The sequence below is a fragment of the Rhizobium anhuiense genome (assembly GCF_003985145.1).
In the GTDB taxonomy this organism is placed as follows: domain Bacteria; phylum Pseudomonadota; class Alphaproteobacteria; order Rhizobiales; family Rhizobiaceae; genus Rhizobium; species Rhizobium anhuiense.
Genome location: NZ_ML133539.1, coordinates 1 through 113,255, shown reverse-complemented (window position 1 = coordinate 113,255; position 113,255 = coordinate 1). Strand labels below are relative to the sequence as shown.

Sequence of the window (113,255 nt, the reverse complement as noted above, 5' to 3'; positions counted from 1 at the left end):
GAATGACGTGGTCGCCCTTCTTGACCGAGGTGACGCCCGGGCCGACATCGACGACGATGCCGGCGCCCTCATGGCCGAGGATGGCCGGAAACAGGCCTTCCGGATCGGCGCCCGACAAAGTGAAATCATCGGTGTGGCAGATGCCCGTCGCCTTGACCTCGACCAGCACTTCGCCGGCCTTCGGCCCTTCCAGCTGCACGGTCATCACTTCGAGCGGTTTTCCGGCCTGAACGGCAACGGCGGCGCGAACGTCCATCTTCATATCTCCCTGCTGATTTTGTTGCTTCCCAGCTGATTTATCGGGCTCGAGCTTGGCATGGTCGACGAACTCGGCTCAAGCAAAAACACCCGGCCGCCCGGTCTTTCCCTTTCAGGCGAATTCCATGATCACGGCATCGACGGCCAGGCTTTCGCCGGCTGCAGCATTGATCTTGGAGACGACGAGATCGCGGTCGGCGCGCAGCACGTTTTCCATCTTCATCGCCTCGACGATCGCAAGCGTCTCACCGGCCTTGACCTCCTGACCCTCGGCAACGGCGATGGCGATGACGAGGCCGGGCATCGGGCAGAGCAGGAGCTTGGAGGTATCGGGCGGCAGCTTCACCGGCATCAGCCTGTCGAGTTCGGCATGACGTGGCGAAAACACCTTGGCCCTCACCGAAAGCCCCTGCCAGTCGATGCGCAACCCGTTGAGAACGGGACGGACCTGCGCGATGATGTCGCGACCGCCGACCTTGCCGCTCCACACAGGGTCTCCCGGTCTCCAGTCGGTGACAACACTCCGGTTCTCGCCCTCGATCGCCATGTCCATATCGAAAGGGATGGTGACGAGACCGTCGAGCAATCTTGCGGCGACGTGGTTGTCGCCGATTTTGACCACCCAGTGCTCGCGCAGCGCGCCCGATGCAGCACGCAGGCGATCGGCGAAACGTTCGCGGCGGTTCGCCTCGATCAGCGATGCGGAAAGCGCGATGGCGGCAAGCACGGCCTCCTCTTGCGGCTCCGGTTTCATCGGCGCGAAACCATCGGGATATTCCTCGGCGATGAAGCCCGTGGAAAGCCGGCCCTCGCGCCAGCGGGGATGTTTCATCAGCGCCGCCAGGAAAGGAACATTATGTTCGATGCCGTCGACGACGAAGCCGTCGAGCGCCCGGGCCATGGCCTCGATCGCCTCGAGCCGCGTCGGCGCCCAGGTGCAGAGCTTGGCGATCATCGGATCGTAATACATCGAGATCTCCGCACCCTCGAAGACGCCGGTATCGTTGCGGATGACGACATTGCCGGTCCTGCCTTCCGCCGGCGGGCGGTAGCGCGTCAGGCGGCCGATCGAGGGCAGGAAATTGCGGTAGGGATCTTCGGCATAGAGCCGGCTCTCGATCGCCCAGCCGTCGAGCCTGACATCTCCTTGAGCAAAGGGAAGGGGCTCGCCCGCTGCGACACGGATCATCTGCTCGACGAGATCGATGCCGGTGACGAGTTCGGTCACCGGGTGCTCGACCTGCAGACGGGTGTTCATTTCCAGGAAATAGAAATTGCGGTCGCGGTCGACGATGAACTCGACGGTGCCGGCGCTCTGGTAGTCGACGGCTTTCGCCAAGGCGACCGATTGTTCACCCATCGCCTTGCGGGTTTTTTCGTCGAGGAAAGGCGAGGGCGCCTCTTCCGCGACCTTCTGGTTCCGCCGCTGGATCGAGCATTCGCGTTCGCCGAGGTAGACGACGTTGCCATGTGCATCGGCCAGGACCTGGATCTCGATATGGCGCGGCTCAACGACGAATTTCTCGATGAAGACACGGTCGTCGCCGAATGAGCTCTTCGCCTCCGAGCGGGCGCGCTCGAAGCCGTCGCGCACCTCCGCCTCGTTCCAGGCAATACGCATGCCCTTGCCGCCGCCGCCAGCCGAAGCCTTGATCATGACGGGATAGCCGATCCCGGCTGATATCACTTCCGCATGGACGGCATCCTCGATGATGCCGAGATGGCCGGGCACGGTGGAGACTCCGGCGGCGTTGGCGAATTTCTTCGATTCGATCTTGTCGCCCATCGCCATGATCGCCTTCGGCTTCGGGCCGATGAAGACGATTCCCTGCTTTTCCAACTCGGCGCAGAAGGAGGCGCGTTCGGAGAGGAAGCCGTAGCCCGGATGCACCGCCTCGGCGCCAGTCGCCTTGCAGGCAGCGATGATCTTTTCGGCAACCAGATAACTTTCCGACGCGGCGGCCGGGCCGATATGCACGGCCTCGTCGGCCATCTCGACATGCAGCGCGTCCCGATCCGCATCCGAATAGACCGCGACGGTTTGAATGCCCATGCGGCGCGCAGTCTTGATCACGCGGCAGGCGATTTCGCCGCGATTCGCGATCAGGATTTTCTTGAACATCGAGACTCCACCCAGAAATGCATCCCGGAGTTTTACGCACAAAACACCGGAACGCACAATCAGGCTTGCGGAGGGTCAGGCGACGGCTGCTTCCGAGACGGGTTCTTCGTCGACGATGCGCAGCCAGCGGCTGCGCCGCGGCTCGGCATATTCGCGCAGCTTGACGGCGGCCATGATCCCCGCCCAATGCGGATGATTGGCGCCGGCCAGTGTTGCCTGCTCGATCTGCTGGAGCACGCCGTATTCGACCGGCGAGACCGGGATGATGCCGCCTTCGGCGACGCTTCTGAAGATGCGCATCGCGAAATCGACGTCCTGGCGGGTAATGCCCCGGCGATCGACGGCACGCGACAGCTTGTAGCCACCGATATTGTCGGTGATCGCCAGGCGGAGCTGATCGAGGGCGAGCGCTCTCAATTCACCCGGGACATCGGCCGAGACCTCCATGACATGGAGAATGAGCTCGAGTTCCAGCGCCGAGTTGACGACACCATCGGTCGTGAACATGCGCATGATCCAGGCGACGTTGATTTCATCAAGCGAGCCTTGCGGATAGGTATAATGGACGATGAAACCGGCGAGCTGTTCGACGAAGAAAGCGTTCCACGCGGCACATTTTTCAGGGCAGGAATTATTGAGCGCCAACATCGCCACGACATCGTCGGATGTCCGAATGCCATGCGGAAAAGCATGTTTGCGCAACAGTATAATATCTTCGGCCGTCAGCCGATGCTTGCCGGCCACGACACAGGCCGGAAAAGCGAGACGAAATTCGCTCATGTTTTAACTCCAGGCTTCATCATGAAACCGGAGACTGTTTTATCGTCTGCGAATTGACGATCCCTCAAGAAGCGGAGTTAACCCGATATTCCCGGGGTCAGGAGGATTTTAACGATTGCGCCTGCAACCGCTCGCGCCAGATGATGAAGAGGCCTGATGCAACGATGATGAAGATGCCGATCCATTTGGAAAAGCTCGGGAAATCGTTGAACAGCGCATAGCCGAGAACGGTCGCCGAGATGATCTCGAAGTATTGGAACGGCGCAAGCAGCGACAGCGGCGCGAGGCGGAAAGCCCGGACCACCAGCATATGCGCATATCCGGAGATCGTGCCGAGGGCGAGCAACAGGACAAGGCCGAGACCGGAGGAGGGCAGAGAGACGGCAAAATCGGCATTGCCGGAACTGTTGCCGACGAGAAGGGCGGCGGCCATGAACACCGTTCCGCCGATTCCTGCCATCGTCTGCATGGTCAGCGGCGAATCGGCCTCGCCGATGGCGCGGTTGAGGAAGAGATAGAGCGAGAACAGAAAGGCGCAGGCGACCGGCAGCAGCGCCTTCAGGCCGAAAATCTCGTAGCTTGGCTGAATGACGATCATCGCGCCACCGAATCCGACGACGATCGCTATCCAGCGCCGCCAGCCGACCTTCTCTCCGAGAAACAGCGCCGACAGGGCGGCCAGCATGAAAGGCTCGACGAAATAGATGGCGAAGACATCGGCAAGCGGCATGTATTTGACGGCGACGAAGAACAGCAGGCTCGCGCCCCCATGCAGCGCACCGCGCAGCAGGTTCATCCACGGCCGCCGGGCCGAAAGCGCCTTGAGCCCGAAAAGGGCGAAAAGAATCGGCAGGGTGCAGGCGATCTGGAAGAAGAATCGATAGAAGGTCACCTGACCCGGCGACATCGCCTCGAAGGTCGCCATGTATTTGGCGATCGCATCCATGGTCGGCAGGATGAGCATGGCGCCGGACATGATGGCCATGCCCTGCAGGGAATTTTGATGGGGCTCTGACATGGCTGCTGATTCTTGCGAGGATGACGCCATCAATCACGGCAAAGCCGGGCGATCAAGCCAGGCAGCCGCAAATAGCTTCGAGGTGATGTCGAAATCGTCGCTTAGAAAGCGCTCCCCTGAAGGGAAATGGTGCGGTCGAGAAGACTCGAACTTCCACGGGTTGCCCCACAGCGACCTCAACGCTGCGCGTCTACCAATTCCGCCACGACCGCATCGTGGTAGGTGCCGATTTGCGTCGGCGGGGCAGCATGTAGCAAAAGCATCTGGGGTGCACAAGGGCGATATGACAGTTTTTTTGAAAACCGCTCACAGCATTTGAATTGGCCCCGAAACGGGTCCATATAGCGGTCCTGCCGCCCCTTTTTTGCAGGCATTTCGGGGAGAGCGGCAAGGAATGGCCATGCTTCGCACCGATCTCGAATTCTCCATGCTTCCCCAACCCGGCACCCGCCCGGTACGCTGGCGCATCGCCGATGGCCTCGTTGCCTATGAGGAGGCGGTGGCGACGATGGAGCGCGAGGTGGCGGTGATATCAGATGGCGGAGACGAGCTCGTCTGGCTCGTCGAACATCCGCCGCTCTATACTGCCGGCACCAGCGCCAATGCGAGCGATCTCGTCCAGCCGGACCGTTTTCCGGTCTTTGCGACGGGGCGTGGCGGTGAATATACCTATCATGGACCCGGCCAGCGCGTCGCCTATGTCATGCTCGACCTGAAAAGGCGGCGCCAGGACGTGCGCGCCTTCGTCGCCGCCCTTGAGGATGTCGTCATCCGCACGCTCGACATGATGAATGTTCGTGGCGAGAGACGTGAAGATCGCGTCGGCGTCTGGGTGCGTCGGCCGGAAAAGCCATTGCTGGCGGACGGGACGATGGCCGAGGACAAGATCGCCGCCCTCGGCATAAGGCTGCGCAAATGGGTGACCTTCCACGGACTGTCGCTTAACGTCGATCCGGATCTCGATCATTTCGGCGGGATCGTGCCCTGCGGGATATCAGCCTATGGCGTGACCAGTCTCGTCGATCTTGGCTTGCCCGTGATGATGGCCGATGTCGATATCCGGCTGCGCACCGCCTTCGAGTCGGTTTTCGGCGAAACGACGGGCGAGAACTGACTCAGCATGACGGCGACTTGTCCGGGGCAATTTGCATTTTTCCGCGGATCAATGCGTCGCGCGACATGGTAGACGCGCAGTTCTTGAGCGCCCATTTCCCTTCGGACGACGTCCCCTGGCGCATTTTAGGGTCAGGATCAGCAAATCAAATCGCTGCACTGCGAGATGTGGGTGAAGGTCTTAACCTATAATTAGCGGTGTCAAATATATAGGACATCACAACGCTGTGGATGTGGAAGTCTTGCGGACAATGAAAAAAAACTCAGCGGCAAGCTGGTCGATCTTCGATGTGTATTTCGTTCTCGATATTGTCGAGAAGGTCCTCATCGGGTATTTTTTCGTCGCGATCGTCATGCGTGTCCTGCCGCAGATGCAGGATAACCGGGCGATCATCGATTTCCTGCTGATCGTTTCGGAGGGCGCTGCGGCCTTCCTGATCCTGACACGCCGACCGACGAGAAATGCGTCGCTGCGCCTTTTTGACTGGACGGTCACCGCCATCGGCACGCTCTTCCCGCTGCTCGTCTCACCCTCCGCGACCACGCCTCTCGCGCCGCTCGCACTCTGCGGGACGGTGATGGCACTCGGTTTCATCCTGCAGATATCGGCAAAGCTGACATTGCGGCGAAGCTTTGGCTTGGTGCCGGCCAATCGTGGCGTCAAGATCGGTGGACCCTACAAGATTATCCGCCATCCGATGTATGCGGGCTATCTGATGACGCATATCGGCTTCTTCCTGGCCCATCCGAGCTTTTGGAATTTTGCCATCTATGCGACCGCCCTTGCCGCGCAGTGTTTCCGCCTTCTGGCGGAAGAGCGCCTGCTCAAACAGGATCCTGCTTACGAGGCCTTCATGGGCAGAACCCGTTACCGGCTCGTTCCATTCCTATTCTGAAACGACAGACAAATAGATCGAAAAAGAAAGGGCCGATTTCCGGCCCTTTCTTTTATCGGATCAATGCGTTGCCCGGCATGCTTCGGTGCGGGATGCGCCGCTGTCGGCACCCTTGGTGTGGGAGCCCTTGGGGCCAATCATGCTGTGGCACGGAGGCAGGGGGGCGATGCTCGCCGTTGCGGTTTTGTCGACGGCAGGGGTCGCCATGGCGCTCGGGGCGAAACCGTCGCTGTCATTGGTGTAGTCGCTGGAATAGGCCGGGGCCTTGCGGCTGCTGTAATGGACCGGGGCCGGCTTCGACACCGGGCTCGGTGCAAAACCGTCGCTGTCATTGGTGTAGTCGTCGGAATAGGTCGGCTGGGCGAAGGCAGCGCCTGCAAGGCTGACGGCGAACAGGGACGCGGCAAGGGCAAATTTGATGCGCATGGGTCTATCTCCTCAATCTGCTGTTGAATTCCACAACATAAACTAACCCTCGGCACGCACGAGTTCGCGCCCCAATTCAGGCAATTTTGTGAAAAGATGGCGACGTAGCCGCGACCTTTTGTCCAAATGAAATCACAGTGTTGTCAACGAAATTGACGTTCTCGTTACGCAAGCCGCCTAAGCAAAATAACAAAATACGGCACTCACAAAAATGGATCGGCCTGCAATCTTAAATTGTTAACTTTTGGTAATGTAGGCGGAGGGGTGGGGAGGCCTTGGCGCCTCCCGCTTATGATCGGTATGTTGGGTGTCAGTCCTCGTTCGGAATATGCGCGTCGACGCCGGTCAGCTGCAGTTTATTGCGGACATGATGGACGCCATCGACCGAAAGCGCGGCGAGTTCGACCTTGCGGGCGATGCCGATCGTCTCTACCGAGCCTTCCAGGGTGACGACGTGGCCGTCGGCGTGAACCTCGATGCTGTCGATGTCGACTTCAGGAATGTTTTCGAGATTGTCGTTGACCCGCGCTTCGAGGTCGTCGCTTTCATCGCGGTCGATGGTATCGGCGCGCAGCGAATCCTTCAGGCGATTCTCGTTACCGTCCTCGTCCGTGCCATCGACCCGGAAGCCCTTGTTGGGATCGCTGTCAAAATTGGCTGCGGTCTCGCCATAGGGGCGGTTGGCGGGGTCGGCGCCGGTGCCGTCGGCATAGGGCCAGCCGGCGTCGAGATTGCGTTCCTCGAGGTCGCGATAATCTTCTTCGCGGGAAAGCTCAGGCTTTTCCCGGGAGAACTGGGTCTTGTCACCGATCCTTGCCATTGCAGTCGCTCCTTGTTTTTTGCCGGGTTCCTTTGCTGGAAACGCCGGCATCAGCGAATGGTTCGGTGTGGAGGGGATTTGTCAGGCCGACGTTTTTTCCCATTTCTTCACGAGACGCTCGCGTTTCAGCCGCGAGAGGCGCTGCAGCCAGAAAATGCCGTCGAGCTGGTCGACCTCGTGCTGGATGCAGATGGCGAGGAAATCTTCGGCGGCGTCCTCGTGCATGGCGCCTTCTGCATCCTGATAGCGGAATCGGATCGCTCGCGGGCGCGTGACCTCGTCGGTCGCGCCGGGCATGGAGACGCTGCCTTCGGCATGGCTCATCGTCTCCTTCGAAAACCAGGTGATTTCCGGATTGACGTAGAGACGTACGCCGTCGGCCCTGTTGAGCTCCAGCACGGTCACGCGGCTGAAGACGCCGATATGGGCGGCGGTGATGCCGACGCCGGGCGCGGCCCGCATGGTCGCCAGCAGGTCGTCGGCAAGTGCCGTGAGTGAGGAATCGAATGCCGTCACCGGCGCGCAGACTGTCTTCAGACCCGGATGCGGATAACGCAGAATCGGACGGATGGGCATGGGGCTGGCTTCCTCTTAGACGGGCTCTGCTTGGACGGGTGAGGAAACTATCGCCGGCCGCAGGCATTGTCATCACGAAGCACGGTTTGCCGCTTTACGACGCGAATGCTTTGGGCTAGCAGGGGCCAAGAATTCCGGCTGCGGGAGCCTCGCGCGGGATTCGCTTATCCGCTTGTTGACAATGTGTTTTCGGCCGACATTTGCGAATGCGGCACGGCAGTCGTTGAAATTCGAACCAGGTGCGAGGGCGGCAGATGACGACCACCGACGGGGAAGACCGCATTCGCAGGCGTCCTGACGGCGAGGAAGCCGATATCTACGACGAGGACGGCAATGTCCGCAGCGATTTTCTGGCGCTCGTCGGCGCCGCAATCGCCGACCGCGACACGCTGTTCCTGCGCCAGAACGTCGCCCGCCTGCATGAATCCGAAATAGGCGACCTGCTGGAAGCGATCCAGCCGGATCAGCGCCTGGCGCTGGTGCGCCTGCTCGGCGACGATTTCGACATGACGGCGCTGACCGAGGTCGACGAGGTGATCCGCCGCGAGATCGTCGACCAGATGCCGAACGAGCAGATCGCCGCGGCGATCGGCGAGCTCGATTCGGACGATGCCGTCTACATTCTCGAAGATCTCGACAAGGAAGACCGGGAAGAAATCCTTGCCCAGCTGCCGTTCACCGAGCGGGTGCGGTTGCGCCGGGCGCTCGACTATCCCGAAAGCTCGGCCGGGCGCCGCATGCAGACGGAATTCGTCGCGGTGCCGCCGTTCTGGACGGTGGGACAGACGATCGATTACATGCGCGACGAGGAGGATCTGCCCTATTCCTTCTCGCAGATCTTCGTCATCGATCCGACCTTCAAGTTGCTCGGCGCCGTCGATCTCGATCAGATCCTGCGCACCAAGCGGCAGACGAAGATCGAGCAGATCATGCGCGAGACCAACCATCCGGTCCCTGCCGAGATGGACCAGGAGGAGGCTGCTCAGCTTTTCGAGCAGTACGACCTTCTCTCGGCTGCTGTCGTCGACGAGAACGGCCGACTGGTCGGCGTGCTGACCATCGATGACGTCGTCGACGTCATCCACGAGGAGGCCGACGAGGACATCAAGCGCCTCGGCGGCGTCGGCGACGAAGAGCTATCCGACAATGTGCTCTCGACGGCGCGTTCGCGCTTCCTGTGGCTTTTAATCAACCTCGGTACGGCGATGCTGTCGGCAAGCGTCATCGGTCTGTTCGACGCCTCGATCGAGAAGATGATCGCGCTCGCCGTGCTGATGCCGATCGTCGCCTCGATGGGAGGCAATGCCGGCACGCAGACGATGACGGTGACGGTGCGCGCGCTCGCCACTCGCGATCTCGACATCTACAATGCCGGCCGCATCATCCGCAGAGAGGCGGGCGTCGGCATCCTGAACGGAATCGTCTTCGCAACGATCATGGGCGCGATCGCAGGCACCTGGTTCCACGACTACCAGCTTGGCGGCGTGATTGCGGCGGCGATGATCATCAATCTGATAGCGGCAGCCCTTGCCGGCATCCTGCTGCCGCTGCTGCTCGACAAGGTGGGGGCCGACCCGGCGATCGCCTCTTCCGTCTTCGTCACGACGGTGACGGACTGTACCGGCTTCTTCGCCTTTCTCGGTATCGCCACCTGGTGGTTCGGTATCTGAGCCGCCAAAAATTGACTATTACGTAAAAGTCAATATTATCGTCTGTCCGACGACGGGGAACACATGCCGGTGAACAAGTTTTATAGCATAACGGAACTGACGCGCGAATTCGGGGTCTCGACGCGCACGCTCCGCTTCTACGAGGACGAGGGACTGATCCATCCGGAGCGGCGTGGGCGCACCCGCCTGTTTCGACAAGCCGACCGGCGGCTCATCGCAGAAATTCTCCGCGGCCGGCGCATCGGTTTCACCATCGCCGAAATCCGCGAGATCATCCAGGTTTACAAGGAGCCGCCGGGCGAACTCGGCCAGCTGAAGCTCCTGATGAAGCGCGTCGATGAGAAGCGTGACGACCTGCGCCAGAAACGCAAGGATATCGACGACACGCTGGCGGAACTCGACGCTATCGAAGAGACCTGCCTCGGCCGCCTGGCCGAAATCGGCGTCACCACCTGATCACGCGCGGTATTGTCGGCGAATTCATTCAGCCTCGGCGCTGCATTCTGCGGCAATTGTCTGGACCCGCTCGTCGTTCTGTATATCGATCGCGCCCGCCTGAAGTGGCGTGAACAGGGCCTGCGCCTGCAATTTCTCCAGCGTGCACTCGCAGAAGCTGCGGCAGAGAGCTTCGCCCTGCTGCATGACGCAGGAGGCGTTGCATTGCCTTAGGTAAGTCGCAACCGGATCAGGCGCCTGCGGTGGGACCACGAGGGAAAGCCCATAGGTGATACCGATCAATACCGGCTGGTGGATGAGGTAAAAGGCAAGGCTGTGGCGGCCAAGCCTTGCCGGCCACCAGGAACCGGTGCCGATGGCGGCAAGCCGGTGCAGCAGTCTGGTTCTGATGGCGATCGAGGCAATACTTAAACCAGCGAAGAAGGGCGTTGCCCAGGGAAACAGCGGCACGTAGTCGTTGGATCGTTCCGGCATCACCGCAAGGCCGATCCAGGCGAGATATCGGGGATCGAAGAAGGACGAGCGAAGCAGGCCGGGTGGACCGAAATTATCGGTGATCCAGGCGGCAAAGAGCGCGAGCGTGGCGATAAGGGTGAAGGCAAGCGGCAGTCTCAAAAAAACAACGCCGATAAGGGTGAGCACCGCGATACAATGCAGGATGCCGAAATAGATCCACTCGTCCGGCATCGCGATGCGCGTGGCGATCGAGATTGCCGCGGCTGCCGCGGCGATCATGCCGAAGCGCTTCCAAAAGGAGGGCCAGCGAATCTCGGGCTTGCTCGAGAGCACCAGGCTGATGCCGACGATGAAGAGAAAGGTCGTGGCGATCGCCCGGGCATAGATCTTCAGCCAGCCGGTCTCGGCCGTGCCCGGCGCGAGATAGCCCATGAACTCCATATCCCAGCTGAAATGGTAGCTCGCCATGGCGATCAGCGCGACGCCGCGCGCCGTATCCAATAGACCGATGCGCGGCGGTTTTGTCACCACATCGGTTTCCGTTGCCGGCAATGTCATCAAAGTCCCTCGGGCAAATCACGTCCGCCGCTTGACGGCCTGTCGCGGCGAATAGCAGAAAGGTTGAGATTTGATGGCGGGCCGGCATCCATGATCGCCAGTCGCGCCTCCGAGAAGAACTGCCGCCGCGCCAGCACGAAGATGACGATCGCCGTGGTCAGCATGAAGACATAAGGGTTGATGAACCAGCCGAGATAGCCGATCGACAGGAAGATCGCCCGGAGGCCCTCGTTGAAATTACTGCCGGCAATGACGTTCATGCGGATGACGCGTTCGGCGGCCCGCTCGGCGGCGATGACGTCGCGCTCGGTGTCGCGCATCATTGGGATCGAGCCGAATAGGATGGTGCAGTAGTTGAACAGCCGGTAGGACCAGCCGAATTTGAAGAAGGCGTAGCCGAAAAGCGCAGCCAGCCCGCCGACCTTCATCTCGAAAACGGCGTGGCCGCCATGAAAGACGAAAGGCAGGTCGGCGAAGACGGCGTCGACCTTCTCGGTCGCGCCGAGCAAGGCAAAGCAACTGCCGATCGCGAAGATCGAGGTGGATGCGAAGAAGGCGGTGCCGTTCTGCAAGCCGGCCATGATCTGCGTGTCGATCATCTTCAGGTCGCGGCGCAGCGAATTGTAGATCCATTCCCGGCGCCGTTCGGTCATCGCATGGGTCAGGCTGGTGCGTCCGAAGAAGGTGCGGCCGTGCAGCAGCCAGGAATAGCCCATCCAGACGCAGGCAAAGAAGGCCAGAGCGATATAATCCGCCGTCGTCATCAGTGATTCAGTCTCCGCATGAACGCGGCCACTATGCCGCAAGTCGGATTGTGCCGTATGGCCGAGTTCGGCGGCTATACGCGGGCTTTTGGCCATGCGGCACTTCGGCATAATAGAGCCGTCGGGAAACGACAAGGCTTAGTGGACAACCGACCGGCATCTTCCGGAGGGAGCGCGCTGAAATCCCTGTTATCAACGAGCTTGCGTGGCAACCGGCAGACGAGAGCGCACCGTGTTAACCGCTTGTAAAGTTGTGATGGCCAATTGTTCAGGACTGAACCTGAACAGCTGATTCAAAAGTGACCCATGAGCCGGCCGGATTACATCCCGAGTCTCGATGGCCTGCGCGGTGTCGCTGCGCTTCTGGTCGTTGGAGCCCATATTGGCTTTATCTTTCCAATCACAGCTCCGCATCTCGTGTCGATGGGCGACGAAGCTGTCGGTTTGTTTTTTGCTCTTAGCGGCTTCCTGATGGCTCATCTCTACGGCTCACGGCCGGTCACGAGAGAAAACGTGTTGGATTTTCTTGTGAGCCGCTTTGCCCGCATCTACCCGGTCTATCTGGCGGCCGTCGTTCTGGTAGCGATGCTGTCGAGCGTGCAAAATCTGGATTTTGTTCAGCCGATCGCGGGCGGCGCGGATTTTGTGCGCCATGTCTTTCTTCTCGGCTCCAGTGGTGTTTTCTGGTCGATACCACCTGAGATCCAATTCTATCTGCTCTTTCCCGTCCTGTGGCTTTGCTTGGCCCAGCCGCAACGCTATAGCGGCATGATTGTGGGCCTGACCGTGGTCGTCGTCGTGGACGGACTGGTTGAATTGCCAGGCCCGGGAATATTGCTCGTCTCCAAGCTCCCTTATTTTCTTTTCGGCGCACTTGCCGGGATGATGCATTCCTACTGGAGCAGCTGGATTCCATCGACCCTCACGGGAATTTCAACGCTTTTCCTTCTGGCGGTGTTTTTCACTTACAGGCATATCTTCCCGGGCTTTTCCCCTGAATTCTGGAGCCTGCAAAGCGCGGTGTCCGCAGCCGTCATCGTCGGGCTCGTCGCTCGACAACCCCCGATCGCTGCAGATGTCCTGGCAGCTGCACCAGTACGGTTTCTCGGGAAGATCAGCTTTTCACTTTACCTTTTCCATGTCCCCATAATGTTCCTGGCGCGTCTGACTTTTGATGGCTTGATGCCCGAACCGGCGCTCATCGTGGCGACGCTTTTCGTAGCGGTAGCCGGGGCATGGTTCATCCACGAGACGATCGAGGCTCCCGGTCGTCGGCTGCTGGTCAGGCTATGGCAGAATAATCGCACGCGCATGGTTCCGCACGAAACTCCGGCCGATCAAATGGATCGCGCGATCGTCAACCTGCAAGAGATCGAAAAGCGCCTGCTGCACGGCGCTATGCCCGAAACCCAGGATGGGGCCGACGGCACGGTCATTCAGGATAGTCGCGACGAGAAGCTTCGCGCATAGTGCTCAGTTGAGCTCTTGGGCGAGTCCGATGAGAAGCCCTCAAAGCCCGCGGATGTAGCAGAGCCGATACGCGTCCTTGTACTGCACGACTTCGCCCACGAGTTGCGCGCCGCGCCTGCGGAGCCTTTCAAGCGTCTCGTCGATATCATCGACCGTGAACATGACGCGAAGGTAGCCCAGAGCGTTCACCGGGGCATTGCGGTGATCCGCGACAGTGGGTGGCGTGAGGAAGCGGGAGAGTTCGAGCCGGCTGTGACCGTCCGGCGTGCGCATCATGGCAATCTCGACGCGCTGATCGCCCAGTCCAGTGACACGTCCGGCCCATTCTCCTTCGATCGTGGTCCGCCCTTCGAGCTCGAGACCGAGCTCGCCAAAGAAATCAATCGCCTCTCCGAGGTCGTCGACGACGATTCCTACGTTGTCCATCCGTTTGAGCGCCATGCGTTCAATTTACAATGTGTCGTCTCGTCTAACAACGGACAAGTTGTGCAAACCTTCCCATTTGAAATGCTATAGTGACTGACAAGGCGGACCGCTTGGTTTGGCGCATAACCCCGAAAATCGGATTCGATTTTCGGAAAGGATTATGCGCAAACTCAAAGTGCTGGAGCGTCCCATTGGACGCGGGACGCTCTCGTGTGCACCGAATGTCGCACCGGCTCCATGCGATGTCGGTGTGCCGCGCGGATTTTAAACCGGCCCCGCTTATGCTTGCATCCTTGTATTCAGAAGGCGCACCCATGTTTCTCTCGGTATTCGATGTCTTCAAGATCGGTGTCGGGCCGTCGAGTTCGCACACGATGGGTCCGATGTCGGCGGCCAACCGGTTTCTCGACCTGATCCTGTCGAGTGAATGGCCGCGCCCGTCGTCGGGCGCACAGGTCGCAGCCATCAAGGTCAGCCTGCACGGCTCGCTCGCCCATACCGGTATCGGCCACGGCACGGGCAGGGCGGTCATTCTCGGGCTGATGGGCGAGGCGCCCGACAGCGTCGATCCTGACAAAATGGACGGCATCATCGATACTGTGGAGCGCACCGGCCGCATCACGCCGGCGGGCCATCCCGCCTATCAGTTCCAGCCGAAGACCGACCTGATCTTCGACAAGAAACAGCCGTTGCCCGGCCACGCCAACGGCATGATCTTCTCGGCCTATGACAGGGATAGCCGGCTGCTCCTCAAGCGCATCTATTATTCGGTCGGCGGCGGCTTCGTCGTCACCGACACCGAGCTCGAACAGATGCGGGCGAAGAAGAACGCGGCCGGCGGAACGCGCGTCCCCTATCCCTTCGCCACCGCCAAGCAGATGCTTGAGATGGCGGAGCGCTCCGGACTGTCGATCGCGCAGATGAAGCGGGCGAACGAAGAAAGCCAGCGTAGCCGCGAGGAGCTCGATCAGGGCCTCGACCGCATCTGGGAAGCGATGCGCTCCTGCATCGAGCGCGGCCTCAAGGTCGAGGGCATCATGCCCGGCGGCCTCAACGTCAAGCGTCGCGCCCGCCGGATTCACGTCAAGCTCGAGGAGGAGTGGCGCAGCAACCGCGTCAACCCGCTGCTCGCTAACGACTGGCTCAGCGTCTATGCGATGGCCGTCAACGAGGAGAATGCAGCCGGCGGGCGCGTCGTCACGGCGCCGACCAACGGGGCTGCCGGTGTCATTCCGGCGACGATCCGCTATTACGAACATTTCCACGAGGACTGGGATCAGGACGGTATTCGCGACTACCTGCTGACGGCGGCTGCCATCGGCGGCATCATCAAGCACAATGCGTCGATTTCTGGCGCCGAGGTCGGCTGTCAGGGCGAGGTCGGGTCGGCGGCGGCGATGGCGGCCGCGGGCCTTGCCGCGGTCATGGGCGGTACGCCGGAGCAGATCGAGAATGCCGCCGAGATCGCGCTCGAACACCATCTCGGCATGACCTGCGATCCGATCGCGGGCCTGGTGCAGGTTCCCTGTATCGAGCGCAACGCGCTCGGCGCGGTCAAGGCGGTCACCGCGGCATCACTTGCCGTCAAGGGCGACGGCCAGCATTTCGTGCCGCTCGATGCCTGTATCGAGACGATGCGCCAGACCGGCCACGACATGAGCGAGAAATACAAGGAAACATCGACCGGGGGACTCGCCGTCAATGTCGTCGAATGCTGAGTTTGTGGACGCTGGAAGCTTGCTCTTGACGCTCGCTGCCAAAAGGATTTCAACGGCAGCATGGCATTGCATCTCATCAAACTCTGTGTCGGCGCCGACTCGATAGACGATCTGCGCGAATGGGTGGCGGAACGCGCGCTGCGCGCCATTGCCGCCGGCCTCGAGCCGCATTCGGTGCATACGACGCGCATGGTGCCGAAACGCATGGAGGAGCTGCTTGACGGCGGTTCGCTCTATTGGGTGATCAAGGGGCAGGTGCAGGCACGGCAGAAGCTGCTCGGCATCGAGACCTTCACGGACGGCGAGGGGATTTCGCGCTGCCGCCTGGTGCTCGGCCCGGAGGTCATCGAGACGGCGGTGCAGCCGAAGCGTCCCTTCCAGGGCTGGCGTTATTACACTGAGGACGACGTGCCGCGCGACCTGACAAGCCTTGGCGCCGGCATTGCCGAAATGCCCGCGGATCTTCGCCGCGAGCTTACGGAACTTGGCCTGCTGTAAGCCCGTAAATCAGAAACAATTTCCGAACGATTTATGCGTGTGGCAGCCGTCCGATCGGAGACGCTGCCACTCTCCGCAGTTCAGCGCAGGCGCAACTGCACCGGCGCGCTGCCGTCCGGCGAGGTCACATGCAGGTGGATCCGGGCTTCGGGCTGGGAATAGCGCCAGGCGCGCGCGCCATGGCAAAGCAGCAGATTAATGAGATCCCGGGTCTTCGGAGATTTCGCCTTCGGCCGCTGCAGGCCGATCTCGGCCAGGCGCAAAGCCGCCTCGTGCAGCGGATGCAGAGATGAGCGCCCTTTGGTCGCCGTGCGGCGGTCTGAAGGCACTCCCGGAAAATTCTCATTGATCGCCATTGTTTTCCTCGTACGCAATACTGATCGAGTTCAAGAATTGTGGCCGGAAACGCAAACACCGATTCCGGCCGTTACCGATGCCGCCGGCCATCTTGCAGGCAGCATCGAATAGCTCATTGGGCAGCCGCCCAGCACTTGATGCCGGCCTTCTTCAAGGCCTTGCAGGCGTTGACCGCATCGCGCTGGTCGTCGAAGCCACCAAAGCGGGCACGGTAAAGCTGGTCACCTCCAGCGGCGTAGGCGACTGCGAAAGGCTTTGCCGAGGCCAGTGCCTTGCCGCCCTTGCTCTTGGCGCTTTCCAGAAGGTCCATGGCCATCTGCCGGCTCGGCGAGACGCCGACCTGCACGACCCAGCCGGTCGGGCCGTTGCTGATTGAAGCAGCACGAGTCGGGGAGGGAGTGGTCGAAGCGGTCGTGACGTTATCGACAGCGGTATCGCCCTGTTCCGGCGCCATGGAGGCGGACGCCGGCGTCGGTACCGTGACCGAGGCCTGCTGCTTGAAGGTCATGGTCTTGACCTTGGTCGGCGCCGGCATCGGCTGTGCTACCAGCGGATTGTCGGATTTCGACTGAGCGGTCTCGGCATAAGCGACTTCGGTCTCGGCGACCTGATAGCGGGCATCCGGCATCGGCCCCTTATGCGGCAGGCTGAGATCGGCAGCGGTGGCAGAGACCGGCGGCTGCGCTGCGGTGATCGTCTTTGCGACCTGCTGTTGGGCCATTTGCGGCTGAGCTTTCTGCTGGGCCTTCTGCGGCTGGACCGGAGCAGGTGTTTCGATCATCGCCGGGGCAGGGGCTGCCTGGGCGATCAGCGCCGACGATCCACCGCGGCTCGATGCCTTCGGCAGGTAGGTGGCGATCAGATTGCGCATCTGGGCATCGCGGGCAGGCGTCGAGGCGCCGCCGAGCACAACACCGACGATCGATTTGCCGTCGACCTGCACCGAGCTCACCAGGTTGAAGCCGGCAGCGCGGGTGTAACCGGTCTTGATGCCGTCGACACCGCGCACCGAACCGACGAGGCGGTTGTGGCTGCGAATCGTGCGGCTGCCGAACTTGAAGGCGCGTGTGGAGAAATAGCCGTAATATTGCGGGAAATGCTGACGAAGGGCGATGCCGAGGCGGGCCTGATCGCGGGCTGTCGTCATCTGCGCCGTATTCGGCAGGCCGTTGGCGTTGCGATAGGTGGTGCGGGTCATGCCGAGCGCATGTGCCTTGGCGGTCATCAGTTGGGCGAAGCGATCCTCACTGCCGCCGCCTAGCATTTCGCCGAGTGCGGTTGCTGCATCATTGGCCGACAGGGTGACGAGGCCGAGAATGCCCTGCTCGACGGTGATCGTGCCGCCGGCGCGCACGCCGAGCTTGGTCGGCGCCTGGGCTGCCGCATGGGCGGAGAAGGGAACCGGTGTATCGAGACGGATGCGACCCTGCTCCAGCGCCTCGAAGGTCATGTAGAGGGTCATCATCTTGGTCAGGGAGGCGGGGTATTGCAGCCGGTCGGCATTCTCGCTGTAGAGAACGTTGCCGGTCTTGGCGTCGACGACGATGCCCGCATATTTCGGGTTCGCCGCTTCCGCGTCGGCATTCACCGAATCGACCAGGACGATCGTGACAGCCACCGAAAGGATCGCCAGCAGCTTTGCGAAAAAGCTGCCGGATCGGGACGATGATACGGAGGAGACTGACCTTGACACTATTCCACTCTTCGCTTGCATTTTCAGATATTTGGCATTTCGGATATTGGGGCAGGAACCGCACACCTCCCGCCGCACAGCTCGTCTTTCAAAATTACCGGTTGGGCGTTACCAATCCGTTTATGATGAATCGTTTATTTCGCTGTCCGGGGGGCATTTTAGGGACCTGTCGCAGAACGGTTCACAAGACGCGCGTCCACAAAGGTGCGGATAGCGGCATCAATATGTTCCCACTCGTCGAGATGGCTGCTCGAGAAACGGTAGAGAACGCTGAGATCCCTGCCGACCTTGATATCGCGCTGACAATCTCCGCTCGCCGCCTTGTCCGGGGCTGAAGGTAAAATGCAGCGCACGACGTAGTCCGGCCTGCCCTTGAGGGGCGCCGTCAGCAACACTTCGTCACCGTAACCGGCATCGGCGCGAAGACGATGCAGCGTCAGTCCGTCGCGGAAAGGCTCGGCCGGTCCTTCGAGCAGATGCGAATAGATCGGCTCCAGCCGCCCCGACATGTCGCGCGACATGGTGCTCTGTGTGATCTGCAGGAAGATCAGGCCGGAGGATTGAGCGACATCGTCGAATCGAAGGTGATTTTCCTTGCCGTAACCCTGCATTTCGGGCCAGGCGAGGTAGAGATCGACGCGCTCGGCAGCGCCCTCATGCCTTTGACTGGGGAAGCGGATGGCATTTTCCGGGAATTTGACGGTGTCGCGGCCGATGGCCAGCATGATTTCAGCCGTGCTGTCGGTGTTGCCGGCGAGCGAGATATGCCTGCCGAACCAACGGCCGCCGATGCTGATGGCAATAGTCAGGGCCGCCAGAATGGCGATCACCGCCATCGTGCGGAAGAGAAACCCCATGGAAAGAAGCGGTTGCTCGTCGGTTGCGCTGTGCGCGGCATGGCTCATGGTGGTTCTTCGCGTTTCGGTCCGCCCCAGGAAGAACATGAGCCGCCGGTACCGATGATGAATCTCATCGGTATGATCGGATCGGTATGGTTAACAATTTGCTAAGGGGCTGAAGGCAAGCCTTAAAAAAGGGGCGAGCCGTTCCCGGGACAGCGGGAACGGCTCTTGGGCGCCGGTCGGGGACGGGATGCGGGGACTGACCGGGCCGCAGACTGCAGCCGACATGGCCGGCAGGCTTGTTCCTACTTGACGCTACCGACCGCGACAGCGCGGCCGTCCTGAAGCTTCGACCAGCGGGCCGGATCGTCGGCGGACTGGCGCTTCAGATAGGTGTATTCGGTATCCGACCACAGCAGCACCTTGTTGCGCATGTTGTCGAGGATGAAGTCGCCGTGATCGGTGCGGACCGTCAGCACGGCATGGCCTTCGCCATTCGGCTGGAGCACGACTGTTATCAGCGTATCGGACGGCGAGAAGCCGTCGTCGATCAGCATCTTGCGCTTCAGCAGCGCATAGTCCTCGCAGTCGCCGACGGTGGTTGGATAGGCCCAACGCTCTTCGACACCGTAGATCTGCTCATCCGTCATCGGCTGGATCGTCGAATTGACGGCGTAGTTGACCTTGAGAATTTCCTTCCAGCGATCCTCGGTGAGGATGGCCGGTCCGGCATCGCCGCCGACTTCGACACATTCCTTTGGATTCGCCTTGCAGAATTCATAGTGTCCGATCGGCGGGCTGGCATTGCCCGCCAGGGCCATGCTGGCGGGCATCGCCTGTCCCGAACCCGCCATTGCCATGGTGATGGCACCGGCCAGAAGGCCGCCTTTCAGGATATTTGCAGTTGTCATTGCCGTCTCCCCGTAAGTTAGGGTGACAATGGCACAGACGTTTTTACCTCACGCAAAATTACGCAATAGAATTAAAGGCTTAGTTGATTCAAATGCCGATAAAACTTGGCTAAAAACAGATTCGAATGCGCATAAAATTCGAAGCGGATTTGTCGCGAAATCGATTAAAATTGTAATTCACGCAACAAGGCTTTCACCCGCCAAGAGGTTGCGTTGCCGTCCTCATGTTAAGGGTTTTCGTTGAGCCGGATAATTTTCGGTGGCCGGCTGGCGATCTCAGGCGGGGTGCGACCGGCCGGAAAGGTCGCCGGAATGGACCGATTCGGTCGGTTCAAAAGCGGAATATCGCTCAGACCCCTGATGCCGGCGGGAAAATTATTTTTGCTGGATATCGCGAAATCGATCGGTCGCTGCGACGATCGCCGCGCTCATGTCCGGATTTGCGATGGAATGGGCAGCACGCGGAAGGACGCTGAGCTCGCTTTGCGGCCAGGCGCGGGCGAGTTCCCAGGCAGTGACGAGCGGCGCCTCGATGTCGAACCTTCCCTGCAGCAGGATACCGGGAATGCCGGCAAGCCGCGTGGCGTTCTTCAGCAGTTCGCCATCCTCCAGCCATGCGCCATAGCTGAAGTAATGAGTGATGATGCGGGCGCGCGTCAGCAGATAGGCGGGATCAGCCCAGCGGCGCGGCAGGCCTTGGGGATCAGCAAGCAGGATCGAGGCCGCTTCCCAATCATGCCAGTCGCGCGCCGCCTTGAGGCGGGTCTCCGGGTCCGGATCGTTGAGGAGACGATGATAGGCGGCAACCATGTCTTCCTCTCGACCCGGCACCCCTGGGGGAATGGCCTGACGGAAACGGTGCCATTCTTCCGGGAAGAGCGGCGCCATGCCGCGAGAGAGCCAGTCGATTTCCGAGCGGCGGGTGGTGGTCACGCCTGACAGGACGATCGCCGCGACCCGCTCCGGATGGGTTTCGGCATAGGCGAGCGCCAGCGTCGAACCCCAGGAATTGCCGAAAAGCAGCCAGGTGTCGATGCCGAGACAGGTGCGCAGCCGCTCGATGTCGGCCACGAGATGCCAGGTGGTGTTAAGGGAGAGATCGGTTTCGGGATCGGCAGCACTCGGCAGGCTGCGGCCGCAATTGCGCTGATCGAACAGAATGATTCGGTAGGCACCGGGATCGAAATAGCGCCGCGCCGTGGTCGAGCAGCCGGAGCCCGGTCCGCCATGCAGCACCAGCGCCGGCTGGCCCGCCGGATTGCCGCAGGCCTCCCAGTAGATCAGATTGCCGTCACCCGTATCGAGCAGACCATGATCATAGGGTTCGATTTCCGAATAGAGAGCTGACATCGGTGCCCCTGCGGTCGAAGCCGACCTTATCCATCATATCGCTGACAAAGGGAAGATGGGCGAGGGCGGGGCATTCCCGGACGCAAATTACTGCACAATCCTGGGCGACCTCATCGGGCGCCGATCGGTGTCGCAGCTTGTTCCACTCATAATATTATCTACCGACTGGATGGAACGACTTGCGACAGGAATAGACGCTTGCCTTCCAAAGCCGGATTTGTTGCCACTTGCAAAGCTCTTGCCATGAAGTGCAGGCTTTTCAACACGACCTGACCGGGTGCGCGCCGGATCCGGCAATCGCGTTCGATGGAAGCCCGTCAAGAATTGCCCCCGCCACAGAACCCTCGGCAGGGCAGCCTCATTTTCAGCCATTGTTACAGGAATTCGCGCAGCGTCTCGCGGGACTGGATCGACAGGAATTCGATCGCCACGCCTTCGACGAAATGGCGCACAACGCGGCCGCGCATGTTGCCGAGGCGCACCGCCGTCCCGATCGAGGGACGCATCTCGACGTCGACGGCAGCACCAGACAGCGAAAGGTCCATGATGCGGCAGGAATAACGCGTGCCGTCTTCGAGCGTCAGCTCGGTCTTCGTGTCGCGCGGCGTCAGGCGGTCGTGGCGGCGATCTTCCGGCAGGCCGAGTTCATGTTTGTTGGCGAGCCAGGTGAGCTGGGCCGCGAGCTTCTCGCGCTTCCGGTCGGTGGCGTTGATCGACATGGTGAAGCCGCGGCCATCGAGCGTCTGGACATAACCTTCGACGCGTCCGAGATGATCGATATAGGCGACGACGCGTTCGTTGGCGCGCGGCCGCCCGGAGCACGTGACGTACATGTCGCCGGGCGACATGTCGATCACCATGCATTCGAACTCCTCGTAGTTCGCAAGCATCAGCCGGCCCTGCATGTTGATGGGCACACGCTGAAAAACGCCCTGTTCAGGGCGCGGCGCAGGTCGTTGCGTCTGAGCTGGCTGGAACGAGTGCATCAAAGGGCTTCTTCATCAAATCTGAGAGTCCGATCATTACCCGCAATCCATTAACAGAAGGTTGTTCCGTCTCGTCCCGACATAGCCGAAAACGAGTATGCCCGATGTCCCGAAACGAAACCCTCAGCGCGCCTCCGCACTCATCAGCAGCTGCGACACCATGCGGCGCATGACCTGTCCGAAACGGGCGCTTCTGCCGGCGACAATCTCGTTGATGGGGCGCAGTTCGACGGGTGCTGCCTTGCCGAACTTTCCGGGCAGCAGACGGCTGCGGTCGAGCGCCAGGAATTCGAGCGGTACGATCTCCAGCCAGCTCGCAGCCGCAGTCGGGGCAATGGCGCCGAGCAACCGATCACAGGCGCCGTTCGGTGAGCGCAGCGGCATCATGATAATCTCGAAGGAGGCCTGATGGCCGACGGTGCTGTAGCCGGTGGCATTGAACAGGGCGGGCATGGCATGGTCCATGACGCCCATCGCCGTGCGTTCGATATCGGCGTGCTGGCCATGGGCCCAGAGCGATGAAAAACGTTCGCCGCGCAGATCATGGCCAAAGAGATCGCAGATGCGGGTGCCGGCGAGCCGGAAACCAATATCTCCGCCCTCGCGCGCCTCCAGAATGAAGAGACTTTGCAGCAGATGCGGGACGGCGGAGGGTTCGACCTCTGATTTCAGCGGCGCATCGGCAGCGCCGCGGATACGGTTCCAGTAGTCAAAAATTTCGATGGTCGTTTGCACACGCATTTCACACCAACCTGTCCCATTCCGGATCATTTTCGGGCACTCATTGCCCCTACAGGCTCTACCTTGCGGATTTCATGCCAAACCGCGGCGGTTAAGGTTAAGAAAGGGTTTCGGTTGAGGTGCTGCGCCAGTCGTGCCACTGTCCCGCATCGCTTCGACTTTCGAAGTTCAGCACAACCTGCCCGGGCCGAGGTCTTTTCCTCGAACTCCCGACACGCCGTCCGGCACTTCGGACGGCTTTTTTTTTGACAGTCGCTCCTGTATGGCTGTGGCCTCAACGAGGCGATACGCAGATGAATGAGCAGACGGCCGAGCCGAACGAGGCGCCCGAACCTTCCAAGGTCCAGCCGCCGGCACGGCCAGCGCGCGAACCGGTCTTCAACCTTCCGCCGGCACTGTTCTTCAGCCTTTGCCTGCTGGCCGCCATCTACGCGGTGCAGGAGCTCTTGCTCTCCGACGATGCGCTGAACTGGCTGTTCTTCACCTTCGGCTTCGTTCCCGCCCGCTATGTGATTCCGCTGTCGCAGCAGGGGCCGGAGCTGTTCTGGACGCCAGTCACCTATTCGCTGCTGCACGGCAGCGTTCAGCATATCGTCTTTAATGCGTTCTGGCTGATGGCCTTCGGCGCGCCCGTGGTGCGCCGTATCGGGACGCTGCGTTTCGTACTCTTCTGGCTCTTTTCCTCCGTCGCATCCGCTGCCCTGCACGCGGTCCTGAACTGGGGGGACGTGTCGCTTTTGATCGGCGCGTCAGGGGTAATCTCCGGGCTGATGGGCGCTGCCTGCCGATTCGCCTTTCCAGCCGAACGACGGCCGATGCTGCCGGCGCATCTCAATGCCCGGCTTTCCATCTTCGAGGCGCTGAAGAGCCGCACCGTCATCATCTTCATGCTGCTCTGGCTGGTCGGTAACGCCCTGATCGCCGTCGGAATCCCGCTCGTCGGCGACAGCGATCAGGCGATTGCCTGGGACGCGCATATTGGCGGCTTCGTCTTCGGCTTCTTCCTGTTTTCGCTGTTCGACCGGGCGCCGCGCCCGCCTGTGATGGAACCTGCGGGCACCGAGAAGGATGTGTTGCAATCCTGAGCCGGGCAGTGCACGATTGCCTTATCCGCGCTGGGGGGAGAAACCGCCGCGGATGCCTGTGACAAGTGTTTCACGGACATAGGAGGTTCGAATGACCAGTTCAGTCAAAGCAATCCTCGACCTGAAGGGCAGGGACGTCGTCACTGCCGGGCCGAACACCACCGTCGCCGAGGCGGCGGCCATCCTCAGCAAGAAGAAGATCGGCGCGATCGTCGTCGTCGGCATGGAAAACCGGATTTCGGGCATGTTCACCGAGCGCGATCTCGTGCATGCGATCGCCAAGCACGGCAAGGAAGGCCTCGATCACTCGCTCGCTCAGGTCATGACCGCAAAGGTCTACCGCTGCCATGAGGAGACGACCGTCAACGAGCTGATGGAGCTGATGACCAGCCGCCGTTTCCGTCACGTGCCGGTGGAAAGCAACGGCAAGCTTGCCGGCATCATCTCTATCGGCGACGTGGTGAAATCGCGCATCGCCGAAGTCGAGCGTGAGGCCGAGGAAATCAAGGCCTATATCGCCGGCTGAGGTTTTTGCCGGCCGTGCCTGATTGATGTCGCCGTTCCAAACGCCACACGCTTTCGGACGGCATGCATCAGGGCTGGCTAGCGTAGACTTCCTGCATGCGCTTGATCTCGGGGAGCCGGGCTCTGGCTTCCTCGTAGCCGCGTTCGATCGCTTCGCCCGCCCGGTGGAATTCGGAAAGGCCGATATAGCTGAGGCGCGGCTGCAGCGAAATATCCGGCGGGTCGCCGGCAAGACGGGCGCGGGCGATCCTATCCTGGATGATGTTGAAGGCCTGCACCATGACGCCGGTCATGCCGAGGCGCGCATAGGGCGCCTCTTCCTGCTTCTGCACTTCCTGCGGCGAGAGGCTGGCATTGTGCCGGACGACGGCCGAGCGGCCGTACAGGTCGTAGTTGAGATTGACGGCGACGACGAGCGGCTGCTCGTAGGCACGGCAGACGGAGACGGGGACGGGATTGACCAGCGCCCCGTCGACCAGCGTGCGGTGATTGCTGCGCACCGGCTCGAAGATGCCGGGCAGGGCATAGGAGGCGCGCAGCGCTGTAATCAGCGACCCATTGGCAATCCAGACCTCATGGCCGGTATTGACCTCGGCCGCGACCGCGACGAAGGGCCGATCGAGATCCTCGACATTCAGGCCTTCGAGATGTTCCTGCATGCGCTTGGTCAGCCGCATGCCGCCGAAAAGGCCGCTGCCGCCGATGGTGAGATCGAGGAGACTTGCAATCCGGCGCATGGTCAGCGAGCGCGCGAAACTTTCGAGTTCATCGAGTTTGCCGGCGAGATAGCAGCCGCCGACCAGCGCGCCGATCGAGGTGCCGGCAATCATACCGATTTCGACCTTTGCCTCGTCGAGCGCGCGCAGCACGCCGATATGAGCCCAGCCGCGGGCCGCGCCGCCGCCGAGCGCCAAGGCGATCTTGATTTTCTTGACAGGCGCGGGAGGCGGGATCGTCTCCAGCGTCGTGGACATTCCGGAACCAGGACCTTCGCCTTCAGAGCTTTGACGATGCAGACTCCAGCTCAGCATGGCGCTCTCCCCTCCCAGCAGAACACTTGGTTTCCGATAGTGTGCCCGATCAGTTTCCAAATGGTATATAGAAGCGGTTTCTGGCGCAATAAGGAGCAAATGCCGGAGAAATTCGGGCTATTTTCCGTAGACATCGTGTGGATCGAAATGAATCTCGTCGTCGACGATATCCAGCATCGGCTTTCCGTCTCGAAGCGTGATCGTGCGGTAGAAGCAGGAGCGGCGGCCGGTGTGACAGGTGGCGTCGTGGCCGGCGACCTCGACCTTCAACCAGATGGCGTCCTGATCGCAATCGGTGCGGATTTCCTTCACCGTCTGGAGATTGCCGGAGGTCTCGCCCTTCTTCCAGATCTTGCCGCGCGAACGGCTGAAATAATGGGCCGTACCGCTCTGGATGGTCAGCGCCAGCGCCTGAGCATTCATATGCGCCACCATCAGCAGTTCGCCGTCCCTGGCGTCGGTGACGATCGCGGTGATCAGGCCGCGGTCGTCGAAACGCGGCGTGAAATCGCCGGCGTCTTCCAACGCCGACTTGTCCCCGGATGGTTGATTGAAGATCAGTTGACTCATCGCGGCCCTCCTGAGGGAGCCGGTATCAGCGGCTCCGCACCATGGTCATGAAACGGGCCTGATCGGCCGGCTCGGTCTTGAACGTTCCCGTAAACGTGGTCGTCAACGTGGTCGAGCCCTGCTTCTGAACGCCGCGCATCGCCATGCACATATGTTCGGCCTCGATCATCACGGCAACACCGCGCGGATTCAGCGTATCGTCGATGGCCCTGGCGATCTGCGCGGTCATCGTTTCCTGCGTCTGCAGGCGGCGACCATAGATCTCGACGACACGGGCAATCTTCGACAGACCGAGCACACGCCCGTCCGGCATATAGGCGACATGGGCCTTGCCGATGATCGGCACCATGTGGTGTTCGCAGTGCGAGAAGAAGGGAATGTCCTTGACGAGGACCATGTCATCGTAACCGGCGACCTCCTCGAAGGTGCGGCCGAGCACGTCTTCCGCCGCCATGTCGTAACCGGAAAAAAGCTCGCGATACGACTTGACGACGCGGGCCGGCGTATCGAGCAGGCCTTCGCGCGTCGGGTCGTCACCGGCCCAGCGCAGCAGAACGCGAACGGCTTCCTCGGCCTCCTGTTGGGAAGGGCGATCGGAGTCCCGGTTCGTCTGCGGAAAGTTCTTTACGATGGCGTCCATGAACAATGGTCTCCTGGCCCGCACCGCGGGCCCATCTGTCGGAATCGCCACTGGTCAATCCCATGCGGGAATTCATGCACCTTTGGCAGGCTCCGGGGCTTTCGGGGCGGATTCAACGCCCGTCCGGCACGGTTTCCCAATCAAACTTACAAGAGGCCATTGCATTTTCATGGCCTTCGAACGACATACATATAGGAAGACGGCCATTATATGTAAGTATCCTCGGACGACACGGTGTGTTTTTTGTTTCAATAACAATAACACCCGCAAAGAGGCCGATCCGCAGCGATTTTGGAGCGGAAATCCAGCATGGATGACATCTACAACAGCAAGATTCTCGAATTCGCAGGCAATATTCCGTTGACCGGCACGTTGGCGGATGCCGATGCGACCGCCCAGGCCCATTCCAAGCTCTGCGGCTCGAAGGTGCGGATCTGGCTGAAGATGGATGGCGATACCGTGAGCGGTTTTGCCCATGACGTAAAGGCCTGCGCACTCGGCCAGGCCTCGTCCTCGATCATGGCCCGCCACGTGGTCGGCGCGACATCGGGCGAACTGCGCCAGGCACGCCTGGACATGCTTGCCATGCTGAAGGCCGATGGAGCGGGGCCGCAGGGACGGTTCGAAGACATGCGTTATCTTCTGCCGGTGCGTGACTACAAGGCTCGCCATGCTTCGACGATGCTGACCTTCGATGCCGTTGTCGATGCGATCGGGCAGATCGAGGCGAAACGGGCGGAAGTTGTCGAGGCGTAGCTGACATGTGCGAGTTCTGCGTCCGGCAGGCTGATGATGAGGACGACGGCGGTGCCGCCGGATCAGGCAAGTCGCGTGAAAAGGCCGCAGGCTCCTCCCGCAACTATACCGGCCCGTTCCGCAAGACCCCCGACCGCTTGCTCGGCATGGGGCTTATCCGCCTCTATCAGCTGACGCTTTCCGGCTTTGTCGGCAATTCCTGTCGCCACATCCCGACCTGCTCCGAATATGGCTATGAGTCGATCGCCCGCCATGGCCTGTGGGCTGGCGGCTGGATGACGCTGTTTCGCGTCGGCCGCTGCGGCCCGGGCGGCACCAGCGGCCTAGACCAGGTGCCGGAGAGGCTCGGCGACCGCTTCCGCTGGTGGACCCCCTGGCGTTATCTCGCTCTCGGACGCAAGAGAGGGTGAGCGCCATGACGATGCCCGGTGAATACAGGCGTGCATCGGAGGATTTCGACAGCTATCTCGATGATGTGAGAGCCGATGCGCTGATCGACAGCCGCAATGTGGTCTACACGATGACCCAAGGGGTCTTTCAGACATTCCGCTGCCGCCTCGATGTCGCAGACGCACTGCGGTTCGCCGATGTGCTGCCGCCGGTGCTGCGCGCAATCTTCGTCTCCGACTGGAACCCGCATGACGCCAAACGGTCCTTTGATGATCGTGCCGCGATGACGCGCGAGGCGCAGTCACTGCGCGGTGACCATAATTTTGCCCCCGACACTGCCATCCGAGACGTGGCAATGGCTGTGCGAAAACATGTCGAAGTCGCCGCATTCGACAGAGTGCTGAAGACATTGCCCGACGGCGCAGAGGAGTTCTGGCGGCCATGAGCACCTTCATCGCCCTCCTGCACAGCATTGTCCTGACGCCAGATCGCCGCGTTATCATGCAGGATTTGCGCGCACTTGCCGAAGAGCTCGGCTATCGCGAGCCGCGCACGCTGGTTTCCACTGGCAATCTCGTCTTCGAGGCCGACGATATGCGGCCGCACGAACTCGAAGTCGCCCTCGAAGAGGGTTTTGAAGAAAAGTTCGGCAAACATGTTGATATCATCGTGCGCAGCGACTGCACCTGGATGGCGCTTTGCAGCACCAATCCTTTCAAGGACGGTAATGGTGACCAGGTCATCGTTCGGGTAATGCGCCTGCCGGTCGACCCGAAGAAGGTGGAGGCGCTGAAACCGCTGCTGACCGAGGGACAACGCATCGCCGTCGTCGGCGGCGATCTCTGGATCGATTTCGCCGGCAAGCCGAGCCAATCCAAGCTGCTTTCGGCGCTGACGACCAAGCGGCTCGGCGTCGGTACGATGCGCAACTGGAACACGGTGTGCGGTCTGACTGAAATGATCATCTAGGCCGGCTTCTTCTTTACTCACGTAGGAAATCTGAGTATCAGGCGGCAGCGTTTCCGAGGACGGAGGCGCTGCCGTTGCAACCACCCGCATTCGTTGGCGGGACTGGACAAGGAGAATTTCGATGTCCCAAGCTATTTCCCTGACATTTCCCGATGGTTCCGTGCGCAGCTTCGATGCTGGCGCAACCGGCCGGGATGTCGCTGAATCCATTTCCAAATCGCTCGCCAAGAAGGCGGTCGCCGTCGCAATCGACGGCACCGTGCGCGACCTTTCCGATTCCGTCACGACGGGCAGGATCGAGATCATCACCCGCAACGACGACCGCGCGCTGGAGCTCATCCGCCACGACGCGGCGCACGTCATGGCCGAAGCGGTGCAGGAGCTCTGGCCCGGCACCCAGGTGACGATCGGCCCGGTCATCGAAAACGGCTTCTATTACGACTTCGCCAAGAACGAGCCCTTCACGCCCGACGATCTGCCGAAGATCGAAAAGAAGATGAAGGAGATCATCGCCCGCAACGCCGCCTTCACCAAGCAGGTCTGGTCGCGCGAGAAGGCCAAACAGGTATTCGCCGACAAGGGCGAGCAGTACAAGGTCGAGCTCGTCGACGCGATCCCGGCAGGACAGGATCTCAAGATCTATTACCAGGGCGACTGGTTCGACCTCTGCCGCGGCCCGCATATGGCCTCGACCGGCCAGATCGGCAACGCCTTCAAGCTCTTGAAGGTGGCCGGCGCCTATTGGCGCGGCGACAGCAACAATCCGATGCTGAGCCGCATCTATGGCACGGCTTTCGCCGAGCAGTCGGAACTCGACAACTACCTCCACATGCTTGCCGAAGCCGAAAAGCGCGACCACCGCAAGCTCGGCCGGGAAATGGACCTGTTCCATTTCCAGGAGGAAGGCCCGGGTGTCGTATTCTGGCACGGCAAGGGCTGGCGCATTTTCCAGTCGCTGGTCTCCTATATGCGTCGCCGGCTCGCCGTTGATTATGAAGAGGTCAACGCACCACAGGTGCTCGACACAGCGCTCTGGGAAACCTCGGGGCACTGGGGCTGGTATCAGGAAAACATGTTCGCCGTGAAATCGGCGCATGCAATGACGCATCCCGAAGACAAGGAGGCGGATAACCGCGTCTTTGCGCTAAAGCCGATGAACTGCCCCGGCCATGTGCAGATCTTCAAGCATGGCTTGAAGTCCTATCGCGAATTGCCGATCCGTCTCGCCGAATTCGGCCTGGTGCACCGCTACGAGCCTTCGGGCGCGCTGCATGGGCTGATGCGCGTGCGTGGCTTTACGCAGGACGACGCGCACATCTTCTGCACCGACGAGCAGATGGCTGCCGAATGCCTTAAGATCAACGACCTGATCCTGTCGGTCTATGAAGACTTCGGTTTCAAGGAAATCGTCGTCAAGCTTTCTACCCGTCCGGAAAAGCGTGTCGGCTCCGACTCGCTCTGGGATCGTGCGGAAGCCGTCATGACCGATGTGCTGAAGACGATCGAGGCTCAGTCCGAAGGTCGCATCAAGACCGGCATCCTGCCGGGCGAGGGCGCTTTCTACGGGCCGAAGTTCGAATATACGCTGAGGGACGCGATTGGCCGTGAATGGCAGTGCGGCACGACACAGGTCGATTTCAACCTGCCGGAACGCTTCGGGGCCTTCTACATCGACAGCAATTCCGAAAAGACGCAGCCGGTGATGATCCATCGCGCCATCTGCGGCTCGATGGAACGCTTCCTCGGCATCCTGATCGAGAACTTCGCCGGCCATCTGCCGCTCTGGGTATCGCCGCTGCAGGTGGTGGTGGCAACGATCACTTCGGAAGCCGATGCCTATGGGCTTGAAGTGGCCGAGGCGTTGCGCGATGCCGGTCTCAACGTCGAAACCGATTTCCGCAACGAGAAGATCAACTACAAGATCCGCGAGCATTCGGTCACCAAGGTTCCTGTCATCATCGTCTGCGGCAGGAAGGAGGCCGAGGAGCGCACGGTCAACATCCGCCGCCTCGGCAGCCAGGACCAGGTTTCGATGGGGCTCGATGCCGCCGTCGAGAGCCTTACTCTTGAGGCAACGCCGCCCGACATTCGTCGCAAGGCCGAAGCACGGAAAGCCAAGGCGGCCTGAAAATAGCGAGTTACGACAGCGCCGGGCCCTGGCCCGGCGCTGTCGGAAATCTGATATAAAGCCGCACTCTGTCGATGACGCTGCCCGCCGAAGCGCGGCCTTGCCCAAAGGTCTCGGCTGGGCCAAGCCGATCGAGGTTAAATCAATCGAGGCTGGTGTCGTCGCCGCCTTGTGGCGCGAGTTGCTCGTAGGAGGGCAGCGGAGCGACCGGAGCCGGCTGGACGCCCGGCGGTGGCGGTGTGCCAACCGGCACCTGTTGCACTGTGCGAGCCGCGCTCGCCGGCGGCTGCGGCTGCTGGTCCTTCATCAGAACCTCGACATCGGTATTCCTGCCGGCGACGACGGTGAAATCGCGCTGGTAGATCTTGTCCTTGTTGCGGGCGACGGCGGAATAGCCACCTTCGGCGAGAACCATGGTCGGGAAGGCGCTGACGCTTTCGCCGACGCTGTCGCCGGCGGCCGTCAGGATCGACCAGGCCGTATCGGCGATTGCCTCACCGCCGGCATCGGAGACAAGCTTGAAGGTGACCTGCGCGGCGCGATGCTGGATCGTCGCCTCGGTCAGCTTGCCGGCCTCCACCTGGATGTCGGCGCGGATCACGGCGTTGACGTTGCCGTACTCGGAAACGATGTGATAAGTGCCGGCATTGAGGCGGACGATGGTATTCGGCGAGACATCGGCAACGACGAGGCCACGCTCGCCATCGTCGCGCACTTCCGAGGAATAGATCGAGAAGCTCAACTGGTCGGGGCGGATGCGGGCATCGGTGCCGGAGACGGCATTGAGCAGCAGGCCGCCGGCATCGAGCACCATCACCTGCTTGTCGACATCGCCTTCAGCCGGCACGGTCAGCTTCTTGGTGACGCCGGCGCGGCCAAAGGAAACGTTGACGAAATAATCGCCGGGGGCGAGCTGAAAGGCGGCGGGTCCGCCCTTGGCGCTGGCGATCAGCGGCAGTTTGCCGTCGGCTCCGGCGATCGGGCTGAAGACGTACCAGGAGAGGCCTTCCTCCACCGGCGTGCCGTCCGCCGTCAGCTTGGCCTCCATCGGGACGTCACGCAGTTTGACCCCTTCAGGCGCATTGCCAGGCGCGATGAAAGCATCGAGCTTCGGCATCTTCGGCGTCGATTCAAGCTGTTTGAATTCCTTGAAGGCATCCTGAGCGCCGGCGCCCAAGGGCGTCAGTATCATCAGGGCAATGGCAAGGCCGATGCGTGCAAAAGGCGAAATGCCAAACATCTGTTTCGTGAACCGATTGACTTCTGAAATCGCAAAGGCCACTTCAAGACCAACGCGATGGCAAATTCAAGACCCACCCTTCGCAGCAGCATTAAAATGAGAGTTTCTCCCGCATGAAATCCGATATCAAGCTGATTGATTACCTCGCCGTGCGCCGCTCCATCCCCGCTTTCCAGATGTGTGAACCAGGCCCTGAGAAGGCCGAAATCGAGGAGATCCTGCGGCTTGCCTCGCGGGTTCCCGATCATGGCAAGATCGCGCCCTGGCGCTTCATCGTCTATCGCGGAGAGCAGCGCGCCCGTCTCGGTGAGGAGCTTCTGACCTTGGCGCTCAAGGCAAAGCCCGACCTTTCCGAAGAGATGATCCAGGTCGAGCGCACCCGTTTCACCCGCGCGCCCGTGGTCGTCGCCGTCGTCAGCAAGGCGGGGCCGCATATCAAGATCCCGGAATGGGAGCAGTTGATGTCGGCCGGTGCGCTTTGCCTCAACGTCATCCTCGCCGCCAATGCCAGTGGTTATGTCGCCAATTGGCTGACGGAGTGGTTCGCCTATGACCAGCGCGCTTATCCGCTGCTCGGCGTCGGTCCGGATGAAAAGGTGGCGGGCTTCATCCATATCGGCTCGACCACATTTCCAGCCATCGAGCGGCCGCGGCCGGAGCTTGCCGATACCGTAACCTGGGTCGGTGGAGAAGACTGATGTTCTACGCCACCGACGGGAACCGGCACGGGCTCGCGCATGATCCGTTCAAGGCGATCGTGTCGCCGCGTCCGATCGGCTGGATCGGCAGCAAGGGCAGGGACGGTTCGATCAATCTCGCGCCCTATTCCTTCTTCAATGCCGTTGCCGACCGGCCGAAGCTGGTAATGTTTTCTTCCGCCGGGCGTAAACACAGCCAGCGCAATGCCGCCGAGACCGGCGTCTTCACCTGCAACTTCGTCAGCCGCGATCTTGCCGAGAAGATGAACCTCTCCTCGGCGGCACTGCCCTACGGCAACAGTGAATTCGACTTCGCCGGTCTGACGCCGAAGCAGGCCGAACTGATCGATGCGCCCTATGTCGGCGAGGCCTTCGCGGTGCTCGAATGCAGGGTTACCGAGATCATCGAGCCGAAGACGCTGTCGGGTGAACCGTCCGAAAACGTCCTCGTCTTCGGCGAAGTGGTCGGCATCCGCATCGACGAGGCGATCGTCAGGGACGGCCGCCTCGACATGTCGATCGCCCGCCCTGTCGCCCGCATGGGCTATATGGATTACAGCGAGGGCAGCGATGTTTTCGAGATGGTCCGGCCGCAATTGCCGCCGATTGGTGGCTAATCAAGGCATGTAAAGGCTTAAGAAACATGGTGAACCAATCTTAAACCTTTTGCCGCTACCGTCGCAGCATTGAATGGAGCGCGAAGGAATCGCGTTCAAGTGCTGGGGCGTCGCGTGATCGTAGAAGCTTTCCTTCGTTGGATCGAAACGGCCAAGACGGGTGACCGGGCCCGGGCCGCAAACGCGCTCGGGCGAGCCTATCTGCAGTCCGAGATGTCTGCGGATGAGCGGGCGGCGGCTGAGATGGCGATGACCTTTCTGCTCGACGATCCGTCGCCGCGCGTGCGGCTGGCGCTGGCCGAGGCGATCGCCTGGTCGCCCGATGCGCCGCGCAGCCTGATCCTTTCTCTTGCCGAGGACCAGCCCGAAGTCGCCTGCCACGCAGTGACCTGTTCGCCGCTTTTGAACGATGCCGATCTCGTCGATCTCGCCGCCCGCGGCAATGGCGCCACCCGCATGCTGATCGCCGCCAGAGCGCATGTGACGCGCCCGGTTTCCGCCGCGCTTGCCGAGGTTGGTGACGAGGAAGAACTGCTGTGCCTGCTCGAGAATGACGGCGCGGTGATCTCCAGCCTTTCGTTGAAACGCATCGCCGAACGGCTCGGCGACTGCTGCGATATCCGCAACCTGCTTCTCGACCGCAGCGATCTTCCGGCCGATGCCCGCCAACTGCTGACCCAACATGTCAGCAATGCGCTGGTCGGGCTACCGCTGGCGCAGGCGGCTATCGGCCTGCAGCGGCTCCAGCGCATCAGCCTCGAGGCGACCGAGGCTGCCATCGTTTCGATCGCCGGCGATATCGCGCCGCGCGAAATACCCGATCTCGTCCAGCATCTGCGACTCAACGGCCGGCTGACGCCATCCCTCCTGATGCATGCGCTCTGCGCCGGAAAGGTCGACTTCTTCGCCGGCGCGATCGTCGATCTCACAGGCTGCAGCGAGCGCCGGGTGCGCTCGATCCTGGCAACCGGGCGCATGCATGCGGTGCGCGCGCTCTACGAGTCCGCCGGCCTGCCGAGAGATATTAGTGTCATCTTCGTCGAGGCGACGATGCTGTGGCGCGACGCCGCCAGAAAAGCGCCGGGCAGCGTGCTCGGCAATGTCTGCGGCCGTCTTCTGGAAAAGTTCCGCCATCACGACGCGCATGGCGCGATCGGTGAGCTGCTGGACATGGTGGAAAAACTCCACGTCACCGAACAGCGACAATCCGCCCGTGTTTATGCGGCGCTCGCTGCGGCCTAAAGCGCGTCGCGATCTTCAAATTCGCTTGCCGGACTTCAGGTCTTTGTTTCCGCCCGTCTTTTGGCGCAAAACCGCTGCACAGTTTTGCGCGACATGCTCTAATCGGCGAGCCGTGTCACCACCCAGGAATAGCTGGTGGAGACAAAATGCACCGGCTTGGTGAGCGTGTCCTTGACGCTCTTGCCGGAAGGCAGATGGTCGCGCACCTGCTGGGCAATATTATCGGCAAAACCAAGCAGTCCCTGCGGACGCTGTTCTGTCGCTTCAACAACAGCCGGCGGAGCGGGCGCCGGTTTCGGCGGCTCGGCGGCGGCAACGGTCTTCGGGGCCTCGCACACCGCGATTACCGAGGGATAATTGACATTCACATAGGTCTTCAGCCGGCGCTCGGCTTCGGCATCGCAGGCGGCAACAGTTTCCCAGCGTTTATCGACCGTCGCGAGATAATTGCACTGGCTGATGGAATCATCGCAGCCGAGAATGGTCATCGCGATCAGCACCGCTTGCATATTCTGCTTCCTTGACTATTGAGCATGTCATCGTCTTAGACGGCGCAATTCCAACCGAATGAAGGCAGCGGGATTAACTCTTTGTCATGTCGGCAAAAATTGTGTCCCAGTGCCAGCAGGGAGTCAGCATGTCCGTCACCATCGCCCTGGAGCCGCCGCGTCAGGCAGGTGTCATCCGGCTTCTCGATCTTTCCGATGCCTATGCGCAATCGCTCTATCCCCCTGAGAGCAACCATCTGGTCGACCTCTCGTTGCTGGAGAAACCTTCGGTGAGCTTCCTCGTCGCACGCAGCGACGACGTGATCGTCGGCTGCTGCGCGCTGGTCGAGGCCGGCGACGGCACGGCTGAGATCAAGCGCATGTTCGTCGATCCAGAGGCGAGGGGGCTGAGGATCGCCAGCGGACTGATGAATGCGCTGGAAGCGATCGCCGGGGAAATGCAGCTGAAGGCGATCCGGCTCGAAACCGGCATCTACCAGCCCGAGGCGATCAGCCTCTACCGCAAATACGGATATCGGGAGATCGAGCCTTTCGGCGCTTACCTGCCGGATCCGCTCAGCCTGTTCATGGAAAAGCGGCTGGGATGATCGCCCGCTAGGGCGGGTGACGATTTAACAGTCAGGGATTCCCAGGCTGGAGCAAATCAGATTCCACACCGACTTTTGCAGGTCGGTGATGGATTGCGACGCACTTCGAGATGATCGATGGGAGCGTATCAGCGGCTTTGTGCCGGGTCGAACCAAAGGCAAGCGCGGTTCCCGCACGGACAATCGAGCATTTTTGGAGGGGGTATGAGCGATGTGTGCGGGAGCAAATTCGCGGCCGAATCTGGTCGCTCACTTGCGCAATCGGTTTGGTCGAATCTGCCACGGCAGCCCCCATTTTCATCTCGATTAGTACCAATCTTTGGGGAAAAGCTGCCCAAAATAGCTAAATTCAGAAAAAAATTTCGATTCCGCCTTCGACGGCAGGAATCCAGTCACGCCCACTAGCTTTTTCTAATGTTTTCAATGGACGCATTTCGCTATAGTTGCAGAAAGAATAATTCGCGGTACGCGAGACATATATTTTGCCACATTTTGGGCGACTCGAAATTCACCAAATATTTCAAACCGTAACTTCGGATCGATTTAGATAATGTGGCAGCAATATGGCTATACTTCTCAAGCACTTACTGTCGCGTTGCTGTTGCGCCCTCCAAAACGTCGCCCTATAACCTCCCGCCGTAACGCCTGATTAACTAAAAATAGTAACCGGCAAAGACAACGCTAAGGTTGAGGAACAAGAACATGACGACATACTACGTAGCGACGACCGGCAGCGGCGGTAACGGCAGTGCCTCGTCTCCTTTTCGCACGATCAGCGAGGCAATGGCTGCAAACCTTAAACCCGGCGACGAGGTCGTGGTGAAGCCGGGGACCTACAACGAGAGCATCAACATCGACAAGGACGGCTCGGCGGCTGGCGACATCACGCTGCGCTCGGAAGTGCCTGGCGCAGCACTGATCCGTCCGCCCTCGGGCTCGTACACCGGGATCAGCGTCAACGCCAACTACGTGACAATCGACGGCTTCGACATCAAGGGCGGCAACGGCGACGGCATCGAAGCGAACAACGTCCATCACGTCTCAATTCTCAACAACAAGGTCCACGACAGCGGGGAGTCGGGCATTCAGTTCAACTATTCTGACTTCGTCAAGATCGTAGGGAACGAGACCTACAATAACGCGTCGTCGGGCTGGTACTCGGGCATCTCGATCTACGAGAACCGGAACATCACCGGCGATACCTCGACGACCGGCTACCGGAATATCGTGCAGAACAACATCTCGCACGACAACGTCACGAAGTCGGGTGCACACACCGATGGCAACGGCATCATCATCGACGATTTCCAGAGCACGCAGGCGAGCGGTCATCCGAACTACACGTTTAAGACCCTGGTCGACAACAACCTGGTCTACGAGAACGGCGGCAAAGGCATCCAGGTTGCCTGGAGCGACTCCGTCACGGTGCAAAACAACACCGCATACCACAACAATCAGGACCCGCTGAACGACGGCACCTGGCGCGGCGAACTCAGCAACGCGCAGTCGAGCAACAACACCTGGGTCAACAACATCGCCGTAGCGGACCCATCGGTGAACAAGAACAACACTGCGGTCGATAACACGTCGTACGGCGGCTACACCAACGCCAACACCGTCTGGGCCAACAACATCACCTACAATGGGACGGCCGGCCAGTCCTCGGTCAGGACTGACGGCGGCAACGCGATGCCGAGCACGGCGAACGGCAATAAGCTCGGCGTCGACCCGAAATTCCTGGGGGCAGCGAGCGGCGACTTCCACCTCGGCTCCGGCTCGTCGGCGATCGACGGCGGAACCAACAAGTACGGCGTCGGCTCGGTCGATCTGGACGGCCACGCTCGCGTCGTTGGAACTGTCGATATGGGTGCCTACGAATCGGGCTCCAGCGCGGCACCGGGAACGCCAACCACGCCGACGAATCCGACGACGCCAACTACACCGACGAACCCGACCACGCCAACCACGCCAACTACGCCGACGACAAAGGAATTCGTCGGCACCAACGGCAACGACATCCTGCCACACACCGGTCAGTCCAACGGCGGCAACGAAACCTTCAAGGGTCTCGGCGGTAGTGACGTGTTGAAGGGCGGCGCCGGCGCGGACGTGCTCGACGGTGGTAGTGGCACCGACACGGCCAGCTATGCAGGCTCCGGCGCGGTCAACGTCAACCTGGCGACTAAGGCCGCATCGGGCGGGCAAGCCACCGGTGACAAGATCGCCAGCATCGAAAACTTGACTGGCTCCAGCTACAACGACGTGCTGACTGGCGGCAATGGCGGCAGCAACATTCTCAATGGCGGGGCTGGCGCGGACAAGCTCAGCGGCGGCGCCGGCGGGGACGTCCTCAATGGTGGTGCCGACAACGACACGGCCGGCTATGCGGGTTCTGGCGGGGTCAACGTCAACTTGGCGACTGGGGCCGCATCGGGTGGGTATGCCACCGGTGACAAGTTCGTCAGCATCGAAAACTTGACTGGCTCCAGCTACAACGACGTGCTGACCGGCAATAGCGGCAGCAACGTTCTCGATGGCGGGGCCGGCGCGGACAAGCTCAGCGGCGGCGCCGGCACGGACGTCCTCATCGGTGGTGCCGGAAAGGACATCATGACCGGCGGTATCAGCTCGGATACGTTTGTCTTCAAAACAGCGGCGGAAGCCGGGTCCGGCTCGACCCGCGACGTCATCACCGACTTCCAGCACGGCGTCGATAAGATCGATCTCCTTGCGATCGATGCGAATGGCTCTGCACAGGGCAATGGAGCCTTCCATTTCCTGGCGCAGGAGGGTGCCTCATTCGACCACAAGGCCGGCGCGCTCACTTGGCACTATGAAGACAAAGCTGATGCTACCGTTGTCCAGGGCGACCTGAACGGCGACGGTGTTCAGGACTTCCAGGTTCAGCTGCATGGCCACGTCCAGCTGGGGGCAGGCGATTTTCTCCTGTAACGATATCCGTTGTGGCGGTCGTTCGATCGCCACAACAATCGCGCTAGCGATCTGAAAATATGTCAATGGCAGAGTAATAACCAGCCACGCGACGCGCAAAAGTCGGTTACTCGGCGCGCGGATGAGTCCACCGGGAGGGCGTAGCCCGAGCGGGGTTCCCATCCGCGCGCTGCGATTTTTCGACGCGTGTCAGCCGTCCTTTCGGGCGCGGCTTTGCGCGAGGCGATAGCTGTCGCCGTTCATCTCGCGGATGTTGACTTGGTGGGTGATGCGGTCCAGCAGAGCGTCGATCAGGCGCTCAGATCCCAAGGTCTCGGTCCATTCGTCGAACGGAAGGTTGCTGGTGATCAACGTGGCAGCCGTGCGCGGTGTTGCGAGATCAGTTCGAACAATAATTCCGCACCGGGCCATATTGCGATTGCGGCGAGCTTGACGAACCTCATGAAGTTGACGAGCAGCTTGTCGTATCGGGTTGCGACGCGTCGAAGTCGTATGGGATGGAATGCTTACGCGTCGGATTGCATGGGATGACAGCTTCGGCATCCAGATTGCTGATGACTTGGCGCAATGCATTAGAATCATAGGCTTTATCGGCGAGAACGCGGCCAGCTTGGAGTCCTTCGAGCAAGGCTGAGGCCTGGGTGACATCGGCGCGCTGGCCGGGAGTGAGGATGATCCTGAGGGGCAGCCCTCTGCCATCGGTGGCCATGTGGACTTGGTGGTCAGTCCTCCTCGGGAGCGTCCCAAAGCCTGGTCCCCTTTTTGGCTGCCATCCTTTCCGGTGGCGGCGCGCACCAGCGAAGAATCGAGGGCGACATAGTCGTTGTCGGGATCCTGGACGAGATGATCGAACGCCGTCTCCCAGACGCCCGCCTTGGCCCACCGGGTGAAGCGCTTGTGGACTGTCTTGTACTTGCCGTAGCGCTCAGGCAGGTCATGCCAATGGGCTCCAGACCGCAACACTCACAAAACCGCGCTCACAAACAAAAGGTTATCGGCCCGATTCGGCTAGGATCTCTGGGCTTGCCCGGCAAAACATCGCAGATACGACGCCATTGAGATGCCGTCGCTTGGCCATCTGAAGTCTCCAAATCAATCAATCCGGAGACCTATGCATCACACATGAAGCCTGACGTGAATCCTGAATGTCGATTGGACCTACGGCAGGTTCAGCCTTCGGCAACGCGCGGGATCGGTTTCGACGAGCCCGGGATTGCCGGCGGGGCCTGTTCGTCGATGAGGAGCTGCGGTCCCGTCTCGCTCTTGTCGGCATTGCGGGCCTCGTGGATCCATTCGCGCCAGATGGCGACGATCAGCGCCATCAGCACCGGGCCGATGAAGAGGCCGAGGAAACCCATTGTCTTGACGCCGCCGACGAGGCCGAAGAAGGTCGGCAGGAAGGGCAGCTTGATCGGACCGCCGACGAGCTTCGGCCGCAGCGTCTTGTCGACGATGAAAAGTTCGACCGTACCCCAGACGAAAAGACCGATGCCGGCGACATGCGAGCCGCTGGCCAGCAGATAGACGGAGACCAGCGTGAAGGAGAGCGGCGCGCCGCCCGGTATCAGCGCCATCACGCCCGTCAGCACGCCGAGGGTGACCGGCGACGGCACGCCGGCGATCCAATAGGCGAGCCCGAGCACGATGCCTTCGCCGATCGCGATCAGCGTCATGCCCATGACGGTGGAGCTGATCGTCGCCGGCACGACCCGAGAAATGCGTTCCCAGCGGTTCGGCAGGATGCGCTCGCCGAGCATGTCGATCTGCTTGGAGAAGGAGAAACCGTCGCGATAGACGAAGAACAGCGCAATCAGCATGAAGAGCAGCGTCAGCAGCAGATGGAAGGCGCCGCCGCCGGCCGCAAGCACGGCACGATAGATATTGCCGATATTGGCGCCGCTGACCGCCTGGATGACCTCACCCAGGGCGCCGGGACTGCCGATATATTTGGTCCAGGCTTCATCGAGATAGGCGCCGGCCAAAGGCAGCGCGACGATCCAGTCCGGTGTCGGGGCGCCGGCGCGGTTGGCGTGGATCGCCCAGGTGACCCAGGTGCGCACTTCGCCCGTCGTATACGTGACCGCAAGCCCGATCGGGATGACCAGGAAGGTGATGATCATGATGATGGCGATGGTGGCGGCGATCGTCGTGTTGCCGCCGACGCGGGCAAGAAGCTTGCGGTAGAGTGGCCAGCTGGCAAAGCCGATGACGAGGGCTGCGAGCACCGGCACGAGGAAGCCGTAGAAGAAATAAACGCCGGCGGCGACGATCAGAACCAGCAGCCAGCGCGCCGCCGAGATGGAGGGAATCAGCGGCGTGCGTGTTTGCGCCGACGATCCGAGCCATCGCGGTTCATGATTGTTTTTCTGACGGTCGAATACACCCACGCGCGCCTCTTCTTATTCTTGTACTCTGGTTATGGGCCATGATCCCGACGGTTTCAAGGTCCGCAACGTGAAAGCGTATACAAAGCGTCGCTATTCGACCCGCAGAATCGAATGTCTTACTACTGCGGACGGCGCAAGACCTTGAAGGCGTAGAATTGCGTCTTTTGGCTGGACGAGAAATTATTGTCGGAGCCGAGAATGAGGACGTCGGCGCCGTCCTTGGCCTTGCCGAGCGACATGGCCTCGATATTGTCGGGAACAAGGCCGATGGCCCTCAGATCAAGGACCTGGCTCTTGCGGGCAGGGACGACGCGCTGGTCGGTTTTGGCGAGTGACGGGATGGCTGATACGTCGGTGGCATCGGCCAGATCCATCATCATGATCTTGATGGTGTTGCCGAAGCCCTGGGCATAGCTGCGCTCGACGGCGAACAGCCGATGATCGTCGAGGGCAAGCATCTCGGACATGCCGTTGTCATTGCCGCCTTCGGCCTTGGTGGCGGCCTGCGGGATCGGCGAGACGGGGTAGACGTACTGAGCCTTCGGCTCACCGGTGGCGCCGTCGTAACGGATGATGCGCGACAGGCTGCCCGACGTCAGTGAGGGGTTCGGGCCGTCCTGGTAGAGGGCAGCTTCGACGCCGACGAAAACATCGCCCGAGGGCCCGACTGCGAGATCCTCGAAGGCGAGGTTGTCGCGGATGCCGGTCGACTTGTCGGCGGTCGGCGCAAAGCCCTCCGGCAACTTGAATTCGCGGACGAAGGAACCGTCCGGCGAAGCGACGCGGACGAAGGGTGCAAGCAACGCCTTGCCGTCGCCTTCGCTGCCCCAATAGATGCCGTCCTCGCCGAGGCGGATCGATTCCGGATCGACGCTCCTTGAGGCGAAGGCCTCACCGTTTTTGTCCTTCAACGTGACTTGCTTGACGACCGAAACGCTCTTGAGACCGATGCGTCGACATCGACGTCGAGTTCATAGAAGCGGGCAGGGCCTCTTTCCGAGCGGTCGTCGCTGATGGCGATGTAGTGGCCGTTGGCGGCATCGAAATCGAGACCTGATATGCCGCCGAATTCGACGCCGTTTTCCATATGGCCGGGGATGACAAATTCGCCGAGATAGGAGAGCGAAATGCCGGCGGCGCAATCGCCGAAGGGGCAGGCAGTCTCGACGGTGGCGCCGATCTCGGTGGCGCTGACGGCGACGGTGCTGGACAGGAAAACGAAAGCGGCAGCCGCGAGAAAACGCTTGGTCATGACAAATATCCGGCAAGGGGTCTGAAAACGGTTCGAAACGGCGCAGCCGCTCCCCCAAGGGAAGGCGCGCCAACCGCTTCATCCGCCGGTTGTTTGACGGAGTTGTTACGGTTCTTCGTCAGTTCCGTGAAATCGTCGATGCTAAAATGCGGTGCGCCGAACCGTTTTCACCCGCACCCAAGCGCATTCAGCGCTTTCGATCTAGAGTGCATTTTTATCACATTGTTTCTCCTAATGCGGGAAAAACAGAAATTACCTTGCAATTGCAAATTCAATTTGTAGTCTTCTTTTTGAGGTCATCGCCGCTGAATTGCAACTTCGCAGATGGTATTTGTGATCTAACGTGAGAGACCAGCGAGGCGGCAGATCAACGCTCGGGTCTCAGCAACTCTGACGTCCAAGCCGAGATTTCCGACGGTAGATGGCAGAGGCTTGGCGAGGTCACGCCTGTACCCGGCATGCCGGTCGAAGCTTTCATCAGGCCAGGGAGCGGACTGCTGGCCTATCTGACAAAGCCGTTCATGGATCAGGTCGCACGGGCGTTCAAGGAAGATTGAGAAAGATGCGGCGCTTTGATCAAAGACCAGGGGAAGAAAGGCTCCTAACCACTGCCGACGCATTAGCCCGTTCCGTATTCCCTGCGGCTGCGCGTCCCGGTCCGAGCGATACGCAGGATCTAGGTCACGGTGCAGGTCAAGCGAAAGACCGCTTTATCTTTCTGGATGAGCTTCGAGGACTGGCTGCGCTATCAGTGGTTCTCTTGCATGCCAGCCAGCTTTTCAGCTTTCGGCTCAACTCCCACCCCTCCTTGGCCGTGGATTTCTTCTTTTGCCTGAGTGGCTTCGTTCTCGCAAATGGATACGACCGAAAGCTAAAGGCGGGTGCTCTGGGGAGCAGGGCATTCTTGCTGAAGCGCGTGGTACGGCTTTATCCCATGATGGTGGTTGGCGTCGCCTTGGGCGTCCTCGCGTCGCAATTTGCTTTGACGCCCAATATTGCTCTCGCCGAGGTCTCGATTCTTGCTGTGGGCGCATTATTCCTATTGCCCCTGGGGCTCTTGGTAGGGCAGGAGGCCTTCGCGATCAACAACCCACTCTGGTCCATCTGCTTTGAAATGGTCGCTAGCGTGGTTTACGGCTCAGTCGCTCACCGTCGGATACATTTTTGGCATGAGATAGCGGTCTTCGCGTTGTTGGCCGCAGCGCTTTTCCAAGTTGTCATGTTCGAGGGTGCTATCGGGCCGGTTGGTTTTGCGAACTGGCGAGCATTCTTCGAAGGCTTTGTCAGGGTCGGCTTTTCGTTTCTTGCCGGCGTCTTGATCTTCCGCTGGAATATCCATCGTCGCGTCGGGGCTGTTCCACCTCAGATCCCGCTTTTCGTCCTGATCGCCGTGCTATTTTTCCCCTTTGCCGTCCCGAGTGACGTCTACGATTTCACTTGCATCGCGGTCATAATTCCGATCGTGGTCACGCTAGCTTCAGCAGTACCGCAGGGCGCGGAGCGGCCGTTCGCTGTCTATCTCGGGCAGTTGTCTTATCCCCTGTATGTCGTCCATCTGCCTGTTATTCAGTTCGGCGATCATTTCCAAAACCTCACCGATGGCTTCATTCCATTGCCGGTCACGGTGAGCGGGACGCTCCTGGTCGCTGTCGGGGCGGCACATTTTTTACACGGTTGCTTCGATGCGCCCCTTCGCGCGTACTTGGGCCGCAAGTTTCTCTTGAACTAGTTTAATTGCTCTCAAGCCGGTCATTGCTTTTTGGACACGGCTCGGTCCCATGAGCGCGATTATTGAAGCAAACTAGCTGGCAGGTATCGCCCTGCTCTAGTGAGAAATCTATCGAAGTACTGGCCAACGCACCTGCAACCTATTGAAATTTGGCATGCTGGTCCCGAAAACGCATCGATTTCTGGCCAGCCAAGAACCTAAAAATGGCCAACGAATTCGGCCAAAAGAAAAGCCGGGCAAAAATGCCCGGCTCGAATTCCTAGAGGAGGTTCTCTGTGGACAGCACGTCGCGTCGATAGAAGGGCATTTCCCCGGCTGTGAACGATGGCGGCAAGCCAGCGTCGTCAAGTCTCCTCATGGTCGATGAACGAACTCGGTGCTTCCGGCGAGCAGATTCAACGAACAGTATTCGCGTATGAAAGTCTCGAGTTCTTCCGGGTCGGTTGCCTAGTGAGGCCGCCGTTCTGGTTAGTTTCGGCGATTGAAGGCCTTGATCCGCCCATCCTCAATGAGCGAATACGCTCCGTTCTTCGACAACCGCGTCATCTGCGTCAATTCGTAAACTCCCCACACAGCCGCGATGTTCGCGCACTATCAGAGCCCGCATTTCGTTCGGGTCGACTCGGAGCGCTGCCAGTCCGATATGACTTTCGTCCCAGGCAACGTTTGAGAGTTTTCCAGAACGGATCAAATCAACTGCCTCGGCGAACGTGCATCGACAACGCTTGATCGAAGTCCGTAAATCGTGGAGCCCACTCATCTCGGTGCAATTGACTGCAGATCTTAGGCTTTCGAGCAGCGCGGTAACGTTCTCGAACAGGTATCGAGGAATGAATCTGCTGCCAGCTCGCGGTCTTACTTCGCCGGATGATTTCAAAAGTCCACCATTGATTAGCAGTCGGCACTGTTTGCGGGTGACCCCAAGCTTCGCAATGACCTCTTTCTGATTGAGTGTTGTCGCCATTACCCTCACGATGCGATCGACGGCTTGAGCTTCAATGAGTTTTCTGCCCCCACTGCTCGAGTCACTGGGGAGCAATCCTGCATCTAGCAGGAGCTTGTTAAGGCGCTCGAACGGAATGCCGTGCGTTTTTGAGGCCGAGTGGATGGTGTGATATCTCCGGGTACTGATTGGCCCGAAGAACTCATCGCCGGGAGCGAGCGCCAGGTTGTCTATCGCAACATCTCGAACGATATCTCGGATGGGGTCGAAAGCGGCCTCGGTCGTCGTCTTGTGGGCAAGGGTATAATGAAGTCGGCCGAAGATGGATCGCTTACCGCGAGAACTAGCGCCGCGATGAAATTCATCCACCTGAGCCTCCAGATATTGCCGGAATGCAGGTTCTCCTCCTTCAAGAAGATCGTATCCTGCACCGCTGCTCGCGGACCATTCCCGGTCGCCGAACCCCGATGAGCGGAACAGGTTTCCATGCAACAGAGATGCGCCCACGATTTCGCAAAGGCGGATAGCCACGAACAGCGGCAGGGAGTCGAGCCAATCGGCACCGGACTTGACACCTTTCAACCTCTTCTCGACATACGTCTGAAGATTGTCCGGTTTTGCGGCTTCGGCCGAAGCCATGTACTCGGGAATCTTGGGGGATTCCGCCGCGAGGTTGGCCGCAAAGTCGTGCTGGAATGGCGATCTCGCGAGCGCGGCACTGGATACGAGGTGAACGCCGTGCCGCCTGCAGGTGCGGATCGCGGACACATGCCAGTGTAGGCGTCCGTATGCCCGAAAACCTCGTCGGCCTCCGCAGAGATGTTCGTCCTCGTTCACGCAGAAGGGACAAAAGCGAAACCGGAGCCGTTGCATTTCATGTCGGCTGAGCTGTTGCCCGGAAAGCTGATAGATGGACTTGTCTCCGACGATGACGCCCGGAGAGAGTAATGACCTCGGCATATCCAGGACTGCGGCGAAGGTCTCCAGATCCTTCTCCCGTCCCGCAACGAGCCCGTGGAACTGCAGTTGGAGGTGGAAGGCGAAAGCGCGGGCGCTCTCGTAGCCACATGCCGCCGCAAGGCGCGAAAAATAGCTGGCGACGGTTTCGTCGCCAGCGTGGAAGGGAAGCAATTCGGCAAGCCTGCTCATTGGGGGCGAACTCCATACCTGGTTGCGGTCTTTCCCTTGGATTTCAGCCGTTCGGCCTCCCAAGCGCGATCGTCGTCGCGTAGCAGGGCGGTTACGGGGTCGAGTTCCTCCCAGTTGTCAGCGGTGAAGACGTTCTTGCTTGGCCTGCAGCCGGAGAAGGAGGCGTAGGTCTTCACGAAATCGTCGATCGTGACATGGTCGCGGTCCGCGTAGATTGCCAACTCGACGGCGGCCCTGATCATCTGGACGACGGAGCCGAATTCGGCATCACAGGCGTGCATCAGTCGCCTGAGGAACATTCCCTTGTCCTTGCGTCGCTTCTTGCCCTCTTCCTCGTCAGAATCCTCACGAGCGTCGTCCCCAAGCTTGATCCGGATTTCCATGCGAGCATGCTCCTGCACGATCGTCTCCAGAACACTTTTGACAAGATCGGTTGTACCGTCCGCGTCAAGGGTGTCGAAGGGAACAACAGTGCGCCGATTGTAGAGCTGCTTGCGGGCGAGAAAGCTTGCCAGCGGCGACACGCCGGCGAGGATCAATCTCACGGGCCAATCCGGCATCTGCGTCAGCGACTTGAACGCGTCGCCGATGACGGTCGCTTCGCGGACAGAGGCAGTCTCGATGGCGTTCTGAGCCTCGTCGATGAAGACCCACATGACCTTGTGGACCTTCAACAGGCGCCGGAACAGCAGCCAGGCCTGGTTCTCCTTGATGCCCCCCGGAGGGGCGTGACCGAGCGCTTCTAGGCAGGCAATAGCTAGAAGACGAGGAGTGCAAGGCGACGGGGCATCGACGATGATGACGGGATGGATCATCACCCCGTCGTCGTCTTTGTAGGACTGCATCGCCGGAATGCTACGGATATGCTTCATCAGCGCCGTGGTCTTTCCGGCACCGGAGCGTCCGGTGACGGCGACGATCCTACGCTTGTCTGGTCTTCCGGTGATAGGGGTGAGAACGCTTGCGACCGAGGCCATGAGAGCGGCTCGCAGGGGCACGTCACGATCTAGGGTGAGGTACTCGTCGTAGAGTTCCGCGATCCGGTCTGCGATGGCGGCTCGGTTGTCGCCGATCAGGCCGCGAACATGGTCGATGGCTGCCTGACTACGCTTTCTATCGAAGTCTTTTTCGAACTGGTCCATGGTGTACTCCCTAGTTGTCGAAGATGTTGGAGGTGATGCGGCGAGCGACGGTCGTCTCGTTATCGACGCGTTCCGGCGGCTCGGCTGCGGACGCTTCGGCCTGCACTTTCGGCATGGTGCCGATTTCCGGGCGCGATCCGGTATTGGCCTCCTCTCGGACGGCCTTCGCGGACTTCTTGGCCTTGGCGTAGATCACCGGCTGGATCGCGAGGGCGGCGAAGAGCTCATTGGACGGATGCCATTCGCCATCAGGGACGAATTCGCCCTCAAACGGCTTTTCGACGACGTCAAAGGTCCGATCCATGCTCTGCTCGAAGCGTTGGTAGTCCTCCTCGGCAAGGACGGGGCTGAGCAGACCGGACTCGAGGCGAGCCATTTCCGCCTGGTTTTTGAGCCAGAGGAAGGTTGCCTGGAGTGTGCCGCGAGAGACCTTGGCGTTTTCCGTATTGAACAGGCGCAGCTTTTCGGTCGCAGCGAGCCACTGCCAGATGCTGACGCCTTCCAGTTCCTTGTGGACACAAGGGACCTCGATCCAGCCGTCCTCTGCCCAGACCGATGCCGAACCAAGGTTGTGGTTGTTGATGCGGGCGACGACCGGCGTCTTTCCTACCTTGCGGCGGATCTTCTGAAGCTGCTTGCTCTGGAAGTACAGTCCGGCAGCCCTGAGACCCTTTTTCGAGATGGTGCGCTTGATGTAGGTGCCGAAGAGGTGGGTGCGGATAGCTCCGGTCGGACCTGGCATCACACCGTAATCCCGGCTGAGTTCGAGCCAGCGGTTCAAAGGCGTCGCACCGTTGAGCTCGCTGTGGGGTGCGTTGTGATATCCGTCGACAGCCCAGCGGAGCATGCACTCGGCAACCTGATCCGCGATCATGTCAGCCTCGGCTTCGGAGTCGTAGTCGCCCTTTTCGCCGGACGAACTCCAGGTGCGTCCGTTGAAGTAGTTGAACATCTGATGGCCGAAGGTTCCGAACCAGCGCTCGATGAAACCGCGCCAGGGCGCTTCCCCCGCGGGGGGAAGGAAGAGGTCGCTACCCATGTCGTTGACTGCGATGCGAAATGGACGGTGGGCAAAGTACGCTGCGCTGTCCACCGCGATGGTTTCCATGGTGCCACCTTGAACCCACGCCGTAGAGCATCCGAGACGTCTCGCGATGTCGGTCTTTTCCCGTGTCGCCATCTCCAGGACCGCCATCGCCGACTTCATCGAGGGCGGACGTGAACTGACGTAGAGGGCGGCCAGGCTTCGGCTGGCAACGTCGATCCCGGCAGAGATCCAAAGACGGATTCGCTTCACCTTGGCGCGGTCAGCCTTGGACATGGTCTTCCAGACGCCCATCTTTGCAAGAATCGTGTGCAGGTCGGTCTCGTGGTCGTCGACCTCCATGCGCTCACCCGCGCGGATGACATCGATGCCGCCATGTTCCGGCTGCCACTTTCGTTTGGCAGCATCCTTGCCATCGTGAGCAAGGTCCCGCTTCATCTCAGGAAGTTCCGCGTAACGATTGCGCAGAGTGCTTTCGCACGGAATCCGGAGCTGGTCGTCGGCACCCCTGATTTTGTTTTCGGCTTCCATGACGGTGACCATATCGGCATGGATCCTTGCGAGATCGGGATCGGTACGCGAGCAGGCGGCGGCGATCGCAGCGTTGAGGTGAATGAGCTCGTCACCCGTGAAGTACTCCTGGCGTTCGTCACGGTACTGGTTTCGGAGGAAGACGGGATCGAAGTCGTTCTCCTCCATCTTCTGCATCCAGGTCTTCAATGTGGACGGGGTCGGTTCGACGAGGGTGACGGTCTTCTCCTTTGTCCGGTAAGTCGCCTTCGGCGAGCTCGCCAATTGTTGGGCACGCCACTTCAGAGAAATGAGCGGGATCACCCGCAGAAGGGAGTCGCGAGACTTGCTAACGCGAGGCGGAAGGGGCATCCCATCGATGCGCGCAAGCCTGCACTTCTCCCTGTAGTCAGCCCGCATCTCGTAGAAGGACCGAACGAAGTATTCTCTTTTGAGGACCGTTTCCTGATCGCTCGGGTTCAGACCGCTGAGTTTGTCTGCGCCTTTCAGCCGGGCGCGCGCCTTCGTTTCGGCGTAGAAGTCCTTCTCGACCGTCATCGGATTGCCCGGACGGTTGAGTGCCTCCGTGAGTTCGGCCTGGCTGAAGGTCACCGTCGCCTGGGTCTCGTCCATGCGCTGGAGCGCGGCGCCGTTGCGGTCGCAGTACAGGACACAATAGTCGATGCCGCGATCGCGAACGCGGGCCTTGACGGGAAGGCGGTTAAACACCGGCAGCACGGCGCCGTGCTGGAGCGAGAGGAGGGCGGGAAGGTTGGTTTCCATGCTATTTCCTTTCATGCTGCGTTGTGGTTGAAGGCGACGAAGGGGGCATCCACGAGCTTGATGTCGGGACGGGCGGGCAGAAGGATTTCGTCGTGGATCAGGCACCAGACCGCGTTCCAAGCGGCCGCGGAGTCGTCGAAGATGCTGGTCAGCGTCCTGAGCGACACGGTTCCGTGGAACTTCGACGCGTGGTTCGCCAGGCGGGCACTGTCGTTGGCGACCGATCCCTTGAGCGCACGTAGGATGCTCTTTGCGTTCCACCCGCGGTCGTTCGTGATCTCGCGTTCGGTCAGGATGATCGCCTCGTCGGCGAAGCCCGCGAGCGAGCCGGAGTTGATCCGCTCGATCGTGTGACGGAGGTCGTCCTTGTCGAGCTGCCAGGATGGTCGCACACCGACGACGATCCGGTAGCCGTTGCCCGTCATCGTCACCCGGTAGTCGACGGTGTGTTGCTTGTCACCGTCGTCGCGGGGGACGATGATGGCTTCGGGCTGATCCTCGACCTTCGCGACATGCTTGGAGGCACAGAGCATATAGGCGAGGTTCATCTCGTATGTACTGGCGTAGGTAATTGCCGATCGTGTCTTCGGGTTGGTAATGGTGCCGCGGGAATGGCCCTTCGTTCTGGCCGGGTACCATCGGCTGGGTGTCGGCTCCTCGGTCGGCATCCATAGCCATGGGAGACTGACGAGGTCGGCAAAGTTCTCGTCCTCATCGTGAACGTCGATCGGGAAGGGCCGGATCCGTCCGGAGATGAGCGGATTATCCGGCTTGAGGAAGACAGTCTCGGAAGGAAGCGGGATCTGGGTCCGGTCGTGGCCGGACTCCAGCTCTTTCATGAAGCGGATAAGTTGTCTGACGCGGGTCATTGAAGGCTCCGTAGAACGCAGGATCCCGTCCCGGCGTGCATTCGCCGGGCGGAAGTCCAGTTGATGGGGGTATTTCGATGGCTCTAGCGACGGCGCTGCGGTATCGTCCGAAGGCTCACGTATCCGGTGATGCAGCGGGTGCCAGGGTCGACGATGGCAACGAGACGCGGCGTCATGCGCTTGAAATGGCGGCGCTGCTGGCGCGTGAGGGCGGCCCACAGCCCCGTCGTCCGGAGAAGGAGGGCGAAGTCGAACTGGACTTCCGCGAGTCCCGAGGGGAGGGTCTGAAGAACAGTGGAGTCACTGAAGGTGCGCTTGTTGTTCGTCTTCACGGCAGCGGGCGACAATGTGGTCTTCACGGTCATGGTCATCTCCTGTTCCATCATCTCGTTCACCGGCTCTTGCTCGCCCAGCGCCACCCGGCAGTGAGGTCGAGTAGGTTCAGCTTGGGGCCGCGTGAGACCGCCATCGCTCCGTAGCCGTAGGGATGGGAGCAGCGGTTCGGGAAGCTGACTTTGTTGAAGCGGCGAACAACCTCGCGGAACTGGGAGAAGGTGCAAGCACGGAGGCCGCGCTTCGCGCACTCGTCCTTCATCGCCAGATACTGGCGGGAAAGCGTCTCCCACCCTCCGGTACGAAGACACGGGCGGGCGAACTGCGCGTAGAGCGATGTCTCCTGCGGCGTTGCGTGCGACAGGGAGGCGACGGTCGGGAGCGGGGGTGGGGTGGTGTGGTCTGCAGTGTTCATCTCGGTCTCTACTCGGTGACGTTTGGACGTGCGCCATCCATCCCCCCGAAACACGGGGCGGCAGGCATGGCTGAGATTTCGGGTGCGCAGCTCGCGGCGGAGGCTAGATCAAGGCGGACCGCGAGCCGGTTCTGTCTTCACAAGTTCAGGCATCGAAAGGCTCCGATCCGGTGTCGAGCAGTGCGAGAAACGTGCGATAGTCGACGATCTTCAGCTCGTGGGCGCCGACCGCGCGAAGCTCCGCGTTCATCGCTGTGATCAGCTCCGCCATGTCGCTCCAGATCTGCGCCTCGGTGCCAGGGAACTCCTGGGCCATACAGAATGCTTCCTCGAGCGCGGCGCATTCATACTGGTGATACTTGCCGGGGCGTTTCGAAAAGCCGGGGACGATCTCACGCTCGGGCATCTGCCACGAAGCGCTGGCTTCGCTCAGAAGTTGGACGAAGGGCATGTAGTCCATTGCAGATCTCCTTAGCTGTGAGGCAGGGTGGGGGTGGCAGCGGCGATGTCGTCGATGATCTGCCCGGCGTCATGGACGATGTCCCAGAGACCGATGCCGCGACCGTAGCGCATGTGGTCGACATAGTCGGCCGGCAGGGTTAGCACGAGGCGGCGGAAGTATTCGTATGAGGGGCAGTTCAAGGCGATCCCCGTTAGGTTTCCGTCATGATCGAGCATCGCGCCCAGCATCTGGTAAAGGCTCCGTATGGATGGGCGGCGGGGATCCGCATAGGCGAGGGCTGCACAGCGATGCAGCTTCAACTCGTCTTCAGAGAAACGCCCTTTCGAACTCGCCTGGAGCCAATCACGGAGACGGTTCTGGTGGTCGGGCTGGATCTTCTCGGAATGCAGACGCAGGTGTTCGTTCTGCGGCATGGTGCAGCTCCTTTGCTGATGAATGAAATCGCTTTGGTGGGGTGGACTTAGGGGGCGGTGGGGGCGGTGTGTGTCATCGATAGCTCCGTCTTCTCCCGATCGTGTAGACGGGATTCAGCCGGCCCACAGGACCCAAAGCGATTATCTGCTGGCGGAATGTTTTTGACAAAGCAAGCACCCGATCCATCGGGCGGCCAGGGATTGGCTGGTAGATTCGACACGCGCCGATTCTCTGAGGCAGCTCTGCTGTCTCCACCAGACCGGGGCGGGCTACCTGCTTACTTTATCGCGATGCCGCTGTGGGCCGCGAATATTCGCATGCACATGATGGATCTCCTGAGCATGACCCATGGCGAAAACGCCTATAGTTAACGCTTAGTTTGCGTCCCTTGTCCATCGATATATTTCAACCGATGGGTGTTGACGTCGGATGGGACGGCGCCGTTTACTCGACGCCCGCGCGTGCCCAGGAGGCAGCTTGAAAAATCCAACGCGACGCCCGGTTGTGCCGTGCGTGGTGTCCAGAGATCCTCTCTCCATGTCGGAGGAGGATTTGATGGAACCGATTTTCATGAGAAAGCGCATGGCCCAGATCAGGAAGCATCTGGGATCGGTCATGGAGACGATGGGGCTGGAAGCTCTGTGTGTAGATGAAGGGTGGCGCTATGTCGTCGACTTCCAGACCGATCGGAGCTTCTCGCCGATCTCGTTGGAGTTCACTCACAAGCGCCACACCGACGAGCCCAGACCCGCTTGGTCTGAGGTTCGAATCCTACACGGCGACTACCGCAAGAAGAAGCTGGGCAGCACCGGCTGGGTGCACATGCGCCGGTGGAAGGAAAGGGTTCTTCCGATCGAGGGTGAAGTCGGCGCCGAGGTCAACGTCGAAGAGATGTTCGCGGCGATCGCGCGTAAGATCCGCTTCAGCAAGCTCGTCACCTTCGAGCGGGAGCCGATGAAGGTGTCCAGCGAGGATCTTGCCGACGTCTTCTGGGCGATCAACGGGCGGATACCCGATCTCGCGGTCATGCGGGTGGATGGCGAGGATTTTCCCGGCGAGGAGGAAATGCAGTACGAAGCCCTCACGTTCATGGCTCACGAAGGAAGGCGGGTACATCTGTGTCTCCGTCCGGGAAGCGCGCGCGGCCCGATCTTCGCCGACGGCGAAGAGATCGCCCGCGTATACACGGACGATCTTAGACAGGTTGCTGAATATGCGGTAAGTTTAAGCACCGGGATTGATGTCGGCAAACTTACACCGAAGCCCTGCTGAATCGACCACGCCTTCCGGGATTCCGTCGGGAAACAGGACGATCAATTAGGGCGTGGTCCTCCGTTGCCCGGCGCTCCTGCTCCCACTGGATCCTGTGCAGGGTTTTGACTAGGTTCGTACGCCTCATGTGGTTCGGCTCCACCTCCTTGAGAAGGCTTCGGAACTTGGCCTGTCGCTTCTTTGCGTTCGGCTCCTTGGCAATGTCGGCTTCGCCGCGGAGCAGGATTTCAATCTGGGTCCATGTATGTGCGCTTTCTCTTCCGCCGTTCAGTCGTAGAGACCCTGTGCCAATCTGCTTCTCATTGACGATCGGCGGGACCAGCGCCGCATCGAGGTCGAATGTCACTCCCGCAAGCGCGGAGTAGATCTGCAGCCCCACGGCTTTCGCAAGGACTGGAGGCATAGCATCAGCGATCATGTCGATGTTGCCGCCGCCGATAGCCTTGAAGGCCCAGCGGTCCGGAAATCCCTGGGCTCGCGCAGCGATCTCCTGGGTCATCCTCGGAAGAAAGTAGTCATTCTCTTTCTGGAAATCTTCGACTCTGGGCGGCGTTACCGCGAATTCCGAGCGGTCGAAGCCTTCGGTTATTTCCGCTCTTGAATCCTTCTGACGGGCTCCACGAGACTCCTTCCATTCCCGCGAAATCGTCGCAATACGTGACTCTAGTGTGCGCGACCGCCAGCGGTAGGCCCAATTATTGTAGTGCCACTGCGGTGTATCGCGTTGGATTGAATGCTTCAGATCGGCTGGGGTCTCGTGCCGGATGACGAGATCTTCGAGAGTTTCCCGAACATACCTGTCGATTGGGTTCCGGAGGACCGGCGGGAGGAACGTACCCGGTTCATCCTGACGAATGCCAACTAGAACGATGCGCTCGTCGTTCCGTGGGAGGCCATATAGCTTCATATCGAGACGATAAGATTCGACGGTGTAGCCCAGGTCGATCAGGTTGGCCTTGAACTCCGCGAGGTAGGAAACATGAGACTCGAAGGAGAATCCCCGAGCACTCTCGATCATGAAGGCACGAGGCTGAACCACTCGAACCGCGCGGATGAGCTCCGGCACGAGGTCGTCTTCATTCCCCCGCTTGTCCTTGTTGGACTGCCGCGACAGCATGTTGGAGGAAATGCCTCCCGCCAGCAGGTCGACGCCATGATGTCGAGCGAGCTCGGCGTCCGGCACCGTCCTTAAGTCGGCGCAGCGGACCGGCCAAGTCGGCCAGTTGGCCTTCAGCGTATTCGCGCGCTTCCGGACCCTCTCGTACAGGGCAACATGCTCGAAACCTGCGGACATCAGCCCGAGCGCCTGGCCGCCTGCGCCCGCTCCGAGCTCGAGGACACGGAGGTTGCGGGGCGGACGAGACAGGAGACATGATGGCTCTGTTTCAGGAGGCGACTGCGTGCAGATGTAGTCGAGGGCGTCGATTATCTCCCACGAGAAAACGTCGTCCGCGGCGACGTCGAACGCAAAGCCGCCGCTGTGGCCAAAGCATCCTGAGGACAAACGTTCCAGGGCGTGGCGGGACTGTGCCAGCGCCAACGCGTTCGAATTCATGGGTTCGAAAGTTTCAGGCGTGTCAACCAAACCCAGGACGCGTTGGAAAAGGTGAAGAACCGAGGCAGCCTTCGCGGTGATTTCCGCGTGGGTCTCGAAATAGCCCGCCCGTTGGGTTTCCATTTCGAATCCTTGTTGCGGCGCGCCAGGTCCGAAATAATTTGCAAAATCTGCAACGGCCTTGCGCAAGTCGGTGGCCTGGCTTTCCAGTTCGCCAAGCAAGGCACGCACATTTCGAGCTGCCAAGGATTCGATTGCGGCCGACCGTGCGGCCAGCGCAGTCTGTGCTGCTCCCGTTTCGATCCATCTGCGGTGAGTTTCAAGATGCTTCATTTTGGCCTCTCCGACCGGAAGGCCCGCCTTGATGGCACGTATGGCCTCCGCCCGATCAGGGTCCGATGCTGAAAAAAGCACCCGAAAGGTCTCGGCGGAGACGCCGCGCTCAAGAAGATCGGGATTGTCCTCGATAAGCTCTCCGATGGCCTTAAAGAGGCGGGCATCCTCGGGTGTGATGCCGGCTTGCACCATCAGCAATGCCTCAGCGACGTCGGCGGTCGTTTCCGTCCGGATGCGTTTCACGACTTTCGCCGCCTTGACCAGCAGCTTTGATAGCCGCTCCATGGTGCGCTTCAGCGTATCGGCGGCGTCGACAAGCTTCTCTTCGTCCAGAAATGTTTCCTGAGTCATGATGATCCCCTTCTGACGGGACCGGTAGCATCGGAACGTTGCTGCCCGGAGAAGACAGACATTAAAATTGCAGGGAACCTCCATTTGAGGGACGTGCCACCTCGCGTGGAGAGATGCAATAGGATGCGCCCCTTGCTTCGGCGCAATTTCCAGGGGGATGGGCATTTCGATAACGCAGAGACGGATTGCTTTCCTCTTTTACGTGCTATTCCTGTCGTTTGGGGACGGACAACGTCGATACGGCCAAGCAGAGCCTAGCGCTGGGGGAGGGAGGAACTTTGTCGATCATGGTGGACAGCGATGCCCGTCGACATACCGACCGCGATCTCGTGCCGTTGGACTGTGCTCGCGAAATCACGAATATCGCGACTTCGCAGCTCGAGTTTGCTCTTGAAGGCCGCCGGCGCAACATCAAGGTCTATGAAAGCCTGAAGAATCTCAACGAGGTCATCGGGACCCAATATGGCGATCGCGTTCTCTTCGAGCTGGTGCAAAATGGGCATGACGCGCACCCGTCGAGTACGCTCGACGGCACCGGAGAAATTGCCGTCCGGCTTCTGATTTCGGCTGACGATCGCGGCGAGTTACTCGTGGCTAACCGCGGGCGAGCCTTTACCCGATCGAACCTCGATGCGGTTATCAATATCGGGACCAGCGACAAGCGTATCGGAGAAGGGATCGGCAACAAGGGGCTCGGGTTCCGAAGCGTCGAGGCGCTGACGGACGAGGTTCGGATATTTTCGAGTTCTCCAACGGGATCGCGCGGCCGCTTCGACGGCTATTGCTTCCGATTTGCGACCCAGGAAGAGATCGAGACGGACTTGTCCGCCATCGGCGCAAGCCCCGAGGACGCGCGCTATCTGGCGGCCACCGTGCCTCGTTATCTAGTTCCCAGACCCGTCTCAGAGCGAAACGATGCGCTCGACGCTCTCGCGGTCGCCGGCTTCGCGACCGTAATCTCGCTGCCGCTGAGGTCCAAGGATGCCGTTGCTCTCGCCGAACGACAAGTGAAGGAGCTACTTGAACCTAAGGCACCCGTGCTCCTATTTCTCGATCGACTTGCGGCGTTGGATGTTGAGATCGCACGCGAGGGCGCGTCCGTCTTGCACCGGCGATCGACCCGTTCGGTGGAACCGATCGCCGATATTTCATCCGATGCTTGTTCGCTGGCGAATGTTACGGTCGACGGTAGCACTTATCTGCTCGTGCGCTCGATGCTGCCCAAGGAACCCCTGCTCGATGCGATCCGCGCAAGCATGCACGCTGCTGCGACGTTGAAACGTTGGCTCGAATGGCAGGGTGAGGCGGTCGTGTCGATCGCCGTACCGCTCTTTGGGCGTGGGGCGGCCGGGCGTCTCTACAATTTCTTGCCGATGAGCGAAAATGCGACGTCGCCGATAGCCGGCCATATCGATGCACCCTTCTTCGCCGACATCGATCGCCGCTCTATCAAGCCCGATCTACCGCTCAACAGACACCTGCTCGAGGCGGCTGCCACCGTCTGCGCGATAGCTGCAACCGAAATCGTCGACCGCGGCATCGAATTGCCGCCGACAGCCGTCGTCGACCTCGCTGCCTGGATGCCGCCTCATACTCCGAAATTGCTTGCCGCCTTCCGAAGTATCGAAAGCGCGGTCGACAAAGCCGCGATTTGGCCCGTCGTTTCTGGGGGGGTGTCGAACTGGGCGAGCTTCGAGACACTTTACGTCTGGCCGGACGTCAAAACGCGTCAGATAACCACGCGGCGACTCGCGGAGATCGCCGGCGCGGATATTCTTGCCGATACGCTCGGCGCCGATCGCGTGTCGCGTATCAAGGCGCTTGCCGCGTCGGTGAATTTGCCCCTGGAGCTGTCCGACAAGGCGCTGTGCGGATGGACCGAAGCGGTGGCCGACTGGCTCGCGCGCGAGCGCCGGACCCCGCCGAGCCGGTGGAAGTCATTTCTTGACGATGTCCACGCGGTGTTTAATGCGGCTGCTCTCCCAATGTCGTTGCTCGAGGGCAGGAAGATACTGGTCGATGCCGATGGCAAGCTCCTTGCGGCAACGGCAAGGGGCCGCGATGGCGCCCCTCCGGTATTCGTCCGATCGAAGAGCGGGCGCGGCCGTCGCGGCGAGGGCCCACCCAGCCCGCCGACGTCGCTCAAGCGCAAATTCCGGTTCCTAAGCGACGCGATCGCTCTAACCGAGACGACCCAGCGCGCATTCGAGAATGCCGGCCTCCTCAGGGGTTACGATCCGCTCGACGTGCTGCTCTCACTGAAGGGTGCTCTTGAACCGAAAGCGAGCAATCTTCAGCGCAAGGAAGCCTTGCTCTGGTCGTTCAAGGTGTGGCGCGGCGGGGGTGGGAAGCATATCGAGGAAGCTCTGCGCGCGGCCGACCTGTCGGTGCCGACCCTCGGCGGATGGAGCAGGGCAGGGTCCGCGCTCTTCTCGAACTCCTGGACATCGCTTGGCAGAACCGTCGAACAATATTTCGTTGAGGCAGCCGCCGTCTCGCCCGATTGCGCTCGGGGGCGCGACCGTCTGCTGGTCAGCTTTGGCGATTGGCCGCGGGCCGCCGCGGACGATCGGCGCGAAGACTGGGCCCGCTTTCTTGCCTTGCTCGGAACAAGCGACGGCCTTCCGCAGCTCGCTGCCGACATCCGGCGCAGAGGGACGGCAAGCGGCTATTGGAACGGTATCCTCTCCACCGTCTCGGCGAAGCATGGCTTCGACAGAGCGTGGGTCGCTAGGGTCGGCTCAACCAGCTTTCAGAATCCTTACACCGAATACGACCTGATCGGCGAGATCTGGAGGCTGCCGGGCCAGACCGAATATGCCGAGCTGTCCGTAGACGCCCGCGCCGCGTTCTCCGATCTCATCGTCACTTTTCTCCGCGACCACGGCGACAAATATTTCCAGTTCTCAGTCGAGCATTATCGCCATCACAATCGGGTCGCGCTTCCCACGCCGCTCGCGGTGTTTCTAGCCACCGCATCTTGGGTCGCTAGCACGAAGCAGGATGAGATAGTCTTCGCGGCGCCCGATGCGAGCTGGTCGACGACCGCTGCCCGCCAGCCGCCGCCGCGATTCGTTCCGCGCTTCCAATCCGAGGTCGGCGCCCGCGCGGCGTTGCCCGCGATCCTGTTCGACCCCCGCATCGGCCTGCGCGACTGGTCGAGCCGCGACAATGCGGCCGCGCGCCTCGCCTCGCTCGCGGATAGTCTCCAAGACCTCTCGGCCGCCGAGCGCCGCGATCTGCGCGACCAGTTGCGCCGAGCCTGGAGCGACATCGCGGAAACTAAAGGCTCGTTGCCCTCAGCGCTTTCATTGGTCGTCGAGCGCATGGGGAGTCTCGAACTCTGTCGTCCGGACCCGACCGATCCGCCGCTCGTCCACATCACCAGCGAACGGCAGGGTTTCGCGGCGCGGGCCCTGGTAGATCGCGGAGAAGCGGTGCTCGATGTCGGCGAGAATGACGCCGCGGCGATCGCCGGCCTTATTCAGGCTGTGGGTGGCTTTCGGGTGCAGGTTGCAGACTCGAACGATGTACGCCTCATCGTTGATGGAGAAGACTTCGAACCCGCACCGAATGACCCTCCGCTCGTCGCCGACGCGCTCGCCTGGCTCGTCGATGCTGCCGTCCTTGCGCACGAATATCTGGGCGACCCCCTCGAATTTCGGACCATACCGCCCGACGAGCTGGAGCGCCGCCTGCGCCAAATTCGATTACGGCGCTGCGCCAGCTTTGCGCTGATGATTGGTGGCGAACTCGCGCACGCACGTGGCGACGAGCGCGCCCAGCCAGTCGCTCATCCCAAATCGCCGACCCTCGTGCTGGTCGCTGACGCCGCGATAGGACTAGACCTGCTCTGCGAGGCGGCGCCGTCCATTACCAAATTGATGGGGGTGCGGCGCAACACGCTCGAAATCATACTCGAACGTCTGAAGCGGGCGGGTTTCGGCGGCGCCGGGAAACCGACCGAGGCGCACTATGCACGCGCCATCAAACGCGACGAGAGCATCATCCGCGATCATTTCGCGGCGACCCGCAGCGGCGTGGAATGGCGAGTGCGCGCATTGCTTCCCGTCGTTGCTCATCTCCGGGGGCTCGAATGCGCCAGGGAGCTCGAAGAATTGCACGAGCGGTTCGGTCCGTCGCTGAACCTGCGTGCATGGGTTACCGTGCAGTTCGACAAGACGATCGTTGACAGATTGCTTGCCGCAGTCGAAGAGACCGATAATCAGGGGCTCATCCGTCGGGCGATGGGGTTCGATTTCGTGGCCTATGCTGGAACGCTCGCATCCCTGGGGTATCCTCCACTCAACGACGAGAACGACTTCCGGCGCATGTTCGAGGTGTATCTCGGCGAACTCAAACCGGAGCTGCTCGATCGCGTCCGTCGCCGTTTTGCAAGCATATGGGCCGCGGGTGAGGATCTCGCCCCCTATGTGGCCGCACGGCGCCTCGACTTCGTGACATTCGACCCGGCGTGGCTTCGGGTTCTCGAAGTGCTCACCCGCGAGGTCGTGGCCGTACGCGCGGCGGCCGCGGCTGCAGAGCTTCTGGGTCCGGACGATTCGGAGATCGACCTCCCGCCGCTTGACCGTGTCGCCGCCGACAACCGCAAGCTCGTACTTGCCAACCATAATGACCTCGCGGGAATGGCGCGCGCCTGGTGCCGCAAGAGCGACACAGCGGTGCCGGAGTCGATCGAAGCTGCCGACCCACAAACGATGGTCCGCACGCTCGACGAGGCTGGCTTGCTCGACTTCGAGAAGGTGGACCAGGCACGGCTTCCGGAATTTTACGCGCGCGTGGGAGCCTGGCCAGCGGGAATGCCGCTCTCCGCCGATCTCGCGCGCCTTGGGCTAGTTCCCGAGGATCTGCAACGCGATGCGATCGAGGCGCGCGAGGCGAAGAGGAAAACCGAGGTCGCGCGGCGCACCGTCAGATTCGCGGAAGAGGATCTCGACGCGGGCGCGGCAGATTTCGTCCGGCGGTTCGAGCAGCTTGCCGGCGCCGCGATCGAGAAAGGCGATGACTGGTACACCCGTAGCCGCGCCCCGCGACTACGCCTGCAGGATCAGCGCGTACCGGGAACGCCCGGCGGCGGCGGGGGAGGTGGCGGTCAGTCGTGGCGAACCCAGCCGCCGGAGGCGGTGAAGACCGCGATGGGTATAGCGAGCGAGTGGCTCGCCCGTGAATATCTGCGTAGGCGGCATCCGAAGGAAATGTCCGATGCCTGCTGGGTCTCGTGCAACCGCGCTGCTTTCTGCACGGGTTCCGCCGGCGACGATAACCTCGGTTATGATTTCCGGGTCGTTACCGAGCGCAACGAATGGCTCTACGAGGTGAAGTCCGCGATGGATGCGGGCGGCGAATTCGAGCTTACTGCCCGCGAACTCGAGGTCGCGGGCAGTGCGAGCCTCGAGCGAAAGCGGCGCTACCGTATCCTCTACGTCCCGTTCGTGTTCAATCCCGCCCAATGGCGCGTGCTGCCGCTGTCGAACCCGGCTGCCCCTAATACTCGCGATCGGTTCCGCGTGCTACGGGGCGGGTCGGTGCGCTATCGCTTCGAGCGGCAATGAGGCGTGGCCGGCGAAGAGCGACGGGGATGCCGACCGAATACGGCCCCAATCAGATATTGCATCCAAGCCGAGCTGATGCCAGCTACTTGCGCAAAGCGATTGATCAAGCCCACGCCCCATGTAGCTTGCGGCTAGAACGCAGCCGCGCCACGCTTTAAGAGAGGAGGGGGGAGCGCCTTCACGTTGCCGTAGATACGAGAGGTTCAGCGACGACGCCTTCGAACTGCAGCGGCGGCGGCACCATATGCATCCGACGGCTTTCTTCCGGCCACAGCATCGCTTCCCAGTCCCAGCTAACGTCCTCGATGGAGGAGAAGATTGCCAAGCCGACCGCCTGCGCCAGCCTGGGAGGGACTGCATTACCAATCTGGTCTGCAACGGCTTGCTTGCCCCCGACGAAACTCCAATCGTCCTCGAAATCCTGGAGCCGGGCACGCATGCGAGCGGTGAGGGCGGGCATGAACCCAGGTTTCGAAGCCTGCTCGTCGGTCGGGGCCAGGTCTGGCAGACCCGCAATATCGACGCACTTTGCGCCCCAGCGGGCCGCCTCTTTCGCTCGTGGAAGGCCTCGCCTGGTTACAATCGTGGAGGCGAGTGCGCCTCGTGCGACGACGTTGCCTTGGCGGTCGAAGACTGGTTGCTCACGTCTGTCACGCGCCCATTCACGCGCGCCCGTCCAACCGTTCGCGGCCATCAGATCCATCAGCGCGTCGCCTAAGTTAAGGCGGCGGCCTGCGAACTTTGGCGGCATGCGAAACGCGCCCGTCACATCCTTTCGAAGGCCTACGAGCAGCACTCGATTTCGCTCCTGGGCTATACCGTAGTTTTCAGTCTTGATCCTGTGAATCTCGACATTATAGCCGCACTCACGGTATCCGCGAAGAATTTCGGCCACGTGATCCGCGTGTCGAGCATGCAATAGTCCATCGACGTTTTCGAAGAGAAATGCCCGAGGACGAATTTCGGAAACGACCCTGACAGTTTCAGGGAGCAGATCCCTGGGATCATCTTTACCCAGACCATATCCGTCGGACGAGTAGGGCTGGCATGGAGGGCCCCCAGCCACGAGGTCGATGTCCATCTGTCGATACGGCCGGAAGTCGATATCCCGAATGTCGCTCTCGATCACGTTCCAGTTGGGTCTGTTCAGCCTGAGTGTTGCGGCGGCATTTTCGTCATATTCGACCAACGCGACATGATCGAACCCCGCTCTATCCAATCCAATCGCCATGCCGCCGGCACCAGCACATATTTCGATTGCCTTCAGCCGATGATGGGCGGGCGGTCCCTGCCGGAGAGGAGGGCGCTCCGGCTTGTAGGCTTCGGGCGAGCGTCCCGTGAGATTTTGAAGAGCGACAAGACCCGGATGGCGAAGCGCTCTGTTCCTCGGCATGGCGAGAGTTCCGTCTTCGAGGTTTTTCAGCGTCTCGTATGCGAGGGCCATTTCATGCGCGGATGTGCCCGGTTTCGTCTGATCCACCGTCCCGTGACGAGTTCCGAACAAGGATTCGAATGCTCGCCGGATCTGTGCCGCGCCCTGACGGACGTCATCCGAAACCATCTTCTCGGGATCACGCTCGTTTATCAATCCTTCGGAGAATGCGTAAAGGACTTCCTGGAAGCTTGTGACGGCGTCAGCCGTATTCCTGCGTGCCGCGGCTGCGAGCTTTTTTCCATTCCGCGCTGCCAGCACCTGGCCCGGCGTAAGGGCAGCTTCCTGGAGACGCTTGCGAATGCGAGATATCTCGGTGGTATCTATCCGGGCGCCGATCTCCATTCGCTCAAGGACTTCCTTGCGGGTGGCTGGGTCGGCGGAGACCAAAGCTTTCACCACGGGAAAAGACACCCTGGAACTCTCGAGCAGTTGCTCGTTGCCCTTCAGCGTGGTTTGGAAGCGCACATAGGTCGACAGCTCGGATGACGGCATATTGCAGGTGACGCGCAAGAACTCACGGGCTTCGCGTTCTGTCGTCGCACTAGCGAGCTTTTCGACTTCTGCAGCCATCTCCAGGATTCGTGTCACCATCTGCTTTTGCAGCGCGATGATCCGCTTCTTCGCTGCTGCCAGTGCTTCTGCCTTAGAATTCATTGTGTCCCATACCGCTGTATTCGACGACTGGGTGTGTCGTAGCGGCACAGGTCTTAAAAGCCCGGGAAAGGATTCATTCAAATACGAGCGACACGATAATTCAGGCGCATCGTGCGTTTCGACTCGACCGCGCTGGCATTGGAACCCTCATTTCGCGCGGATACCTCTGCACGGGCTTGGGCCTGAACGCTCCGTCGGCGGCACCGTCAGTGGCAATGCCGCCAACCACGTGCTCATCTGCTCCATGGTTCTCCTCGCGCTCGTTGCAGGACGCCCTTCAGGCAAGCGGCCAAACGGGTTAATATGGCGCATGTCCCAAGTGGGTGACATCTCCGCGATGGCGATGTCGGAATCGGAGATTGGCATGCCACATGGTGAAAAGAACGACGACGGCGAAGGCAGCGTGATCGGTCCGATCGGGGAAATGTCGGCTGACAACGAAACGGTTGGCGATGCGCTGTCAAAGGTTGGGTTCGAGCCGGCCAAGGTCGGCCGCAAGATCGTAACCCAGGGGAAACGACGGGAAAGTCTGAAGCGGTGGGCTTCCCGGAAACCGGACCAGTAGAGCTGCGGCGCTACCGCGAACCGTTTGCAGGTTCGAACGAAGCGATGATCGGTGGGTTCGAAAGCTTGGGCAAAGCCCTCTCGTGCGGGTCGGGCTCGTCCGGATCGAAATACGGCAGCGGTACCTGGAAGACGGGGTCGACGAACCATCGCGCCTTCATCGGATGATGCAAGCCGGGCAGTGGAAAGAGTTCGTGGATCCGAAGGAAGTCATCGACGTTTGCCGTGAGGATCGGCATCCGGTGGACAATAGCCACCGCTGATATCGCCAGGTCGTGGCCAAGCCTGTTGCTCTTCTGGTTCCGCTGCACGGTCCAAAGATGCCTAAGCCGCGGGACCGACGTCATTTCGGCATATTTGCTCGCAACCGCCGCGGTCATCTCTGGAAAGGGAAAATCCATCTTCACGACGTCATTGGCCCAGTTGGCGATCCGTAGCGCGCTTTCTGGGTCATCCCGGACTTTGAGGTGGGCTCCGCGCATCAACTCTGTTATCACAGGATAGCAGAGCGCCAGACGATGGATGCCGATGCGCATCAGCCAAGGGCGAAGCCCGGGGGGCGCCTTCTGTCGGCCCATCAGGCTGACGATGTCGGTATCCATCAAAAGCAGCGGTTCTGCTTGCACGGTAGATTCCTGTGGTCAGGGTTGGAGTTCTGCAAAAATTCCGAGGCACTCTCCAATTCGATGTTACAATCCCGGGCTGAAGTCCGCGAGGGGGCCTGATGACGCAAAGTTCCGACTGGCAGAGACAAGAGGCCGAGGCCCGCATCCGTGAGGTCTTGGATGCAGCAAAGGCGCGGGGCACCCAGAGAGTCATCGACGTTGACGGCAGATTCCTGGTGACCTTCGAGCCTGTGAAGAAAACCCTGGAAGAGCTCTTCGCGCAGCCCGGCCCGCTGTCTGACGACGACGATCTCAATCTCTGATCATTTTTCTGCTGGTATCGGAACGTAACCGGCGACGGGGCGACCAACAAGACAGTAAGTGCGCGAATCAATGGTGCTACGCCTATGCCACTGATCGGCTTCAAGATAATTTTCACAATGTTGTCTCGAAACCGGACAACTTCCGTCGATTGCTGCCATGCCCCGCAGAGACATTGCGCCTTCGGTGATACAAATCTCCGTTTTGCCGGCTTGACGAATAATTTTTCGTTCACTAATTGTTCTGGACATGAGCAACATCTTCGCACCGACCTTTCGAATAGGCTGACGGATTCCGGGACCGATCCCGGCGCCGCCCAGATTCCCGTTCGTTGGAGTGCAGGTCATGAAGACCGGATCCGCTCATGCAGCAGGCGATGAAGCTTGCGATTCTCCCAACTACCGCCCGTATTTCCCTTTTGTGACGCTCAAGTGCGTCGGGCGACCTGTTTTCCGATCCCGCGAGGCGCGCAATTACGCCTGCCTGCTTGACCTCGATCCCAGCGTGGTGTCGTGGCGGTGCCTTACCTACGCGCTTGCGGACAACCATGGTCCCAAGCGCTATTACGTCGACTTTTTCGTGGAGAAAGTCGATGAACATCTTCTTGTCGAAGTGTGCGATCGTGACCCGGGAAACACTGAGTGGATCAGAATTCTGGCCGAGCAATTCGAGTGCAGATATCAGGCGGTGCTGATGTCCGCCATCCGAAGTCAACCTCGGCTTCAGAATGCGAAGGATCTCCTGCGATACGCTGGTTACGAAGCAGCCCTCGGCGACCGGATCCGGATCCTTGCAGCCCTCGACGAGCTTGGGTCCTTGACACTTGCTGAATGCCTATCGGCCGTCCGCGACGGCCGACCGATGCAGACGGTGGCGGCGATGATCCTCACGGGACACATTGAAGTCGAACTGGATGAAGAACTGCTCCGGCCCGATACCACGGTCCGGCGCGCCAGCCGATAGGGAGCGTTCCATGAGAACTGTACCCCTTTCTGAGCGCGCTTCGACGCTCGAAGTGCAAACCTATGCCTTCGCCGTCCGCAGCGCCCTTCGCCGCGGCCGGGTGTTCCTGCCGGAGAACCGCCTGGTCGGGCTGCGGCTTCCACCGGGTGGCGACATGGACGCGTACAAGGATGCGGCCGAGACCATCCTGAAGTCTGCTGGTCTTGAAAAGTACACGATTTCGATGGTCATCGTCACATCCGGTCCTGGAGAGGCCGACGCTAGGGATGCCATTCATCTATCAAGATACAAAGCGGCCCTAATCGTCCTCATTCAGGATGGCGCGGACATTCCTTCCGAGCTGATGGTCGCCCTCGACCGCATCATTGATGTCGCCGCAGTGAACGCGAGACATCTGGTCGCTGCTGCGAAGTCGATCGCAATGAACATTCCGCTCGAAATCGCACGAAGACTTGCAGCTTTCCCGGCCAGCATGCTGTTCCTCGCACTGCGACCGGGACGGCCCCTTGATACCGTGCTTGAGAAGCTGGAATCGACCGCGCTCGTACATAAGCAGATCCCTAAGCCGCCATCATGGGAACCTCGCATCGACGACTTGGAGGGGTATGGGAAGGCAAAGGAATGGGCACTCGATCTCGTCACCGACCTGAGTGACTGGCGGGACGGGAGGATTACCTGGTCGGATGTGGCCTCGGGTATCCTATTGAGTGGGCCTCCGGGGACCGGAAAAACAATGTTCGCTGAAGCAGTCGCGCGGTCCTGTGGTGCGAATTTCATCCCCGCCTCGAGCGCGGTCTGGCAATCAAAGGGTCATCTCGGCGACATGCTGGCTGCCATGCGCCGCTCGTTCGAGAAGGCGGCAAAAACGCCGCCGACGGTGCTGCTGATCGACGAGATCGACTCGATCGGTGACCGGGCGAAGTTCAGGGGACACAACACCGATTACAGCATCCAGGTAGTCAACGCACTTCTGGAGTTGCTGGACGGTTCGGGAGGCCGCGAGGGGGTGATCGTGGTCGCCGCGACGAACTACCCTGAACAGGTGGATCCAGCCCTGCGCCGGCCCGGTCGCCTCGACAGGCATGTCGCCATCGAACTGCCGGACGAGGACACGCGGGCGAAAATCATTGCGATGCATCTTGGCGATGGTGCGAGCCCGGACGAACTGAAGACGCTCGCGGCTGCGACTGTCGGTCGCTCTGGAGCTCAGCTCCGGCAGTTGGTCGGCAACGCAAAACGAAGGGCGCGCCGAAAGGGTAGGGATGTCCGGCCTGCCGACCTGATCGCAATGATCCCGCCTGTCAGGCACCTAACGGAACAGGAGCGGCGGATCGCCAGTACTCACGAGGCCGGTCATGCAGTGGTCGGCATCGAACTTGGCGTCGCGATCGTTGACGGCATCGTCGTGCTACCACAGGTCTCGCGAGACGATGGGGTTCAGGGCTACGTCCAGTGGCGGAGAGAAAGACCGCTATTCAGGAGCAGGAAATCCTACCGCTCCGAATTGGCAATGCTATTGGGCGGCCTCGCGTCCGAAAGGACCATCCTCGGTGAATCCTTTGATGGCTCTGGCGGTGGAGCTGACTCCGATCTTCATCGCGCGACCAACTTGGCAACAATCATGGCGGTCTCGCTTGGGATGGGCGGCGTGATCTCTTACAGCCATGCGTCGTCGTCGGAGGAGCTTGCCAAACTGCGGCGCGAGGATGCGGAACTACGGCGGCTGGTCGAGCGGCTTCTGTCGGAGGCGCTTAACCGAGCCTGCGAGATCATCAGGCGCCGCCGGGAGGATGTGGAGCGCCTCGTTCGAATGCTTTGCGAACAAGGGGTTGTCACAGGCGACGAACTGCGTGCAATGGGACTTGACGGGCAAGCGGGTTCGTAAAGCGGCCAGCGACGGCAGCTCTCGACAGCCCCACTATAAATTGTTCCCGGTCCGAGGCGGCTGTTCGACGTCAAAAGATAAGTGGGACTCCTCCGCGACGCACGATGAGGCGGGGAAGCTGGGACAATGACGACGATGCAGTTCCCGGAGTTAAGTAGCAACTGCGATGGTGGCATTGTTGTCAAACGGCTGAATGTCCAATCGGCCGGTGTCGGGTGGATGCCTAGTAATCGCGATGAGTGCCGACGTCATGGCCTTTGGTGATGATTATAGTGATTGGCTTTGAATAGGCCCCGCCTTGTTATCCGGTATACAGCGGCCGGAGGTAGATTACGCAGCGTCCCGCCGATACGTCGGGCCTTCAGTCCCAGTCTGTCGAGTATCGGACGCGGAACTGGGCACTTCCGACCAGAACGGCGAAATCTCCAATGTCATCAGGCGCGCAAGTGCGGCGCTTGAAGGAGCAATCGCCGCAACGCGGCGAGGATCGGCAAAGAATGAGCGGACGAAGCGAAGATGGTCGGCAAGCACACGGTAACTGAAGCTCATCGCGCCCGGACCTTCCAACGCCAGCTCCAGAAGGCGAACCCTTCTGCGATGACAAGTGCGATCGCGGTCTTGAGTGCCAGAATCGATGCGTTCGCGTCCGTGTCGATGAGCGCGAAGGCATATCCCACGCCTATAAAAAGCCCGTTCCACAATGCAGCGCCCAAGGCCGTCGCGCCTGCGAACTGCCAGAATCTGATATGCAACAATCCCGATATGCCCGGCGAGATGAGCCGAACGGTGGGGATCAATTGTGCGAGAAACGCGATCGACCGCTGGTTGGAACGCAGCCGATCCTCCCACCGCCGATACTTCTCCGAAGATATCCCGATCAAACGCGCCGAACCTTCGATTAAACGGCGGGAGCGGCGTTCGCCGACCACTCTCCCAAGCGCATACAAGCACAAGCATCCTAGAGTGCTGCCGACCAGGCTTAAAGCCAGGGCGGCAAGCAGGGAGAAACTTCCATCAGCCGCCGCCACGCCTATTACGACGAGCACTGCATACGACGGGAGCACTGGTACGAAGCGCTCCAAGAATGTCGCGATCATCGGTGTCATGACGCCAAAAGCAGCAATGAGAGGTATCAGCGCGGCGAGTGGATCTGAGGTGAGCAGGTCAGGCATAGCGCCTCCCAATCGGTGGGTAGGCTCCTGTATAGAGGCAGGACGCGCAGGCGGCATCATGCCGCCTGCTGGGGGAAAACGTCCCGCGGCCTTCTTCCACGATGGGGGCTTGGAAGTCGACCGAAGAGGTTGCAATGAAAGGCGCGACAGTTCGCCGTCGCGTGATTGTCTGCCTGATAACCAGCCGAACGGAATTCATCTCTGACCTTGGCCCCGAGTCGAATGGAGAGGCTTGAAGGCGATCGCCACGCGATCGTTGGATGTCTCCGGCTTTTCGTCCGCGGTCTCCCGGGCGAACCCGAGGCGGCGCAGCGACCGCTTGAGGAGCTGTTCCAGATCGTCGACCAAGGTGAAGATGACGGGGATGACGATGAGGCTTAGGAAAGTCGACATCATCAAGCCGCCGATCACCACAATGGCCATCGGTTGACGAAAGCTTGAATCACCGCCCATTAGGCTGAGCGCTGCTGGCAGCATCCCCGAAGCCATGGCGATGGTGGTCATGACAATCGGCCGCGCGCGCTTGTGGCAGGCATCAATGAGAGCGTCAAATCTGGACATGCCTTGCTGGCGCGACATAATCCCATATTCGATCAGCAGGATTGAGTTCTTCGTCACCACACCCATGAGCATCAGCAGCCCGATGACGGCCGGCATCGAGAAGCTTGTTCCGGTGACGACAAGCGGCAGCAGCGCACCGCCGAGCGAGAGCGGGAGGGCCATCAGAAGGGTGAGCGGCTGGAGGAAGTCGTGGAAGAGGAGGACGAGGACCGCGTAGATGCAGAACACACCAATCGCCATTGCCAGCGCGAAGCTCTGGAACAGCTCCGAACTGCGCTGAAGTTCGCCCTGTGAGACAAGGGTGACGCCCGTCGGCAGGTGTTGGAGCGCCGGCAGTGCCTGTGCCTCACGGTTGACATCACCAAGGATGCGACCGTTGAGCTCGACTGAGAGGGTGACATTGCGCATCCGATCGATACGATCGATTTGCGAGGGGCTGCCGCCGATCCGGATATCAGCAATCGATCCGAGATCAACACTGCCGTTGGTTCCAGCCACCCGCATGTTCTTGATGTCGTCGAGCTTTGTCCGTGTCTCGGGGCTGAACCGAACGACGATAGGAACCTGGCGCTGCGGCAGGTTGAGCTTCGGCAAGGCAGAGGAATATTCCCCGTTCGTGGCCACGCGCACCGCTTCGGAGATCGCGCTTGACGTTACCCCGAGGGCCGCCGCACGCGCAAAGTCGGGTGCGATCTGGATTTCGGGCGCCTGCCTCGCGGCGGTAGATGTGACCGCGCCGATGCCTTGGAGCGTGCGAAGCTGTTCCTCTAGGGCCGTGCTCGCAGTCTCAAGTGCGTTTGCATCGTCGCTTGCTAGCGCGATCTCCAGCTTTGTTCCATTAGCGCCGTTGCCGACCTCCACACGCAGGCCGGGGAGAGTCGAGAGGGCCTGCCGGATGTCGTTTTCAATCTCCGACTGCTTTCGATTACGCTCATCGATGGGTTTGAGAACGACAACGATAGTCGCGGAGCCGAGATCGCTCGAGGTGGTGACGTTGGGCCCGCCGCCGTTCGAAGACGCGACCCCCACCGAAGAAAAGACACGCGTGACGTCCTTGAGCTTGCCGACGATATCGGAGGCCTGCCTGGTGGCGGCGTCCGTCTGCTCGATGGTGGCGCCCGGCTGCATGGTCAGCGTGATCTGGGTTCGCGCGTCGTCGGAAGCGGGCAGGAACCCCGATTTGAGGAAGGGAATGGTTGCCAGCGAAAGCGCAACGACGATGGCGGTGAGGGCCACCGTAGTTTTCCTGTGTGTCAGGGCTGCCCTCGCAGCGGCCATGTAGGCGCGCATGATGCGCCCATCCTTCTCGTCCGCGGGATGAGCCTTCATGAAATAGGCGGCCATCATCGGCGTCAGGAGGCGCGCTACCACGAGCGAGGCAAGGACTGCAACGGCGGCGGTGATGCCGAACTGCCGGAACACGAGGCCGGGTATTCCGCTCATGAACGCCGTCGGCAGGAATACGGCGACGAGCGTGAAGGTGGTTGCGATGACCGCAAGCCCGATCTCGTTGGCGGCTTCCATTGCCGCGTCGATCGGCCGCTTGCCCATTCGCAGGTGGCGGGCGATGTTCTCGATCTCGACGATGGCGTCATCCACGAGGATGCCGACCACCAGCGACAACGCGAGCAGCGTGACGATGTTCAGGCTGAATCCGGCAAGATACATCACCAGGAAGGTGGGTATAACAGAAAGGGGCAGCGCAACGGCCGACAGGATCGTTGCACGCCAGTCCCGGAGGAAGAACCAGACGACGATGATGGCCAGGATCGCGCCTTCGTACAGCATGCTCATTGAAGTTTCGTAATTGCCGATGATCCGGCCGATCGTGCTGTAGGCCTCGTCGATCTGAACATTGGGATGGCCCGCCGCGAATTGCTTGATCGCCGCGTCAACATCCGCGGCGACGCCGCTGTCCGAAAAGCCGTTCGAACGCTTGATCTCGACCGCGATCACCCGTTGGCCATCGAGATAGGCAATCGAGGACCGCTCGGCGAAGCTGTCCGTGACAGACGCGATGTCGTCGAGGCGAACCTGCTGGCCGTTTGCCATGGGGATCTTGAGCCCCTTCAATGCCTCGACCGATGGCAGGGCGCCGAGCGTGCGCAAGGTCTGACGGGTGCCGCCGATTTCTCCGAGACCGCCTGACGTATCCGCCTGCACGGCCTTTAGTTGCGACGATACGGTGGCCGCGGTGACGCCAAGTGATGCCATCGTCGAAGGATCGAGGTCGACGTGAACCTCACGATCAATTCCGCCGATGCGGTTGACCTGCCCGACACCGGGCACCGACAGCAGCGCCTTGGTCAGATCATTGTCGACGAACCAGGAAAGTTCAGTCTCGTTGAGAGCGGTAGAGCGGATGGCATAGGTGACGAGAGCGGTGCTCTGTACCGTGACCTTCGTGACGCTCGGCGTCTCCATCTGAGGCGGTAGATCGCCATTGGCACTGTCGACGGCGTTCCGGACCTCGTTCAAGGCCGTTTCGCTGTCTTTCTCGAGCTTGAAGGCAACCTTGATGGACACCGTACCGTCGGTGATCGTCGTCGTGACGTGGTCGAGATAGCTGAGCGCGGCAAAACTATCCTCAAGGGGACGGGCGACCTCGGTTTCGAGCTGCGCCGGTGCTGCGCCGTCGAGCGTCGCGGTGACGCTGATGGTCGGGAGGTCCATATCGGGAAAGTTCTGGATCGGCAGTTGCCTGAAGGCCAAAAGACCCCCCACGGCAAGCATGACAAACAGCAGGATCGCGGGAACGGGGTTGCGGATCGAGAAAGCGGAAAAGTTCATCAGTCGTTCTCCGCAACTTTCACAAGAGCGTTGTCCGACAGGAACGCGCCACCCGCGGTGACGACCTTGGAGGACTGGTCGATGCCGGAGACGATCTCCACTTCGGTGTCGTTACGGCGGCCCGTTTCGACGCGTATACGTCGCACACGCTGATCCGCGCCGGCCGTGAAGAGGTAGCTGATGCCGTCCCGGAACACGATCGCAGTCTCGGGAACGGTCAGGGCCGGGGTGGTCCTGAGTTCTATGGTGCCTGTGACATAAAGACCAACGCGCGGGCGTACGTCCGCGGGAAGCGTGACATAGACGATCGCCCGGCTGGTATCTGTACTCACTGAAGGCGCGACAAGCCTCACCTTGCCCCGAATCGGGAGATCGCCAGGTTCGTTGATCTCGACGTCCAGTCCTTCGGTAATTCGTGGAAGGTAGCGTGCCGAAACTTCGGCTTGCCACTCGACCCTTTGCTGGCGAACCATGCGGAACAGCTCGGTGCCGGCGGAAACAACGGCGCCGAGGTCTGCGGAACGCGAAGTAATAATGCCATCGTCGACGGCGGTGATTGCTGTCTGCGCAAGCCTGATTCTTTCGCTATCGAGCGCCGCCTCCTCGGAGGCCAGACTTGCCGTTGCCGTCTGCTCGTCGGCCAGATATTCGACGATCTTTTCGTCGGAAAGCGCACCTGAAGGGCGGAGCTGCCGTGCCCGGTCGGCATTGGCCTTTGCTTTCGAAAGACTTGCCTTGGCAGTCTCGACGGCGGCCTCCTGCTTGCGAAGATCGGCGAGAACGCTCTCCTGTGAGAGCCGCACGAGCGTCTGTCCCTTGGTGACCACAGCGCCGACATCGACCAGAACATCGGTTATGCGCAGGCCGCTGATTTCAGAGGCGATGATCGCTTCCTGCCAGGGTTTAAGCCACCCGCTTGCCGGAACGGTCTCGGGCCAGTCCCGCTGCACCGGCGTCGTCAGGGAAACGGTGAGAGCAGGTGCGGGGGCTTGTTCTGCCGCGGCATTGCGAAATGGAGACAGGAACGCCACCATAACGAGCGCGGTGGCGAGTGTCACGAATGGCTTTTCCAACGGTCCAATCCTTGCAGTTCCGGCTGAGGGGCGGGGCGGTGCCCACGCGACCGATGCCGCCATGCCTATCAATAGCCCGCTGAACGTTAAGTACGGTCAAGTTAGTGTTAAGCTAGGTAAAGTTGGATGGAGCGCTCACGTTTGTCCTGTAATACAGCCGGCATGGACGCCAGGCGACATGACGGGAAGTGATCAAAAATCCCAACTCGCCGCCGGAGCCCGACCTTTCAAGCTTAAGGAGATGCTCCATGAAGATCGCAATCATCGGCGCAACGCGCGGCATTGGTTTGGCCACTGCTAAAACGGCGCTGAAAGACGGCCACGAGGTCACTGCGCTCGCCCGTGAGCCAAGCCGCATGCCAATTAAGCACTCCCGGTTGCGGATCCTACAGGGAGATGCCCAGGAAGCCAACGCGATCACGGGACTCGTGACGGGACAAGACGTCGTCTGCGATTGCCTGGGAACCGCGAATGTAACGCGAACAATAACCATGTTCTCCCGCTGCGCCGAAAACCTTTCGAAAGCTCTTGAGCGGGAACAATTGCTCATCGCCGTCACGGGTATGGGAACCGGCGATAGCAAAGGACACGGGACATGGTTGTACGACCATTTATTCCTGCCGATTGTCCTTCGCAGGATTTACGCCGACAAGGATCGCCAGGAACGCATTATCAAGAACAATATCGCTCGCTGGATCATTGTCCGGCCCGGTTTCTTGACCAATGGTCCGTATATGGGGCGCTATAGGGCGCTGACCGATTTGCGGGGCATCCATGGTGGCAGAATTGCACGCGCCGACGTCGCCGGCTTCATGCTCAACCAAGCCAAGTCGCCTCAATTCATCGGTCAAACGCCTCTGTTGATTTACTGAGGTGTCCGGGGAGTGCAGCCCCGGCTGACGACCGCCGGGCAACCCCGGCGCTTGGGCGTGGCGAGGGAGGGCTGCTCCTGCAAGCAGACCGAAGCTACGCCTTCAGTGCTCGGACATAATGCTTTCTTCAATCGGTGGTGATTTCCCGCACCTTCTTGCCGATCTACGCCTATTTGTAGCTTTCTATTCTAACTTTCTCTTTCTCAATGCCGCACCCCTTAAGGGTTTCAACTACAGATGCGATGAGCCTTCTCGATCCGCACACGTAGAAAATCGCATCATCGCCATAACCTCCCCCTACCTTCTTGACGGTGTCCACGAATATCTCCGGACGGACCGCGAGATAGTCGGATACAAGCGGCTCCAACTCCTTGCGATAGAGGAAATCGCCCCGTTGGACTTGAACCAGCGCCGTCTGATGGTTCCCTGCCTTGTGCGCCTCCAGAATCATCGAGCGGAATGGGGTCATCCCCACGCCGCCCGCTATGAAAACCAAACTTCCGGTTCGGTGTTCGGGCAATTTGACGTGCGCGCCTGTGCCAAACAAACTGATCGTATCGTCGGGCTGGAGCGCGCTCATCTTTTTCTTGAATTTGCTATTTGATCCCAGATGCATGCTGAACATGAGCTCTGGATCTCCCGGGGCTGAGGCGAAGGACATCTCGCGAACCGAGCCAAGAAAGTCGAGCGGACCACCAACCCTCAAATGGGTGTACTGTCCCGCTTTGTAGTTGACGCCGGGTGCATCGAAGAAAAACGAGAAAACGTCGTCGTACTCGTGTACTTTTTTCGTAAAGGTAATCTTCATTGGGTCGGGGCCTGATCATCGAATCCAACCATAACTGCGCTTTCGCGCCACAACTGTTCCCGAGCCTCTCGGCTTCGCGCCAGTTGGGATGGATCGGGAAAGGTCGGCTTGCCCTTCACAAGCGAGACGTAGATCCGGCCCGGCGGCGGGATGACCGCCCCGAGAGCGATCTCGGCCAGCGCTTCGCCTGAGCGTTCGGGCGTACCGATGACGTATTCAGGACGGAAAAGGCCGACCACTCGGAAGACAGTATGCATGAGGAGCATGACGACCGCGCGCATGGCGCGGGGGCTGTCGCGGCCCAGCGACGTGCCACCGGTAAGGCCGGGGCTGAAGGCGATCACCGCGAGCTTACGGGCCCTGACCTCTTCCATGGCAGCGAAGGATTGTGCGGTCAGCAAATTGCACAGCTTGGAAGCTGCATACGCGCGTATGCCCATGCCAAAGCCGCTCTTGTCCGGATGCGCCAGGGCCTGGGGATCGAGAGCCTTGGGAGCGATCGGCGTAACGGCGGGATCGTGCGTTTCGCTAGTGGTGATCACCAGACGGCCTTGATCGGCCATTTGCGACAGCAGGAGTCGAGCCAGCAGGTAGTGGGCGAGGTGATTGACCGCGAAGGTCAGTTCGTAGCCTTCGACACTCCTGCCTTCGTTCGTCGAGGCCTGCATGCCGGCATTGAGAACCAATATGTCGATGCGGCCACTTTCGAGCCGCGATGTGACAGCCTCAGAAAATTGGCGGACGCTCGCGAGAGATGCGAGATCGAGAGGAATGACCTCCACGCCGGGAGGTACAGCTCGGCCGCTTCCACGGGCACCGACGATGACCCGTGTACCTGGCTGAGCGGCGATCTTCTGAAGCGCATGTAAGCCGAGTCCGGCAGTGACTCCGGTCATGACAACAATACGCTGGGATTTCGCTTGGTTCATGTCAAATATTCCGTTTTGTTGGTGTGGGGTTTGGCGGATTCGGGATCGAGTCCAGCCCCGGCATGACGAACGCGTCGCGACAATGGATTCGCATGACGGGTTCGCGCCGGACGCGGTCACTTATCCCGTCCCCGAACACGGTCGCGGTTTGGAAAACGCGGGGGCTGGTGTCGCCTGAAGTTCAATGTTGCCCGTCACGTACAGTCCGGTACGTGGATGGACGTCGGCCGGAAAGGCGACATAGACGATCGCTCGGCTCGTATCGGCGCTGACCGAAGGGCCGACAAGCCTGACCTTGCCTTGGATCCGCTGACCCTCGGGCCCGTTGACCACGACGTTCGACCCTTCCGAAATTCGTGGAAGGTAATCTGCTGGAACCTCTGCCTGCCATTCGACACGCTGCTGGCGCACCATGCGGAACAGCTCGGCGCCGGCGGAGACGACGGCACCGAGCTCGGCAGACCGCGAAATTATCAGACCGTCGTCGGCTGCGGTGATGGTCGTCTGCTCGAGCTTGACCCTGTCGTTATCGAAGTCGGCCTTTGCGGCTTTAAGGCTGACAACCGCCGTCTGTTCCGCGGTCACGTATTGCGCGATGTCGTCGGCGGAGCCCGCACCAGAAAGACCTAGTTGCCGCACCTGGTCGACATTTCCTCTTGCCTTCGACAGGTTCGCTTTTGCCGTCGCAATTGCCGCTTCGTGTTTCTGAAGGTCTGCAAGTACGCTCTCCTGCGAAAGCCGCACGAGCGTCTGCCCTTTCGCAACCACGGAGCCGACATCAACCAGGACCTCGGTGATGCGAAGGCCGCCCGTCTCGGAGGCGACAATCGCCTCTTGCCAGGGCTTGAGCCATCCTTCCGCCAAGAGGGTTTCGGGACAATCCTGCTGCGACGGCGCCGTCAGGGACACGGCGAGCGGCGGCGCGGCGGAGTGTTCCATAATGAAGTTGCGGAACGCGAAGAGAAGTGCGGCCGCAACGAATGCAGCGGCGAATGGCATGGACGGCTTTCTCAACGATGCTTTCCTTGGAGTATCCGGCATCGGCGCGGACCTGTCCCGCCACGCGGGCGATGCCATAATGCCTATCAGTAGCCGTCTGAATGTTAAGTGCGGTCAAGTTAGTGTTAAGCTAGGTAAAGTTGGGTGGAGAGTTCCCATTCGTGCTGTATGACGGCGGAGGCGAACAACGGAACCACACGAATGAACAAGGTTCTCCTCATCGACGACGATGTCGAGCTGACGACACTTCTGCAGGAATATCTGGCGGAGGAAGGATATGATGTCGTGACGGACACGGATGGCCGAGCCGCGATTGCGGCTGCCGCCGCCAACACGGTCGACATCATCGTGCTCGACATCATGATGCCCCGGATGAACGGGATCGAGGTCCTGCAGAGAATCCGGAAATTAAGCCAAATCCCGGTGCTGATGCTCACGGCCAGGGGCGATGACATCGACCGGATTTCGGGCCTGAACCTCGGCGCCGACGACTATGTTCCAAAGCCTTGTTCACCGGGCGAACTCGCGGCGCGCGTGCGTGCGATCCTGCGTCGAGCGGGCCAGCCAGCGGCCGGTTCGGCGACCGATACGCTGAGGACGGGACAGCTCGTGATACATCCGGGTAGTCGAACCGCCGAATGGCGCGGAGAACCTTTGGAGCTGACCGGCACCGAGTTCAGGCTGCTCGAAATTCTCGCGCGCAGCGGGGGGCAGCTTTTATCGAAGCAGGATATTTCGAAACTGGCCTTCGGAAAGCCACTCACCCCGTTCGATCGCCGCATCGACGTTCATATCAGCAGCGTGCGTCAGAAGCTGGGGCTCAGAGAGGATGGGCAATCTTGGATCCGGTCCGTTCGCGGCCAAGGCTATCAACTTTTGGTGGATTGAGCATGCCCCGGCTTTTTTGGAAGTTCTTCAGGGTCATCTGGCTGACCATGGCGCTCTCTGTCGCAGCTATTGTCCTTGTCCTGAAGCTGCTGCAGGCGGTTCCCTTTGCCTGGGAAGTCGAGGAGGCGCGGCGGACGTTCGTAGTCAATCTGACTGAGAGCATTCTGGTTCAGGATGGGGAAGACGCGGCCACGCATTTCGTGCGCACAAGCGAGAGGACGCGGCCACTCGGCCTGGCCATCTCGAAAGTCGCGGATGCGGGACCTTGCACCGCGGGAGACAGGCAGAATGGCAGGCTCGTCCTCAAGGATGGGGTTTGCTATCGAATATCTCTATCGGCTCCAACCAGCTTCACTCTTAAGAATCTTGTTCCGTTGATGCCGTGGCTTGCGATACTAATTTCGAGCACGCTGTCAGCGATCGCGCTCGCCCGATATCTCATTCGTCCAGTCGTTCACCTGCGTGACGGCCTGAGCGCGCTTGCCCATGGCCGTTTCGACGTTCGTATCGGAGACAAAATGGCCGGCCGAAAGGACGAGGTCACCGCACTCGCGCACGACTTCGATTCCACGGCAGCGAGACTGCAGGAGCTTCAGGAGGCGCAGCAAAGGCTTTTCCACGACGTCTCCCATGAACTGCGCTCGCCCTTGTCTCGTCTGCAAGCCGCTGTGGGCGTCCTGCGGCAAACACCGGCGAAACTGGGTGGCATGTTGGATCGCATGGATAGGGAGGTTGAACGCCTCGACATGTTGGTGGGCGAAGTTCTGACCCTTGCCAGGCTGACAGCCGGATCCAGCAGCTCGCTGAAAACGCAGTCGCTCGATGTCATCGACCTTCTGAACGAGATCCTCGGCGATGCCGCGTTCGAAGCCCAGGCACGGGGAGTTTCGATCACCACCAGTGTCGACGGCGTTTTCCTGGCGGAGGTGGAGGGGGAGCTGATCTACAGAGCCCTTGAAAACGTCGTTCGCAACGCCGTCAAGTATACGGCGGAGCATTCGCGCATAGCCGTGTCCTGTGCTTCGACGGCCGAGCGCCTGACGATCCTCGTCGTGGATCAGGGGCCGGGAGTGAGACGGGACGAACTTGAGCGGATCTTCCAGCCGTTCTCCCGTGGCAACGACGCCGCCCCGCGAGGTGGCTACGGTCTGGGCCTTGCGATCACCAGACAGGCAATCGAGCGTCATGGCGGGCGGGTATATGCATCACTGCCGGCCGCCGGCGGTCTGGCCATCACCCTCGAAATTCCCCGGAAGTCGACGAAACACGGTTCCTAGTGCGGCCAAGGCTGAGCCCGAGCTGATCAATCGACGCGCCCGAAAGAGGCATCGAAGTGCCCGTCATCTCAGGGCTGCGCAGACGCGTTTGAACCCCACGAAGACTGCGTTCACATTTTACCTAACTTTACAGTGCCTTTACCGCGGTTAACGCTGGCATTGCTAAAACTGAGTCAAGACAACGGCTCAGAGATCTCACAAATGGACTTTGCCTTCCAACGACCTGGAACACGATTGCGGACAATTCTCTGCTTGATGCTGACATTGTCGCTCTCGTCGTGTGCCAACTTGCCACTGCAGCAAAGAGGGACGCTTGGCTCCTACGCTGGTATGGCCCCATCGGGTGGCACGCTCACAAAGGCAAGGCTAAGGGTTGATCCGCCACCCGTTCTCGCCGCGAAGACGGTACGCATCGTCCCGACGTCGGCGAACGTCGGCGGCACCAGTGCTTTCAACCCCAAAGATCTGGCGCTCGTCACAAACGCCATCGACCGCACCCTCTGTACCGGTCTCAGTGACCGCTTCAGGATCGTCGCTTCGGACCAGCCGGCTGATCTCACGGTCCATGCGACCGTCACCGACATCGTCGCCACCAACAGGACGGCGGCGGCGACCTCGACTGTCACATCGTTGGGCGCGTCCGTTGCACTCCCGGTCCCAATCCCGCGGATACCTCTCGGCCTTGGCGGCTTATCAGTCGAAGCAGAAGCGATTGGCCAGGACGGGTCGCAGAAGGCGGCGATGCTCTGGTCGCGTGGAGCAAACGTGCTGACGACACCACGGTATTCCAACGTGGGGGATGCCTACTCGCTGTCTTCAGCATTCGGCACCGACTTCAGCCGGATGCTGGTCAAGGGCAAAGACCCGTTCAAAGGAATGCCTGCGATGCCCTCGATGCAGAGTGTCAGGGCCTCGCTTGGCGGCGCTCCGAAATACGTCGCCTGCAAGGCCTTCGGGTCCGCCCCCGGCATCACGGGTGCGGTCGCCGGCCAGCTTGGTCTGCCGCCGGCTTGGAGCGACAAGGGCGCCGCGGGCCGCCAACAACAACAACAATAAACCCATCCACCGCGACGCGGTCGTGACGCAGTGATGACCGCATTTCAATCAAGGAAGAAAGGACGTCCAAATGAAGACACATGTTAAAATCGCAACGGCGGCGGTCTCAATTCTCGCCGCGAGCACAACGTTTGCCGCGCAGGGGCAGGGTTATCTGCCGCCGCAGAAGGCGGCCGCGATTCTCGCCGATGGTGCTCCTTGGTCGGCCGACGCGCCGAACGGCAGGTCCTTCAAACTCACCCTCAACAAAGACGGCACTGGTAGCATTAAAGGACCTCTAATGTTTGCACTATCCGTCAACTGGAAGGTCAAAGGCGACACGATGTGCCTCAACAATACGATGATGTCGAAGTGCCTGCGATTTCGCGAGGTTCCCGGCGGACTTCAAGGCTGGAATGACGAGCAACCCGACTTGAAGCTCAGCCGCCCGGTAAATTAGACCCGAAGGATGGCATCAGGCCGGCACCGTTGCGAACACGTCCCGCCCGATTCTCGTGGGTGAGGGGCTGAATGCATACAACAAGGACTCCGGCTGACGCCCCGAAGAAGATGTCGCCGCCCGCGTGGGGCGACATCGAAAATCCACTTCTGAGATCCAATCATGACCAAACGGAACCGCTATGTCACCTTTCCGCCGACCGAGAACTTCGACGGGGTGCGTTTCGCCAATCCGGGGCATCCGGGAACGGATCGCTCGGTGCGGGACCTTTTTCGCTGGCAGAGGGAGCGCCGAGTGCCGTGGCCCAAACGGGTGGACATCGTAAGGGCTGTACCAGAACGCCGGGTTTCCGGTCTGCGCGCCACCATGGTCGGACACGCAACCGTATTGATTCAGGCGGCGGGGCTCAATGTTTTGACCGATCCCGTCTGGTCTGAGCGGGCAGGGCCGTATGGGTATATCGGCCGAAGTCGGACCACTGCGCCCGGCATCGCGTTCGCGGACCTGCCGCCAATCGATGTGGTCCTGCTCTCCCACAATCACTATGACCATCTTGACCTGCCGACTTTGAAACGGCTGCACGAGCGCGATGCTCCTATGATCATCACACCGTTGGGCAACGAGACCATTATCCGCCGGGCTGTCCCCCGTGCCAGGATTGCCACGGGCAATTGGGGCACCCGCTTCCACCTGCCCAACGGCGCCGTCGTGGACATCGTGCCCGCCAATCACTGGTCGGCTCGCGGGATCGGCGACCGCCGCATGGCCTTGTGGGGCGGCTTCATGCTGAGGACCAATGCAGGACTCGTCTACTTCGCCGGCGATACCGGATATGGCACTGGTGCAATCTTCAAGGCCATGCGCGCGACCCATGGCCGACCTGATCTCGCCCTGATCCCGATCGGAGCCTATGCGCCTCGCTGGTTCATGGCGGCTCAGCATGTCGACCCGAAGGAAGCCGTGTTGATCATGCGCTCGCTGGACGCGCGCAAGGCTCTCGGTATCCACTGGGGCACGTTTCGGCTGACCGACGAGCCCTGGGATGAGCCGCCCCGGCTGCTTGCCGAAGCTCTTGCGTCGCATGGCATGAACCGAACCTGCTTCGAGGCTTTCCGACCTGGACAAGTTGTGGATGTCGATCCGCGACAGGATTCGGATGCCGGATCCCCCAACTGACCGATCGTCATGGATTAATGGGCGCTCTTCGTGGGCACCCGGTGCCGATCATGCTGCTGCAAGCCAAGTGCGCCTCGTCCCTTGGCCCGCGTTCCTCTGTGGAGAAGGAAATCAAATATGTCAGACGCGCAAAACACCGTTCATTGGACATCCACGAAGTTCAGCGAGACACTGATGATGGATGCTCTGCTGAAACACATCCTTGGGCTCATGCAATACGGCATGTCTGACCTCGGCGAAGTTTTCGAAGTCATCGGGCAGTTGAAGCCAAACGACGAAGAGCGCTGGATCAATGCATGGAGCGCAGTAGCACTCCGTCTCCAAAACCTGGCCGAAATGGCCGATCGCGCGGATAAACGGCTGACCGCCTCTTCGACATATCTCCGCGCGGCGACCTACTGGCGCGCCTCGCTGATGTACTTCAGTCATCCCGAAGATTCGCGCATTGGCGAGTACGCACGCGCCAGTTCGAGGTGCTACCAGCGATATCTTGACCTTTCTGGCTATCCGGGAAGGTATGTGGGGATCCCGTATGAGGACACATTCCTCTCGGGACATTTCTTCAGATCTCCTGTTGCTGGAGAAAGCGCTCCGCTACTCATTATCACGCCGGGTCGCGACACCTGGGCTGACGATACGGTCTGGGTTTACGATGCTGCCCTGCGGCGTGGAATACACTGCCTGATCTATGACGGCCCAGGCCAGGGTCTGGCATTGAGGCTCAACAATCTTTATTTCCGACCCGACTGGGAGAACGTCATAAAACCTGTCGTCGATTTCGCACTTGAAATTCCCGGAGTCGATCCGTCGAGGATTGGTCTTATGGGCTTGAGTTTCGGCGCGTTCCTTTCCGTGCGAGCCGCTGCCTTTGAAAAGCGCCTCAAGGTATGCATCGCCGACCCCGGATCCCTGAGTTGGGCAGAGGGTATTCTCAACCACTTCCCAGCCCCCATCCGTCAGGTGCTCGTCGGAGACGGTCCTGACGTCCTTCGGGAGGCATTTACCTGGACCGCTCAGCACACGTCGCTGAAGTGGCTCGTCAGAGATTATGCCTGGAAGCACGGGGTACGGGAGCAGGACGTGTTCAAAGCTCTCCTGGCCTATGACAACACACCCGTAATTGATCAAATCGAATGCGAAACGCTAGTCATGGACGGCACGGAGGAAATGGCAAGGGGCCAGGCGAAAAGGCTCTTCGATGCTCTCAAATGTCCGAAGCACTACATCCTGTTTGACGCGGATTCGACAGCACAAGCTCATTGCCAGATCGGAGCCTATTCCACGGCTTCTGCAACCTTGTTCGACTGGCTCGAGGGGCGCCTCTGAGATCACGGCCTTGGATCGAAGCCGCCGTCGCAGGTTCCTGATCAAGGTCGCCGAACGGGCCGGGTAATCGGCGATGCCGATAATCTCTTCGACCGGATCGAGAGACTGAAGGTGTTCCTTTCGTCGATTCCCCGAGTGTCAGGCCGGGGAGTCGACGAAGGAACGGAAGTTCAGAATCCCTCATGCTGCATGATGCTTGCTTGACTCTCTTGCCTCACAAACTCAAGACGACCTTGCCCGGAATTCGGGTGCCGGATTCAATCGCTGTGATCGCGGATACTGCATCGGCAAACGGCACTACGAGGCCAACAGTTGGCCGCAACACACCTTCACTCGCGAGGTCCGCGATCGCTGACAGACGCTTGATGCCCATAGTCGCGAACGCGAGCTTGTAACGTCGGGAGAACATGCCACGCGCTACTCTTCGGAGGGTCGGATTGATGTCGACGAAAACGCCGCCCTTCTTCAGCATTGAGAGTCCGTGGCCTACATCCAACGTCCCAAGTGTGTCGAATACGGCGTCGAACTTGCCCTTCTGAGCCTGCAGTCGTCTATCGGTGTAGGAGAAGACGGAATCCACGCCGGCTGCTTTCGCGGTTTCCAAAGAAGCAGTCCCACATGCGCCGCTGACTTTCACGCCACGAGCGAGCGCTAACTGCACGGCAGACGCCCCCACGGCACCAGTGCAACCGTTGATGAAGAGATGCGATCCCTGCGAGGTTTTGGCTTTGTCGAAAATAGCAGCCCATGCGGTCATCACTGGAATGGGCAGGCACGCAGCCTCCGGGAAAGAAAGGGACGCGGGTTTTTTCGCCACCAAATGAGAATCCAGGACAACTTCTTCCGCGAACGCACCAGATTCCTTGAAGTCCATCGTTCCGAAAACTTCATCATCTACGTTGATGTCCCTCACATCACTGCCGACAGCGGCAACAACGCCAGCGAAATCTGTTCCCATACCTTTAGGAAACTTGCGGTTGATGAACAGTTTCATCGCGCCCTGGCGAAGCTTCCAGTCAAAGGGGTTTATCGCTGCGGCACTTACGACGACACGCACTTGCTTCGGGCCAAGCTGAGGCAGCTTGGATTCGCCGATATACATCCTCGTGGGTCCGCCGTAGCGGTCATATTGCACTCTTTTCATATTTGGTCTCGTTCTCGATCCGAAATTCTTGCCGTTCGTAGCGTAGCTCCCATCCGGCAGCCGTTCCCTCAAGGGATGAGAGAGCGCTGCATTGCCTAAACTCGCCGTAGCTGATTTACCCGCACTGGAGTTTCATCGAGCTTGAATGCAGTGCAAACGCATGCATACTCATAGCAGAATACTCTCATGAGAGCAATAGGAGGTGTTATGTCATCGATCAGGCTTTTCATTCTGTCGTCCTTCGCCGAGCTTGGCCCGATGCATGGTCATCGCCTGAGGCAGGAGGCCGAACGCAAGCGCGTGCCGTTTTGGACAGACATACCGGTGGGCGCGGTTTACGGTGCGATGAACCGTCTCGCCGCTGAGGGTTTGTTGCGCGAAGCAGGACGCGAGCAGGAGGGTAATCGCCCCACCAGGCAACTCTACGAAATCACCGAGGACGGAAGACACGCATTGGCGCGTCTTCGGCACGACGGCCTGACTGAAATCTGGTTTAAGTATGATCCGTTCGACCTTGCGCTTACTCGTGTGGATCCAGCGAAGCTCGATGAGCTTCCTGCGCTATTGGCGGACCGGCTTGCAAGGATGAAGGCGCAGCTCGAAGAGAGGCGGCGTATGATCGAGCAAGCGCTACCGTTTATCGGAGTGGCCGAGGAGTGGGCGGTTCGTCATACAGCGCACCGGATGGAAGCGGAGGTCCAATATCTTACCGATCTCATCACGGCGCTCCCAAACCTCATTGCCGACGAGAGGAATCCTCGGCCGCGAAAGGAAAAGCCCTAGAGGAGAGCCGCTCGCCACGATCTTCTAACAGCGATCTCGATGGTCAATTGGAAATACCCCCATACGCAGCATTTTCTGCGAAGCAAGCATTGTGGCCACCGGCCACACGACCCGCTAGTCAGAGATAACACCTCATGGGTCAGGCGAGCTCGGCTAGGTCTTCCTGTGTTAAGACGATGTCGCCGGCGGCCGTGTTTTCTTCTAGGTGGGCAATCGATCCCGTTCCGGGAATTGCGATCGCCACCGGGGAAAGCGCCAGAAGCCAGGCCAAGGCGATCTGGTTGCTGGTTGCTCCGTGTCGACTCGCAATCCTGGCTAGGCGTCCATTGTCGATGTTCGCAATTCCTCCACCGAGAGGGAAGAAGGGGCTGAATGCGATATTCTCGTCCTGGCAAATGGCCAACAGTGCGGTGTCTCCGCGCTTGGCAATGTGAAAGTTGTTCTGCACTGCCACGACCGGTGCGATTGCGCGCGCTTCGGCAAGGTGGTCGCTGTCGATATTGCTGAGGCCCAGGTGACGGATCAGGCCCTCCTCGTGCAGCGCCGCGAGCGCCTCGAAACGTTCGGCAAGGGACTCGCCATGGGGCGGAGCCATTTCACCGATTCGGAGATAGACCAGATCGAGCCGATCCAGGCCGAGGTCCTCGAGGTTTTCCTCAATCAGGCGGCGCATATCAGCGCCGGTCGCTGTCCGATGGTTGCCTTCTGAATCGAAAACATGCCCTACTTTCGTCGCGATCACGAGGTCTGAGGGGTAGGGATATAGCGCCTCATGTATCAACTGATTCGCGCGAACAGTTTTGTCGCCGCTATGATAGAAAGCTGCCGTATCGACAAGGTTAATTCCCAGCCCGACCGCCCGCCGCAGGACTGCGCGACCCGTCTCGGGATCTCTCGCCGGGCCGCGAAATCCGTTGGCCGAAAGACGCATAGCGCCGAACGCAACTCGGTTGACGGGCATGTCTCCGCCAATGAGAAATTCCCTTGTTTTTCTTGATGACATAACGTGCGCTCCAGGATTTCGGCAACCTTCAGCCCACTCGCGGATATCGATTGGCCAGGCATCCGGGGCAAGGCCGCTTCCCTCCAATCTCGGTCCGGAAGCCAGGTTGATGCCCGCAATACCCATACAGGATTACTCTCGTGTGATCAATCCGATCCTTAACTTACTAGGCTTAACCTGCGACTCCAATCGCCGTCGGGAGGTGGAGCGCCTCGTCCGAATCCTTGCGGACGATAGGCCGTCGCAATGACGATCTACATGCAAATGGGAGTGGGATTGGCCACGAACAGGATGGTCGCCGCGAGGGGCGACGAAGCTATATTGGTGTGACGCATGCCCGAACGTCTTGGTCTACTGCTTCTCCTTCTGATCGCATGGGTATCGATGTCAATTCCGGCGGAAGCCGAGCAACTGCTTGGCCGCGCGTCGGTTATCGATGGCGACACCATCGAGATCGCCGCCCGGCGGATCAGGCTGAATGGCGTAGATGCGCCGGAGAGTTGGCAGGTATGCCAGGACTCCGCCAGGAAGCCCTACCGTTGTGGCAAGGAAGCGGCTTTCGCCTTAGATGACTTCCTGGCGAAATCGCGCCCGACCCGTTGTCAGGCGCGGAACACGGACAGATACCGCCGCGTCGTTGCCGACTGCGTCAGAGCGGACGGGACCAGCGTGAATTCGTGGATGGTCCGACAGGGTTGGGCGGTCGACTGGGTGCGATATTCGAAAGGCGCTTTCAGAGCAGATCAGATTGCTGCCGAATCCGCACATGCCGGCATCTGGCGCGGGACGTTCGAACTTCCGTGCGAAGCAAGGGCGTCGCGATCAAAGCGAAAGGCAGCCTGCTGAGGCACTGACTCCGCTTCCGAAGCGTCGCAGCCTCACGAAACGCGTTCGCTAGGCTGGCTAAAGAAAGTTCGCCTGCAATGTCTCCCCTTCCGTGGAGACGACGCTGGAGCCGTACGCTTCACGAGACGTAATCATTATCGCGTCGTTCGCCGCCGGGCGCGCAAGGTGCCGTGCGTCTTCCCATGGTGCGGACAGCCAGATATCTGTCTCCTCCTTGGTCAGCAGCAGCACGGGCATCGCCTTTTCATGGATCGGCCTGACGACATCATTCGGGTCGGTAGTCAGGAATCCATAGAGGTCGTCAGTTGTCAGCCCGTCTTTGACTTTGCGGACGCTCTTCCACTGCGGTACGTGGATTCCGGCAAAAAACATGAGCGGTTTGCTTTCGTCTCGGCCGAACCATGCGTTCGGAATTTTGCCGCCGGGTTCTTGGCTGGCGGGATCGGGCTCCGCAAACGACGTCACCGGGACGATGCACCTGTGCCCCACATCGAACCACCGCTTCCAGTGCGGCAGATCGAGCTTCCGTACGTTGGTGACGCCTCGGTCTGGCTCCATCCGGATGAGTTCGTCGAGGTCGACCGCTTCGCCCTTTGCCCTCCGCTTGGCCGCGCGGTCCTCGGCTGCCTTTTTCTGAACGAACAGGGGGGAGGGCAGGCCCCATCGACCGTGGACGAGCAGCTTGCGGCCATCGGGCGTGTTTCGAACGATTGGACCCATCTGATCCGGGTTCATCTGGTAGGCAGGCATCAGGTTGATCATGCTCTCGGCATCGATCGCCCATTTCCTGACCCAGTCCTTGTCTTCCATGCGATAGAGATTGCACACGTCAGCCACTCCGCGGTCGTTCCGGATGGCAACGTAGCCGCCCCGTCGATGACTGCCAACTGCGCCTCCAGCGAAATCTTGAAACTAGATGCCCCGACCTCCATCTCGTCTTCTATTGAAGGTTACGATGCCAAAACGTCCAGAACACGTGGTGGCAATTCCGACTGCTGAGATCATAGCTCCGCCGCGGTTTTCCTGCCGGGGAGCAGTCGTGTGTGATTGCTGTCGCCAATCGAGGAGCAAGGACGAATTCGATGAAGATGCATTAGGCATCTGCGCCGAATGTCTTGGATCCGACGCTGTCCTGATTGATCTCGTAGCTCGGTTTCGAGAAAGCTAGCGAGCAGCTTCGCCGTTGGCTGCGGGCTGGGAGACATTGCGGGGATACATCAACTCCGTTTCCTCATATTTTTTAAAAAAAGCCGCTGACTTACAGGCTTTGCCTACGCCTCTGATTCATCGGGAGAATCTTAGGTGTCGCTGAAATTGCGAGACGATATTCCTATGTCAGCCCATCTTGACGTCGCCTTCGCAAAGGAACATACGGAGAACATTCGCATTAACACGGCATGAAGCCGTCCCTTTTCATCGCGATTTCGGAAGGAATTCGCAAACGATGTCGGCTGCCCGCGAGCAAGTCCTCGCTGACCTGCGCGAACGCATCGCTGCTCTCAGCGGCGGCATAGCGAAGCGAGCAGGTTGCCTGCCCTTCGGTGTGCCCGAGATCGACGCCGTGCTGCCGGGAGGTGGCCTCGCTCACGGCGCACTGCATGAATTCGCGGGAGGCGGCTCGGGCACCGTGGACGGTTCCGCCGCAGCCCTCTTCGCTGCAGGGGTAGCGGCTCGCACGAAGGGACAGATCGTCTGGTGCCTCACGAGACCCGACCTTTTTATGCCAGCGCTGGCGCAGGCGGGTCTTCATCCGAAGCGGGTCGTATTCGTCGAAGGCGACAAGGAGGAGGACGTACTCGCGAGCATGGAGGAATGTCTTTCCTACGGAGGTCTGGGTGCGGTCGTTGGTGAACTCGTTCGCCTCCCGATGACGGCTTCGCGTCGTCTGCAGCTCGCGGCGGAGAAGACTGGCACGATGGCGATCGCGGTAAGACGCTGGCGGCGACAAACGGAGGTGAATGATTTCGGCCAACCGACGGCGTCGACGACGAGATGGCGGGTCAGTGTGCTGCCGTCAGAGGATCTCCCGGTTCCCGGCGTGGGAAGGGCAAGGTGGCTGCTTGAATTGATGAGATCGCGTGCGGGCGAGTGTGCTGAGTTTGAAATTGGAGCCTGCGATGACAAGGGTCGTATCCATCTATCTCCCGGATCTGGCGACGGATCGAATACGTCGCGCCGATCCCTCTATTCCGCCTGAGCACGCAATTGCGGTCATCGCGAAGTCCGGCTCCAAGCGCTGGGTTGCCGCGGCGGATGATGCCGCGAGGAAGGTCGGAGTGCGGACAGGGATGGCTGCGGCGAAGGCTCAGGCGATCTTCCGCAACCTGATGCTGGTCGAAGCGGATCCTGCCGCCGACGCTGCTGCGCTTGAACGCATTGCGCTGTGGGCGCTGACCGTCTACTCCCCGATCGTCGCCGTTGATGGCATCGATGGCATCGTCATGGACACGGAGGGCGCCGACCACCTGCAGGGTGGGGAGGAGCCAATGCTCAGTCGCGTCGCCAATCAGTGCCGCGCGAAGGGGCTGACTGCTCGTGTCGCCGTGGCGGATACCTGGGGAGCGGCTCACGCCTGCGCCCGTGCGATCAACCGCGAGACTGTCAACGTACCCCGTGGCGAGACTGCCAGGGCGGTCGAGCGGCTTCCGATCTCATTGCTCCGACTTCCGGAGAAGATCGTCAGCGATCTGCGGACGCTTGGCTTCCAAGCGATCGGCGAGCTTGCGAACACGGCCCGCGCTCCACTCGCGCTTCGATTTGGCCCGGAGATCGGGCGGCGGCTCGACCAGATGTTTGGCCGCCTTTCCGAACCCATCGATCCCATTCGCGATCCTGAACAGGTGGAGGTCTCCCGAGCTTTTGCAGAGCCGATCGGAGCGGCTGAGACCATCAACAAGTATGTCGGACATCTTGTCGTCCAGCTCGTCGCAGAACTGCAGAAGAAGGGTCTCGGTGTCCGCTGCACCGATCTCGTTGTCGAGAAGGTCGACGGCACCCGACAGGCGATCCGTGCCGGCACCGCCAAGCCCGCGCGCGATGTCGCATGGCTGACGAAGCTGTTCAGGGACCGCACCGAGAAGATCGAGCCGGGCTTCGGTATTGAGAGGCTGACGCTCATTGCCATTCTTTCGGAGCCGCTTGAGGAGGAGCAGAAATCGTCTTCGCTGGTCGACGAGGATATGACCGACATCACCCCGCTGATCGACATACTGGGCAACCGCGGCCAGCGGGTCTACCGGGTCGCACCCTTGGCATCGGATGTCCCGGAACGCAGCGTCGCCCGGGTAGCTCCAGCGGCTGCCGACATCGAGGAGAGCTGGAGTCATCATTGGCGGAGACCCGTCCGGCTGCTTGACCGCCCGGACCACATCACCGCCATCGCCCTTCTGCCCGACCATCCGCCCCGAAGCATCACGTGGCGTGGCAAGACGCACAAGGTGAAGCGCGCAGATGGCCCGGAGCGCGTGTTCGGAGAATGGTGGAGGCGCGACAGCGAGCTCGACGCCGTCCGCGATTATTTTGTTATCGAGAACGAGCTTGGCGAGCGCTATTGGGTGTTCCGCTCCGGCGACGGCATCGATCCAGAGACTGGTTCCCACAAGTGGTTCATTCACGGGATCTTCGCATGAAGTACGCCGAGCTCCAGGTCACGACCCATTTCAGCTTCCTTCGGGGCGCAAGCAGCGCCGATGAGTTGTTCGCGACCGCCAAGGAGCTTGGAATTGATGCCCTAGGGGTCGTCGACCGCAACAGCCTCGCAGGGATCGTGCGCGCCCTGGAAGCGTCGCGCGCAACGGGCGTCCGACTTGTAGTCGGGTGTCGGTTGGATTTGCAGGACGGGATGTCGATCCTCGTCTTCCCGACGAACAGGGCGGCGTACTCGCGACTGACGCGCCTCATCACGCTCGGCAAGGGTAGGGGCGGGAAGAATAACTGCATCCTTCACCTCGATGACGTTGGCCTGTACGCGCACGGCCTCATCGGGATCCTGGTGCCGGATCTCCCGGACGAGACCTGTGCAGTCCAGCTCAGGAAGATGTCGGAGATCTTCGGCAATCGGGCCTACGTCTCGCTCGCGCTCCGCCGCCGGCCAAACGATCAATTGCGTCTGCATGAGATTTCGAACCTCGCCTCGAAGTTCAAGGTTCGCACCGTCGTCACCAATGACGTGTTGTTTCACGAACCCAGCCGCCGTCAGCTTCAGGATGTCGTCACCTGCATCCGCAACAACACGACAATCGACGAGGTAGGTTTCGAGCGCGAGCGCCATGCAGACCGATACCTCAAGCCGCCGGAGGAGATGGGGCGCCTGTTCCCGCGCTACCCGGACGCGCTTGCCCGCACCATGGAGATCGTCGAACGCTGCAAGTTCTCGCTTGAGGAGCTGACCTATCAGTATCCAGAGGAAGCGATTGTCCCCGGCATGACTGCCCAGCAGTCGCTCGAGCACTATGTCCGCGCATGCATTCCGGATCGATATCCGGAAGGCCTGCCACGGAAGGTGCTCCGGGCGGTCAAGCATGAACTCGATCTGATCAAGGAGATGAAATACGCGCCATACTTCCTGACGGTCTTCTCGATCGTGAAGTTCGCCCGCTCGGAGGGTATTCTGTGCCAGGGGCGGGGATCGGCCGCGAACTCTGCCATCTGCTACATCCTCGGCATCACCAGCATCGACCCGGAGACGAATGACCTGCTGTTCGAGCGCTTCGTATCGAGGGAGCGAGACGAGCCGCCTGACATCGACGTGGACTTCGAGCACGAACGCCGCGAGCAGGTCATACAGTGGATTTACAAGACCTACGGCAAGGACAAGGCTGCTCTCTGCTCGACGGTAACCCGCTACCGGGCAAAAGGTGCGATCAGGGACGTTGGTAAAGCCCTGGGTCTGCCCGAGGACGTGATCAAGGCTCTGTCATCCGGGATGTGGTCGTGGTCCGAAGAACTGCCTGATCGGAACATCAGGGAACTCAATCTCAATCCCAACGATCGTCGTCTGGCGCTCACGCTGAAGCTCGCCCGGCAACTCATGGGAGCCCCCCGCCATCTTGGGCAGCACCCCGGCGGCTTCGTCCTCACCCATGACCGACTAGACGACCTGGTTCCCATCGAACCCGCCACGATGAAGGATCGACAGATCATCGAGTGGGACAAGGACGACGTGGAGGCGCTCAAATTCATGAAGGTGGACGTGCTCGCGCTTGGGATGCTGACGTGCATGAACAAGGCATTCGACCTGATCCGCGAACACAAGGATGAGGATCTCGACCTTGCGAAGATCCCTCAGGAGGATCCGGCGACATATGCGATGATCCGCAAGGCCGACACGCTGGGAACCTTCCAGATCGAGAGCCGGGCGCAGATGTCAATGCTACCGCGTCTGAAGCCAGAGACCTTTTATGACCTCGTCATACAGGTTGCGATTGTCCGGCCCGGCCCGATCCAGGGCAACATGGTGCACCCCTATCTTCGTCGGCGCGAAGGCAAGGAGAAACCTGAATATCCGACACCGGAACTGGAAGCGGTTCTTGGCAGGACGTTGGGGGTCCCGCTTTTTCAGGAAAGCGCCATGAAGGTCGCCATGGTCTGCGCCGGGTTCACGGGTGGCGAGGCCGACCAGCTCAGGAAGAGCATGGCAACTTTCAAGTTCACGGGCGGCGTATCCAGATTCAAGGACAAGCTGGTTTCGGGGATGATCAAAAACGGCTACTCACCAGAATTCTCGGAGAAGACCTTTGGTCAGCTCGAAGGATTCGGCAGCTACGGTTTTCCGGAGAGCCATGCCGCTTCGTTTGCGCTCATCGCCTATGCGAGCAACTACGTGAAGTGTCACTTCCCGGACGTCTTCTGCGCGGCGCTGCTGAACTCGCAGCCGATGGGGTTTTATGCGGCGGCGCAGATCGTCGGCGATGCCAAAAATCACGGCGTGGAGGTCCGCCCGGTCTGCATCAATAAATCCCGGTGGGACTGCACGCTCGAGCCCATCGGCGATCGGGACGATCATGCCGTGCGGCTCGGTATGCGAATGGTCAAGGGACTGGCAGTAGCAGATGCGGCGCGGATCGTGGCGGCTCGCATGGACCGGGAGTTCGAAAGCGTCGATGATGTCTGGCGGCGGGCGAGCGTGCCTACCGAAGCTCTGAACCAGCTCGCGGAGGCGGACGCGTTCCTACCATCAATGAAACTTCAGCGGCGCGAGACAATCTGGGCCATCAAGGGGCTCCGTGACGAGCCCCTGCCGCTGTTTGCTGCCGCTGCCGAGCGCGAGGCCAGGGTGATCCCCGAACAACAGGAGCCGCAAGTCCATCTGCGGCAGATGACCGAAGGGCACAACGTTGTCCAAGACTACAGCCACGTCGGCCTAACCCTCCGCGAGCATCCGATCACGTTCCTTCGCCGCGACCTGCAGGAGCGAAACATCGTCACCTGCTCAGAGGCCATGAACGCGCGCGATGGTCGCTGGCTGATGACGGCGGGACTCGTCCTGGTGAGACAGATGCCAGGATCGGCAAAGGGGGTCATGTTCATCACCATCGAGGACGAGACGGGGCCGGCGAACTTGGTGGTGTGGCCTTCGCTGTTTGAAAAGCGCCGCCGCATCGTGCTGGGATCATCCATGATGGCCATCAATGGCCGGATTCAACGAGAAGGGGATGTCGTACACCTCGTTGCACAGCAGCTCTTCGACCTCTCTGGCGATCTGTCGGGTCTGGCCGATCGCGACAGCGAATTCAAGTTGCCGACGGGCAGGGGAGACGAGTTCGCGCATGGCTCGCCGGGCAGTCCAGATTCACGGGACAGGCCGAAGCCAGTGCCGCCGCATCCGCGAGATATCTTTGTCAGAGATCTGCATATCGACACGCTGAAGGTGAAGGGCAGGAATTTCCATTAGGCAGCTTGGCGCCAACGAGGGGGACGTTGGCCGTACTTGGCGCACTGCCCGAACTCGGGCCGTCTGCGGCCTGGCAGCTTTCGGCTGCCGAGGAGCGATCGTGCCGCTTACACCGGGCCGGCGCAGGCCCCAATGCGTGCTCTCCAGTGTCAAGCTGGGACCAAGCCACGCACGATACGGAACATCATAGGAAATGACCGGGGTCCATCGGGCAATCCAACCAGATACCCAGCACGAACATGCTGTTCGATCGAACCGTGAGCGTCGTCAGAAAGTGCCATCAATGTGCTTGTGGTGCTGCCTGGGCCGGCGGTGAAGGTGGCCCAATAGTCCGCGAAGGACGCATACTCGCAATCCACGACAATAGGAATCTCAGTCACGTCAACGAGGCCGATCTTCCGCCACAACGTCGCCTGACCATCCGGCCAGAAGAGCTGGCGCCCCGCCCGCATGGATCTCAGCCTTGCGAAGTCGGTCTCAAGCACGGCGCCGATGTTAATGACGAGGTCGAAGGCGGGCATGCCACCAAAGAACTGAGTAACAGCGGACGCGACCACGCCGCCTGGACGGGTCACGCGCTTCATCTCGGCAACTACCTGTTCAATTTCCGGGATAACGTCCAAGGCCAAGGTGGAAACTGCCGCATCGAAAGAATTGGCGTCGAACCGCAGTTGCCGAACATCGCCATGTTCATATGCGATATTGGGGTGGGATCGTCGACGACGAGCTCCTTCCAGGTATCCCTCCGATACGTCAACACCGATCACATGCGCTCCCGCCTCGGCCAGTGCTTTCGACAACACTCCCGTCCCACATGCTACATCGAGCACGCGATCGCCCCGAGCAACATTGGCACGGCTGAGAAATGGGCTTGCCAGATGTTCGCTCCAGCGCCCTATGAATGTCTCGTAGACGTCGGGATCAGCCCAATTATATCGTAGTTCTGCTGTTTCCATGGCTCGCCATCCTCCCTCCGCCAAGAATGGACCGTCACACGGCCATTCAGGTCGCGCGTATCGCCGTCACACCAGCTCCTAACAGCATCGTTGTGCTTTCCGATCACACCATATCGCAACGTGGGTGGCAACCAACGTTCCTTACCAAGTACGGTACCTCCAGCGGTCATTCGCCGAGGCGGCGACCATCAATCCTACCGCAGCAGGCCTTCGCTCCCGAACTCTTCCCAGCCGCTCAACCCGGTTGCAGCATCGTCAGCGATCGGATCAGCCGCTTTGACGTTCTCCTTTCTCTTCAGCGAACGCGTCAGCTTCGCCTGGTATGCAGCACGCTTCCGGTTTTCTGCCTTCGCCGCCGCGTCTTCCTCGCGCCATTCCTCCACGGCACCGCGATCGAGCAGGTCTTCGACAACCCGCGGATCGAATATGTGGAAGGTGATCCGCCGCGCTCGGCCCTGAAGCCTGACGGTTCGAGTTCCAGCGCTTGGGAGACGGCCGTCCTCCAACCACCGCTTCCTCTCAGAAGCCGTAATCCCCAGAATGTCCTCAATCTCGCGAGGGATGATGGGAAGGCCTGAGATCTCCCGGAGCGCGTCGGACACCATCGACGAGGTCGCGCGGAACGCAGTCTTGGAAATCTCTGGCATGACGAGGGTAAGCCCGCTCGACTGCATATCCAGCGACTTCCTGACTGCGGGAGGCAGGCGAGACCGGATTTCCTGCAGGATTCCCTTCACCCTTACAGCCGATCCGAGCGTCGCCTCCACGGGAAGTGACCACTCCCTGATCAGCTCGGGATCATCGCCTTCCTTGGTTTTCGTCTTCGTCCGGGGCATAGGCGAGCAGATGGGATTGGAAGGAGCGCGCTTCAATGGGCTGCCGGTTGGCGAACTCGAAGTAATCTGGAGATGAACTCCGGCACCTCTGATCGGACATTTCTTTGTTGACGTGCCCCACGATTGCGAACCACCATCAATTGCCGGTTCATTGCCAGAGCACACAAATGCAACCATGAAAGGATTCACATGTTCGAAGGTCTGGACTCCAAAGAGTTGCAACGACGCGAGAATGAAATTTTCTTCAAGGCGATGGAGCGGAAGTGGACTCTGGACGCCGCCGGTGTCTCGCCATCGGACGACAAGCTTTTTTGCCTTTGGAAATGGCAGTTGAGCGAGATCGAAGCCGCTAAGGCCAACGCATCGAGCTGAATGCTGTGTGACCACAGCGGTTCTTCGGAGCCCGCGCAATGCGATTGGAATAGGGGCGCGGGCGGAGTGATCAGTGCCGAGTATCGAGAAGGGGCAGCTCGTCGTCGAAATTCCCGTTGCTCGCGGCATCGTAGGTGTTCACGCTTCGACCACCGCCTCGGGTGCCGAACGCCGTTAACTGCACCATGATGGCGCGTGCGCGTTCGACCGCAGCCTCCTCATCGATGTAGGCGGCATCGGCTACATGAACGGTAACCGCATCGCCATCGTCTCCAAGGAAGTCGACGCGCCAGCCTCCGTTCTCGTGGGCAACTTTGGTGTTCGTCAGATGCATGAGATCATCCTGCCTTCCGACCTTTGAGATCGGCTTCGAGGCTCTTCCGGAGAGCGTCCATGATGTTGACGACGTTTGACGAGGGGGCGATCCCAGGCGCCTTGCCCTTGACCGCCTTCCTCGGCTTCAGCGCCTTCCTCTTTTCGTCGATGAGCTTGAGCAAACTGGTCTGGATCGGATCGCTGGCCATCTCCGGCGACCAGTGAGCCGACTTCCGCTTGATGAGCTTCTCGACGAGAGGAACGAGGTCGGGATCCGCATCTTCGTCTATATCCTCGAAGTACGAATCCTCTGGCCGCACCTCGTCGCCGAACCGCAGGCTCCAAAGAACAATTCCTTCGTCGCGGGGTTCCAGGATGACGGCGCGTTCGCGGCGGCCCATCACCAGCTTCGAGACGCCGAATACCTGGTCCGCCTTCATGGCATCACGGATGACGGCGAATGCCTCGTTGCCAACCGGGTCGTCAGGCATAAGATAATGGGGCTTCTCGAGATAGGTCCACTCGATGGAGTCCGCCGGCACGAACTTTTCGATGTCGATCGTCTTCACGGTGTCCAGCGCGACCCGGTCGAGATCATCTTCGGTCAGGATGACATAGTCATTCTCGCCACGCGCGTAACCCTTGGCCTCGTTTTCGTCCTTGACCGGCTTCCCAGTCACGGAGTCGACATACCGCGAAACCACGCGGTTCCCGGTCGCCTTATTCAGCGTATGGAAGCGAACCTTCTCGGATTCCGACGTCGCCGGTGTCATCGCAACGGGGCATGTGACGAGCGATAGCTTCAGATACCCTTTCCAATAATAGGGAGCCATAGCCGCGATCTCCTGTTAGCTTGCTTTGCGACGCGGAGCAGCTCCGGAAGAGGCGGCTTTCGAGGCCACTCCGCGCGCGGCGCGCTCCCGACCATTGCCTTTGTTGGCATTGGCGGCAGTGCGTTTCGGTTTGTTGCCTCCGGCCGCGCCAGCCTTGAGAAGCCCGGCACTCTCGCGAAGGGCGGCCAGCAGATCGTTCGGTTTCGAGACCTCGACCTTCCTCGGCCTCGGAAGCGCTTTGCCTTCCAGCTTCGCCTTCACGAGCTCCGCCAGGGCGGCTTCGTACCGGTCGTCGAATGTCGCCGGATTGAACTCTCCTCTCTTCGTCGAAATGATGTGCTTCGCAAGGTCGAGCATCTCGCCTTCGATATTCAGCTTCGGCATCTCCTCGAAAGCCTTTTTCGAGGAGCGGACTTCGTAGTCGTAGTTGAGCGTGGTGGCGATCAAGCCCCTGCCGTGCGGGCGTATGAGCACCGTCCGGACTCGCCGGAAGAGAACGGCACGCGCAATTGCGGCGACCTTGGACCTTTTCATGGCCTCGCGGAGGGCAACGAAGGCGTCAGCGTTCATCTTGTCCGGTGTTAGGTAGTATGGCTTGTCGAAATAGATGTCGTCGATCTCGCTGCAGGGGATGAAGGCCTGCACTTCAAGCGTCTTGTTGCTTTCCGGAATCGTCGCGGCCACTTCCTCGGGGTCGATGATGATGTATTGGCCGTCGTCGATCTCGAAGCCTTTCGTCTGGGCATCCCGCTCCACGCTTTCTTCGGTCTCGCTGTCGACGAAGATACGGTTGACGCGATTGCCTGTCTTGGAGTTGATCGTATTGAACGTGATGCGCTCGGACGTGCTGGCGGCCGTGTAGAGTGCCACGCCGCAGCTTACCTCCCCAAACCGCAAGAAGCCCTTCCACTGCGCGCGATGTCCCGATGCCATGGACGGATCCTCCGAATCGCTAGGTCGCGACTCAAAGACGTGCGAAGGTGATTCGTTCCGACTCGAAACGAATCATTTTTCAATGGCTTACGGAATCTCCTTCAGGCAGCGGCTTGTCTCTCCGGCTGGTTGTATGGAGGCCGTTTCATAAGGGCTGTGGTAGCAAAACCCCCCGGGACCTCTCAGTTGGCGAGCCAGGGCAGCTTCGCGTCTCCAGGGAACTACCGGAATCCCTGTGAGTTTCTTCTGTGATTCATAAACACAAGGAGAAACTCGATGGCGCAGTCATCCCGCGGACGCTCTCAGGATCGTGCGAAGGTTGCAGCAGGGCAGGACCACGAGGTCAAGTACGAAGCCCGAAAAGAGGGTGTCTCAAAGGACGCCGTCAAGAAAGCGGTGAAGAGGACGGGCAACTCCCGAAAGAAAGTGGAAGCCGAAATCGGCCGCCACTAGAGAGCCTATCCTCGCCGAAAACCGGGCATCGCCTCCCGTCATCGTGTGGGGCGACTTACCATCGGCCTATTTCACGAACACGGAAGTGACATGCTGCGGCAGGTTCTCCAGGCGTGGATCCACGCGTGCACACGCATCACAGCAGTACCGGAAACGCTTTGGCGCGGCTTCCTTGCTGAACGCCCAATTAAGGATCCTCATCCCGAGGCTCGGATGGGGCCTCACCTTCGGGCCCTCAAAATACCCGACAATTCCTTGACGAAAGCAATCCCCTGAAGACAGCAGATTGGACAGATCCTCGATCTGCGAGTACCTCTGCTTCAGCATGGCACGAGCACTGATTTCGTCCAAACCGGAGCCGTTTGCAGTCTTATCGGCCATGAACCGGAGGAGGCCGATATCCCGGCCCGGGCCACGTCCGCCATCGGTGAGCGTCACTGCGACAGACTGCTTACCATCGCGGCCGGCGCGACCGAACTCCTGCAGATAGTCCTCGACGGAAGCGGGCTGCTGCCAATGGATCACCAGCCGAACATCGGGCACGTCGAGTCCCATTCCAAAGGCGTTCGTGCAGATGATGTGGTTTACCACGGGGAGGCTTTCACCCTGGAAACGCTTGAGGAGCTCCTGACGGTCCCATTCGTTCCCCAGTTTGGAATGATAGAAGGGGATGTTGAGCCCGTTGTTCTTGAGGTCGGCCTGGAGTTCCAGGCCGATGCGTGCGGTCGGAACGAAGACCATGACCTTTCGTCCGGCGAACACCGGGAGCCGCAACAGCGATGCGATCTCATGATGCCGCTCCGACGGCGCCGCCCGCCAGCGAACCATGGCAATGTTCGGCCGATCGACTCCTCGAACGAAGATTTCGGCGTCCTCTATCCCAAGCGATGCTAAGATCCGCTGCTGCATCGCCTGACCTGCGGTCGCCGTGAAAGCAAGGATCGGCGGAGAACCAAGCTTCGAACGGACCTCAGCAAGGCGACCGTACTCTGGCCGGAAATCTCGGCCCCATGCATCGACGCAGTGGGCTTCGTCCACGACCAGGAATTCGGGTCGCCTCTCCGCCAGCGCCTTTCGCTCTTCCCGGCTCTTCACGAAGAAGCGCTCGGGTGCGAGATACAGAAACTTCACCGCATTCGCACGGACCATGTCGTACCGTATTTCCTTCTCCTCGGCACCCAGGCCGCTGTTGACGAAGGTCGCTGGAATTTTCTTCCGGAGAAGTCCAGAAACCTGGTCCGCCATCAGTGTCTTCAGCGGGCTAATCACCATCGTGCAACCATTCCGCAAAATGGCAGGGATTTGGAAGCACAGCGACTTTCCGGATCCAGTCGGGCTGACTACGAGGACAGACTTCCCAGCGAGCGCCGCTAGGACGATCGGAAGTTGCCCGCTCCTGAAATGGGAGACACCGAACAGGCGCAAGACAGGTCCGAAGTTCATTCCGGCTTCAAGGCCACGTGCGTCCCGATCCAGCCAGCGGGCCAGCCGCATCGCCCAGCGTTCGATCGCGCGCCTCGCCAGCCCTCCGGCTAGATTGGGATGATGAGCGGCGTGGCAGCCGTCACATAGTGTCACCAAGTTCGAAAGCTCGTCGGATCCGCCCATGGATCTCGGAAGGAGGTGATGCACGTCAGCCTCGCGCGACTTCAGTTTCGTCGAGCAGGATACGCACTTGAAACCGTCCCGTTCCAGCACCAGACGGCGGGTGTCTTCCCAATTTGCCAATGAACGCGACTCTACCGGTTGTCTGAGCTCGCCATTCTGAAGGAAAGTGCCTGCGAAAGTGTAACCACGACGTCCCGATGAGCTGCGGTTTCGCCCGGCCTACTTCATTGCGACGTGGTCTTTACTGCTGCCTGCTCCGCGAAATTACAATTCCGACTAGATTCCGGCAGGTAAAACATGGATTTTGCAATCATCGCCCAGGGAGCCGGAATGATTAAAGAAACAGCCGCCGAACCCGTACCGCCTTCAATCGAGGAGCGCGACATGATGGCAGCGCATGACCGGCTGGAGCGCGAACTTATCAGAGTGGTCGCCTCCGAACCTGGAGCAACGGTGTCGCTTCGGATCGACGGTCAAATGTCATTCCCGCTCGTGAGTGGCCGACTAGGCATCATTGGCGAACTGCAGTTCCAGGCGTTCAGCTCAAGTTTAGTCGAAAGGGGGTTGGCGCACTGTGTCGAGGGCACATTTCCGTGCGTGGAAATCGCTCTGACGGAGGCCGGACGATCTTTCCTTACATCAACTCCATTTTTTCTCAAAGTAGAAGCCAGAGTTCCAGGCAGACAGAAGGCCGGGCAGGCTATCCCAGTGGCTACCCGCGACAACATTCCGGATCCGGCCGCCATCATGCGGGCTGTCGTTCAAACACTCGCGACTGGAGGGCCCCGGCGGCAAGGGAAACTGCTTCCCCTCATGTCCGAGCTTCTTGGATATCCTCTCGACCTTGCATGCTCTTGCAAACCTGTAGAGGGACAGAAGCTGGCGCAGCGCAATTTTTCGCGAGCGATGGATGCACTCAACGGCGCTGCCGCGATCACCAAGCAGGGCAAGTCGCTCCGCCTAACCCCTGTCGCCAAAGCCAAGTTGAACTCAGGAAAATTGAGATTGCCCCGGGTGGTCCCTGACGGCGACCGCAGGAAGAAGCGGCCATCTGAGGTAGCCACGATGAGTGGTCGGAGCAATAGCGAACTCCTGGCCATGTGGAAGAATGCGATCAGGATACTTGCTAATCCTCTTTTGCGAGCGTCGCATTCTGCCGCGAACAAGATGATCAACGATGTGAACCTGGAATGGGAGCGACGTGCAGTCGAAATGGATGAGGGACGGTTCCCATGGCCTTCGACGGAGGCGAAAGGAGGGAATGGGCTGCTTTCGCTATCGAATGTTATTCCGGAAGGGATGCTCGCATTCTTGGAATACCGCGTCGGCCGCGTTCAAGGTGAACCCGAAGCAGTTCGGCGAGGGATATTGGCGAGGGTATTTGAGGGTGCACTTCCCCCGGTTTTTCCAAAGTCCTATATGACTGATTGGGGTACGAAGGGCAGCCCCGCACGGCTCCAGAAGATCGCAGTCTCGATCGCCGCATTTGTCAGAAACAATAAGCGACGTCGGACCGGTGATTTCAGCGACGCCATCAGGGAATGGGAGGGCGACCTCGACTGGTTGTATCGCACCTATTATGTCGGCCGTTTCCAATTTGCTTCCGGATGGCCTGAAACATCAGTATGACACTCTGGCCGAATGCATATGGTACGCCGAACTGAACCTACTAGAAGGTCCGTCCTCACCGATCCCTTGAGCAATGCATAACCGGCCGACGTGGGCGAGAATACCTTGCGGCGGCATTGCGGATCTATCATCGAGCAGCACATCGTACGGGCGGAGCGCAAAAAGAACGTAAGCCTTTGCCGCGATGCCGAAGGCGAGGTCTCGCTCGCGCGATCCCCGACCCACATCCAAGGGCCGCGTGCGTTCATCAACGGCATCAAGCCGGTGGTTTTCGAGTTTCGTTCGAATCCTAAGAGTCTGAGCGCGTGGGGTTGCCTAGATCTACGTACCCCAGGTCGACCGAACCTATTCCTTCAGCCAGCAACTTTGGGTGACGTAGGTGCCATCGAGCTTGCTCAAGAACGGTGCGGGTCAACTGATCGTTGTTACGCACGACACGATATCGCCCGGCCTCGACGGGAACGATCCTGCCCGAATCTTCGTCAACTAGATAAATGCAGTCCATCATTGGCGCTGTGATCCTGTCTCTGACTGATCAAGCGTGACCTGGGATCGGGATGAATGCAAGCGCTTCAACATTGCAGGGCCCCTACCTCAGCCACAAATAGCTCAGGGACCTCCAAGTGCGGCGTTCAATAGATTTGCCAATCGAGTTGCCGCAAGAGACACCTGTTGCTCAGATGTGCTCCTCGCATTTTTCTCGTAGTCCCTGGTCAGCTCCGGCCTGTCGCCCTTTAAAACTGGATCGGCATAGGCGTAGGTCTTCGCTAGTTCGAAGCTTTCCTGTGCCCATGCCGCCGGATCGGAGATAGCCGCTTTGTCGGTGGGCGGGGCAGGGATCTTCGGGGTCGAAACGACGACGCCATCAACGGTCTTGGTATCGAATCCATCGAACAGAGCACCGAACACCGTCGAGTACCCGCCGAACTCTGAATCCCAATAAGCATGCAAGTTCACTGGGACGCCGGTCGCCGGAATGACGTTGATCTCGTTGCCACCACGGTCTCCGGTGTCCGGCTCATGCTTCGCATCATGGATCTTTGTGAACCTGTCATCGAAAAGCGTAACCGCATGCAGCGGCTGATGGACGTCACCCACAAGATGGAGCAGCCAGACGAGATCGTACGATCGTACGTCGTCCGATTTGCCGGAAGATTTGGGAAGGGCATCAGTGAATAGCTTGATCTGCGTGACCGCATCGACGGGGTCGCCTTCGGGCGGCTGCTTGCCATCGATCCGAAACGCGATGTCCTTGAAGTGCCAGTACCCGTGAATGAGGAGATCCTTGTACCCGATATTTCGGCCAGCCTGCGCTGTCTTAGGTCCGTCCTTCGCTCTATCGCTTGCTGTCCTGTAGGCAGCGTAAGTCTTGATGTCGTCGGCCCATGCCGCTGCTCGCACGAAGGTATAGCGGTCGACATCGACCGGTTGGTGATCCGGAGCGTCGGGGATGGCACGAACCCATTGCTGGTAGTCAGGATTCAGCCTGACCAGACGGTTGGCCTCCGCCTTGGCGGCTGGGCTGAGCTGTTCGTAGGCCATGGCTGCAATGCGCATGTGGCCTTCGTCCCACCAGGCATAAGCCGCCGTCGACCACAGCGCCGAAGAAATGATAAATAGCGTTCGCAGCATCTATGCCTCCCAAGGGATTTGCTCATGGACATTTGTACTGTGCGGCCTGGCGGATGGGTCGCCTCAGCGACCAGGGGATAGTACTCAGTGCGTGGCGCAGAGCTGTGCGAGACCAGCCCTTGTGGGCGACTGCGAGAACTCGTCGAACTCAAAATGGAAGGACCCAGGGAGACGGAGCCTGTAGGTGCCGAATTTGAAGTATGGCCCGGCTAGAGGGAAGTTGTCCTTCTTCTTCAAGGTGGCCCCGATATTGCCTTTGACCGAGACGATCTTCTCTCCGTTCGCCCAGATATCGATCTCGCCGGAACGCCGAGGACCATATTCGTTGTCGGTGCGGCCGGGCTTTACCCGGTAGATCATGTCGACCCAGCCCTTGCGTGGATCGGGCAGCGGGCGGTTTGCTTCCGGAACAATCTCGATATCCGCCTTGCCGATGTACTTTTCCGGCTCCGCGACGAAAGCGAGCGACCGGAACTGGGAGACCAGGTCTCCATCGCCGGGGAGCCCAAGGGCCTGCGACAGGGCCTTGGCGTCTGAATCCTTCGCCTCAGGGCCCATGCTCTGCATCAAATTTTGGCTGAAGAATTGCTTCGAGACTTCCGGCGCGTTCCTGCTGATAAGGTCGAGGGACTGAAGGGACTTGATTGCATTCACGTTCTGCTCGTTGAACTCGAGATTTCCAAGCAGGTTCTGCGCGGTGAGAAGTGCGTCGGGATCTCCCTCCGCCTTCGCGACCACACGTCGGACATCGTTGTCCTGGACGGTGATGTGGAAGACGCCGTTGTCGAAGCGCTGGGCGATCATTGGACTGCTGTCGCCCGGACCTTTCCATTGTCCAATGACGGATCTTGCGCTGCCCGTGGATGGCACGTCACCCGTGATCTTGAAGCTGAACGAGTACCACACCTCGTCACCGAAGGTCGGCCACGACTTCTTGACCGTTCGCAGTTCCGCCCTCTGGCAATCGTCCTCGCATTCGAGGCCGTCGTCGCCTTCTTTCGTGACTATGTCGATGGCAGCGCTCCCGCAGCGACCGGGTTTGGTGAACTCGATCTGGTGCGAGAGAACCTGCTGCGTCGTCCATTTTGAGACATCCAGTTTCGAGCCATCAAAATGGTCGTCTAGTCCAGCAGCAGACGCCGCGCCGCTTGTCGTGATTATCACCGCAAAAAGGACTGATCTCATCTGCATCCCCCAGCTCAATGAGATGAAGAACTACTACCATGTTCACTCTAAGTTGTATATCTCGCCCGCAGACTTTTTTCGGGCGAAAGCAACCGTTAGCTGCCGCGTGCCCCCGAGCCTTGCGTCGAACGACAATCGAACGAGCGGATGTCGGCAGCGCTCCTGGAGGCAGCCGATCTCATCCGGACTCTGTGGGTTGCCCTCTACAGCGGCGTCCGGATCAGCACGCTCTTCGGGAACAGACGGGCAGGTTGCAATACCTTCACCCAGGCTGTCCGGCTCTTTAGCGTGCCGCCGACTGCGCCAGCCCCCATACAGAGCTTTGTCCCATATCCTTGTTGAGCCGCCCCGCGGCGGCCTTGATGGACGAGGGCGGCCACCGTGCTTCCTCCGGTAATCCAAGGATGCTATCGTGTGCCACCTCAGCCATCATTCATGCAGCGTAAGAGGGAACGCCATGACTGCGGCACGGCCAATCGGTTCGGGAATCCCGCGTATCGGCATACTGCTCGCAGGTGACCGATCATATCCGAGCTTCGCCGCCTTCCGCGATGGCCTGAGCGCGCTAGGGTATATCGACGGTCAAATGTTCGAAATGGAAGCCCGTTTTGCGGAAGGCCTATTTGATCGCCTCCCAGGCTTCGCCGAGGAGTTGATTGCTCTCGGGGTAGACGTCATCGCCGTGATCGGCGCGGTGACGTTCCAGGCCGTCCGTCGCGCAACTTCGGATATCCCTATTGTCTTCGCAGTCGTGCTCGATCCCGTCGCCGCCGGTCTGGTGACCGATGCGGATCGGCCGGGCGGAAACGCCACAGGCGCAACCAACTACGACCCGGAACAGGCGAAAAAACAAATCAGAATCCTCAAGCAAACCGTGCCTGGCCTCTCCCGGCTGGCGATCCTCGGGGATGCAGGCGTGCCGGATACGCTGCCGAACCTCTATATGGCGGAAGCCAGGGCTGCGGGATTGTCTCCCCAGATGGTACTGCTGAAGGGATCCGAAGACATCGAGGAAGCCTTCGCGACTTTCACCGGCCAGCAGGCAGACGCCCTGCTGTCGCTCGAAGTGCCGCGCACCAGCACTTATGGCGCGAGGATCATCGAAGGGGCGGTATCCGCACGGCTGCCGACGATGTTCGGCAGAGACCTCGCCCGCTACGAGCCGGTGCTCGCCTACGGCACGAGCCTCGCAGCCGCAGCGCGGCAGATGGCCCGGATGGTGGATCGCGTTCTCAAAGGAGCAAAGCCGGGCGACATGCCCATCGAATGGGTCAAACAACCCGAGCTGATCGTCAACCTCAGCGCTGCCCGAAAGATTGGGATTCCCATTCCGCCGGAGCTGCTCGCAATCGCGGATGAGGTCATCGAGTAATAACCGGCGGTCAGCTCCTCCTGCGAGCTGCCGGACCGGAGATTGCCACCTTTCGGCAGGCGGGGCAGGATCTTCGGCATTGAACCGACGACGCCACCAACGCTTGCGGCGACTCGGTCCCATCGCTACCTTCAAGGTGCTCCCGCCATCATACGTAGTCGCAATGTGCTGCCCTCGAGCTCAGCGACCCTTCGTGGAGCATGTTTCTCCGAATATATGAGGAACTGACGATGCTCGCTCAACGAGATAACACAGCCGACACAAATCCAGTGGACGCAGCCATGGCATGGCACGGCGGCGACCCACGAGCCACCATCGAAGCCCTTCTTCAGGATCGCGTCCGGCTTCAGGAGCAGCTCGCCATCGCGAAGGCCTGCATGGGAAAAGGCTATACCCGCGGATGGATGCCCGGCGCCGAATTCGAGCAGTGATGGTTCAAACGCCCGACAGCAGCATCCCATCATTCGTCGCCGAGCTTGTAAGGGCTGCGAACGAAATCGAACGGGTAACGCCTTCAGAAGTTCGGAAACTGCTGTTCCGCGCGATAACGACAGTGAGCGATCTCCGGGAGCAGGTCGGAATCCCGGGGAGCGGGACCGGACACGACGCGATCGTCGGCCTCAACGCGGTTGCAGATCACATAGAGCGACAATCTAACGAGCGGATGTCGGCAGCGCTCCTCGAGGCTGCCGATCTCGTTCGGACCCTATGGATTGTCCTCGACAGCGGCGTCGAGATCACCACGATCTTCAGGAATTAGGTGACTACTTCGTTCGGCAAGGCGGGCAATTCGGACCCAGCCCACACGAGACCCCGCCGACCATTAAGCAAAGTTGCAAGATCAGGTTGAAATCGACACCTCAAAGGCTCTACTTTCCGACGGGTCTGGGGAGCTCGCATGTCTGTCATCTGCCGCGTAATCAGCGCCGCTGGCCTGTCGATGGCCATCGCTTCGCAATCCTTTGCCGACGAACCCATGTCCTCGGGAACGGGTTTCGCGGTCACAGCGGACGGATGGATTCTCACCAATGCTCATGTGGTGCAGGATTGCGGACGCATCGAGGTGAAGGGAAAGGGCGATGCCGCGGATCCCCGCATCGATGCGACCAATGATTTGGCGGTCGTGAAGATCACGGCCAGCGAGCCACTAGTGCCGCTGGCATTCCGAAAGTCTGCAACAAGGCTCGGCGAGGACATCGTTGCCGTGGGATACCCTCTGGCGACGCTGCTAGCGGATTCTGTGAAGATCACCACGGGCAACGTGAACGCACTCGCGGGAATCCGCAACGACACCAGATACATCCAGATCTCGACACCAATCCAGCCAGGCAACTCAGGTGGCCCTGTCGTGGATCGCAACGGATTCCTTCTTGGGATCACGAGCGCGACATTGTCCAAGAAGATCGCAGACGACATCGGTATCACTGCTCAGAACGTGAATTTCGCGATCCGCGCGTCGGTTGCCGAGTTGTTCCTGCAGTCTCAGAGTCTCGTTGATCAAGCCGCTGATACAACTGAGAACGCGGAAGCCTTGTCGACAGCCGATCTTGCTGATCGCGTCACGCCGTCGGTCTTCCAGATCCTGTGCTATCCCAAGGCCGACGCGCGCGTGGCCTTCACCCCTGAGACGCCGAATTCTCTACAGACTCAGCCTCCGGCAAACTCTGTCAATCTGCCCGCTGCCGATGCCGCTACCGTTCAAGCGTCGCTCGAAGTTCCTAGGGCTCGAAGTGGCTTCGTGCGTCATCCCAAAGGAATAGCGCCGATCAAATCTGCGGCCGACGGGGATGCGAAGACGATCGGAGAGGCGCCAAACGGAAGTCCCGTGGAGGTCACTGAACTACTAAGCGACTGGTATCGCGTCACCATCGGAGGATTCAGTGGGTATATGCACTATTCGTGGGTTCGAGTGAATGAATTCGAGGAACCTGCTGGTGACGGACGCTTCGTGCAGATCAAATCTTTCCGGACACTCGAAGACGCCCGCTCGTTCATCAAAGCCTCGTCGGTTCCGCTCGCGGCACATCTGGCGGCGAACGGCTGGATCGCCGTGACACTGCACGATGTCTACGGCGAGCAGGAAGCGAAGGATCTGTCAAACGCTCTCAAGACGCACGGGCTCATCGCGAAGGATGCCATGGTGACCTTCGGAAACACTTACGTCCGCAAGGTCTGCTGCGACTGACATCAATGAGAGGACTCACGAGGTGCGAGAGGATGTACCACTTGGTTCGCGACATCGATGAGGTCCGCCGGACACAGAGCTGGACAAGGTCGCGAGCGTCCTCGATCACTCCTTCGCGTCCGAGAGGTGTTAAAGTGGAAGGTACGTTGAACGGAGCTTGCGGCACGAGCTTGTTTTTGGGCGCCGCAGCCATCTTTCTAGCGATAGCAATGGCGGCACAAGCTGCGAACACTCCCTGCAGTGGCAGGAAGGGCGGTATCGCAGGATGTCAGGGTGACACCTTCATTTGCAATGATGGTTCGGTCTCCGCGAGCAAGCGGTCATGCTCAGCGTACATGGGAGGCGCCGTTGGCCTTCTGGGCGGCAGCACATCACAAATGTCTCCCGCTGTCGGCGCGGATTGTTCCTGTCGATCCGGAGCATATTGCACAGGTCCGAAGGGAGGTCGGTACTGCATGACCGACGGAGGGCAGAAGAGCTACCTGCGAAAGTGATTGTGCGTTTCGGCCCACGTGAGGAGGGAGGCGAGGTTGAGAGCGGTTCTGGGAATCGACGCCGCTTGGACTGAGCACGAACCGAGCGGGGCTGCCTTGATTGTCGATCTTGGCTCCGGCTGGCGGCTCGTCGAGGCCGCGAGCTCCTACACTGCCTTCGTCTCTCACAAAGATGCCGATCCTATTGTTCGCCACCGAGGCTCGCTTCCGGACGTGCCGTCGTTGCTCGCGGCAGCGCACGGAAAACTCGGCGGGATTGTCGACTTGGTTGCGATCGACATGCCACTATCATTGACCCCAATAATCGGCCGCCGCACGTCGGACAACTTGATCTCCTCTGAATACGGAGCCAGGCATGCGAGCACGCACACGCCTAGCGTGACACGCCCGGGAAAGCTTAGTGATGAGCTGAGGATCAGGTTCGAGGCTGCCGGATATCCGCTCGCGGTGTCCGACCCGAGCGGCCGCGCGCTGCTCGAGGTCTATCCGCATCCCGCGCTCATCGAATTGGCCTCGGCAGATCGGCGGCTCCCGTACAAGCACTCAAAAAGCCGCAAGTATTGCCGAACGAAAGCCCCGCTGTCCGGCGGCAAAACCTCTTCGAAACCTGGAGGCGGATCGTCACGCTGCTGGATGCTCGAATACAAGGAGCGAGGGATGCTTTGTCGCTGCCGTCTTCAGATGCACGCGGTTTCGAAATGAAGGGATTCGAGGATGCGCTCGACGCGGTCGTCTGCGCCTGGGTTGGAGCATGCATGATGGATGGGCGGGCGAAGGCGTACGGGGATGTGGAGTCGGCGATCTGGATACCTGCCCGCGTCGCTCTCAGGTTCCAGGTGACACAGTCCAGCTCGTGAAGGTTAGCAACCATTCTGCGCCCGGATGGCCTGCATGAAGTCGCGCCCGTCGCGCTTTACCGTGGTGATTGTCGCGGATCCATCGCATGCCTGCTTGCCATTGCGGAACCGATACCTGACAGCGAAACGGCTGTCGCCGGTCCGATGGACGTCGACCAGCGTGATCGGCTCGGACAGTGATCCATAGAAGCCAGTCAGCGCCTGCGGACTGAACGGTCCCTTCCTCGTCTTCTCCGGAACAACAAATGTCGATGCGAGCCTGCCGTCGCCAGAGTGTAGGGCGGTATAGAACGCTTCGATCGTCGTCGCGGCCGTTCCATAGCTCTCGGTAATATCCCGGCCGGAGGAGATTGCTTTCACCCATGCGAGGAGCGGACGGTGATGATGACCCGTCATCGCGGCCATCGGGTTGACGACCTCGACGAAGACATCAGTGTCCCGAAGCCGCGACATCTCCTTTCCGGTCGTCTCGTTTGGAACGAGTTGCACTTCGTCGAACATGTGCTGTGGATCAGCGAAGTCGTCACCCGTGATGCATATGGGCTGATCAAGCTTGAGAATATAGCCGGGCTCGGGCGTGTCGCCTTTTTGAACATCCTCGAAGTTGGGAGGTCCCGCGAATATGTGATGGCTGAGATGGCCGCTGAGTTGGGAGGGCTCCTGCTTCGAGACGTCGTAACAGACAGCTTGCGCTGACTGTGCGCAGGTAAGGGCCGCAGCGGCCATGCAGAGCAAGGCATACGTTTTCATCGGTTCGCCTCCGGTTTCGCCGCCGAAGTTAGATCGTTTTCGAGGTACGGGGAAGAACAGCACTTATCCAAGCGGTATATCCAGGGCGTCGGCGACCCAAGTTCGCTCGAATTCAGAAAGCTGCGATGACCTGTTCGTCACGGCCGCCGACAGCCGACTCACGAGTGAGGAATAGGTGTCACCGCTCCTATGGAAGCGTTCCGTGATCTGTATCGGGACGCCTTCCTCATCGAGGTTCTTGAGCTCTTCCGCGCGAAACCAACGGGCCAGACTATGCAGGAACAGGTGATAGTCGGCTTCCGGATGCTTCCGCTTCACGTAGATCTCGATGATGGAGAAGATTTGCGGAAGGCCGTACTCGCATGCTCGCAGGAACTTGAACACCAAATCGAAGTCCTGCTCCTTTTCTTTGAGCGTGTCATCGTGCTCGCGGAGGAATTCCTTCATGGTCCTTGCCTTGCGGAGGCGGCTTATCCGTAGGACGAGTTGCGCCTCCGACTTCGCTCCGTAGTCGCTCACCTTCTTGACCTGCGTGATGACGTTCACGAGAACCCTGATGGTGTCGTAGCTAGGCTGTCCCCTGAATACCAGTTGGCTGCTGAAGCGTAGCCTGTTCTCCACGATGCGTTTGATCTCAGCCACGACTTCCAGGCCGATGGACGCCGCAAGACGCAATCCGGCAGGATCGAGATCAAGGCTCCTCTTAAGCTCGGAAATCCGGTCCTCTACAACTTCGGACTTGTCTTCGTCCTCAAGGAACACAACGTAGTCGTCCGGGGCATTGTCGTCGTCGGAGAAGACGGTGGGCGACACCTCCATCTCGACCTTCTCCGGAGGTTCGTTGAAGAGGAATACACGGCCAACATGGTGTTCGCCGAGCCTGCCAGCCCGCCCTTTGATGTTCGAAAACGTGAAGAAGTCATAGTCGGCGCGCTTGATCTGCTTGTCGTAGATGAGGACGGTCTTGGCGGCGGTGTTCACGCCTTCGATCAGCGTCGAAGTGCAGAACAGGACGGGCAGGTTTCCGGCGTTGAAGAGACGCACCATATGCGATGCGATCGCTCGCGGTATCCTGCCATGATGAACCGCAAAGCCGAACTTCACGCTGCGAACCACTGACCATCGGCTACCCACGTTCTCGGCAAGCCAGCCGGCAAATTCGCCGCGTCCTTCGGTGACGGCCATCTCGTCCGCTGCCTCCGACGCCAATGCGTTTGCCTTGTCGGGGCTGGAAACGAACACGAGAGCAGGCCAGTTTTCATCCTTGCCGATCTCTTCCAGGAGGCGCTCGTGCTTGTCCGTGCTTCCTCGAAGATCGAAGGTATCGACGGCCACGGTGGCGAAGCGTGTCTTTATGAAGTTGAACTGCCATCGTTCGGCCCCCGAGACGCGGACCGTATCGATGTTCGGGCCGAGGAAGAAGAACTGGCGGGACCGGGCGAGGAGCCTGTAGACGGCTGCATTCAGGGACGCACTCCGTTCATCCTTCCGATCCGCATCCAGCTTGTAGAACTCGTCCACAACCGTCAGGTCGAGAGAACCGAGATCGTCGCGGTTCAGGAGCCGTTCCTGGGTGCCGAGGAAAATCGTGGGACCGTCACCGACGACATCGCCAGGGTGCATGATCACATCGAAGCGATCCCGGAAGCGTCGACGCAACCTTCGGCGGAACTCATCGAGGAGTGCGATGGTCGGCAGGACGATCGCACTCCTCCTGTACCTGTTGGTAGCCAGAAGTGCGTCGATCAGCAGGCTCTTTCCGAAGCTAGTTGGAGCGCTCAGGATAACGTTGCGGCCCACGAGAAGATCGTTGAGTACGGCGATCTGCTCCCTGTGGAACGTGACACCCAGCTCATCTGCTGTAACGGCTTCCGCAACGATGGCGTCCGCGGTGTCGGCTGCGCTCTTGTCGATGTAGTTCCACAATCCAGTTGCTCGGGCGAGCGCGCTGTAGGCTTCCCGGAAGCTGTTGAGTTCGGGCCGAGTGCCTATAAGATCGGCAAGTCGAGGAACGACCTCGAGCAGTCTTGGGTCCTCGGCATCGGCGCCATTGATCGCCGCCGACGCAGATCTCAGGAGGCGGAATACGCTTCGCTTGAGGTCGTCGCCGGAGCTTCGACCTACCTCACGCCAGTCAACCGCTTCGAATGTCATGCGGACAATCCCTTCAGCTTCCTTTCGAAGGCTTCCGCAAGGCCTGTCTTGGATCCCAGCGGAACGTATATCAGCAATATCCGTATCTTGTGCTGCAGCCCGGACCGCTCGAGTTTGTCGGCGAGGGTCTTCAACTCCGGTTTCAGATTATCGACGTAAGCATTGTCCAGGATCTTGTGCTTGGCAGCGGCAGGGCTATCGCAGGCGATGCATATGGGAAACACGGCCGCGGAGATCAGATCATCGATGGACGTCTCGCTGGCGAAGAGCTCGCGGATTTCCGTGTGGTGATTGATGTCTTTCGAGATTTGCGGTCCCATGATCAGCTTCTCGTTTCTGAGAAACCCCTGTTCGATATGGGTTTCTACGGATTCGATCGCCGCAGCCACCGCCTCCGATCCTGACTCGTAGAACTTCGCTTCGCCCAGCCAGAGTTCGAACTTGCCTTCGCCGAGATACCGGACGTGTGCCATGTCAAATGACTTAACCACGTCATTCGAGGACGTCAGGTAGAACACGCGCGGTGCGATCGGGATCGTGCCGAAGAAGTCCCGGCAGATGGCATGCAGCAGGATTTCGCCTATCTCCCCGCGGCGCTTGTAGTTGTCGCTCGTGTAGACTCTGACGGCCGCCTGCTTCAGCTTCACGTAGGAGTTGGCATGATTCACATCGAGTTCGTCCTCTTTGAGGGCGTAGTCCGACATCCACGCGATCAGGTGCTCTGCCAGGGCTTCGCAATGACCTTGCCCCCAAGTTTTATCCAGTTTTGAGTTCGCTCCGGCGGTTTTGGGTTGCTGTGTTCGGGGCGGTAGCGGCGGGTTGCGGTGCGGAGCCATTTCGGCTGCGCAGCACCGCATCACGTCGC

100 protein-coding genes, 1 tRNA gene and 4 pseudogenes are annotated in these 113,255 nt (G+C 60.2%); 46 read left to right on the top strand and 59 right to left on the bottom strand.

Going from position 1 to position 113,255, the window contains the following annotated elements:
• From EEQ99_RS30800 to EEQ99_RS30780, 5 genes are all read right to left on the bottom strand, one after another.
• A partial coding sequence (locus tag EEQ99_RS30800; protein WP_164735995.1) for an alcohol dehydrogenase catalytic domain-containing protein occupies positions 1–256 on the bottom strand: 256 nt, incomplete at its 3' end.
• 114 nt (positions 257–370) lie between these two features.
• Positions 371–2,380 (bottom strand): acetyl-CoA carboxylase biotin carboxylase subunit, encoded by a 2,010-nt coding sequence (locus tag EEQ99_RS30795; RefSeq protein WP_097623405.1) that lies wholly within the window; start codon positions 2,378–2,380, stop codon positions 371–373.
• Between the two features lie 75 nt (positions 2,381–2,455).
• On the bottom strand, positions 2,456–3,160 hold the full coding sequence (locus tag EEQ99_RS30790; RefSeq protein WP_097623406.1) for a hypothetical protein: 705 nt from the start codon (positions 3,158–3,160) through the stop codon (positions 2,456–2,458).
• A 97-nt stretch (positions 3,161–3,257) separates the two neighbouring features.
• Positions 3,258–4,208, bottom strand: coding sequence for a DMT family transporter (locus EEQ99_RS30785; RefSeq protein WP_174824518.1), 951 nt, complete (start codon positions 4,206–4,208; stop codon positions 3,258–3,260).
• Positions 4,209–4,305: 97 nt separating this feature from the next.
• Positions 4,306–4,390, bottom strand: a tRNA-Leu gene (locus EEQ99_RS30780).
• Between the two features lie 182 nt (positions 4,391–4,572).
• Between EEQ99_RS30780 and lipB the strand changes: the two genes are divergently transcribed.
• Both lipB and EEQ99_RS30770 read left to right on the top strand, forming a co-directional pair.
• Entirely contained in the window at positions 4,573–5,292 is a 720-nt protein-coding gene (gene lipB, locus EEQ99_RS30775; RefSeq protein ID WP_047615320.1) for a lipoyl(octanoyl) transferase LipB, read from the top strand.
• A 250-nt stretch (positions 5,293–5,542) separates the two neighbouring features.
• Positions 5,543–6,187 carry a methyltransferase family protein gene (locus tag EEQ99_RS30770; protein WP_047615318.1) on the top strand — a complete coding sequence of 215 codons (645 nt, stop codon included), beginning with the start codon at positions 5,543–5,545 and terminating at the stop codon, positions 6,185–6,187.
• A 60-nt stretch (positions 6,188–6,247) separates the two neighbouring features.
• On the opposite strand, the gene EEQ99_RS30765 is transcribed toward EEQ99_RS30770, so the two are convergent.
• From EEQ99_RS30765 to EEQ99_RS30755, 3 genes are all read right to left on the bottom strand, one after another.
• A complete protein-coding gene (locus EEQ99_RS30765; RefSeq protein WP_047615317.1) occupies positions 6,248–6,613 on the bottom strand; it encodes a hypothetical protein in 366 nt (121 codons plus the stop codon).
• A 310-nt stretch (positions 6,614–6,923) separates the two neighbouring features.
• Entirely contained in the window at positions 6,924–7,433 is a 510-nt protein-coding gene (locus tag EEQ99_RS30760) for a BON domain-containing protein (protein ID WP_097623408.1), read from the bottom strand.
• An 81-nt stretch (positions 7,434–7,514) separates the two neighbouring features.
• Positions 7,515–8,009, bottom strand: a complete 495-nt coding sequence (locus EEQ99_RS30755) for a peptide deformylase (protein ID WP_097623409.1) — start codon at positions 8,007–8,009, stop codon at positions 7,515–7,517.
• Positions 8,010–8,263: 254 nt separating this feature from the next.
• Between EEQ99_RS30755 and mgtE the strand changes: the two genes are divergently transcribed.
• Positions 8,264–9,679, top strand: coding sequence for a magnesium transporter (gene mgtE, locus EEQ99_RS30750; RefSeq protein WP_047615313.1), 1,416 nt, complete (start codon positions 8,264–8,266; stop codon positions 9,677–9,679).
• Positions 9,680–9,742: 63 nt separating this feature from the next.
• Entirely contained in the window at positions 9,743–10,135 is a 393-nt protein-coding gene (locus EEQ99_RS30745) for a MerR family transcriptional regulator (protein WP_018242133.1), read from the top strand.
• Between the two features lie 24 nt (positions 10,136–10,159).
• On the opposite strand, the gene EEQ99_RS30740 is transcribed toward EEQ99_RS30745, so the two are convergent.
• Entirely contained in the window at positions 10,160–11,149 is a 990-nt protein-coding gene (locus EEQ99_RS30740; protein ID WP_097623410.1) for a heparan-alpha-glucosaminide N-acetyltransferase, read from the bottom strand.
• On the bottom strand, positions 11,149–11,913 hold the full coding sequence (locus tag EEQ99_RS30735) for a DUF599 domain-containing protein (protein ID WP_097623437.1): 765 nt from the start codon (positions 11,911–11,913) through the stop codon (positions 11,149–11,151). The genes EEQ99_RS30740 and EEQ99_RS30735 overlap by 1 nt, the downstream gene beginning before the upstream one ends.
• 306 nt (positions 11,914–12,219) lie before the next feature.
• Here EEQ99_RS30735 and EEQ99_RS30730 point away from each other — a divergent pair, with 306 nt between their 5' ends.
• On the top strand, positions 12,220–13,383 hold the full coding sequence (locus EEQ99_RS30730) for an acyltransferase family protein (RefSeq protein WP_127431652.1): 1,164 nt from the start codon (positions 12,220–12,222) through the stop codon (positions 13,381–13,383).
• Positions 13,384–13,422: 39 nt separating this feature from the next.
• Here the strand turns inward: EEQ99_RS30730 and EEQ99_RS30725 are convergent, their stop codons facing one another.
• Positions 13,423–13,824 (bottom strand): VOC family protein, encoded by a 402-nt coding sequence (locus tag EEQ99_RS30725; protein WP_127431651.1) that lies wholly within the window; start codon positions 13,822–13,824, stop codon positions 13,423–13,425.
• Positions 13,825–14,123: 299 nt separating this feature from the next.
• Between EEQ99_RS30725 and EEQ99_RS30720 the strand changes: the two genes are divergently transcribed.
• Complete coding sequence (locus tag EEQ99_RS30720; protein ID WP_127431650.1) at positions 14,124–15,527, top strand: L-serine ammonia-lyase; 1,404 nt, start codon at positions 14,124–14,126, stop codon at positions 15,525–15,527.
• 60 nt (positions 15,528–15,587) lie between these two features.
• Positions 15,588–16,025, top strand: a complete 438-nt coding sequence (locus tag EEQ99_RS30715; RefSeq protein WP_047615304.1) for a DUF1489 family protein — start codon at positions 15,588–15,590, stop codon at positions 16,023–16,025.
• Positions 16,026–16,105: 80 nt separating this feature from the next.
• Here the strand turns inward: EEQ99_RS30715 and EEQ99_RS30710 are convergent, their stop codons facing one another.
• The 7 genes from EEQ99_RS30710 to EEQ99_RS30680 form a co-directional block, all read right to left on the bottom strand.
• A complete protein-coding gene (locus tag EEQ99_RS30710; protein WP_047615302.1) occupies positions 16,106–16,381 on the bottom strand; it encodes a hypothetical protein in 276 nt (91 codons plus the stop codon).
• Between the two features lie 113 nt (positions 16,382–16,494).
• Positions 16,495–18,096: a D-alanyl-D-alanine carboxypeptidase gene (locus tag EEQ99_RS30705; protein ID WP_127431649.1), complete on the bottom strand. Its 1,602-nt coding sequence runs from the start codon at positions 18,094–18,096 to the stop codon at positions 16,495–16,497.
• Positions 18,097–18,233: 137 nt separating this feature from the next.
• Positions 18,234–19,019 (bottom strand): hypothetical protein, encoded by a 786-nt coding sequence (locus tag EEQ99_RS30700; protein ID WP_097623414.1) that lies wholly within the window; start codon positions 19,017–19,019, stop codon positions 18,234–18,236.
• 203 nt (positions 19,020–19,222) lie between these two features.
• On the bottom strand, positions 19,223–19,828 hold the full coding sequence (locus tag EEQ99_RS30695) for a transglutaminase-like cysteine peptidase (protein ID WP_047615296.1): 606 nt from the start codon (positions 19,826–19,828) through the stop codon (positions 19,223–19,225).
• 375 nt (positions 19,829–20,203) lie between these two features.
• Complete coding sequence (gene pip, locus EEQ99_RS30690; protein WP_127431648.1) at positions 20,204–21,178, bottom strand: prolyl aminopeptidase; 975 nt, start codon at positions 21,176–21,178, stop codon at positions 20,204–20,206.
• A gap of 374 nt (positions 21,179–21,552) precedes the next feature.
• Positions 21,553–22,164, bottom strand: coding sequence for a PilZ domain-containing protein (locus EEQ99_RS30685; RefSeq protein ID WP_047615292.1), 612 nt, complete (start codon positions 22,162–22,164; stop codon positions 21,553–21,555).
• Between the two features lie 123 nt (positions 22,165–22,287).
• Positions 22,288–22,935 carry a PAS domain-containing protein gene (locus EEQ99_RS30680; protein ID WP_174824517.1) on the bottom strand — a complete coding sequence of 216 codons (648 nt, stop codon included), beginning with the start codon at positions 22,933–22,935 and terminating at the stop codon, positions 22,288–22,290.
• Positions 22,936–23,198: 263 nt separating this feature from the next.
• Between EEQ99_RS30680 and EEQ99_RS30675 the strand changes: the two genes are divergently transcribed.
• Complete coding sequence (locus tag EEQ99_RS30675; RefSeq protein WP_097623416.1) at positions 23,199–23,990, top strand: rhomboid family intramembrane serine protease; 792 nt, start codon at positions 23,199–23,201, stop codon at positions 23,988–23,990.
• A gap of 91 nt (positions 23,991–24,081) precedes the next feature.
• A complete protein-coding gene (locus tag EEQ99_RS30670) occupies positions 24,082–24,516 on the top strand; it encodes a CBS domain-containing protein (RefSeq protein ID WP_011652090.1) in 435 nt (144 codons plus the stop codon).
• 67 nt (positions 24,517–24,583) lie between these two features.
• Here the strand turns inward: EEQ99_RS30670 and EEQ99_RS30665 are convergent, their stop codons facing one another.
• The 3 genes from EEQ99_RS30665 to folE form a co-directional block, all read right to left on the bottom strand.
• Positions 24,584–25,546, bottom strand: a complete 963-nt coding sequence (locus tag EEQ99_RS30665; protein WP_047615287.1) for a patatin-like phospholipase family protein — start codon at positions 25,544–25,546, stop codon at positions 24,584–24,586.
• A 117-nt stretch (positions 25,547–25,663) separates the two neighbouring features.
• Positions 25,664–26,116, bottom strand: a complete 453-nt coding sequence (gene hisI, locus EEQ99_RS30660; protein WP_063473934.1) for a phosphoribosyl-AMP cyclohydrolase — start codon at positions 26,114–26,116, stop codon at positions 25,664–25,666.
• A gap of 25 nt (positions 26,117–26,141) precedes the next feature.
• Positions 26,142–26,756, bottom strand: coding sequence for a GTP cyclohydrolase I FolE (gene folE / locus EEQ99_RS30655; RefSeq protein ID WP_127431646.1), 615 nt, complete (start codon positions 26,754–26,756; stop codon positions 26,142–26,144).
• 309 nt (positions 26,757–27,065) lie between these two features.
• Here folE and EEQ99_RS30650 point away from each other — a divergent pair, with 309 nt between their 5' ends.
• The 5 genes from EEQ99_RS30650 (at position 27,066) to thrS (ending at position 30,999) form a co-directional block, all read left to right on the top strand.
• A complete protein-coding gene (locus EEQ99_RS30650; protein WP_097631241.1) occupies positions 27,066–27,512 on the top strand; it encodes an iron-sulfur cluster assembly scaffold protein in 447 nt (148 codons plus the stop codon).
• Between the two features lie 5 nt (positions 27,513–27,517).
• The gene (gene yidD, locus EEQ99_RS30645; RefSeq protein WP_097631240.1) at positions 27,518–27,922 is read left to right on the top strand and encodes a membrane protein insertion efficiency factor YidD; all 405 of its coding nucleotides are present in this window, start codon (positions 27,518–27,520) and stop codon (positions 27,920–27,922) included.
• 5 nt (positions 27,923–27,927) lie between these two features.
• Complete coding sequence (locus tag EEQ99_RS30640; RefSeq protein WP_097631249.1) at positions 27,928–28,347, top strand: DUF2267 domain-containing protein; 420 nt, start codon at positions 27,928–27,930, stop codon at positions 28,345–28,347.
• The gene (locus tag EEQ99_RS30635) at positions 28,344–28,871 is read left to right on the top strand and encodes a DUF1697 domain-containing protein (RefSeq protein ID WP_047615277.1); all 528 of its coding nucleotides are present in this window, start codon (positions 28,344–28,346) and stop codon (positions 28,869–28,871) included. The genes EEQ99_RS30640 and EEQ99_RS30635 overlap by 4 nt, the downstream gene beginning before the upstream one ends.
• Positions 28,872–28,992: 121 nt before the next feature.
• Positions 28,993–30,999, top strand: coding sequence for a threonine--tRNA ligase (gene thrS / locus EEQ99_RS30630; RefSeq protein WP_127431645.1), 2,007 nt, complete (start codon positions 28,993–28,995; stop codon positions 30,997–30,999).
• Positions 31,000–31,141: 142 nt separating this feature from the next.
• Here the strand turns inward: thrS and EEQ99_RS30625 are convergent, their stop codons facing one another.
• Complete coding sequence (locus tag EEQ99_RS30625) at positions 31,142–32,239, bottom strand: hypothetical protein (RefSeq protein WP_063473940.1); 1,098 nt, start codon at positions 32,237–32,239, stop codon at positions 31,142–31,144.
• A 113-nt stretch (positions 32,240–32,352) separates the two neighbouring features.
• Between EEQ99_RS30625 and EEQ99_RS30620 the strand changes: the two genes are divergently transcribed.
• The 3 genes from EEQ99_RS30620 (at position 32,353) to EEQ99_RS30610 (ending at position 34,796) form a co-directional block, all read left to right on the top strand.
• Positions 32,353–32,937: a nitroreductase family protein gene (locus tag EEQ99_RS30620; RefSeq protein WP_063473941.1), complete on the top strand. Its 585-nt coding sequence runs from the start codon at positions 32,353–32,355 to the stop codon at positions 32,935–32,937.
• Positions 32,937–33,554, top strand: coding sequence for a flavin reductase family protein (locus tag EEQ99_RS30615; protein WP_063473942.1), 618 nt, complete (start codon positions 32,937–32,939; stop codon positions 33,552–33,554). Before EEQ99_RS30620 ends, EEQ99_RS30615 begins: the two co-directional genes overlap by 1 nt.
• 99 nt (positions 33,555–33,653) lie before the next feature.
• A complete protein-coding gene (locus EEQ99_RS30610; protein WP_127431644.1) occupies positions 33,654–34,796 on the top strand; it encodes a DUF2336 domain-containing protein in 1,143 nt (380 codons plus the stop codon).
• Positions 34,797–34,894: 98 nt separating this feature from the next.
• On the opposite strand, the gene EEQ99_RS30605 is transcribed toward EEQ99_RS30610, so the two are convergent.
• Positions 34,895–35,305, bottom strand: coding sequence for a hypothetical protein (locus EEQ99_RS30605; protein ID WP_047615269.1), 411 nt, complete (start codon positions 35,303–35,305; stop codon positions 34,895–34,897).
• A gap of 128 nt (positions 35,306–35,433) precedes the next feature.
• On the opposite strand from EEQ99_RS30605, the gene EEQ99_RS30600 reads away from it, so the two are divergent.
• Together EEQ99_RS30600 and EEQ99_RS30590 are read left to right on the top strand one after the other, a co-directional pair.
• On the top strand, positions 35,434–35,892 hold the full coding sequence (locus EEQ99_RS30600; protein ID WP_097544324.1) for a GNAT family N-acetyltransferase: 459 nt from the start codon (positions 35,434–35,436) through the stop codon (positions 35,890–35,892).
• A gap of 702 nt (positions 35,893–36,594) precedes the next feature.
• Complete coding sequence (locus EEQ99_RS30590; protein ID WP_097623420.1) at positions 36,595–38,844, top strand: M10 family metallopeptidase C-terminal domain-containing protein; 2,250 nt, start codon at positions 36,595–36,597, stop codon at positions 38,842–38,844.
• 189 nt (positions 38,845–39,033) lie between these two features.
• Here EEQ99_RS30590 and EEQ99_RS30585 read toward each other — a convergent pair.
• The 4 genes and pseudogenes from EEQ99_RS30585 to EEQ99_RS30570 all read right to left on the bottom strand — a co-directional run.
• A pseudogene (locus EEQ99_RS30585) lies at positions 39,034–39,251 on the bottom strand (ATP-binding protein); the annotation flags it as partial.
• A pseudogene (locus EEQ99_RS30580) lies at positions 39,252–39,935 on the bottom strand (IS5 family transposase); the annotation flags it as partial. It lies immediately after the preceding pseudogene.
• A gap of 78 nt (positions 39,936–40,013) precedes the next feature.
• Positions 40,014–41,231: an AI-2E family transporter gene (locus EEQ99_RS30575; protein WP_047615262.1), complete on the bottom strand. Its 1,218-nt coding sequence runs from the start codon at positions 41,229–41,231 to the stop codon at positions 40,014–40,016.
• A gap of 119 nt (positions 41,232–41,350) precedes the next feature.
• A pseudogene (locus EEQ99_RS30570) lies at positions 41,351–42,483 on the bottom strand (esterase-like activity of phytase family protein).
• A gap of 562 nt (positions 42,484–43,045) precedes the next feature.
• Between EEQ99_RS30570 and EEQ99_RS30560 the strand changes: the two are divergent.
• The gene (locus EEQ99_RS30560) at positions 43,046–44,212 is read left to right on the top strand and encodes an acyltransferase family protein (protein ID WP_127431643.1); all 1,167 of its coding nucleotides are present in this window, start codon (positions 43,046–43,048) and stop codon (positions 44,210–44,212) included.
• 505 nt (positions 44,213–44,717) lie between these two features.
• Here EEQ99_RS30560 and EEQ99_RS30555 read toward each other — a convergent pair.
• The 8 genes from EEQ99_RS30555 to EEQ99_RS30520 form a co-directional block, all read right to left on the bottom strand.
• Entirely contained in the window at positions 44,718–46,304 is a 1,587-nt protein-coding gene (locus EEQ99_RS30555) for a TniQ family protein (RefSeq protein WP_127431642.1), read from the bottom strand.
• A complete protein-coding gene (locus tag EEQ99_RS30550; protein WP_127431641.1) occupies positions 46,301–47,446 on the bottom strand; it encodes an ATP-binding protein in 1,146 nt (381 codons plus the stop codon). The genes EEQ99_RS30555 and EEQ99_RS30550 overlap by 4 nt, the downstream gene beginning before the upstream one ends.
• A 10-nt stretch (positions 47,447–47,456) precedes the next feature.
• Entirely contained in the window at positions 47,457–49,904 is a 2,448-nt protein-coding gene (locus EEQ99_RS30545) for a Mu transposase C-terminal domain-containing protein (RefSeq protein ID WP_127431640.1), read from the bottom strand.
• Entirely contained in the window at positions 49,796–50,653 is an 858-nt protein-coding gene (locus tag EEQ99_RS30540) for a hypothetical protein (protein ID WP_127431639.1), read from the bottom strand. The genes EEQ99_RS30545 and EEQ99_RS30540 overlap by 109 nt, the downstream gene beginning before the upstream one ends.
• Positions 50,654–50,736: 83 nt before the next feature.
• A complete protein-coding gene (locus EEQ99_RS30535; protein ID WP_127431638.1) occupies positions 50,737–51,018 on the bottom strand; it encodes a hypothetical protein in 282 nt (93 codons plus the stop codon).
• A 26-nt stretch (positions 51,019–51,044) separates the two neighbouring features.
• Complete coding sequence (locus tag EEQ99_RS30530) at positions 51,045–51,401, bottom strand: hypothetical protein (protein ID WP_127431637.1); 357 nt, start codon at positions 51,399–51,401, stop codon at positions 51,045–51,047.
• Between the two features lie 145 nt (positions 51,402–51,546).
• On the bottom strand, positions 51,547–51,861 hold the full coding sequence (locus tag EEQ99_RS30525; protein WP_127431636.1) for a hypothetical protein: 315 nt from the start codon (positions 51,859–51,861) through the stop codon (positions 51,547–51,549).
• An 11-nt stretch (positions 51,862–51,872) separates the two neighbouring features.
• Positions 51,873–52,277 carry a hypothetical protein gene (locus EEQ99_RS30520; RefSeq protein WP_127431635.1) on the bottom strand — a complete coding sequence of 135 codons (405 nt, stop codon included), beginning with the start codon at positions 52,275–52,277 and terminating at the stop codon, positions 51,873–51,875.
• Between the two features lie 556 nt (positions 52,278–52,833).
• On the opposite strand from EEQ99_RS30520, the gene EEQ99_RS30515 reads away from it, so the two are divergent.
• Complete coding sequence (locus EEQ99_RS30515; protein WP_127431634.1) at positions 52,834–53,550, top strand: hypothetical protein; 717 nt, start codon at positions 52,834–52,836, stop codon at positions 53,548–53,550.
• Here EEQ99_RS30515 and EEQ99_RS30510 read toward each other — a convergent pair.
• Positions 53,531–55,792, bottom strand: a complete 2,262-nt coding sequence (locus EEQ99_RS30510) for a DNA cytosine methyltransferase (protein ID WP_164735994.1) — start codon at positions 55,790–55,792, stop codon at positions 53,531–53,533. The two genes, EEQ99_RS30515 and EEQ99_RS30510, sit on opposite strands and share 20 nt — an antisense overlap.
• 287 nt (positions 55,793–56,079) lie before the next feature.
• Between EEQ99_RS30510 and EEQ99_RS30505 the strand changes: the two genes are divergently transcribed.
• Entirely contained in the window at positions 56,080–61,365 is a 5,286-nt protein-coding gene (locus tag EEQ99_RS30505; protein WP_244604872.1) for a sacsin N-terminal ATP-binding-like domain-containing protein, read from the top strand.
• 178 nt (positions 61,366–61,543) lie between these two features.
• On the opposite strand, the gene EEQ99_RS30500 is transcribed toward EEQ99_RS30505, so the two are convergent.
• A complete protein-coding gene (locus tag EEQ99_RS30500) occupies positions 61,544–63,454 on the bottom strand; it encodes a DNA cytosine methyltransferase (protein WP_127431631.1) in 1,911 nt (636 codons plus the stop codon).
• Positions 63,455–63,818: 364 nt separating this feature from the next.
• Here EEQ99_RS30500 and EEQ99_RS30495 point away from each other — a divergent pair, with 364 nt between their 5' ends.
• Positions 63,819–64,019, top strand: coding sequence for a hypothetical protein (locus EEQ99_RS30495; RefSeq protein WP_127431630.1), 201 nt, complete (start codon positions 63,819–63,821; stop codon positions 64,017–64,019).
• Positions 64,020–64,029: 10 nt separating this feature from the next.
• Here EEQ99_RS30495 and EEQ99_RS30490 read toward each other — a convergent pair whose 3' ends face one another.
• Complete coding sequence (locus EEQ99_RS30490) at positions 64,030–64,644, bottom strand: type II toxin-antitoxin system VapC family toxin (protein WP_164735993.1); 615 nt, start codon at positions 64,642–64,644, stop codon at positions 64,030–64,032.
• 98 nt (positions 64,645–64,742) lie between these two features.
• Between EEQ99_RS30490 and EEQ99_RS30485 the strand changes: the two genes are divergently transcribed.
• Entirely contained in the window at positions 64,743–64,946 is a 204-nt protein-coding gene (locus EEQ99_RS30485) for a hypothetical protein (protein ID WP_127431629.1), read from the top strand.
• On the opposite strand, the gene EEQ99_RS30480 is transcribed toward EEQ99_RS30485, so the two are convergent.
• Positions 64,947–65,195 carry a hypothetical protein gene (locus EEQ99_RS30480; RefSeq protein ID WP_127431628.1) on the bottom strand — a complete coding sequence of 83 codons (249 nt, stop codon included), beginning with the start codon at positions 65,193–65,195 and terminating at the stop codon, positions 64,947–64,949.
• A gap of 94 nt (positions 65,196–65,289) precedes the next feature.
• Between EEQ99_RS30480 and EEQ99_RS30475 the strand changes: the two genes are divergently transcribed.
• Both EEQ99_RS30475 and EEQ99_RS30470 read left to right on the top strand, forming a co-directional pair.
• Positions 65,290–65,907: a hypothetical protein gene (locus EEQ99_RS30475; RefSeq protein ID WP_127431627.1), complete on the top strand. Its 618-nt coding sequence runs from the start codon at positions 65,290–65,292 to the stop codon at positions 65,905–65,907.
• Positions 65,908–65,917: 10 nt separating this feature from the next.
• Positions 65,918–67,792: an AAA family ATPase gene (locus EEQ99_RS30470; RefSeq protein ID WP_127431626.1), complete on the top strand. Its 1,875-nt coding sequence runs from the start codon at positions 65,918–65,920 to the stop codon at positions 67,790–67,792.
• 545 nt (positions 67,793–68,337) lie between these two features.
• Here EEQ99_RS30470 and EEQ99_RS30460 read toward each other — a convergent pair.
• The 3 genes from EEQ99_RS30460 to EEQ99_RS30450 form a co-directional block, all read right to left on the bottom strand.
• Positions 68,338–68,964 carry a DedA family protein gene (locus EEQ99_RS30460; RefSeq protein ID WP_164735992.1) on the bottom strand — a complete coding sequence of 209 codons (627 nt, stop codon included), beginning with the start codon at positions 68,962–68,964 and terminating at the stop codon, positions 68,338–68,340.
• Between the two features lie 195 nt (positions 68,965–69,159).
• Positions 69,160–72,315, bottom strand: coding sequence for an efflux RND transporter permease subunit (locus EEQ99_RS30455; RefSeq protein WP_127431624.1), 3,156 nt, complete (start codon positions 72,313–72,315; stop codon positions 69,160–69,162).
• Positions 72,315–73,349, bottom strand: coding sequence for an efflux RND transporter periplasmic adaptor subunit (locus EEQ99_RS30450; RefSeq protein WP_127431657.1), 1,035 nt, complete (start codon positions 73,347–73,349; stop codon positions 72,315–72,317). The genes EEQ99_RS30455 and EEQ99_RS30450 overlap by 1 nt, the downstream gene beginning before the upstream one ends.
• Positions 73,350–73,636: 287 nt before the next feature.
• Between EEQ99_RS30450 and EEQ99_RS30445 the strand changes: the two genes are divergently transcribed.
• The gene (locus EEQ99_RS30445) at positions 73,637–74,260 is read left to right on the top strand and encodes an NAD(P)-dependent oxidoreductase (protein WP_127431623.1); all 624 of its coding nucleotides are present in this window, start codon (positions 73,637–73,639) and stop codon (positions 74,258–74,260) included.
• Positions 74,261–74,429: 169 nt separating this feature from the next.
• Here the strand turns inward: EEQ99_RS30445 and EEQ99_RS30440 are convergent, their stop codons facing one another.
• The 3 genes and pseudogenes from EEQ99_RS30440 to EEQ99_RS30430 form a co-directional block, all read right to left on the bottom strand.
• Positions 74,430–75,068, bottom strand: coding sequence for an FAD-dependent oxidoreductase (locus EEQ99_RS30440; RefSeq protein WP_127431622.1), 639 nt, complete (start codon positions 75,066–75,068; stop codon positions 74,430–74,432).
• Complete coding sequence (locus tag EEQ99_RS30435) at positions 75,065–75,997, bottom strand: SDR family NAD(P)-dependent oxidoreductase (protein WP_210212254.1); 933 nt, start codon at positions 75,995–75,997, stop codon at positions 75,065–75,067. Before EEQ99_RS30435 ends, EEQ99_RS30440 begins: the two co-directional genes overlap by 4 nt.
• Before the next feature lie 118 nt (positions 75,998–76,115).
• Positions 76,116–77,038, bottom strand: a pseudogene (locus EEQ99_RS30430) (efflux RND transporter periplasmic adaptor subunit); the annotation flags it as partial.
• A 159-nt stretch (positions 77,039–77,197) separates the two neighbouring features.
• Between EEQ99_RS30430 and EEQ99_RS30425 the strand changes: the two are divergent.
• From EEQ99_RS30425 to EEQ99_RS30400, 6 genes are all read left to right on the top strand, one after another.
• Complete coding sequence (locus EEQ99_RS30425; RefSeq protein ID WP_127431621.1) at positions 77,198–77,884, top strand: response regulator; 687 nt, start codon at positions 77,198–77,200, stop codon at positions 77,882–77,884.
• A 2-nt stretch (positions 77,885–77,886) separates the two neighbouring features.
• On the top strand, positions 77,887–79,161 hold the full coding sequence (locus tag EEQ99_RS30420) for a HAMP domain-containing sensor histidine kinase (protein WP_127431655.1): 1,275 nt from the start codon (positions 77,887–77,889) through the stop codon (positions 79,159–79,161).
• 201 nt (positions 79,162–79,362) lie between these two features.
• Positions 79,363–80,217 carry a DUF3313 domain-containing protein gene (locus EEQ99_RS30415; protein ID WP_127431620.1) on the top strand — a complete coding sequence of 285 codons (855 nt, stop codon included), beginning with the start codon at positions 79,363–79,365 and terminating at the stop codon, positions 80,215–80,217.
• Positions 80,218–80,287: 70 nt separating this feature from the next.
• Entirely contained in the window at positions 80,288–80,656 is a 369-nt protein-coding gene (locus EEQ99_RS30410; RefSeq protein WP_127431619.1) for a hypothetical protein, read from the top strand.
• A gap of 162 nt (positions 80,657–80,818) precedes the next feature.
• The gene (locus EEQ99_RS30405; RefSeq protein WP_127431618.1) at positions 80,819–81,832 is read left to right on the top strand and encodes an MBL fold metallo-hydrolase; all 1,014 of its coding nucleotides are present in this window, start codon (positions 80,819–80,821) and stop codon (positions 81,830–81,832) included.
• A 117-nt stretch (positions 81,833–81,949) separates the two neighbouring features.
• On the top strand, positions 81,950–83,158 hold the full coding sequence (locus tag EEQ99_RS30400) for an alpha/beta hydrolase family protein (protein ID WP_127431617.1): 1,209 nt from the start codon (positions 81,950–81,952) through the stop codon (positions 83,156–83,158).
• A gap of 214 nt (positions 83,159–83,372) precedes the next feature.
• On the opposite strand, the gene EEQ99_RS30395 is transcribed toward EEQ99_RS30400, so the two are convergent.
• On the bottom strand, positions 83,373–84,302 hold the full coding sequence (locus EEQ99_RS30395) for an NAD(P)-dependent alcohol dehydrogenase (protein WP_127431616.1): 930 nt from the start codon (positions 84,300–84,302) through the stop codon (positions 83,373–83,375).
• A gap of 207 nt (positions 84,303–84,509) precedes the next feature.
• Here EEQ99_RS30395 and EEQ99_RS30390 point away from each other — a divergent pair, with 207 nt between their 5' ends.
• Positions 84,510–85,085, top strand: coding sequence for a PadR family transcriptional regulator (locus EEQ99_RS30390; RefSeq protein WP_164735991.1), 576 nt, complete (start codon positions 84,510–84,512; stop codon positions 85,083–85,085).
• A 139-nt stretch (positions 85,086–85,224) separates the two neighbouring features.
• On the opposite strand, the gene EEQ99_RS30385 is transcribed toward EEQ99_RS30390, so the two are convergent.
• On the bottom strand, positions 85,225–86,214 hold the full coding sequence (locus EEQ99_RS30385; protein ID WP_244604871.1) for an aldo/keto reductase: 990 nt from the start codon (positions 86,212–86,214) through the stop codon (positions 85,225–85,227).
• A gap of 207 nt (positions 86,215–86,421) precedes the next feature.
• Here EEQ99_RS30385 and EEQ99_RS30380 point away from each other — a divergent pair, with 207 nt between their 5' ends.
• Positions 86,422–86,934 (top strand): thermonuclease family protein, encoded by a 513-nt coding sequence (locus EEQ99_RS30380; protein ID WP_127431614.1) that lies wholly within the window; start codon positions 86,422–86,424, stop codon positions 86,932–86,934.
• 57 nt (positions 86,935–86,991) lie between these two features.
• Here the strand turns inward: EEQ99_RS30380 and EEQ99_RS30375 are convergent, their stop codons facing one another.
• On the bottom strand, positions 86,992–87,762 hold the full coding sequence (locus EEQ99_RS30375; protein ID WP_127431613.1) for an SOS response-associated peptidase family protein: 771 nt from the start codon (positions 87,760–87,762) through the stop codon (positions 86,992–86,994).
• A 616-nt stretch (positions 87,763–88,378) separates the two neighbouring features.
• Here EEQ99_RS30375 and EEQ99_RS35265 point away from each other — a divergent pair.
• From EEQ99_RS35265 to EEQ99_RS30360, 3 genes are read left to right on the top strand one after another with little or no spacing between them, the layout of a single operon-like run.
• A complete protein-coding gene (locus EEQ99_RS35265; RefSeq protein ID WP_127431612.1) occupies positions 88,379–89,131 on the top strand; it encodes an ImuA family protein in 753 nt (250 codons plus the stop codon).
• The gene (locus EEQ99_RS30365; RefSeq protein WP_127431611.1) at positions 89,052–90,563 is read left to right on the top strand and encodes a Y-family DNA polymerase; all 1,512 of its coding nucleotides are present in this window, start codon (positions 89,052–89,054) and stop codon (positions 90,561–90,563) included. Before EEQ99_RS35265 ends, EEQ99_RS30365 begins: the two co-directional genes overlap by 80 nt.
• Positions 90,560–93,826: an error-prone DNA polymerase gene (locus EEQ99_RS30360; RefSeq protein ID WP_127431610.1), complete on the top strand. Its 3,267-nt coding sequence runs from the start codon at positions 90,560–90,562 to the stop codon at positions 93,824–93,826. The genes EEQ99_RS30365 and EEQ99_RS30360 overlap by 4 nt, the downstream gene beginning before the upstream one ends.
• Positions 93,827–93,975: 149 nt before the next feature.
• Here the strand turns inward: EEQ99_RS30360 and EEQ99_RS30355 are convergent, their stop codons facing one another.
• Positions 93,976–94,782 carry a class I SAM-dependent methyltransferase gene (locus tag EEQ99_RS30355; protein ID WP_127431609.1) on the bottom strand — a complete coding sequence of 269 codons (807 nt, stop codon included), beginning with the start codon at positions 94,780–94,782 and terminating at the stop codon, positions 93,976–93,978.
• 194 nt (positions 94,783–94,976) lie between these two features.
• On the bottom strand, positions 94,977–95,618 hold the full coding sequence (locus EEQ99_RS30350; RefSeq protein WP_127431608.1) for a hypothetical protein: 642 nt from the start codon (positions 95,616–95,618) through the stop codon (positions 94,977–94,979).
• 189 nt (positions 95,619–95,807) lie between these two features.
• On the opposite strand from EEQ99_RS30350, the gene EEQ99_RS30345 reads away from it, so the two are divergent.
• Positions 95,808–95,990, top strand: coding sequence for a hypothetical protein (locus EEQ99_RS30345; RefSeq protein ID WP_127431607.1), 183 nt, complete (start codon positions 95,808–95,810; stop codon positions 95,988–95,990).
• A 70-nt stretch (positions 95,991–96,060) separates the two neighbouring features.
• Here the strand turns inward: EEQ99_RS30345 and EEQ99_RS30340 are convergent, their stop codons facing one another.
• Genes EEQ99_RS30340 through ku (EEQ99_RS30330) form a run of 3 tightly spaced genes read right to left on the bottom strand, consistent with a single transcriptional unit; the run spans position 96,061 to position 98,071 of the window.
• The gene (locus EEQ99_RS30340; RefSeq protein WP_127431606.1) at positions 96,061–96,324 is read right to left on the bottom strand and encodes a hypothetical protein; all 264 of its coding nucleotides are present in this window, start codon (positions 96,322–96,324) and stop codon (positions 96,061–96,063) included.
• A gap of 4 nt (positions 96,325–96,328) precedes the next feature.
• Positions 96,329–97,138 (bottom strand): non-homologous end joining protein Ku, encoded by an 810-nt coding sequence (ku, locus tag EEQ99_RS30335; protein ID WP_127431605.1) that lies wholly within the window; start codon positions 97,136–97,138, stop codon positions 96,329–96,331.
• A gap of 15 nt (positions 97,139–97,153) precedes the next feature.
• Positions 97,154–98,071 (bottom strand): non-homologous end joining protein Ku, encoded by a 918-nt coding sequence (ku, locus tag EEQ99_RS30330; RefSeq protein WP_127431604.1) that lies wholly within the window; start codon positions 98,069–98,071, stop codon positions 97,154–97,156.
• A gap of 276 nt (positions 98,072–98,347) precedes the next feature.
• On the opposite strand from ku (EEQ99_RS30330), the gene EEQ99_RS30325 reads away from it, so the two are divergent.
• On the top strand, positions 98,348–98,524 hold the full coding sequence (locus tag EEQ99_RS30325) for a DUF3606 domain-containing protein (protein WP_127431603.1): 177 nt from the start codon (positions 98,348–98,350) through the stop codon (positions 98,522–98,524).
• A gap of 66 nt (positions 98,525–98,590) precedes the next feature.
• Here EEQ99_RS30325 and EEQ99_RS30320 read toward each other — a convergent pair whose 3' ends face one another.
• The gene (locus tag EEQ99_RS30320; RefSeq protein ID WP_127431602.1) at positions 98,591–100,252 is read right to left on the bottom strand and encodes a RecQ family ATP-dependent DNA helicase; all 1,662 of its coding nucleotides are present in this window, start codon (positions 100,250–100,252) and stop codon (positions 98,591–98,593) included.
• A 177-nt stretch (positions 100,253–100,429) separates the two neighbouring features.
• On the opposite strand from EEQ99_RS30320, the gene EEQ99_RS30315 reads away from it, so the two are divergent.
• Positions 100,430–101,761, top strand: coding sequence for a hypothetical protein (locus EEQ99_RS30315; RefSeq protein WP_127431601.1), 1,332 nt, complete (start codon positions 100,430–100,432; stop codon positions 101,759–101,761).
• A gap of 609 nt (positions 101,762–102,370) precedes the next feature.
• On the opposite strand, the gene EEQ99_RS30310 is transcribed toward EEQ99_RS30315, so the two are convergent.
• A complete protein-coding gene (locus EEQ99_RS30310) occupies positions 102,371–103,393 on the bottom strand; it encodes a S1/P1 nuclease (protein WP_127431600.1) in 1,023 nt (340 codons plus the stop codon).
• A gap of 84 nt (positions 103,394–103,477) precedes the next feature.
• Positions 103,478–104,578 (bottom strand): heparin lyase I family protein, encoded by a 1,101-nt coding sequence (locus EEQ99_RS30305; RefSeq protein ID WP_127431599.1) that lies wholly within the window; start codon positions 104,576–104,578, stop codon positions 103,478–103,480.
• A 457-nt stretch (positions 104,579–105,035) separates the two neighbouring features.
• Between EEQ99_RS30305 and EEQ99_RS30300 the strand changes: the two genes are divergently transcribed.
• From EEQ99_RS30300 to EEQ99_RS30275, 5 genes are all read left to right on the top strand, one after another.
• On the top strand, positions 105,036–105,950 hold the full coding sequence (locus EEQ99_RS30300; RefSeq protein ID WP_127431598.1) for an ABC transporter substrate-binding protein: 915 nt from the start codon (positions 105,036–105,038) through the stop codon (positions 105,948–105,950).
• Between the two features lie 281 nt (positions 105,951–106,231).
• Positions 106,232–106,381, top strand: coding sequence for a dehydrogenase (locus tag EEQ99_RS30295; RefSeq protein ID WP_308422565.1), 150 nt, complete (start codon positions 106,232–106,234; stop codon positions 106,379–106,381).
• On the top strand, positions 106,381–106,710 hold the full coding sequence (locus tag EEQ99_RS30290) for a hypothetical protein (protein ID WP_127431596.1): 330 nt from the start codon (positions 106,381–106,383) through the stop codon (positions 106,708–106,710). Before EEQ99_RS30295 ends, EEQ99_RS30290 begins: the two co-directional genes overlap by 1 nt.
• Before the next feature lie 138 nt (positions 106,711–106,848).
• Positions 106,849–108,135, top strand: coding sequence for a trypsin-like peptidase domain-containing protein (locus EEQ99_RS30285; RefSeq protein ID WP_127431595.1), 1,287 nt, complete (start codon positions 106,849–106,851; stop codon positions 108,133–108,135).
• Between the two features lie 530 nt (positions 108,136–108,665).
• The gene (locus EEQ99_RS30275) at positions 108,666–109,331 is read left to right on the top strand and encodes a DUF429 domain-containing protein (RefSeq protein WP_280178101.1); all 666 of its coding nucleotides are present in this window, start codon (positions 108,666–108,668) and stop codon (positions 109,329–109,331) included.
• Between the two features lie 158 nt (positions 109,332–109,489).
• On the opposite strand, the gene EEQ99_RS30270 is transcribed toward EEQ99_RS30275, so the two are convergent.
• The 3 genes from EEQ99_RS30270 to EEQ99_RS30260 all read right to left on the bottom strand — a co-directional run bounded on the left by EEQ99_RS30270 (position 109,490) and on the right by EEQ99_RS30260 (position 113,094).
• Positions 109,490–110,236 carry a hypothetical protein gene (locus tag EEQ99_RS30270; RefSeq protein ID WP_127431594.1) on the bottom strand — a complete coding sequence of 249 codons (747 nt, stop codon included), beginning with the start codon at positions 110,234–110,236 and terminating at the stop codon, positions 109,490–109,492.
• 63 nt (positions 110,237–110,299) lie between these two features.
• Positions 110,300–112,390, bottom strand: a complete 2,091-nt coding sequence (locus tag EEQ99_RS30265; RefSeq protein WP_127431593.1) for a DEAD/DEAH box helicase — start codon at positions 112,388–112,390, stop codon at positions 110,300–110,302.
• On the bottom strand, positions 112,387–113,094 hold the full coding sequence (locus EEQ99_RS30260; RefSeq protein WP_174824516.1) for a HamA C-terminal domain-containing protein: 708 nt from the start codon (positions 113,092–113,094) through the stop codon (positions 112,387–112,389). The genes EEQ99_RS30265 and EEQ99_RS30260 overlap by 4 nt, the downstream gene beginning before the upstream one ends.
• Positions 113,095–113,255 lie beyond the last annotated feature (161 nt).

Coding starts and splice junctions, on each gene's coding strand:
- EEQ99_RS30495 (WP_127431630.1), top strand. CDS start 63,819: ATGCCACATGGTGAAAAGAACGACGACGGCGAAGGCAGCGTGATCGGT.
- EEQ99_RS30520 (WP_127431635.1), bottom strand. CDS start 52,277: ATGCCGCAGAACGAACACCTGCGTCTGCATTCCGAGAAGATCCAGCCC.
- EEQ99_RS30710 (WP_047615302.1), bottom strand. CDS start 16,381: ATGGCGATCAATGAGAATTTTCCGGGAGTGCCTTCAGACCGCCGCACG.
- EEQ99_RS30505 (WP_244604872.1), top strand. CDS start 56,080: ATGGTGGACAGCGATGCCCGTCGACATACCGACCGCGATCTCGTGCCG.
- EEQ99_RS30345 (WP_127431607.1), top strand. CDS start 95,808: ATGTTCGAAGGTCTGGACTCCAAAGAGTTGCAACGACGCGAGAATGAA.
- EEQ99_RS30460 (WP_164735992.1), bottom strand. CDS start 68,964: ATGCCTGACCTGCTCACCTCAGATCCACTCGCCGCGCTGATACCTCTC.
- EEQ99_RS30315 (WP_127431601.1), top strand. CDS start 100,430: ATGGATTTTGCAATCATCGCCCAGGGAGCCGGAATGATTAAAGAAACA.
- EEQ99_RS30620 (WP_063473941.1), top strand. CDS start 32,353: ATGAAATCCGATATCAAGCTGATTGATTACCTCGCCGTGCGCCGCTCC.
- EEQ99_RS30515 (WP_127431634.1), top strand. CDS start 52,834: ATGGAACCGATTTTCATGAGAAAGCGCATGGCCCAGATCAGGAAGCAT.
- pip (WP_127431648.1), bottom strand. CDS start 21,178: ATGTCAGCTCTCTATTCGGAAATCGAACCCTATGATCATGGTCTGCTC.
- EEQ99_RS30470 (WP_127431626.1), top strand. CDS start 65,918: ATGAGAACTGTACCCCTTTCTGAGCGCGCTTCGACGCTCGAAGTGCAA.
- EEQ99_RS30730 (WP_127431652.1), top strand. CDS start 12,220: ATGAGCCGGCCGGATTACATCCCGAGTCTCGATGGCCTGCGCGGTGTC.
- mgtE (WP_047615313.1), top strand. CDS start 8,264: ATGACGACCACCGACGGGGAAGACCGCATTCGCAGGCGTCCTGACGGC.
- EEQ99_RS30675 (WP_097623416.1), top strand. CDS start 23,199: ATGAATGAGCAGACGGCCGAGCCGAACGAGGCGCCCGAACCTTCCAAG.
- EEQ99_RS30720 (WP_127431650.1), top strand. CDS start 14,124: ATGTTTCTCTCGGTATTCGATGTCTTCAAGATCGGTGTCGGGCCGTCG.
- EEQ99_RS30695 (WP_047615296.1), bottom strand. CDS start 19,828: ATGACAACTGCAAATATCCTGAAAGGCGGCCTTCTGGCCGGTGCCATC.
- EEQ99_RS30475 (WP_127431627.1), top strand. CDS start 65,290: ATGAAGACCGGATCCGCTCATGCAGCAGGCGATGAAGCTTGCGATTCT.
- EEQ99_RS30500 (WP_127431631.1), bottom strand. CDS start 63,454: ATGAATTCTAAGGCAGAAGCACTGGCAGCAGCGAAGAAGCGGATCATC.
- EEQ99_RS30380 (WP_127431614.1), top strand. CDS start 86,422: ATGCCCGAACGTCTTGGTCTACTGCTTCTCCTTCTGATCGCATGGGTA.
- EEQ99_RS30605 (WP_047615269.1), bottom strand. CDS start 35,305: ATGCAAGCGGTGCTGATCGCGATGACCATTCTCGGCTGCGATGATTCC.
- EEQ99_RS30600 (WP_097544324.1), top strand. CDS start 35,434: ATGTCCGTCACCATCGCCCTGGAGCCGCCGCGTCAGGCAGGTGTCATC.
- EEQ99_RS30530 (WP_127431637.1), bottom strand. CDS start 51,401: ATGAACACTGCAGACCACACCACCCCACCCCCGCTCCCGACCGTCGCC.
- EEQ99_RS30540 (WP_127431639.1), bottom strand. CDS start 50,653: ATGACCCGCGTCAGACAACTTATCCGCTTCATGAAAGAGCTGGAGTCC.
- EEQ99_RS30665 (WP_047615287.1), bottom strand. CDS start 25,546: ATGCTGAGCTGGAGTCTGCATCGTCAAAGCTCTGAAGGCGAAGGTCCT.
- EEQ99_RS30535 (WP_127431638.1), bottom strand. CDS start 51,018: ATGACCGTGAAGACCACATTGTCGCCCGCTGCCGTGAAGACGAACAAC.
- EEQ99_RS30360 (WP_127431610.1), top strand. CDS start 90,560: ATGAAGTACGCCGAGCTCCAGGTCACGACCCATTTCAGCTTCCTTCGG.
- EEQ99_RS30440 (WP_127431622.1), bottom strand. CDS start 75,068: ATGAAGATTACCTTTACGAAAAAAGTACACGAGTACGACGACGTTTTC.
- EEQ99_RS30555 (WP_127431642.1), bottom strand. CDS start 46,304: ATGAGCAGGCTTGCCGAATTGCTTCCCTTCCACGCTGGCGACGAAACC.
- EEQ99_RS30790 (WP_097623406.1), bottom strand. CDS start 3,160: ATGAGCGAATTTCGTCTCGCTTTTCCGGCCTGTGTCGTGGCCGGCAAG.
- EEQ99_RS30445 (WP_127431623.1), top strand. CDS start 73,637: ATGAAGATCGCAATCATCGGCGCAACGCGCGGCATTGGTTTGGCCACT.
- EEQ99_RS30400 (WP_127431617.1), top strand. CDS start 81,950: ATGTCAGACGCGCAAAACACCGTTCATTGGACATCCACGAAGTTCAGC.
- EEQ99_RS30715 (WP_047615304.1), top strand. CDS start 15,588: ATGGCATTGCATCTCATCAAACTCTGTGTCGGCGCCGACTCGATAGAC.
- lipB (WP_047615320.1), top strand. CDS start 4,573: ATGGCCATGCTTCGCACCGATCTCGAATTCTCCATGCTTCCCCAACCC.
- ku (WP_127431605.1), bottom strand. CDS start 97,138: ATGGCTCCCTATTATTGGAAAGGGTATCTGAAGCTATCGCTCGTCACA.
- EEQ99_RS30705 (WP_127431649.1), bottom strand. CDS start 18,096: ATGCAAGCGAAGAGTGGAATAGTGTCAAGGTCAGTCTCCTCCGTATCA.
- EEQ99_RS30670 (WP_011652090.1), top strand. CDS start 24,082: ATGACCAGTTCAGTCAAAGCAATCCTCGACCTGAAGGGCAGGGACGTC.
- EEQ99_RS30390 (WP_164735991.1), top strand. CDS start 84,510: ATGTCATCGATCAGGCTTTTCATTCTGTCGTCCTTCGCCGAGCTTGGC.
- EEQ99_RS30795 (WP_097623405.1), bottom strand. CDS start 2,380: ATGTTCAAGAAAATCCTGATCGCGAATCGCGGCGAAATCGCCTGCCGC.
- EEQ99_RS30300 (WP_127431598.1), top strand. CDS start 105,036: ATGACTGCGGCACGGCCAATCGGTTCGGGAATCCCGCGTATCGGCATA.
- EEQ99_RS30270 (WP_127431594.1), bottom strand. CDS start 110,236: ATGAAAACGTATGCCTTGCTCTGCATGGCCGCTGCGGCCCTTACCTGC.
- EEQ99_RS30450 (WP_127431657.1), bottom strand. CDS start 73,349: ATGGTGGCGTTCCTGTCTCCATTTCGCAATGCCGCGGCAGAACAAGCC.
- EEQ99_RS30480 (WP_127431628.1), bottom strand. CDS start 65,195: ATGTCCAGAACAATTAGTGAACGAAAAATTATTCGTCAAGCCGGCAAA.
- EEQ99_RS30735 (WP_097623437.1), bottom strand. CDS start 11,913: ATGACGACGGCGGATTATATCGCTCTGGCCTTCTTTGCCTGCGTCTGG.
- EEQ99_RS30745 (WP_018242133.1), top strand. CDS start 9,743: ATGCCGGTGAACAAGTTTTATAGCATAACGGAACTGACGCGCGAATTC.
- EEQ99_RS30765 (WP_047615317.1), bottom strand. CDS start 6,613: ATGCGCATCAAATTTGCCCTTGCCGCGTCCCTGTTCGCCGTCAGCCTT.
- EEQ99_RS30755 (WP_097623409.1), bottom strand. CDS start 8,009: ATGCCCATCCGTCCGATTCTGCGTTATCCGCATCCGGGTCTGAAGACA.
- EEQ99_RS30485 (WP_127431629.1), top strand. CDS start 64,743: ATGACGCAAAGTTCCGACTGGCAGAGACAAGAGGCCGAGGCCCGCATC.
- EEQ99_RS35265 (WP_127431612.1), top strand. CDS start 88,379: ATGTCGGCTGCCCGCGAGCAAGTCCTCGCTGACCTGCGCGAACGCATC.
- EEQ99_RS30385 (WP_244604871.1), bottom strand. CDS start 86,214: ATGGGTATTGCGGGCATCAACCTGGCTTCCGGACCGAGATTGGAGGGA.
- EEQ99_RS30425 (WP_127431621.1), top strand. CDS start 77,198: ATGAACAAGGTTCTCCTCATCGACGACGATGTCGAGCTGACGACACTT.
- EEQ99_RS30680 (WP_174824517.1), bottom strand. CDS start 22,935: ATGATCCGGAATGGGACAGGTTGGTGTGAAATGCGTGTGCAAACGACC.
- EEQ99_RS30340 (WP_127431606.1), bottom strand. CDS start 96,324: ATGCATCTGACGAACACCAAAGTTGCCCACGAGAACGGAGGCTGGCGC.
- EEQ99_RS30770 (WP_047615318.1), top strand. CDS start 5,543: ATGAAAAAAAACTCAGCGGCAAGCTGGTCGATCTTCGATGTGTATTTC.
- EEQ99_RS30310 (WP_127431600.1), bottom strand. CDS start 103,393: ATGCTGCGAACGCTATTTATCATTTCTTCGGCGCTGTGGTCGACGGCG.
- EEQ99_RS30435 (WP_210212254.1), bottom strand. CDS start 75,997: ATGAACCAAGCGAAATCCCAGCGTATTGTTGTCATGACCGGAGTCACT.
- EEQ99_RS30510 (WP_164735994.1), bottom strand. CDS start 55,792: ATGACTCAGGAAACATTTCTGGACGAAGAGAAGCTTGTCGACGCCGCC.
- EEQ99_RS30295 (WP_308422565.1), top strand. CDS start 106,232: ATGGCATGGCACGGCGGCGACCCACGAGCCACCATCGAAGCCCTTCTT.
- ku (WP_127431604.1), bottom strand. CDS start 98,071: ATGGCATCGGGACATCGCGCGCAGTGGAAGGGCTTCTTGCGGTTTGGG.
- thrS (WP_127431645.1), top strand. CDS start 28,993: ATGTCCCAAGCTATTTCCCTGACATTTCCCGATGGTTCCGTGCGCAGC.
- EEQ99_RS30405 (WP_127431618.1), top strand. CDS start 80,819: ATGACCAAACGGAACCGCTATGTCACCTTTCCGCCGACCGAGAACTTC.
- hisI (WP_063473934.1), bottom strand. CDS start 26,116: ATGAGTCAACTGATCTTCAATCAACCATCCGGGGACAAGTCGGCGTTG.
- EEQ99_RS30455 (WP_127431624.1), bottom strand. CDS start 72,315: ATGAACTTTTCCGCTTTCTCGATCCGCAACCCCGTTCCCGCGATCCTG.
- EEQ99_RS30740 (WP_097623410.1), bottom strand. CDS start 11,149: ATGACATTGCCGGCAACGGAAACCGATGTGGTGACAAAACCGCCGCGC.
- EEQ99_RS30305 (WP_127431599.1), bottom strand. CDS start 104,578: ATGAGATCAGTCCTTTTTGCGGTGATAATCACGACAAGCGGCGCGGCG.
- EEQ99_RS30785 (WP_174824518.1), bottom strand. CDS start 4,208: ATGGCGTCATCCTCGCAAGAATCAGCAGCCATGTCAGAGCCCCATCAA.
- EEQ99_RS30350 (WP_127431608.1), bottom strand. CDS start 95,618: ATGCCCCGGACGAAGACGAAAACCAAGGAAGGCGATGATCCCGAGCTG.
- EEQ99_RS30265 (WP_127431593.1), bottom strand. CDS start 112,390: ATGACATTCGAAGCGGTTGACTGGCGTGAGGTAGGTCGAAGCTCCGGC.
- EEQ99_RS30395 (WP_127431616.1), bottom strand. CDS start 84,302: ATGAAAAGAGTGCAATATGACCGCTACGGCGGACCCACGAGGATGTAT.
- EEQ99_RS30325 (WP_127431603.1), top strand. CDS start 98,348: ATGGCGCAGTCATCCCGCGGACGCTCTCAGGATCGTGCGAAGGTTGCA.
- EEQ99_RS30355 (WP_127431609.1), bottom strand. CDS start 94,782: ATGGAAACAGCAGAACTACGATATAATTGGGCTGATCCCGACGTCTAC.
- EEQ99_RS30415 (WP_127431620.1), top strand. CDS start 79,363: ATGGACTTTGCCTTCCAACGACCTGGAACACGATTGCGGACAATTCTC.
- EEQ99_RS30700 (WP_097623414.1), bottom strand. CDS start 19,019: ATGTTCTTCCTGGGGCGGACCGAAACGCGAAGAACCACCATGAGCCAT.
- EEQ99_RS30615 (WP_063473942.1), top strand. CDS start 32,937: ATGTTCTACGCCACCGACGGGAACCGGCACGGGCTCGCGCATGATCCG.
- folE (WP_127431646.1), bottom strand. CDS start 26,756: ATGGACGCCATCGTAAAGAACTTTCCGCAGACGAACCGGGACTCCGAT.
- EEQ99_RS30365 (WP_127431611.1), top strand. CDS start 89,052: ATGACAAGGGTCGTATCCATCTATCTCCCGGATCTGGCGACGGATCGA.
- EEQ99_RS30725 (WP_127431651.1), bottom strand. CDS start 13,824: ATGGCGCTCAAACGGATGGACAACGTAGGAATCGTCGTCGACGACCTC.
- EEQ99_RS30560 (WP_127431643.1), top strand. CDS start 43,046: ATGCGGCGCTTTGATCAAAGACCAGGGGAAGAAAGGCTCCTAACCACT.
- EEQ99_RS30550 (WP_127431641.1), bottom strand. CDS start 47,446: ATGGACCAGTTCGAAAAAGACTTCGATAGAAAGCGTAGTCAGGCAGCC.
- EEQ99_RS30410 (WP_127431619.1), top strand. CDS start 80,288: ATGAAGACACATGTTAAAATCGCAACGGCGGCGGTCTCAATTCTCGCC.
- EEQ99_RS30525 (WP_127431636.1), bottom strand. CDS start 51,861: ATGGACTACATGCCCTTCGTCCAACTTCTGAGCGAAGCCAGCGCTTCG.
- EEQ99_RS30590 (WP_097623420.1), top strand. CDS start 36,595: ATGACGACATACTACGTAGCGACGACCGGCAGCGGCGGTAACGGCAGT.
- EEQ99_RS30285 (WP_127431595.1), top strand. CDS start 106,849: ATGTCTGTCATCTGCCGCGTAATCAGCGCCGCTGGCCTGTCGATGGCC.
- EEQ99_RS30635 (WP_047615277.1), top strand. CDS start 28,344: ATGAGCACCTTCATCGCCCTCCTGCACAGCATTGTCCTGACGCCAGAT.
- EEQ99_RS30625 (WP_063473940.1), bottom strand. CDS start 32,239: ATGTTTGGCATTTCGCCTTTTGCACGCATCGGCCTTGCCATTGCCCTG.
- EEQ99_RS30260 (WP_174824516.1), bottom strand. CDS start 113,094: ATGTCGGACTACGCCCTCAAAGAGGACGAACTCGATGTGAATCATGCC.
- EEQ99_RS30290 (WP_127431596.1), top strand. CDS start 106,381: ATGGTTCAAACGCCCGACAGCAGCATCCCATCATTCGTCGCCGAGCTT.
- EEQ99_RS30760 (WP_097623408.1), bottom strand. CDS start 7,433: ATGGCAAGGATCGGTGACAAGACCCAGTTCTCCCGGGAAAAGCCTGAG.
- EEQ99_RS30685 (WP_047615292.1), bottom strand. CDS start 22,164: ATGCACTCGTTCCAGCCAGCTCAGACGCAACGACCTGCGCCGCGCCCT.
- EEQ99_RS30420 (WP_127431655.1), top strand. CDS start 77,887: ATGCCCCGGCTTTTTTGGAAGTTCTTCAGGGTCATCTGGCTGACCATG.
- yidD (WP_097631240.1), top strand. CDS start 27,518: ATGTGCGAGTTCTGCGTCCGGCAGGCTGATGATGAGGACGACGGCGGT.
- EEQ99_RS30650 (WP_097631241.1), top strand. CDS start 27,066: ATGGATGACATCTACAACAGCAAGATTCTCGAATTCGCAGGCAATATT.
- EEQ99_RS30640 (WP_097631249.1), top strand. CDS start 27,928: ATGACGATGCCCGGTGAATACAGGCGTGCATCGGAGGATTTCGACAGC.